This window comes from Rhodopirellula sp. SH410, from assembly GCF_055811895.1.
The window spans coordinates 5071028-5186370 of sequence record NZ_CM147949.1; the positions used below are offsets into that span (position 1 = coordinate 5071028).

The following is a 115343-nucleotide window of genomic DNA, read 5'->3' on the forward strand; positions in this document are numbered from 1 at the left end:
CAAAAGGAGGGTCGGTAGGTGGTAGGAATCGAATGGAGGGAGTTTTACCGCGAGTGGCCGCGAAGTCGAACCCGTCTGGCGGGGAATGAGTCGGAACTCGAATCTCTGGCACAAATACGTGGGTAGCTCCGGCACTCCCTGGGAAACCCCGGAGAGGTCACGAAGTTCCGCTGAGCAACCCGTAGCGATCGAAGCCGCCAGGGGCAACGAAAACGCTGAGAAACTTCCGAAATCGCGCCGCGAAGGCACGTCCGTTCCAAAGCCCGTCGCAAACCCCCTCTCCAGGGCGATCGCGACACAGCCCAAAAGAAAAATCCGCCCAGTCCCCCTGTTCCCCCTAGTCGCATCCAGTCTAAGCAATCGCCCAGGAAACGAAAGAATTTTGTGGAAATTTCTCAAGTAGTCGGGCACGAACGGGGGGCAACTGAATTACTGTTGTAGCACTTGGTAGTATTATGCTCGCTATCCGCATCATTACGGCTGCGCGTCCTCCCTAGTAACCTGACTCGATGTACTTTTCATCCGCCATCCAATGACGTTATTACGCAGTGATCCCCTTGGCGGTGCGATTGTTATTCCTCCTTATTCCAACGTTGTGAGTTGAATATGTCCCGTCGTCCGATCACCCGTCGTTCGCCTTTTTTTCGCATGGACGCCCGCAAAGAGACACGATCGAGCGGCGGTTCGAAGAGCTTCAGCCGCCGTCTGCATCACGAGACACTGGAAAAACGAGAACTTTTGGCGGCCGACCTCCTGGCGATCCGACCGGACGCGGGGGCTCTGATCTCCGAGGGCACCAAGCTCTCGACGCCGCCACGCGAATTCAGCCTATTGTTCAACGGGGATGCCAACCTCAAAGAAAACTCAATCAACAATGACACCATTCGCTTGGTCCGAGCGGGTGGGGACGCGACCTTCGGCACCGCTGACGACGTCCAGGTTTCCTTGGGCTACGTGGGTTTTGTGGAACCGGGCGTGACCGATCCGGACAACTTGCACAAGATCGTGCTGCGTCCCGCCAGTACGGCGTCGGATAACGCGACGGACCCGTCGTTCGCATTTCCAGACGATTTTTACCGCATTGAAATTATCGGGAGTGGTGCCAACCCGCTGCAGGACCTCAATGGTGTGCCCTTCAACGAGGGTCACGATTCGATCACGCCGTTCCGTTTAGATCGTGGGATCCAAGTGATCGCGGTCATCCCGCAGCCGATTGAGCGGGATGGGAGCGGCAACCTCAGCGTCCATGACAACCGTATCGACGTGTACTTTGACGATCAGGACATTGCCCCAGCGGTCGCGGAGAACCCTGCGTTCTACCGGCTCGTGGATACCGCGGGGGCCGCCGACGCGGCGACGACCCCGGACACGGTGACCTACTTTCCTGGCGAAAGCCGGGTCCAGCTCAATTTTGCCGCCCCGATCCCCACAGCCACCTATCGATTGGACATTGGGTCGAGTTTGGCACCCACAGGCTCCAGCGGCGTGCTACCGCAAACGTTCGCTGGGGAGATTGGTACCTCGTTTGAAGATTTGCTCTCGCCGACGGCTGCGGGAAACTTTGGCGGCCTGACCTCGGGAACGAGCGTCAAGGTGGCATCCGTGATTTCGGCTGCTGGTTCGGTCTCGCTGCCGGCCCGTCCGGGCGGCTTGGATGAACCAGGGCACCGTGAGATCCAGCTGGAAGCTCACTTCGGCAGCACGGGTCTCGGCCCTGTCGCCCCGCGTCCGACCCAAACGCGTTACTACTCGTTCCCTGAGAACTTCCCCGCCAATAGCGCTGGGATCGTCTACAAAAACTTCATTTCACCCGCCGAAAAAGAAATTGTTCGTGGGATTCTCGAGATCTACGCTCAGCAGGTTGGCGTTGAGTTCATTGAGAGCAGTACCAGCGCCGGGCTCGTAATCGGCAAGGGTGACTTGCAGGCTGCGGATCCAAGTGCGACATCGGGGCCAGGCGGTATCGCGGGACTCGGTGGCGGGAATCTCGTGGTGCTCGACAAAGAAGACTATGCCGATAGTAATCGGTTCTTCGGTGACGGATTCACAGGGGTCGCGTTCCACGAAATTGGTCACGCGATGGGGCTCGGTCACGCCTACGACGTGCCCGCGACCATGGGTGCAGGACTTCCGAGTGACGGCACGGGATCGTCTGTCCAGCCCGGCAATAACGATCTCGTTCACTTTCAGCGGATTTCACCGCCCAACAGCAACGACATCGACCTGTACCGGTTCAACATCATCGAACCTGGCAAGGTGCAGATTGAAACCAGCGCCGAGCGGCTGGCCACGCCGAGTCTGCTCAACACGGTCCTGCGTCTCTTCCGCAAGAATGCTGACGGCACTTCTGAATTGGTTGCCCAGAACGATCGCTACTACGGCAGTGATTCGCTGATCGAAGTCGAGCTTCCCGCCGGTGAGTATTTCTTTGGCGTCAGTAGTGCGGGTAACGATAACTACGACCCTGCGATACCGAACTCGGGATTTGGCGGGACCACCGACGGGAACTACGAAGTCCAGCTCTCCTTCACGGCGAAACCGACGGCCGCCCAGCAGCTCACCGACATTGATGGAACCGCAATCGATGGCGATGGGGACGGCACACCGGGAGGCGTGAATTCATTTTGGTTTGAATCGAACCCCGACGCGATCTTTGTCGATAAACTCGCCGCGGCCGGTGGCACGGGCACCGCCGCAGCCCCGTTCAACAGCATCGCCCCCGCGCTCGCTGCGGCACAAGCGATCACGGCAGGGGGCGCCACCCGTGCGCTCGTACGGATCGTTGGCAATGTGGACGAAAACAGTCCCACGGGACTGCGTGATGCAACCCCATACCTGATCGGTTCCACCCGCGCGGGTGCCGCCTTGGCCGACGGCAACAGCCTGACCGTCCCCAAGGGCACGACCGTACGGATCGAATCGGGGGCGTTGATCAAGATGCGCGCCGCCAACATCGACGTGGGGACGTCCTCGATCGGTGCGGATCGCTCGGCCGGGGCGATCCAAGTCCTCGGCACACCGACCCTGCCGATCTATCTGCGCTCCTATCACGATGACCAAGCCGGTGGTGATTCCGACGGCAATGGCCCCTCCCCCAACGGGGGTGACTACGGCGGGATCGTATTGCGCGACGACTCTGACCTCGAAGCGAGCGGCATCTTCCTCAGCACCATCAATCATGCCGATATCCGGCACGGTGGTGGTAAGGGAACTCCCTCGGGCACCCGTGTGTTCTCGCCGATCGATATTAACGATGCGCGGCCGACGATCACGTTCAACACGATCACCGATGCGGCCAAGGCCGCTGTCGCGGCGAGCCCGAATAGTTTCGATGATTCACTCGGTCGGATCGGTCCCGACATCCTCGGCAACTACTTGCGTGGCAACACCGACAACGGACTATTCGTCGGCATTCCGACCGACCTGGGCAGCTCGATTCAGAAAATGACGGTCTCGGGGCGTTTTGACGATACCGATATCACGCACATTTTAACGGAGTCGCTGATCATCGTCGGGAATCCCGGCGGCCCAATCCTCGAGAACGGTGTCTTGAAGGCACGCCCGTCGGGGCGTTTGATGATCGATCCCGGTACCGTGATCAAGCTGCGTGAGGCTCGCATCGAGTCCGAACGCGGGGCGGCCACGCTGATCGCCGAAGGTACCGCCAACAGCCCGATCATTTTCACCTCGCTCGCCGACAGCCGCTACGGCGGCAGCGGTGTCTTCCAAACCAATAGTGGCGCCGGCACGCCCCAAGCAGGTAACTGGGGTGGACTGTTCTTTGGAGAGGCGTCACGTGGCAGTCTCGACCATACTGTGATCGCCTACGGGGGCGGCGTGGTGCCGACAGCCGCCACCGCAGGGGGTGCTTCGGATCGCTTCAATGCTGTCGAGATTCATCAAGCCGACGTCCGCATCGCCAACAGTTTGATCACCGATAACGCCAGTGGGAACGCCAGCGGCAATCGGTTCGGCCGCGGTAATAACCAAGCGGCCGCGATCTATGTTCGTGGTTCGCAGCCCATTTTGGTCGACAATGAAATCGTCCGCAACGATGGTCCTGCCATCAACATCGATGCGGGCTCGTTGCAGTACGAGACCCTCGCCGACCGCGGACGCAGTATCGGCGCAGTCGATCGCTATCGCCAATTCGATGACAATCGCGGGCCACTGATCCGGCTCAACGAGCTCGACGACAACTCAATCAACGGCCTGAAGGTGCGTGGCGAAGAACTGACCACCCAAAGCGTGTGGGATGACTCGGACATCGTCCATGTGCTCAATGGTCAAATCACCGTAGGCAACCATCACACCTACAGCGGCCTGCGGCTGCAGAGCAACGTTTCCGAAAGCCTCGTGGTGAAAGTGGATGGTGCGAACTCGGGATTCACCGCCACGGGCAAGCCCTTGGACATCGTCGACCGTATTGGTGGCACGATCCAAGTAATCGGGTTGCCTGGCTACCCCGTCGTCATCACCCACCTCGCAGACGATTCCGTCGGTGCGGGGTTCACCCCCGATGGTCACCTGATGACCGACACGAACAATGGTGGTGGCAGCGTCGGCAACCAATCCTGGAAAGGATTTAAATTTGATGAGTGGAGCAATGACCGCAACGTCGCAATCATCCGCGAAGCGGAATCACCGCTAACCGGCGGCGAGAGCATCAACTCCAACCCGATCACCAAAGCCCAACCGCTCGGGGTGCTCGCACCGAATTTGAAGAGCGGCGACGAAAATCGTCGACTGGGGTTCCAGGTCCAGGGATACATCAGCCCCGACGATGCCAAGGACCAAGATGTCTACAGCTTCCAAGCGACCGCTGGAACTGCGGTTTGGATTGACATTGACCGCACCAATACGACGCTCGATAGCGCATTCGACGTCGTGCTCGATGATGGTACCCCCAACGGCACGCTGGTCTTCACTTCGGATAATCCCATTCCCGCCGGCAGTGCCGGCTCGATGATGCAGGAACCGCTGCTCGGTGGTGATTTCTACTCGTTGACGAATAATGATCCCGGTGCCGCGCTGATTTTGCTCGCGACGGGAACTTATTACGTCCGCGTCCGCGCTGCGAAGTTTGATCATGACGGCAACGCGGCCACACCTGCGGTTCCGGTCAGCAAGGGCGAGTACCAACTGCAGGTGCGATTACAGCAGGTCGATGAATTCCCCGGTTCGACCGTGCGCTACGCTGACGTGCGTTATGCGTCGACCGCGTTTGATATCCAAGGCTTGCCGCGTCACAGCCCGCTGGTCGGTGACGCTGCCGAAGCCGGCGATGCCGGCGGAAATGTGACGGGCACCAGTTCGCAGGAACTCGTCAACCTATTGGAGACGGATACCGCAGCGATCTCACTGGCCGGCTCGCTCAGCAGTGCCTCCGACGTCGATGTCTACGAATTCAACGTCACACACGCAGCCACCCAAAGCATTCCAAACGTCACAACGGACGTGGGAACCGTGTCGGTCGTCTTCGACATGGATTACGCCGACAAGAAACGCGGTGACACGTCAATCGCAGTGTTTGACGAAAACAGCCGTTTGATTTTCATTGGCCGCGAATCGAATGTTGAGGATGACCAGCCCGCCGGCAGCGGGAATGGTCAAAGTCTCGATGACCTCAGCCGCGGTTCGCTCGGTACCGACGATCCGTATATCGGCCCCGTGCATTTGATTTCGGGGAAGACTTACTACGTGGCCGTGATGAGTAACCAGGTCACGCCGTCCGTGGTGGCGTCACAGTTTGCGCTCGATGGCCCTAACGGCACCGGCGATGCGGGTATTCTGACACGACTCGAACCGATCGACTCGGTCAATCGCGTCGTCGAAGACCACATCGGTTTTACAGGGTATGTGTCAAGCCAAGACGATGAAGGCACTTTTGGCCCCCACGATATCCAGCCCACCGGCGGACCGCTCCTACAGATCGACACGTCAGCGAACCTGGACCAGCACGTTGCCACACTCCGGCTTCAGGATATCGGTTTGTTCTTGGCCACCGACAACAGTGGGCACGACGACGGCGACAATCTGTACACGGTCGATTCGCTCAACGGCGGGCCGGTTTCGAAGGACTTGACTCCCGACGCCGACAATTTGACCGATGGCGGCAATGACATTCAAGACATCGTCATCCGCGGCGACGGTGTGATGTATGGATACCGGCGTAACGTCAATGGTGCGAACATGGCGGGCCAACTCGTCACGCTCGACCCGTTTGATGGGACGGTGTTAGCCACGCAAAACGACAACATCCCGGGTGTGGAAGCTTTCAGCAACGTTCGCGATGTCTTCGATCCGCCCAACCCCAACGCCCGCTCGCGCGCCCAGCGTGCTGCTGAGGTGGTCAACTCGGACGAAGTCGATGCCGTCACGTTCCGCCGCGTCAGCGCCACGACCGGTGACACGCCGACGCCCCGCTACGAGTCGTTCTACTCGGTGCGTGAATCGGACAACGCCTCACGACTCTACCGCGGCAGCGCCGACGGGGACGCTTCACCGGCGGCACCCACCAATACGACGAATCGATACGGGTTCGTCGGAGAGATCCAGCCCGCCGGTGTCACGTTTGGCGAGCTGCTTTTGAACGTTAATAATGGCGACGCGAATAACCTACTTTTCACGAACATCCTGCTGCGCTCGAACGTTGCCGGAGAAGCCGGTCGTTTTTCGGTGAACGTGACCACCGCCACGGGTGGGAATGCCGCCGAGGTCAGTTTCTCGGGCTCCACTCTTAATCTGCGTCTGCGTCGCGCGGGCACTCCATCGGTCGTCAATGCGACGGCCAACGACATCGTCAATGCAATCAACAATGACGACAACGTTAAGAAACATGTCACCGCGCTGATATACAACGGAAATGACAATAACAACGGCGACGGCAGCGGCGCCGTCGTGGCGGTGAATCAAAGTGTCTCCACACGGGTGAACGCGGCTGGCACGGCAGAGGAAGTCCTGCAGGGCCGCGTCACCGGACTGGCGATGGCAAACTTCGATGGCAGCGGCAGTTTGTATGGTGTCACCAGCGGTGGTGAATTTATCTCGATCAGCCAACTCAATGGTGCTGCCACAGTCCTCAACACCGTTCCCGGCGTTGCGTTTAGCGGTCTGAGTATGGGGCCGCAGAACGTCGAAGGTGGCAAATACAAACACACGCTGTTCGCGACCGCGAGCGATGGCCAGTTGTTTGCATTCAATGCCGATGGCACGTTTGCCAACGTGTTTGAATCAGGCGATTCGGCGCAAGTGATCCAGGTCACGCCAGGCAATGTGTCCAGTGGTACCTTTACGCTGACGGTCGAAGCGAACGGCGAGCGGGAAACCACACCACCGATCGCTGTCGATGCGCCCGCCGTCACAAGCCGTAACTCGCAACAGACCATTTCGTCCAATGCGACCGCTGGTACCTTCACGATCAGCAAAGAGAAATCCTACCAGGGTGTCAACAGCTTGCAGGTCCCGGTGGACGCCTTCGCGACGACCATCCAGTCGCAGTTCGAATATCAAAACAACGGTTCCCTCCTTAATTTTCCGTTGGCCCCCTTCGTGATTCAAGTCGACAACGAACAAATGCTTGTCAACTTCACCAACGGCCGGCAAATGCAGGTCGTCCGTGGGTACAACGGCACCACCGCCGCGGCGCATGCGGACACGGCGACGATTACGGAAGTCATCACGACCAACTTAGCGGCATCGATCGATGCTTCGGCCACCCAGTTGCAGGTGCGTGATATCGTTCCACTGCCCACCACCTTCCCTTACGAAATTCGGATTGGCAACGAAGATATCCAAGTCAACAGCGCGGCTGGAAACGTGCTGTCAGTGGTTCGCGGGATCAATGGGACCACGGTGTCCAATTACGGTGGTGGGATCACGATCCGGCAGATCGATACGACCGGTCCGATTCCATTCAATGCTCCGTCTTCCACGATACGAAGTGAACTGAACAACCTCGCCGACATGGGCGCCAACGATGTCGCGGTGTCCGGCAACTTGGCGAGCGGTGTCACCATCGAATTCCAGAATCGGATGGGCAGCCTCGACATTGCTCCCTTGACGGTCGATATCACTGGCCTCGGATATGGCGAGCGCCAGATTATCGACCTGGGTGCTGTGGGCGGAATCGATGACGGTACGTACACGCTGACCTTCGACGGAAACACAACCGATCCGATTGATTTTGATGCCGACGCCGCCGACATTCGCGACGCGCTGACATTGTTGCCGAATATCGCGAACGGTGATATCAACGTCACCGAGGTGAATGCGAATGAATTTGAGGTCGAGTTCATCGGCACGCTCCGAAACTCCGATCAACCTCAGATCACCGCCGATAGTGCTGGTTTGATCAACGATGAGCAACAAGCAATCACCATCAACGGCGCCCCGACCGGAGGCACATTCACTCTTACACTGGCCGGCTCCGTCTCGGCTCCGATCGCCTACAACGCGAATGCCGACACGGTACGCGACGCGATCGTAGCGATCCTCGCCACTGATTATCCCGCCGCCGTGGCGGCGGATGTGACGGTGACGGGTGCGAACATGCCGAGCACCATGTTGGTCACGTTCAGTGGTAATCTCGCAGACACGAATATCGGCACATTGGTCATCGACAAAATCGGGTTAACCGGCGGAACGCCGACCGGCCCGCAGATCATCAATGCCACGACAGTGGAGCATGGTGGTGTGTTAAGTGTCGGCGTCTCGACATCGCAGCCCTACACTGTTGGCGGCACCCCCGTCCAAATCATCGATGACGTCAAGGGCGTTCGCAGCGTCAGTGATTCGTTGAAGGCCCTGTTCCATATTGGCCCGAATGATGTCCGCGTTCGCGGTGAACTGTCGACAGGCATGACCGTTCACTTTACCGGTTCCTTCAACGGTACGGAGGTCAATCTGCTGGACGTCGATAATACGTCCATGCAGAGCGGTGCGAGCGCCACCGCCACGGTCATCGGGACTGTGGGGGATGGTGTGGGTGATGATTCCAGCACGCAGGTGACCGGGATGGTCGGCAGTTCGATCGGACTGGCGTTTTCGCCTTTGGATTTCAACCTCTGGCACCCCACGATGCTACGTGCCAATGACGCCGGCCACGGAGTCAATGCGGCGCCCGATGGTAGCCGGAATTCGCTGGACGTCGAGTTCAACATTCCCGACGGTATCACGGGCAGTCGCACCACCAGCCAAGGATCTGGTGGCGCGAGTTTCTACTTCGGTCTGGAACAATGGAAAAACAATCCCGATGCTAATTTCCAAGGCTACCTGAGCCCAACAGACCGTACCGAGAACGCCCAGTACGGCATGACCACGATCCAGCATCGGGATCTCAGCAGTAATCCCAATATACGGAACACCTACGATCTGTCCGGTGGTGCCAAGGGGGCCTTGATTACAAATGATTTCTCGCTCGCGGGCGCAGACTATTACGATCGGCCGACGTTGTATTTCAACTACCTGTTGGAAACCGAAGCGGAGACCGGCAAAAACGTGAGCGATGTCAATGCGGATCGATTCTTCCGTGATAGCGCCCGCGTGTTTGCCTCGCGTGACAATGGGGTGACGTGGGAGCTCTTGGCCACGAACAACTCCGCCCTGAGCGGTACGGATTCTGGGGATGGCGACGCGCGAGCCGAATTGCCGACCTTCCTATCTCATGTCGCCGACGCGGGCGTGAACAGCACCCAGCCGCAACCGGCGAGCAAGCAGATTGTGCAGGAACTCTTTGACGAAGACCATGACAATCCGCTCTGGCATCAAGCTCGGATTGACTTGTCACCTTTCGTCGGTGAGACGTCGATCAAGCTGCGGTTCGATTTCAGTACCTCCGGATCGTCGGTCGAAGGCGATTTGCCGGGCGACTTCTACGGCGAGCGTGCTGACTTGGAGCACTCCGGTGCTGGTTCGGACAATCGCCACGAAGGTTTTTACATTGATGACATACTGGTTGGTTTCGCCGAGCGTGGCGAAATGGTCACCAACGCGCCCGCAACGACCGACAATGCGTTTGTCGATCTCGCGCAGAATAGCCGCACCAATGTCAAGCGTGATGAAAACGCGCTGACCAATCAGCTCTCCGGTGACTATCAGCTCGAAATGCGCCGCGCCGGTGAATACGCCTACGGTGCCAATGGCACGATCGTCGTGGGACAAACCTACGACACCAACGTGCGACACATTCTGAATTCGATCGTGGGCACGGGACTTGATGCGGACAGCAACAGGCAGCGTGAGCAAGGCTTGTTGGTAATCGAAAACAACATCCTCTCTGACTCCCGAGTTGTCGGAGTGCAAGTTGCACCGCCCGCAGGCCAGGGTGATGGAAGCGGAGTGACCTTCCCCGGCGCAACGCAGAACTTCTCCGACAAGGACGACCAACGCTTGGTGCCCGGTGTCGTGATTCAAAATAACATCATCGTCGGCAGCAGCGGCATCAATTATTCGGGGCAGCCCAATGGCACACCGCAGAACGCCGTGCCGATCGGGCGCATCGTCAACAACACGTTCATCGGTGGCGACAACAACCAATACGGTGTCAATATCCACGACAACGCCAGCCCAACACTGCTCAATAATGTGTTCAGTACGCTCGGCAACGGCATCGTCAACAATGGTGTCGGCGCGATTATTGATAATAACTATTTCCACAATGCCGGTGCAGTGCAAGGCACCGACCCGCGTTCGGGAACCGATCCGCTGTTCATCGATCCGGATGGACGCAACTACTATCCGCTGTCCACCGCGGGGACAATTAACAACTCGCAAGACCTGCTGAATGACCGTGGTGCCTACGCCGCGTTCAAAAACATCCTCGGCATCCCACAATCACCGTACTTCGCCCCCACGCTCGACGCCTTCGGTCAGTTGCGGGTCAGCGGCGGCATCGGTGGTGATGGGGCCGGCCCGAACACCGACATTGACATCGGGGCAGCGGACTACTCCGACTTCGTGCAACCTTATGCGAAACTGTTAAATCCCGTCGATCAAGATGACGCGGGGCTCGACAGCGATCCAGCGGAAACGTTCATCCAGTTGAACAATCCGGATCTCCAAGCATTCTCGATACTGCTGTCCGATGGGGAGAATTCAAACTCACCCTTTGAGGGCACCGGCATTGATCCGAGCACGGTGAACGCGTCTTCCGTATTGATCCGCCAAGACAATCGATTGCTCGAGGTCGGTCGCGATTTCAACTTGGCATTCAACCCTTCGACGGGCGAGTTGCGACTGACACCGCTCTCGGATCTCTGGAATCCCAACAGTGTCTACGAAATCATTCTACTCAATGGTGACCAGAAAGCCGTCTCGCTGGACGTTGCCAATGGCAGTGTGATTCAGGATGGCGATCAACTGACGGTCAGCAACGGTGCCAATAGCGAGACGTTCGAGTTCGATTCCGGGTTCGTCGTGCAACTCGGTGCCGCCGACGCGATTCTCGACGGCCAAACCTTCGAGTACAGCACTGCCGGTGGAACCCATGGTTACACCGCTCGTTTCCAAATCGACAAGTTAGCAACGATCCCCGCGGGCGACTTCACCGGCGAAGTGGGCATCGGCACGACTCCCGCCGATGACGACTTGATGATCAAGGTGAGCGATCCGAGTCAGTTCGCGGTCGGTGATTTCATTCGTATCTCTGATGAAATCATGGCTGTCGTGGGTGTCGATTCCGCGGCTGGGGAATTGACCGTCCAGCGAGGCGTACTGGGGACACCGCGCAGCAATCACCAGGCCGGCGCGACGTCCGCCAACAGCGTTGAACTGGTCGACCAAGGCCGCCACGCCGTGGTCGACGCCGCCATCGGCAGCGCGGCGACGGATGACACGTTCTCGGTCTTCCAAGGCAGCGACTTGGGACTCGCCCCGGCGGACTTGGAACGGGCCGGCATGATGACATTCATTCGCGTCAATGACGAATTCATGCGTGTGACGGGCTACGATGACGCCTCGGGCATGTTGACGGTCGTGCGAGGTGCCCTCGGATCGACCGTTGTCACTCATCCGCAGTTCTCCATTGCCGAAGTCATTACGAACTCTCGTGGTGCCACCTTAGCGGCGGAGCAATCGGTCAACCTTGATGACGTGCTCCTGGACGGCACGACGGCGGGACCGTTGACCGTCGCCGGTAACAGTCTGCTGGCGTCCGACCGGATTGTGGAAGTCACACCGGATGCGGATTTTGTTCCCAAAATTGGTGACTTGCTGCAGATCGGTACTGAGATTGTCAAGATTATCGACATCCAACCAGGCGTCGTCGCCGGTGACCTGTCGCTCTCGATCGATCGCGGAATGTTCAATACCGCAGTGGTCGAGCATACGGCCACGATTACCGAACTGGTCGGCGGTGTGGAGACGACGTATCCAACACCGATTCGCTTGATCGATTCGGCGTTCCAAACGGTCACCCTGTTCGAATCCGATCCACTCGATGACGTCGTACTGCCTCCCGTTAGCACTGGCGTCTCGGGGCAAGTGCAGTCGGGGATTGGTTCGAAGATCGCTCGCGCAATGCGTGAGTTCCGAGCTACCGAGCCGAACACAGCGGGTGACCTGGACCTGCGACTGCCCCATGCTCAAGGCTTAGCGGGCGGACGGATTTACCTCGGTGGCCATGTCGGCGATACGATTGCTGCCTCGAGCGGATCGGCGAACTCTCTTGCGGCCGGGCTTGTCGCCGGCGCTTTCCCTGGCGTCTCCGCAGGTGCGATTGCAGTTCCGTTCATCCCGAGCGTGAACTTCCCGCAAACCGCGATCCACGCCGCCGTGCTGGCGGCGATCAACAATAGCGACAGCCTCGATCTCACGGGAGTTTCCGAAGGCGGCGACGGGTTCTACCTCGTCAGCAACTCCGGTGGCGACGTTGCCGATATCGGCCTGACTTCGACCAGCGCTGGATTCACGACGAGTTCCAGCGATGTACGCGGGATTGCCGACAAGGCGGGTAACCTGTTGCGTCCCAACCGCAGCACCCAAACTCGCTTCACGATCGGCGTCGGACGAACGGCGTACGATTTCGGCGATGGTGCCGATACCGCGGATCCGAATAACCGCGCTCGGCATACCGTTCTCGGGCTCGGTGATGAACTCGATGGCGATCCACGACTGGGCTCCCTCAGCGATCCTGGCGGACGGATTGTCGATAGTGAAGACACCGCGGGCGTGATTTTCAATCTCGCGAATGTCCTTCGCGACGATGCCGTCGCCCCGCCGGCGACAGCGATCGTTGCCGGTATCGATGCACTGGCGGGGACGATCGAGGTCACCGCGGGCACCGCTGCGTCGTTTGCGGATCGCGTCGGAGGCTATTTGTTGCTCGGTGACGAGGTCGTACGGCTCGACGCGATTGGCCCCGCCGATAGTCTGACGATCATACGTGGCCAGCTCGATACGGTCGCGACGGGACACGACGCGGCGACTTCGCTCGCCGTTGCCGACGACGAAAACGGCTTGGATCTCTCATCGGTTGGCGCGACCTTCAACGTCGCGCGGACCACAGCGGCCGGTGGCGGTCCTGTCATGGTCAACGTGATGGCGACAGATTATGGAGTCATCGACGGCTGGATCGATTTCAACCACAACGGCAGACTCGATGTCGGGGACAATCCAACCAACTACGACGAACGCGTCTTCCACAGTGTCGCGGTGTGGCCGGGTGAGAATCTCTTGCCGGTGACATTCCCAACAACACTCCCCGGTGGCGCCACAATCACCGGTGACATGGTGATGCGGCTGCGGATTAGCAAGCTCGGGGGACTGTCCGCTGATGGACTGGCGATCGGTGGCGAAGTGGAAGATCACAGGATCTCAATCGTGGGCGGTGTCGCGCCGATGCTCATGGACCTCAACGACAAAACGATCGAGGGCGATCAAACTCAATCGTTCTCGACGACTGAGCATGTGCTCGGCGGTGCTCCCACCGTCGCGACCGGCAAAATCTTCAACGCATCGACGGATGCCGACGGTGACGCGATCTCGGTACTCGAAATTGTGGACCTGACAACCGGTCGAGCTTATCCGGTCGACGGCGGCAAGGCGGTGATCGACGAACTGCACGACTCACTCGGGCGGCTCGCGGGCTCGCTGAGCGTCAATGCCGATAGCACGGTCACATTCGTACCACGAACCAACTATGACACCGGGCCCGTCCCTGGGCCAGACAACATTCCAGGCACGGCCGACGATGTCACACCGATGTTGTCGTTCGGCTATCGCATTGTCGATGCAACTCGGGTCGCTGGCGTGGAGTACGGCACGATCCCGATGATGGTGATGGCTGTGAACCAACCCCCGAACCTCGATGCGATTGCGATGACAACCGATGCGGGCATCGACTTGGATGCGCTGCTCGAGGACCAAGACCTTGATGGCGATGGCGTTGCCGATACCCAGAACGTGACGTTGTCGGGCATCTCTGCGGGGGCTGGCAACGTGCAACCGGTGCGAGTCACCGCGACGACGAAGAACCTCGCCGATGACGGCACGGGCACCTTTGTCGATGCAGGCAGCCAAACGCCACTGCTGATCACAGACATCGATGTTGTCGGAGTCGATGGGTCCGCCTATGACGGCGGCAGCTCGCACGCGAAGTTGAAATTCACCACGACTCCGGATCAATACGGCACCGCCTCGATCACGGTAACGGTGACTGATCCCGGTGCCGACGGTGACTTCAGTACCACGGCTGATAATATCACGACCTCGCGGATTGTGACCGTCACGGTCGCGCCGGTCAACGATAAACCCGCAACGGTCGAGCGGCTCTGGACAAAGACTGAAGCCGCCGAGGGCGCCGGCGATGCACCCATTGCATTTGCCTTCACCGCTGCCGATCTATCCGGCACGTCAGGGGTCACCAACCCATTCGACGACAAGACGGGGGTCGATGCGGGCGGAAGTGGGGACGCTCCGTTTAACGAAGAGAACCAACTCAGCACGTTGACGGTTAGTAAACTGATCTTCGCGGACAATGCGGTCATCACCTACATGGAGTCCGGCAGCACGCTGGTCACGCAGGTCGACCGGACTTTGGAATTCGCCAACCTGTTCGATTCCACGGGCGTGGTTTCTTACAGCGACGTCACGGTCACGTTCTCGGGCAGCGATGGCGAAACGGGAACGCTCGTCATCAAACACTCCGTCGGCAAATTTGATTCGGCGATTTACACCCCCAAAGTGGACGTTAACAATAACTACAGCGGCATCCCGCAAGAACTGAAATACATCATCTCCGACAGCGGCGTGGCGATCGCACCGAAGGTCAATAGCGGAGATCCGGATGTGCAACTCGGAACCACTGATCCGATCGAGTCCAATCCCGAGACGATCCGGTTCTCGATCACTCCCAAAGCCGATTCGCCCGTCTTGGGCGATTTCCAATCCGCCATCAATATCGACGAAACCGAGGCCGACACCGATCCATCCAACGACAGCTATACGTTGCAGATTGCTGACCTATTCACCGATGCGGACCAAGCCTTCCTGCTCGGTGCTGGCGCTGATGAAACCGGGACCGTCCCGGCGAGCTGGATCACGATCACAGCGAACTCTGGCAACCCAGCTGAGTTGCTCGCGGTGCCAACGATCAATCAGACGTCCGACCATGATCCGATCTCGTTGACGTTCACGCCACTGCCCAATGCCTACGGTGTCGCGGAGTTTTCAGTCACGATCACCAACCCCGACAATGGCTTGTCCTCGGCAACTAAAACGTTGACCGTCACAGTCAATCCAACCAACGACGCTCCAGCAACGAGCGACCGCGTCGTGACCGGCCAAGAGGACATCGCCTACACGTTCGATATCAATGACTTGATCCACACGGCAACCAACCCGTCGCAGGCGAGCCTGTTCGTCGGCGACGGCGTGACCCCGCCGCTCTATGACGAGAGCGAGCAAGATCTCGTGGTGTACGGGTTCAAGTATCTCGACACCGAGTACCTGTCGGCGGACTATGACGATGGCCTCGGGGGAGATGTGCAGCAGCTCGTTGAGTTGCCCAACGGCGACGTGATGTTGACGTTCAACTCAGGTGTGTTTCTGTCGGGCACGTTCACGCCTGATCCGGACTACTTCGTCGATGATGCCGCCGCCTCGGCGCTCGCTGGCGATGTCTTGCAATACTCCGTCATGGATGCTGGCAACGACGACCTTTACGGTCCAGGCACCGGCCCGGATGCTGGGACGCCAGTCGTTCTGGGCACCGTCCCGGTCGTCAATCCCATCCCGGGCGAAGACCCGCTGGTCGCCACGGCTTCGATCACATTCGTGACCGAGGCGGTCAACGACGAACCGAGGATTCCTGCGTTCACGCAAACCGTTGAGTTTTATGAAGATCAGCCGACGTCGATCGACGGCACGTTGACGAGTACTATTTTCGCCAACCCGACGACCGATGTGATTTTGCCAGGTCCGATCAACGAGCTACCGACACAATCCGTCTTGCAGCCGATCACACTGAGCTATGTCAGTGGCACGACAGGCATGCTCGCCGGCGATCCGGTGCTGAGTCTCGACGGCACATTGAGTGTCCAACCGCTCGCTGATGCTTTCGGGACAGCAGTGTATGAAATCACGCTTACCGATAGTGAGGGTTTGACGACGACGCCCAAACCGCAAGTCACGATCACCATCGATGCGGTCAACGATCAACCCATTGCAGACGACCGCCTCATCGTGATGGACGAAGCGATCGAACCAGCCACCGTCAGCCAAACGATCACGGCGGCGGATCTGATTTTGGGAAATCAGCTCAACCAAGGCCAGACGATCGAGAGCCCAGCGATCCCCGCGCATGCGGACATCAATCCGTGGTTCGCCGAGATTGACACGATGGAAGTCGCTGAAATCAGAGTCCCAGACCAGAACGGTAGCGATCGGATTTTCCGTGGGGATGCAGGCGAACCGAGCCAGGTCGTGACGGCCACCGGCGGTGTCTTAACGCTGACGTTCGAGCCTTCGCAAAGCCCGAACGCGCCCGCCGGAACGATGCGATTCGTTTCTGCCGTGTACGTTCCGGCCATCGACTACAACGAAACGTCCCAGCCGCTTACCGGCACCGATGATTTTCAGTTTGTCATTCGCGACAGTGGACTCAACACCAACGACCCGGGTGCCGATCTCCAACACCGCAGCTTGAGTGAACCTGCGACGGCGCGGATTCGAGTGGTGGCGAAGAATGACCCGCCAACGATGCCTGCCTACACGCAACATGTTGAGTTCTATGAAGATCAGCCGACGTCGTTCAACGGCATTTTGAACGTAAACCTCTTCGCTGATTCCACGGACATTATTCTTGCCGGACCGCTCAACGAGCAGACCACGCAATCGATCATCCAGCCGATCACGCTCAGCTACGTCACCGGCACGGCGGGGATGTTTGCCGTTGACCCGACACTGAGTCTCCGCGGCACGTTGAGTGTGCAACCGCTCGCCGATGCCTTCGGGACGGCGGTCTACGAGATTACGCTCACCGACAGCGCGGGGGCTACGACCCTGCCGAAACCGCGAGTCACGATCACGATCGATGCGGTCAACGACCAACCCATCGCCTTCAACCGCTCGATCATCATGGACGAAGCCGTTGAACCGGCCACGGCCAGCCAAACGATCACCGCGGAAGATCTCATCCTGGGCAATCGGCTCAATCGTGGCGCAACCGTGGAGAATCCAGCAATCAACGCACATGCGGGCATCAATCCACTGTTCGCTGAACCCGACACGCTGGAAATCGCCGAAATTATCGTGCCGGACGCGAACGGGAACCCTCGCCCATTCCACGGTGCCGCCAACGAACCGTCCGAAGTGATCACGGCAAACGGTGGAACTCTGAAACTGACGTTCGCTCCGTCGCAAAGCCTCAATGTGCCCGTGGGAACGATGCGATTCGTCTCCGCAGAGTACGTCCCTGCGGTCGACTACAACCAAACGACACCGTACTTCAAGGTCACCGATGACTTCCAGTTTGTCGTCCGCGACAGTGGGCAAAATACCACTGACCAGGACGCTGCTCTGCAACACCGCAACCTGAGTGTCGCGGCGTCAGCACGAATCAGCGTCGTGGCAAAGAACGATCCGCCTGTCTTCCCCGCCTTGGAAACCGTCAACAACACAGTCGTGTTTGCGGAGATCGAAGTCGGCAATACCACCCCTCAACGTCACGACGTTTACGCCAGTGCCACGACACAGGTGCTCGCGGGACCTTCGACCGCGACCGACGAACTCGCACTTCAGACGAATGTGGGCGTCCGATTCGTGCCCGTTGCGGTCCCACCCGGATTGATGGCCGGTCTGCCAACGATGACCAATGGCGGCGTGATCGAAATTCACCCGAACGCCGACGCCTTCGGTGACGCGGTGTACGACGTGATTGCGAGCGATGGGATCCTCGATGCACCCGCGCAACGAATCACCATTTCCATCACCGGCACCAACGACGCGCCGACGGCGCCGACCTACGCGTTGACGACGCTCGAGGATACACCGATCACCGTGCACGATGTCTCCGGCGCATCGGACATGTCCGATGGAGCGAGGGCCAGTTCCCTGCCTGTCGATTCCCCGTACAACGAGTCGGGGCAAGATCTCCAAGTCGTTGGGATTGGAAGCGTCGATCCAAACGATCCGGCATCCAATCTGCCGACTCCGATCGTGTTGGCAACCGATGCCTCGATCCCATACGCGCTGGACACAGGTCTTGGTGTGATGACGGCGATGCAGCAAGTCAAAACGCCCCATGGAACTCTTGATGTGACGTTCCAACAACGCGTCGACAACGATTTGTCATCCGGATTTATTTCCAAAATCATCTATACTCCGGATCCGGGATACAACGACACGCTGCCCGATGACACGTTCACGTATTTCGTCAGCGATTACGGCAGCACCCCCGTGCCCGGTAGCAACCCGCCACGCGACCTCGTCATCCCCACAGATGTGCCCAGCAAGCTCAGTCTGCCTGCTCGGGTAAGCGTGAGTGTCGGGCCAGTCAACACGCCGCCGACGGTCCCCGAATTTGAAGACAACGGCGTCTTCACGTTCGACGAGGATGCAACCGCTCCGGAGACCATCCGCACCCAAGTCTTCCTCGACGATAGCTTGGTGATCAACGCCGGTGGCGGTGCGGACGAAGCCGACCAGACGGTGCAGATCACATTGACCGCGGGCGACACAACGCTCGCGAATCAATTGTTCTCCGCGCCGCCAACCCTCTCTGCCGACGGCACACTGCAGGTGTTCCCGAATCCGAATGCATTCGGCACGGTCACCTACACGCTCAGTGTCGTCGACCTCAGTCCCGATGGTGATGTGCTGACCAATCCGCCGGTCACCCAAGACTTCACTATCGCTCTCAATTCCATCAACGATCAGCCCACCGCAGCGGATAAAGCGATCTCGCTCTCCGAACATCGTGAAGAGTTGGACGCCGGTGGCAATCCGGTACCGACCTCTGATGGGAATGGATATCGCGACATCGCCGCTGATACACTGCTACTCAAGAATGCCTCCGGCGGGGCCGCTCAACCAAGCTCGTTCATGGATCTCATGGAGCCTCCGTTCAATGAATCGAGCCAGTTGGCCTCCCTGCGAGTGATCGGACTCGGCTTGCCCGGAGCGACCCTGCCAACAAAATCGGCCAACGATCCAACGCTCGTCTACCGTGACGTGGCCGGTGAACTCATCGCGACCGATACACTCGACACGGCCAACGGCAACCTGACCATCACGTATCAACGCAGTGCCAGCGATGCCACTGATCAATTCGTCAAGTCGATTCGATACACGCCGGCCACTGACTACAATTCGTCAGCTCCATTTGATCCTGCCGACGGATTCACCTACTTCGTTGACGATCGTGGCAGCGTGAACCATCTCAGTGCCCCCGCCACCGTCACAATGACCGTGACTCCGACGAACGACCTACCGTCGATTCCAGCACTCCGCAGTGACACGATCAATGCCGCTGAGTTTGTCGTTGGCGAACAGGGCGGGGCTTTCTCCACCAACGTTTTTTCAGTGACCGGAGCAGTGATCATGCCCGGCCCGGCACCATCAACCGTGTCGCCCGGTGCTCGCGATGAGAACGCGAACTCGATCGTGCATATCGAATTGCAGCAGATCAGCGGTACGACAGGGATGTTCGCTACCGAACCCACCCTCACCGATAACGGTACCCTGACTCTCGATGCCCATCCCGATGCCTTCGGCAGTGCGGTCTTTGACATCGTGGTCAGTGAACGAGATCTCGGCGGGAACACGAGCCCGGCACTCGACCAAATCCGACGCGAGCAGATCACGGTCACGTTGGCCGCCGGAAACGATGTGCCGACCGCACCAAGTCGCACCCTCGAGATGCTCGAATTCAGCGAATTGGAAAATGGCACGGGAGCCCCCGTCACGGGCGTGCCAACCACCATTGAGGAGACAGAGGCACGCCTGCTCGATTTGGCGAATCAGTTCGAAGGACCAGCCTCAGCGGGCGGTAGCGTCGAATTCCCCGAAATCCAGACGCTCCACGTCAGTGGCATCGGTCTGCCCGGTGAGGCCGCTCCGATCGTTTCCGGATCGAGCCTGATCGGTAACTATGCACTCAATGCCAATACCGGCAAAGTGGAAGCCGCCCAAGCCATCACACTCGCTCACGGCGTGTTGACGGTGACGTTCGTGGAAGTCAGCAGCGGTGGGACGACGGAGCAGTATCTTGATCGTTTTTCATACGTCCCGGATACCGACTACAACAACGCAACGCCCGGTACCACACCGGATCAATTTACGTATTTCGTATCCGATTCAGGGATGCCGCCGGAGACCAGCACACCAGCCTTGGTCACGTTGCAGGTCCATCCCAACAACGATGTGCCGACGTTCTCGATTAATAGTGACGCGTTCGGTCCCAACAACACGCTCTATGCCGAAGTCCGCGATGACGGTGGCACGACGACCTTCCCGGGCTTGGTCTCCGATTTGACCCCAGGACCGCCAACGGCAATCGATGAGCAAGCCAATCAGCTGGTCGTCTTCCGTTATCAACCTGCCGATTCGGTAGGCACTGACGGCACCGATCTCTCGACGTTGTTTCGCCGGGAACCCGATTTGATCAACGGTACGCTGTACCTCTATCCCGCCAACAATGCGACTGGCACAGCGACTCTCGTGTTCCGCGCCGATGACGGCCCGGACTCGCGACTGAATCCTGATACGAAATATCAGGAACTGACGCTCAAAATTGACATCGGTTCGCGACCGATCCCCGATGGGACGATTCGTTCGGGGACCTATAACAACCCTGCCGGTAGCGGAGTCGCCATGGTCGACCTGAACAGTGTGTTCATCGCGACGGACGGATTGGATCTTTCAAAAACGGAGATCTTGACCAACGGTACCGGCGGAGTGGCCACCATCAATCCCGTTACCGGTGAACTCGAATATCGCCCCAACGCCGGTCACACCGGCGAAGATATCGTGATCATTCAGGTCCAAGACAACAGCGGTGTTCAGAGCGGCCCGGTCGAGGTTCAGTTCAACACGACCAACAACCGTCAAACCAATCCCGTGATCGCCGAGGACGTTAACCGCAGCGGAATCGTGACTTCGCTCGACGCTCTGTTGATTATCAACCTGCTAAACGCTCAGGAGAACGGCGATGGGATACCGATCTCCTCGATTCAGGATGACGACAACCTCTACGACGTCAGTGACAATGGCGTCATCACGTCTCTCGATGCTCTGCGAGTGATCAACTATCTCAACGAGCAGGGACCGTCGCCCGAACCGATTGCCCCGCAGGCGTTCGTGCCGCAATCCTCGGTGCATACCGCGGACAGTGGATCATCATCGATCCTCGTGGATGCCCCCGTATCCACCATCACCGCGGATGAATCCACTCTCTCCGTCAGTGGTCAGAGCGCCGGTTCGGATCGCACTGTCTTGGACTTGATCGCTTGGGATCAAACCGAGAAGAAAGCGAAAACGGATTCAACCGAGACCGCTCTCGACGCCGCGATCAGCGATCTGTTCTAACCCATGGGGACTCATCGCGGGCAGCGATACTTGATACCGGTTGCCAATCGATCCCTGCCGGTGGCTGATGCCACCGGCAAGGCATCTGCCGCGTGATAGATGCTACCGACCGAATGACGAAGCGCTGTGTCCCTCAGTAGCGTCCCTCGTACCGTCTTGAAGAATTCAACGCAGAGACGCGAGAGCCGCAAGGACGCAGAGAAACCCCATCACGTCCGCTCCCCCTCCTCCCTCTCCTCTGCGTCTCCCCGGCTCTCGCGTCTCTGCGTCAAGTTTCTTCACTCGCGTAAAAAGGTGACGGGGGTATTTTTTGTGCATCCGTTGCGATCGCGGATATTCCCCCCGTCACCTTTTTCAGCGCCGTCACCTTTTTCAGCGCCCACCTTTTTCAGCGCCATGTCCCTCAGTAGCCTCCCTCGCACCGTCTTGAAGAATTCAACGCAGAGACGGTGAGCCGCAAGGACGCAGAGAAAACCCACTACGTCCGCTTTCCCTCCCTCTTCTCTGCGTCTCCCCGGCTCTCGCGTCTCTGCGTCAAGTTTCTTCACCAACGCCTCTCAACGCACTCCCCATCGCGCGCGTAAAAGGTGACAGGACATTAGGGACAGGCTATGAATCGTTGCCTTCGACAGTGGATTGCATCGCATTGTCAATGGGCTCGCTACTTCCAAACGGTGACGCTGATGGAGGGTGAGGACGATGTCCAGGTCGGGCCGTGACAGCCCGTTGGATCGGTTTCGCCGCGAGAAGCCTCGATCGGTGTGCGACATGAGCCCGAGCCCAAGGCCGCAAGAGGCTTCAAAGTTGGTCTCGGCCACCTCGACCGAGTCCTATTTTCACCGTCATTTTTCTGTGCTTCATTGCAGTGCCGCCGACGTCGGTTTCAGGCTCTTTTTCAGATTCGCCAGCGACGGCACTCCTGCGTCCTGAGCACCCCCTAGAAAAGAATGTTTTTCGACGTGATACTGGGGCCGTTGACTCCCGCACCCACCAAATCGCCTGTTAAATGTCTGATTCGAAAAATCGCTCGCGACCCGCAAAACTCGCGCTCGCCGACGGTACCGTTTACTTGGGTCAGTCATTGGGTGCGAGCGGCGAGGTCAGCGGAGAAGTTGTCTTCAACACCTCCATGACTGGGTATCAGGAAATCCTCACGGACCCCAGCTATTGTGGTCAAATTGTGACGATGACCTATCCCGAAATCGGGAACTACGGGGTCAATTCGACCGACGTCGAGCGGCACGGCACGGCCCTGTCAGGATTCGTCATCCGCAACGAGAGCCGAATCCATAGCAATTACCGATCCGAAGGCACGTTGAACGATTACCTCAAGCGGCACAATGTGATGGGGCTGATGGGGATCGATACCCGGGCGCTCGTGCGGCGGATCCGCAGCGTTGGCGCAATGCAGGGAGTATTGTCCACCCACGACTTGGATGACGCGTCACTGGTTGCGAAAGCCAAAGCCGCGCCGAGCCTGGTGGGTCGCGATCTCGTGAAAGAGGTCATGCCCAGCCAGCAGGAGAAGTGGACCTCGGAACTCGACGAGTGGGCTGCGATCGAATGCGCTCGCAGCGTGAAGATCGTCAGTAACGCCGACGGGCTCGACGACGCGGATCGACCGCATGTGGTGTGCATGGATTTTGGCATGAAGTGGAACATTCCCCGCCATCTCCGCTCACGCGGAAACCGTGTCACCATTGTCCCGGGCAACACATCGGCCGAGGAAATCCTGCGACTCGAGCCCGCTGGCGTATTCCTGTCCAACGGTCCCGGCGACCCCGAACCGCTGACTTACGCCCAGAAGACGATCGCGGAACTGGTCGGCAAAGTGCCCATTTTTGGCATTTGCCTGGGACACCAACTCATCGCGTTGGCCTGTGGCGCGAAGACATTCAAATTGAAGTTCGGGCACCGTGGTGCGAACCAGCCCGTCTTGAATTTGAAGACCGAGAAAGTCGAGATTACCACCCAGAACCATGGATTTGCTGTCGACGACAAGGACTTGCCGGAGTGCCTCGAAGTGACCCACCGGCACCTCAATGACGACACGATCGCAGGAATCCGTCACCGCACGGCGGACGTGTTTGGGGTGCAGTACCATCCCGAAGCCGCCGCCGGCCCTCACGACAGCCACTACCTGTTCGAGCAGTTCCAGCAACAGCTCACAGCCCCCACGAGCGTCTAGTCACCTCGCCCGCTTGACGGTGGGTGGTCCCCGATCGCCCGCCCCTTCGCGAATAGTCGCCCCCCCCTGGGCATCAATGCCCAGATCTCGACAGAGACACCCCCCTCTCCCCCGCTCGCTTCTCCCCTTTTCCCACGCTCCGTATGCCCGCACCGAAAACCGCGATCAGCCCCACCCGCGAGGTCGACTATCCCGAATGGTACCAACAGGTGATCAAGGCCGCTGATCTGGCAGAGAACTCCCCGGTGCGTGGCTGCATGGTGATCAAGCCTTGGGGATATCAACTGTGGGAAAACATCCAGCGAGCCCTTGACGACATGTTCAAGGCGACCGGGCACCAGAACGCGTACTTCCCGCTGTTCATCCCGATGAGCTACCTCGAAAAGGAAGCGGAGCACGTTGAAGGCTTTGCGAAGGAATGCGCCGTGGTGACGCATCACCGGCTCGAGCCAGATCCGAACGGCGGCCTGCGGCCGGCTGGAAAACTAGAAGAGCCGCTCATCGTGCGGCCGACCAGCGAGACGATCATCGGTGCCACGTACGCCAAATGGGTCCAAAGCTACCGCGACCTGCCCATCTTGATCAATCAATGGGCCAATGTCGTTCGCTGGGAAATGCGAACTCGCATGTTCCTACGAACCGCAGAATTCCTCTGGCAGGAAGGCCACACGGTGCACGCCACCGCTGCCGAAGCGGTCGCCGAAACGGAGCAGATGGTCGAGGTCTATCGCGATTTCGCAGAGAACTGGATGGCGATGCCCGTCATCGTCGGCAGCAAAACACCGAAAGAGCGGTTCCCCGGCGCCGTCGAGACACTGTCGATCGAAGCGATGATGCAGGACCGCAAGGCGCTGCAAGCTGGCACGAGCCACTTCCTCGGCCAGAACTTCGCCAAGGCCCAGGAAATCAAATTCCAAAGCGAAACCGGCGGCATCGAGTTTGCATGGACGACGTCGTGGGGTGTCAGCACGCGTCTGATCGGTGCGCTCATCATGACCCACAGCGACGACGACGGGCTCGTTCTGCCACCGCGTTTGGCACCCATCCACGTCGTCATCCAGCCCATCTACAAAGGCGAGTCGCGGGCCGAGGTGTTGGCCGAGGCGAATTCGCTACGAGAGGCGATCGCGGCCCAGACCTACGCGGGTGCTCCGATCCGCGTGTCGATCGACGATCGCGATATACGGGGCGGGGAAAAGAAGTGGTACCACGTCAAACGCGGAGTGCCGATCCGACTTGAGATCGGCCCGAAGGATATCGCGGCGGGCACGGTTTTCTGCGGTATCCGCAACCAGCCCAAGAGCTTCGGGATCTCGCGTACTGAGTTGATCGCGACGATCGGGGCAAAGCTGGAGACACTGCAAAGCGACTTGTTTGCCGCCGCACTGCACCTCCGCGAATCCAACACCGTCACGATCACCAGTGAAAGTGAATTCCGAGAGTTTTTCACCACCCAGAACGAAGACAAGATCCACGGTGGTTTCGCCAACGCCTACTTCGCTGACGAAGAGGCCCTCGACCCGTTGCTGAAGGAACTCAAGGTCACGATTCGGTGCGTCCCCCGGGACGACAACTCGACACCCGGCACCTGTTTCTTGACAGGCCGTCCGGCTGAAAAGATGGCGGTTTTCGCGAAAGCGTATTGAGACTGGCGGCTTGATGGGGCCGCCGTCTGGCGACGGCAGCTACGTTCAATGCAAGTTTTTTTCTTGCTTTCCAAGTTTTGCCTCAAGTTTCGGTCATGATTGCTCTTGACTCGTTTTTGAACGCGGCTCAAACTAGTCACTTGCTTGTAACGAAGCGGCCTACCGGCGTGACAGGGAGATGACCCGCCCCGGTTGAGACTCGACGCTACAGGGACGTACCGAAATCGAAATTTGCCTCGGCACTTCATTCGGATCATGGCGCACAGGAAGGTTGCTTCGGCTCACTTTCCCACACCGTCACGGGTTCGGATGAGCCGGTCACCTAGGAAGGGTGGCGAGAGGATCGCAGTCGCGATCCAACGGGTTGACCGATTCACTCAAACCGCCATTGTGTCGGTATCAAACAGAAGGCTGCTCCGCCTAGGCGAGTTTTCAATTCTGTTTGCTAACGACGTTACTAGCAGGAGCGCTGGCTTGTCTTTCCAGACCGACTTCGACGTAAAAGAGCGAGTGCGCAGCGCGTCCGACATCATTGATGTCATCGGTCGAGATCTGGAACTACGTCCGCAAGGCCGGAACTTTGTCACCCGGTGCCCCTTCCACAACGACACCAAACCGTCGATGACGGTGAACCCCGAGCGACAATCGTGGAAGTGCTGGGTTTGCGACATTGGCGGAGACGTCTTCAGTTTTGTGATGCAGCGAGAGGGGCTTGACTTCCCCGGCGCCTTACGAATGCTCGCCGAACGCGCGGGCATCGAGTTGCCGGAGTATCGCAGCGGACCGAAAACGGAACCCGGCAGCCCCAACGACAAAGCCACCTTGGCGTCAGCGATCGAGGAAGTCGCTCAGGCGTACTACGAACAACTCGACACCCGCAAGAGCGATGACGCCAAAGCAGCCTGGGATTACCTTGCTTCACGCGGTGTCGACGATGAGAACCGCCGTCGATTCCGAATCGGGTTTGCTCCCGAGTCATGGGATTTCGCAGTCAACCTGCTCAAACGCAAGAACTATTCCGAGGCCGTCGCGGTAGCCTGCGGGGTCGCCAAATCGCGCAACAAGACAAACGGCAGCTCCTCCGGCGCAAGCGGATGTTACGATTTCTTTCGCGGTCGGTTGATGTTTCCGATCAACAACTCGCACGGCAAAGTGATTTCGCTCGGCGGCCGAATCATCCCTGCCATTGCCGATCGAATTGCCTCGGCGTCCGGTGGCAAAGCCACCGCCGGGGCGAAGTATTTCAACGGTCCCGAAACGCTGCTGTATCGCAAATCGTCGGAATTATATGGCCTCGACTTGGCTCGCGATGCCATTCGCACCGCCGGCGAAGTGTTGGTGATGGAGGGATACACCGACGTCGTCGCTGCGAGAATGGCAGGGATCGAGAATGCAGTCGCTGTGCTGGGCACTGCCCTGACAAAGCAGCACGTCGGCGTGCTCAAGCGATTCGCACCCCGCGTGGTGCTGGTGCTCGATGGGGACGATGCCGGGCGACGGCGTGCCGAAGAAGTACTCGATCTATTCGTGACCGCTGAGGCCGACCTGCGAATCCTCACCCTGCCCGACAACGCCGACCCTGCCGATTTCCTCGCTGCCCACTCAAAGGCTGCGCTGCTCGATCTCGCAAAAAACGCTCCCGATGCCATCGATCACAAGATCGCGTGCTTAGTCGATGGTGTCGACCTGACACGTGACACGCACCGGGTAACAGCAGCCATCGAAACGATGCTGGCGTTATTCGTCAAAGTCCCGCAGAACGACGATCGCGCCTCGTTGCGAGTGGATCAGTTACTGATGCGAATCAGCCGCACGTTCGACTTGCCCGTCGAGCGATTGACTCGGCGACTCGATGCCCTGCGAGCGGCGCGAAAAGAAAACGAAACGAAGAAGGCCCGCTACCAGCAACAGCAGGCCGCCCCCCCGGTCACCAACAACGCCCCCCAACAACGTAATTCCGATTCTGGTTTCGCGACCGATGATCCTTTTGCGTCGGCAGCGATGGAAGACGCCGCCATGTTTGGCATCGACGAACACACGCCACCGCCGACGCACCAGCCATCGTCGACTGCCCGTCGCCGCAACAGCGACACATCGCAGTCATCCCCCTTATCAGGCGTCGATCGCGAACTATTCGAGACGCTGCTGGAAAGCCCCGAGGTCGCGGCCATGGCGGTCGAAGCGATCGACTCGGAATGGCTGCAGTCAACCACTGCCAAAATGTTGCTCTCGGCGTATCAGGAACTGGATCTCAACGGACACGATCTCAATGCGGACTCGTTGCTGACCTTGATCGAGAACGACTTCCTCAAACTTCAGATCGTGTCGCTGCAACAACGCATCGATCTTCGCGGTGATCGCTCAACGGAAAGTCCGCACGAGCGATACACGATGATCCTAACCCGGTTTCACGAGCGTGAATTCGAGGCTGAGAAGTCGCGTCAGATCACCCAATTGGAATCAGCAACACTCGCCGAGGACGAAGAGATGGCGGTCCTACAATCGATCATCGACGCTGAACGCATCCGACACACCCCACGCTAACAGCCCCTCCGAAAACGAGTCTGACATGGATGATTGATTGAATCAGACTCTTTTTCGGATGGGCTCCCGCTCCTTTCCACGAACCCCAGGTTTTCCCGTACCCCGTCTCTCCCTGTTCTTTTTGTACTCCCGCTTACGAGCTTGAGTTGGTTGGTTTTGGCGAGCGTTCCCGCTCTCGTTAATCCGGCACGCCCATTCGAGTTCAGCGTCCCATGATGGGGCGTGACCCTTTTAACACGAAGTTAGAATTATGCAATTGATGGACCAAGACCTCTCGCAGCTCATCTCCCGTGGTGCCAAGGACGGTTACCTCACCTACGATGAAGTCAACGCATATCTGCCCGACGAAGACGTTAATCCTGAGAAGCTCAACACATTACTACTCGCCCTCGAGCGGCGTGGCATCTCACTGATCGAAGCGACCGAAAAGCAAGCTCGGGTAGCGGCTGCGAAACAAACCCGCCGGGTTGCGATGCCGAAGGTCTCTGGTCCTGAGACGGGAGAAGAACTGTACAACGAGAGCCGAATCTCCGACGACGATTTCGAACCGTCGGCGGAAGACACCGCGGACCTGGACGCGGAAGTTGATGCCGAAGATAGCTCCCGCGCCGCCTCGCTCGAACGAGCGGATGTTGAGGACACGAGCGGTCCCGTACTCGGCACGTCGAGTGATCTGCCGAAGGCCAGCGATGATCCGATTCGCATGTACCTGAGCCAAATGGCGGAAATTCCCTTGCTGACCCGCGAGCAAGAAATTTCATTGGCCAAGAAAATTGAAATCACGCGCAAGCAGTATCGCCGCTCACTGCTCGAAAGCGATTACGCACTACGAGCGACCGTCGAGGTGCTGCAGAAAGTTCACAGCGGTGAACTCCCATTTGACCGCACGATCAAGGTCTCGTTGACGGAACGATTGACCAAAGAGCAGATTTCACAGCGGATGCCGCACAACCTGCGCACGCTCGAGCCATTGATTGCTCAGAATCAAGAAGATTTCGAAGTCCTCGTCCGCCGCAGTGTTTCGCCACGACTCAAGGCTGAAATTCGCAAGCGTTTCCTCCGCCGTCGCCGCAAATGCCTTGAAATGGTTGAGGAACTCAGCCTGCGTAGCCGCCGCGTTACCCCACTGCTGCACCAACTCGAAAAGATCTCAGGACGGATGAACTTTATCCGCGAGCGCCTCGATTCACTGGGCATGGACGCGATGAGCCGGGACGAAGCCGCTGACCTGCGGCAAGAACTGCGAGAGCTCATGCTCGTCACGCAGGAAAGCCCGCGGAGCTTGCACAACCGCATGGTCCGAACTCGCAAATATTTCGATCAATACGAATCGACCAAACGTGAACTGAGCGCCGGCAACTTGCGACTGGTCGTTTCAATCGCCAAGAAATACCGTAACCGCGGCCTGTCATTTCTGGACCTGATTCAAGAGGGCAACACCGGTCTGATGCGGGCGGTGGACAAATACGAGTACCGCCGTGGATTCAAGTTCAGCACCTATGCAACGTGGTGGATTCGCCAAGCCATCACACGTGCGATCGCCGACCAGGCCCGTACGATTCGCATTCCCGTTCACATGATCGACGTCCTCAGCAAGCTACGCCAGGCCCAGAAACGTCTCACGCAGACGCTGCGTCGCGAACCCACCTATGAAGAAATCGCGGAATCGACGGAAGTAGCGGTCGAGGAAGTCCGGCGGGTGATGGACATCGGCCGTCACCCGGTGAGCTTGGACCGTCCAGTCGGCGAAGGGGAAGACAGCAGTTTCGGCGAGTTCGTGCAAGACAACGAGAACGACAACCCCGTCCAGATGGCCGCCAGCGGCATGTTGCGAAGCAAGATCGACGAACTGCTCAAGACGCTGACCTTTCGCGAGCGGGAAATCATCCGCCTACGATATGGGCTTGTCGACGGCTACAGCTACACGCTCGAAGAGTGCGGCCGGATTTTCAAGGTCACCCGCGAACGCGTGCGACAAATCGAAGCCAAAGCGGTCGCGAAGCTGCAGAGCCCATCGCGCGCTGAGAGATTGTCGTCGTACCTCAATCCCGCAGCCTGATCGGTGCGGCAAAGTTGAAAAGACGGCGGGGGCGACGTGCCCAGACGTCGCCCCGCCGTTTCTTTATCAACTTCGAGAAGCTTTCGTTCCAACGGAGATTGTCGCAATCCCACACCACGACAAATCGCTGGTTCGACCTCTTCGGACTGGCGTCGGGTCCTCCACTCGGTTGACCGCGCCGGCTAGTTGTATTGTTCGGCATAACATGCGCTGAGGACGGCATCCAAATACACCAGAAAAGTGGTTTCGCCAGCGACGGGTGGTAAATCGTGCCGGTTAAACAGTACCTGAACCTCCCCCGAGCGAAAACGACAGAATCCAACACAGCCAACCTGCCGATCAACGCTCCTCCGCATTCGAGGAAAAACAACATGAGCTTGAACGATGGCATACACCTAAGACCTTTTCAGATACACTCTCCCAATGCACGCACTCGACCTCTATGACTACTCATTGCCACGCGAGCGGATCGCCCAGGAACCACTGCGCAATCGCGTCGACGCGCGATTGATGGTCATCGACCGATCCAGCGGCACGATCGAGCATCAGCATGTCCGTGATTTGCCGGAACTGCTACGCGCCGAAGACTCGCTCGTCCTGAATAATTCACGGGTGGTGCCCGCCCGACTGGTGGGCTACCGCACCAGCACCCAAGGTCGCTGGCAAGGGCTGTACTTGCGAAGTGACGCCAGCACCGGTGTATGGGAACTACTGACGAAAACGCGGGGCAGCCTGAAGGCGGGTGAAAAGATCACGCTGCAGGACCGGGACGCACGCGACGGCGGGCAACTCGAAGTGATCGGCCGCGATCAAGAAGGCCATCTGTTCGTCCGCCCGATCCCTGAATCGGTACAGCTCGACGAGACGCTTTCGGGTGAGGTGGTCTCCCCGACAAAGTGGCTCGAACGTTTTGGCCGCGTTCCCATCCCACCCTACATCCGGGATGGCCGAATGGTCGATGCGGATCTGGTGAACTACCAAACCGTTTTCGCCAGCGATCGAGAAGAGGACAAAGCCAGCGTTGCGGCGCCGACGGCGGGGCTGCACTTCACCGACAGCTTGCTGCGCAACATCGCCAAGGGACAAACCTCGATCCGCGAAGTGACTTTGCACGTCGGCATCGGCACGTTTCGACCGATCGAAGTGGACGACATCGACAACCACACCATGCATCAGGAATGGGGCCGCATCGACGCGGAGACCTGCGCCGCGATTCGCCAACGCCGCGAAGCCGGAGGTCGCTGTGTCGCCGTGGGCACGACCAGCGTGCGAGTGCTCGAAAGCAGCGCGGCTGCCAATGGCGGAGCACTTCAAGAATGGACCGGAGCCACCGACATCTTCATCAAACCGCCGTATCAATTTGCGGCCGTCGATGCGTTGATGACCAATTTTCACTTGCCCAAAAGCTCGCTGCTCGTGCTCGCCAGCGCATTCGCGGGGCATGAGTTAATCATGCGGGCATATCAGGAAGCAATCGATGCAGAGTATCGATTCTTCAGCTACGGCGACGCGATGCTGATCGTGTAAACAGGCCGCCGCCAAAAGAGAAGGGCCATGGTGAAGCCCTCCCTGCCTCACCACGGCCCTGTCAATGTGGAACGATGCACCGATCGTTCCGCCCTCCCAATCCATGGTACCCGTAGTATCGGGCAGAGCAGGGCAGAACCTTCAGCAGAAATAGCCGAACCGGCAATAAAACTTTGGGCTCAACTTTTGATCGGCAGCAGAAACAGCGAGCCAGGATCAGATATCTGGCTCTGTTTCGCGTCGACAGAAGGAGCGGGAGAATACCACGGCACATTCGGCGGGCAGCGGAATCGACCGCGGAGCGTTCGACCACAACTAGCTCGGACCGGCGGAGCCGTCCGGCTAGAATGGGAACCACAAGCTACGCGAGGTGGTAGTCTGTGATGGGCTGGACCATGCCTGTGGTGGTGGGCGTGGCGGTGTTGGTCTTGTAGTAGTCTGGGTACCAGCGTCCCAGTTCAATGTACATGGCAACCACGGCGATCAGCATGAAAACCATGGCCAGCAGTAGCATGACGGTGTACACGCTCGGTGGTCGTCTCGTTGGCCGGCCGCCAGAATTATTCGATGGTAGTGTCGACACGGTCGCCCTCCTGAATTGCACCTTCGCTGTAGTCATTTAGGATTTCTGCCACGGCCCGGTCTGGCTCGGTCTTGCGGACCCGCAAGCGACTGACATAGCGTCCGCCCCGAGTCACTTCGAGCAAGTGGCCTTCGCGGAGACCATCGTCATATCCGATCGAAACCTCGACCAGTTTACGAGGTCGGTTGATGACCAGAACGTTTCCGTTTCGATCGGGAGGCGATCCATCAAGTGGATCATTCATGTTCAACCCGGCCGCGTCAACGACTTCTTTGTAGCGAGTGACCTGTGCCAGCAGTTGATCATTGCGATCTTGCTGCAGTTGCACGATGCCTCGCAAGCTGTTCATGTCGTCGGTCAGTTTCAGGGTTTCGGCGAACAAGTTGTCGCGGTCCTGTTGTTCTTTACGGATCTGTGCTCGCAGCATGGCGGCCTCGGCGGTGAGCTTTTCGAGCTCCTCGGCGCGGCTGCGATCGAGCTGAGCCAGTGAAGTATTCTTGGCTTGTTCCTGCTGGACGATCGCTTCGCTGGCGCTCAATTGGCCGGCCAGTGCGGTTTGCTTGGTCTCCAAAGCTGCCAGAGCGGTACGGCGGGCGACGCGTTCGCGATCCAGATCTGCCTGGGTACGAGCCCGTGCTTCACGAAGCTGGTTGTTGGTGCGTTCGTAGGTTTCGATTTGTGCCTTCAAGCCATTGTCGGACATCACGACGTCACGCCAATTGCGGTGCGATGCATTGACAGCGAGGGCCAAAACCATGAACACCAGGCTGAGCAATAGGATCAAAACCGAGAAGGATTTCCCGAGTAAATTCATGGGAAAGTGATTCCAGGGGAGGGATGAAAGAAAAGAGTGGGGCAGCGGGGCGAACTGCCAAATTATAGTTGGCAAAAAAAACACATGTCAACAAATTTCGCACTTTTCACACCTCTGTGCCATTGAGGTTGCTACGCACCGGTGAGTATATCAGTTGTCAGGATTATCCTAGTAACCACTCAGAGATTTTGTCGATCGCGGGGCCCATGGCATGCCGTGTTCGCACGATTTCCTCGGCCGCGCGCACGTGCAGCCCCCTCTGCCGAGGATTCTCAGCCAGCTCGCGAAGTGCGCTCGCCAGGGAGGCTGGATCACCGGGCTTTGCCCAGAAACACGTGGGAGATTGCTGATCGGACTGCAATTCCGCGGTCCCGCCGCTCGTCGTCGCGACGACCGCAACGCGCAATGCGAAGGCCTCCAGCACAACATTGGGCATGCCTTCGAAACGCGAGGGCAGCACCAGCGCGTCGGCCCGGGCGATTTCCTCGAGAGCAGGCGAAATCACCCCCGCAAATTCAACCGTGTGACCGTCGCAGTCGCCACCACTGCCGGCCACGGCGGCCCATTGTTGCTCGAGCCGAGGTCGATCCTCGCCGTCGCCAATCATCCGCAGAGCTAGTCGCGGCAGCGATTTCGGCCACCAGCCCGGTAACCGGCCCATGGCAGCAATCAAATCGGATTGCCCTTTCTCTGGCGTCATCCGGCCCACACACACCAACCGCAATGGATCTCGCTCCTCCCCTCCATCTGGTGACTGACGCCACTGCGCCAGGGCGCGTACCGAGTCGACGTCGACGGGGTTGCGAACGACCGTGACGTGATCGGGCAACAGTCCGTAATACTTCACGGCCGAGTCCGCGGCCGCTTGGCTGACCGCGATGACATGGTCGCTGCGGCGATAGGCGTTCGCCAGCATCCGGCGTTTGGCGTTGACGAATCGCTTTTCGACCATCGGCAACGCATCATGCGGCGGACTGACGATGGTCGAGACACGACGAACCGGCAGGCCTCGGATGGAAGGGTGGCCGGCGATCAGGGTGTTGTGAAAGGCCCGGTCGTAAATCACGTCAATCCGCTCACGGCGCACAATCTCAGCAAACTCCGCGGCTTGCCGACGCAGAATCGTACCTGGAATACGGCCCAGCATGGTTCGCACCGCACCTGCCCTCCCCTCCACGTGGCTATGCAACGCCACATCGGAGGGCAACTCGGCGAGCAATTCGCCGGTGCGATGGGTCAGGTACACGTGCACGTCGAATTGATCGCGAGGCAGATGCTTTGCCAACAGGGCAATCTGTTTTTCGCTACCGCCACCCCGCATCGACGTGGCCATCAACAGAACTCGACGCCGGCTCAAACGCTCGCTGCCGATCCGGTTTTCTCTGCGATCAAGGCGTCCAACTCAGCCTGAAGTTTGGGCAGGATTTCATCGTATCCATACGCGCCCAAAGCCACTTCTCCTTTCTTCAAGTTCACTTTTGCTGGGCCGCACCACAGGCCGAGATCGGCATCGTCAGTTTCCCCGGGACCATTGACCCGGCATCCCATGACGGCGATGGTGATCGCGTAATCTTGAGCATACCTGGTCATTTCCTTGACGCTGGCGGCGAGATCGACGAAGGCCTCGTTTTCGACGCGGGAACAACTCGGGCAACTGATGATGTTCAGTTTCGTATCGTCAAACCGCACCACGCTGCGGACGCGTCCGGCTTGAATGTCGTCGATAATCTCCCGCCCCGCGTCAATCTCTTCGGGTTTTCGCGGATTCGGCAGGGTGAGTGAGACGCGCACGGTATCGCCAATGCCCTTGCCGATGAGCTGTTCGAAAGCAATCCGCGTTTTGATGATGCCCTCGGGCGGCATCCCCGCTTCCGTCACACCGAGATGCAAGGGCACGTCGGGACGCAGCTCTGCAAACCGCCGATTCACCTCGACGACTTTGGAGGGGTCGCTGTCCTTGAGTGACACGACAAAATGATGAAAACCGAGCGAGTCGACGAGTTCGCAGTGCTCAATCGCCGATTCGAGCATCGGCGTGATCGAATCATCCGCGGCGTACTTCTCCTTTTTGGCTGGATCAACGCTGCCGCAGTTCACGCCGATTCGCACGGCGCAACCATGTTCACCCGCCAAATCAATCAGATACCGCACCTTGTCCTGCCACGTCCGATCGCGACCGTGGTGATAGAGGTGACCGGGGTTGTAGCGAATTTTATCAACGTGCGGCGCAACGAGTTCGGCGAGGCGAAAGTTTTCCTGCAGGTCAACGGCCAGATTTGCGGTCGTTCGCAGACGTATCTCCGCAAGCGCCGCGGCGTCTTGCTTGCTGTCAACGGCGATCCGGACCACGCCCGCACCGCGTGCATGCAACGCCTCGGCTTGCGCCACGGTCGCATCGACGTCCTGCGTTTTGGTCGCGGTCATGCTCTGCACCGCGATCGGATGTCCATTGCCGACAGTGATGGAGCCGATGGTGACCGGACGAGTCGGATTTCGCTGAATTGACATACGATGGGAGAGGGGGAGTAAGGAAGAAAAGGGAGAGAGAGGGGGACAGGAGCGAGGAGCTGATGGCTTCTCGCTCGCAAGCGTCTGCATATTTTGTCGATCGTCCACTGCGACGGTTCGCCGCCGGGGGATCCATGTCCTGAAATGTCTTTCGCACGATCGCCGCAAGACAGGCGTCGCGGTACCATTTTTTATCAGCGGGAATGATATACCAGGGGGCATGTTTCGAATTACATTTTTCGAACACCATCCTCGCAGGCTGCACGATCCGCTCCCCACGTGCTGGGCGTGGCGCGGTCGCCCGTATTGAGTTTCCAGTGTTTGGATGGATCGTCAAGTCGCTTGGGAACCGTTCCAGCGGTTCTGCCGGGCTGGCGTGAAGATAAAAGCTGATGATTCTCGTTCGGTAGCGATCCGAAATCTCCGCGATCGCCTTCGCAGTACCGGCACGCCCCCGGTCTTTGCCCCGACACGCGGCCCTCGTTTCAGCATCGATTTCTCGCGTTGCCCCCCTGTTGTCTGGATCGATCCCGCATTCGTCACAGAAATCGATTTTTGGATGGAGACCTCAGGTTGGTGCTGGAGTCAAAAGTTCAAAGTGCCCAAAAAAAGGGCTCGTCCATAAAAGTATCACAGCAAATTCTTCGTGGGAGCGGGAAAATTCGCTCCCCACGGTGGGGCAGTGCAGCCTGCCGACCTAAAAAGGTGCAAAGCATCCCAAACAAGGGCTGAACATGGGTTGCCAAGGTCGCCACAATCGAGCACAATTCCGAACTGACGAACGAGACCACCTGGAGCGGTGGCTGAGTGGTCGAAAGCGCCGGTTTGCTAAATCGGTGACCGGTTCACGCTGGTCCGCAGGTTCGAATCCTGTCCGCTCCGCTGTAGTTAATGCTACATGATCGCTGATTCCAATTCGGCACCGTCATAGCCACGGTGCTGTTTTTGTTTCTCGGCGATCGAACTGGAAGTGTAGCTCAGTTGGTTAGAGCATTCGACTTTTAATCGAATGGCCCTGGGTTCGAGTCCCAGCACTTCCACTTTTCTTAAGTCCTTGCGGATACAGGCTTTGCCTGACCCGCCGTGTTTGGCGGCGCTGCGTTTTCCTCGATTCCCAAAAGGGTAGCCCCCCCCCTTTTGGAGATGGAGCTCTGCACGTGCCCAAACTCTCTAAGAAGCTGCCGACCTACTGTCTGCACAAAGCATCGGGGCAAGCCGTGATGAAGATCGGCGGGCGATCTTACTACCTGGGCGTTCATGGATCTGACGCATCGCGCCAGGAATATGACCGACTGTGCTCGGAGTACCTAGCGAGCGGTCGATCGGCGGCGGTTATGAACGCCCGGCAATCCGGAGAGTCCGTGATGGTGCTCGCATTGGCGTTTTGGAAAGAACGAAAAACCTACTACGTCAAGGATGGCAAGCCGACCAGCGAAAAGTCAGCTTGGCAGGCAGGTTTGAAAAAGCTGAACAGCCTGTCTGGCAAAACCGATGCGGATGAGTTCGGGCCGACGCGATTGAAAGCCGTCCGCCAAGCGTGGGTGGATCAAGGGCTGAGCCGATCCGTGGGGAACAATAAAAGGACGGGGGTAGTTTTCGTGATTTCGACAATTTATTGCCCCCGTCCCCTTTGATCGGACTCATTGAACGCGAAGCGAAGAACGACGGCTGGATCGTCATCAGCATGAAGGACGACTGGAAGACCCTCTTCGCGTTCGAGAACTGAGCATCAACCAAACATCGCCATCGCGACTCCATCATCGCGGCGGTGGGGACAGATTCTTCACGGCGAAAATTTTGACAGGAGGAACGGGATCAGTTAAACAATCGTGATTGGAGGCATTGCAAACGAGCTATCGAATTTCTGAATAGATCGACTTCGTGCAAAATGCGAGCCCGTTTCGCTAGGCTTCTCCGTACGACTACTTGGACGCATTGAATGAAGACGCTTTCTCTCGCCGCACGCTTGCTGTGCCTCATCATTCCTCAGGCTTTTAATCGCATTGGCGTGCTGATCGCCTGCGCAGCCGTGCTCTGGGTCGGTCACGCTATCGATCTCCATGCCGCAGAACTACTCGTTGGAGCAGCTCGCACCACGATCACGCCCGACGAGCCCGTCGCCCTTTCGGGGCAGTTTCATACACGGGTGGCCAAGACCGTGGAAAGCCCCTGCACGGCAAACGTTCTGGTGTTGGAATCACGCGAGGGCGACGAGTCATTGGAGACGGCCATCATGGTCTCTTGCGACTTGGTGGTCATCCGTGAAGACGTCCAATCGCGGATCCGCAGCGCGGTTGCCGCGAAGCTGCCCGAGGTGGATGTCCAAAAACTGTTCGTCAACGCGACCCACACGCACACCGCCCCGGTGATGGTCGAGGGCAAATATGTCTTGCCGGCCGAAGGGGTGATCCAACCAGCCGAGTACGTTGGATTTCTGGTGGAGCAGGTCAGCGACGCGGTCGTGGAGGCCTGGAACGGACGCGAGCCCGCCGGTGTCAGCTGGGGGCTGGGGCAGGCCGTCGTGGCCCACAATCGCCGGGCAGTCTATGCCAACGGTTCGGCGGCGATGTACGGCAAAACGGACAAGCCCGAGTTTCGCGGCATCGAGGGATGCGAGGACCATAATGTCGACGTCCTCAGCTTTTGGGATGCCGAAAAGGCACCCCTCGCCATGGCGGTTAATGTGGCCTGTCCTGCGCAGGAAGTCGAAGGTCGAAGCGCAGTCAACGCCGACTTCTGGCACCCCACCCGTGACTTGTTGCGGAAGCGTTACGGCCCGCAACTCGACGTGTTGGGTTGGTGTGGGGCGGCCGGCGACCAGTCGCCTCACCTGATGTACAACCGGGCGGCAGAGACGCGAATGCTCAAGCTCCGCGGCCTCACGCGGCTCGAAGAAATTGCCCGACGACTCGACGTGGCGGTGGACGAAGCCAACTCGGCGGCCCAGAACGATATCCGCACCGACGTGAAGATGGTGCATCGGGTGGGAACGCTCAAACTTCCGGTCTGGATGGTCACGGAAGAGCAGAACGCAGCGGCCCAAGCCGAGGTCGATCGTCTCGCCAAGGATCCAGCCAACCAGCGCATGATGAACTGGCAAAAGGCGGTGACCGACCGGTACCAGCAGCAGCAAGAAGGTGACTTGTACGAGCGACAATTCCACGTCATCCGACTCGGTGACATCGCGATCTGCACCAATCCCTTTGAGCTGTACACCGATTACGGCGTGCAGATCAAGGCCCGCAGCAAGGCAGTGCAGACGTTCGTGATCCAGTTGACCGGCGAGCAATCCGGGACTTATCTGCCCACGGTCCGAGCAGTCGAGGGAGGCAGCTATAGCGCTATCCCGCCGAGTTGTCCCGTCGGCCCCAAGGGAGGGCAGGCACTCGTCGACCAGACCGTCGAGGCAATCAACTCGCTGTGGGACGAGTAAAATCGAAAGTAACTATTCAGGTTCATCCGACGGAAGTGTGCGCCGGTCGCTGTAGCTACGACAAGCACTGACTTAGGAACGAGCGGGAAATGACTGTCTGATATTGTGGCTGAACGCTCCGCGGTCGACCATTCCGACCGCGGAGCGTTCGGCCACTTCTTTTCCGCTCGTTCCTTACCGCTTTTTTCAGTGCATCGTTCAGGGTGGTGGATTTTTGTGGTATTGCGGTGGCATCCAAATATTTGGGTTGTACTGAGTGAGGCGCTATTCTGACTGTGCCGGGAGAAACGGAAGTGGGCTCTCATCGGGTTCACAGCCTGCTGCGATGGGCAACGCATTTCCAGAACGACTGGGCGGCCCGAGCAGATTGGTGTGTGCGGAGTGTTGAAGAATCCAATCATCCGCCCAAGGTTATCGTCGCAGGGAACCCGGACCGTGAGGCTCAAGCAGGAGATTCTGTTGCTCTCGATGCCGCGGCCTCCAACGATCCCGACAATGATGAAATCAAATTTCATTGGTGGCCGTTTGTCGAAGCGTCCAGTGACTATCTCGCATGATCGGGACACGTCGGCGGTTGTGAAGATACCCGCCACGGCTAAAACGGGCGACACGATTCATATTGTCTGCGAAGTCACTGACAATGGAAGACCTTCGTTGACACGCTATCAGCGAGTGGCGTTCACCGTTGTTGCTTCCAACGGCTCTCCATCGTTGTAGGTTTCCCTCCGGCAGCGGCTTCAGTGGCTCGTTGTGCAGCGTTCCCGCAGACAAGCAATCAGGCTCAGCACGAACAGCGTCAAAAAGATCGCGTGGACAATGATCTCGCCGCGGAACTTCTGCCACAGGAATGACCATTGTCCGCCCGCGGCGGCAATCGATTCGGGGTTGGGCCACCAGATATCGGACATTCCCAGCCCCATCAGATATCCGATCCCCATGAGCATACAAGCAGCAAAGAGAAACAGATTCGTCAATTGGGGAGCTCGGCTCTGCTGCCATCGCTGTACGAAAATAACGGATGCCGCCGCTGTCGCCACAAGAAAGAGCAGCCGGTATTGCTCAGGCATGTTGATGTCGCCCCGAGGATGCAGATCTTGCAGCCAGTCGATCGCCGCTGCCACGATGGTCACGCTGATTGCTAACTGCCAGGCCACTGTCGGCCAACGTCTAGACAGCAACAGCATGACGCATCCCAGACCAGTGAAGTCCGTGAGCACATCCGTTGCCGTCATCGACACGCTGCCGCGCGTGACCTCGGCCAGGTTGGGAAACACGAGCAACGACAATCTTGACCAAAAATAGAACACAAACAGAACCACGGAGCCGCCCACCAGCATGCCGATCCATTCACTGGCAAGAGACTGCGGAAGAACCTCCGTTTTGCCTGAATTCTCATCAGCGATTAAGTGATCCCGCAAGCGGTAGGCAGCGAATCCCAGTCCGGCACCCAAAAGAAGGCCAAAGGTGAATTCCATGAACTTCCAATACGGCAGCCAACGCCAGGCCTCCGAAACATGCGGTTGCCAGGCCAGGAACAGGCTGCCAATGCCAAATCCCAGGCCACCACTGATTGTTCCGTAGAAGGCAAACGTGGCCGGCAACCGAAACGATTGCGGCTGGACGAATCGCAAATACCCTAGCAGGGCGATGGAGCCGACAAGGAGTCCAGCCCACGACTCATCGCGTGGCTTGTTCAGGGGATCAGAGAAATAGATCAACCTGGGGGCATTGATAAAAGCGATGCCAAGGGTGATCCCCATTAGTAAGCAGCCCATCACTCCGATCAGATGACGCCATCGCATGCGATCTGCGACAAAGCCGAGTCCAAGCATCGCGCCGCCCAGAAGCCCCCAGACTGCTCCCTTGGTCGTTGTCCCGGCCAGTCCCCACAGGAATGTTTCGTCAACGCGAATCAGGCCCAGAGTCTGACCGTATGTCATGTTGCCACCGATCCCGATCCCGATGGTGCCAAATGCAACAACAACGGACGCGGCCCTGACATCAACGCGCCTATACACGCATAACATCAGGCTCACCAACGCCCCCGGAATCATGGCACCGAATGGCCCACCGCCAATGTATCCACGCAATCCCCATCCCAATGACATGATCACAGCCGGCACAAAAATCCAGGCCAGCATCGAATGGGTTCTCACTGCTGGCGCCTTCACGGATTCGATCATTTTTTCCGTTCTCAGACTGATGCGGGTGCAGTCGCTGGCCCAGGTCCAGGGCCATCAGCCACAATGGTGTCGAGGGTGTATGAAGAACGGCTGGAGAGTGTGGTTTTTCCAACGCCTCAGTCGGGTAGCGACTGCCCGCCGAGAGGATTCGAACCACCAACCCCGTTTCTGAACTCGATCCGAGTGTCCGGCAGAAGCAGCGCTAAGACTAAACTGCCCTGGCGTTTCCATCAATATCACTGTGTTGCACGTCGTCGCATCTTCGCACCCGTTTGACAGTTCATCCGACTGAAACGTATTTCGTAGTGCCTGGAAAACCTCCGCCGCACGCTTCCGTCGGATGAGCCTTTGTTCTGCCATATGCACCTGGATGGCGGCTTGCATTTCACTCAATGTCCTGCGGGCTTATTTGAAATCGAGCAAGTTCGCTTCCCTTTTCATCAGCGTAGCGATACACAAGCGTCACCTTCATCTTACGCATATCAGCCATATCCTGAGACAGGGCCAACGCGCACCCTGGGTTAAATAGGCAGCATGCGTCGAGTTGCGCTCAGCCGGTTTTTAGGTGATGATATGGGGGTGATTTGTTTGCTTCCCATCGCTTTCCAATGTTCATCTCTATGGCCGAAATCCAGTTCGATAACGTCGATTCGATACTCACTTGTTTTGACGAACTCAACGACCCGCGTTCCCACGTCAATCGACTCCATGTCTTCGGCGATCTACTCGTCATTTGTATCATGGCGGTCATTGCAGGAGCGGATGGACCGCAAGCAATCGGCATCTGGGCGGACACTAATCAAGCATGGTTGAAAAAGCATCTCAAACTCCCCAACGGTATTCCGTCTCACGATACCTTGGGACGCTTGCTTGCAGGCCTCAAGCCACTCGCATTTCAGAACTGTTTCCAGGCATGGATTCAAAAGGTTGCACCGTTGGAGGAAGATGCCGCTATGAATCAGATCGCGATTGACGGTAATCGTACTGGTAGACATTTTCAAAGTCGTCGACACCACCGGAGATCGTGGTCCCCGTGAGTGTTCCGCCAAAGTTGGCGGCCATTTTGAGCAGAATGGATCAGGGGGTTCTGGCTCCGTCCAGCCTTCAAAGACGCCTGACCCATATGATGGCTCCCTTCTACAACTCAAGAAAACGGTAAAACCAAACGCTTGCTCCAAAGCCAACTGCGTTGAGAAGAACCATGGCAAACAACAACCGTACTGAAATACGCCGACGGCGAAGCAGCGCGAAAGCGACAAACGTAAACGTTCCTACGAACATCAATAACGCAGGTGCAATCGCAAAAATCAAAGGCACGAGCCAAAAAAACGGATGGCCTTCGGCGATCATCGGTTGTACAGCAACTTCAACTCGTCCAAGAAGTCTCCGTACATTTGTCCATTCGGCGTGGTCATCATAAAATCTTGATTGAATTCGTCTTTAGGGATGTACGGTATTTGGCTTGACGAAAACGGATCGCAATATCCTGCATCGTGTCGCGCGAACAAGAACATTGAATACGCTTCACCATTTGTTACTGACCCCCATGCCGTTGAAGGTGCTATATCAGCAGTATGTTCTAGCAGCTTTTTAATCAGCGGATTTTCAAAAGAGAGAATAGAGGGAGAATAGGGACAGGCAATAAATAGTTGCCTTCGATCGCGGATTGCATACCATTGCCGATGGTTTCGCTGCTCAAAACCGTGACGCTGATGGAGGTGATGAAGATGCCCAGGCAAGCTCGTGGGGAAGTGATCGATCCGAATGAGGTTCAGATCCTCCACTGTATCGAGAGGTGCGTCCGCAAGGCGTGGCTCTGTGGGACCGATCCCGTTACAGGAGAGTCCTTCGAGCACCGCAGGGGCTGGATCCGCGACCGAATGGAGTTCCTCGCCTCCGTGTTCGCGATCGATTGCCTGACGTTTTCGATCATGAGCAATCACCTGCACCTCGTCTTACGAAGTCGCCCGGACGTCGTCGCGGCGTGGTCGGACGAGGAGGTCGCCCAGCGTTGGCTGCGGCTGTTCCCCGCGCGTCGTAACCCTGACGGCAGCCCCGCCGTGCCGACGAGACCGGAACTGAACATGATCCTGAATCAGCCGGCGGTTCTTGCCTCGCGGCGTCAGCGATTGTCTGACGTGAGCTGGTACATGCGCTGTCTCGCCGAGCATATTGCCCGCCGCAGTAACGCCGAGGACAAAGCTCGCGGCCACTTTTGGAAACGTGCGGTGCCATGCGTCGAAACTCTCAATTGGAAGAAGTTGAATTTGTCGTGTGCTTACGCAGTAGCTGCGTGAGTTTCTAGCTTGTCTTTCGGACAGTACGTTGCGGGGTCCGAAGTGATTCTGGTGGTGCAGGGCGACCTTGACCGCTTTGGTGCTCAGATAACCGACGCAATCGCTGTACCTCGTTCTCGTCTGCCCAGAACAACCAGACGCGTCCGAACGGTCGTTGGTCGGCAATCGCCCAACCACGCGTCACCCAGTCTTTCAATTTTTTCTCAGCGACTCCAATCGCGGATGCGAGATCGCTACCAAGCCATTGGTCATCAAGTGGCTCGGGGGCAGTCAGTTGCTGACGACTTGTTGGATCGTCCGCTAGCAGCTTACCGATCATCGACGCTGAAATCGGCTTGGTGTGCCGCGGCGAACGATAGCCTTCTTGCTCAAGTATCTTGGCCACCTCAGGAGTTCGACGCCCTTCCAAAACCAACTCAAGCATACGTGTCATGAGTTCACGATAGTTGTCCATCTGCGGATACAGTGTGACCGTTCGTGTCATCTCGTAAACGCTCTCATATCCACCTCGCCACTGCAATCGAACGTCGACACGCTGAGTGTTGTTCTGGACCGCTACGATCACTTGTTGTAGTAGCAGTCGAATGATCTCTTTACGATCGACAATGCTTAACGATTCGTTCCAAAGTGAATGCACATCGCGAGAACACTGAAGGATCACATCGCGTTGAGCCTGTGCGAGTTTTGTTGAAACTTGGCCTCGTAGCTCGTTCAATTCCTGCTCAGTGGCTTGCAGTTCAATGAGCGACTGCTCCCAATTGTTTTCCAACTGTGCCGCTACCAAACGATTGGCCGGATCAACATGACGATAGCCTCGCTCAGCAACCTCAACTGCATAACGTGCTTGCTCGACGCGATCAACAAACAGTTTCTCCATTTGTTGCCTCCGCGTCTCTTCATTCTCGATCACTTGCAGGCTCAGTTCGACGCCTGCTGGCGAGAGAGCTTCAAGGATTTTACTTTCAACGAAGCTATCCAATATCTCACAACGAATCGAGCTGTGACATGGCGTGGCAGCGGCGACCGTTCGGTGGCGAAAGCAGCCATACATTGAATGAGAATTCTTCGGATAGTTGGCCGACAAGCGACGACCACAATGGCCGCACTTGATGATTCCACCTAACAACGCTGTGCCACCGCGAACCGGACCACTGCGGTCGGGACGACTATCGTTTTCGGCCAGACGTTGTTGGTTATCACAGTACTGCTGCCATGTAATGTAAGCAGGATGTCGATCAAGCAGTAGCACCTTCCACTGTTCGGGCGGAAGATGTTTTTTTGACGTTTTTTGTGGTGATTTAAGACCGTACTTTTTTTTACGTCCATAGCCATACGCGCCAGCGTAGAGCGGGTGTTTGAGCATCTCGTAAACGGTCGTCTTGGCCGCCAAACGCCAGTCGATCTCGTTCGTGACCCCTGCTTGTCGGTTGCGAAACGGAAGTCGAATGTGATGCTCAGACAAATAATGAAATAAGGCGTGAGAGCTACCAATCACTTGAAATTGTTCAAAGAATATTTTCATCACGTGACGTGCGGATTCGTCAGGATCGAGTTGTGGCATTCCACGCGCGTCGAGGACATAGCCAACCGGAACATCGTGAAACAACTCCCCGCGCTGAGCTTTGCTCAAACGCCCTCTTTCCAGTCGGACCTTCATGGTGTGCAGTTCCATCTCACTGATGATTCCCTTGAGGCCCAGGACGAGTCGATCGTTCGGATCATGGGGGTCAAAGACACCATCTTCATCTGCAATCAACGTATTGAAAATCGCACATACTTCAAACAGATCGCTCCAGTCCTTTGAGTTGCGAGCCAAGCGGCTCATTTCGAGTCCCGCGACAAGACCGACTTTTTGATCGGTGATTAATTCGAGCAGTCGGCGAAAACCTTCTCGCTGGGCGCTGCCGCTTCCGCTGAGACCAAGATCGTCATCAATGACCATCACTTTGTCGGGCTCCCAGCCCAGTGCAATGACACGATCTTTCATCGCGTACTGACGTGCGGTTGATTCCTGATGATCTCGTAGTTGGGCACAGGTGGACTGTCTGACATACACGGCCGCATCAAGCTCGAGATGCTCCGCCGTCACTTTCGGATGAAGGAAGTTCCTTGGGCTCGCTTCGAGAACTGCCTTCGCGCTAATTGCAAAATTATTCATCACTGTCCTCCTCGCCGCGGGGCGACTTCAGTGATGACTTGGCCGCTGCTTGCGACAGGAGTTGCAGAATTCGATGTTTGGTCTGCGGGTCGATCGCATGCTCCCACACGCGATCGAGAGGAACCGCTTTTACTATCGATGGCGACGATAGGCGCGGGGGGGGACAGCGGCGGGTTTTCCGTCGGGGCGCATGGGAGACCTTCCGTGATTTGTTTGCGGTGGTACCGCTCCAGCCAGCAAACGAGCGATTTGAGTGCGGAAAAGTCAATTATCCCGATTTGGTCAGATCGGCCAATCCCGATTTCCATCGCGTTGCGAGGGATGGTTCTGGGAAGGGCGTTTTCGGGCACAGGTACTCCTCGATGAAGCGAGTTTGTTGGCGTGTGCGGCCTACGTGGATCTCAACCCGATTCGTGCCGCCATGGCGGAAACGCCTGAATCAAGCAAGTACACCGGAGCCAAGGATCGGATTGACGACTTGACTCAATGCTCCGATCGGACCCGCCAAAGCACCCATGACTGGGAGCGAAGCCGCGGTCGCCAGCACAGTGGCTGGATGAGTCCAATCGAGATTGACGAGCAGAGCGATCCCGTCGGGCCGCACCTGGATCATTCGGGCAGACGAGGCAGCCTGAAAGGTTTCCTAAGTGTCTCGTTGGCGAGCTATCTGGAATTGCTCGACTGGACGGGCCGTCAACTCCGCAGTGACAAGGTCGGTGCGATCCCCTCGCACTTGCAGCCGATCCTCACACGCATCGGCTTGGATACCCATGCCTGGTGCGACGTCGTGAGCCGATTTGGGCGGGTGTTCAAGCGAGCAGCGGGCAGCCCAGAACACCTCGCCGAGGAAGCCAGCCGTCGCAGTCAAGGTTGGCTCTGCGCCCGTGACAACCCACTCGGGATATCTTCGGCCTGACCGTCTTCGGAAAACCTCCCACTTTGATTCCATCCGGGGTCGCTGCTGCGCCGATATTGGAGAATCGGATCAGAATCAGCCCGATGCTCGGTGGCGGCACTCTGCGAGGCCCCGATCGTAGTTAAATCGGCCGAAAAACAAGCCGCAGCCCGAGCTGAAAAGTGGGCAGCTGAAAAGTGGGTGGCCCTTTTCCTGTTCCTTTTCCTGTTCTTGTCAATCAGACCTTGCCAGTCCGCACGTGCATTTCATTGTTCGGCCTTGTCGAGGATCGCTTGCAGTGTCGACTCGTCTCCTTCAACGATTCGTCCGTCGGGATCGACGAGAACAACCGTACCGAGACCCGGGATTCCGTAGCGTTCCCAAGTGTTGAAGGTATTGTCGAGTACGATAGGGAACGGAATCTTCTTTCCCTTCCACACATGCGTTTTAACCGACGACAACGCTTTGTCCAATTTCGACATTTCGTCGATTTCGCCCGAGAAGTCTATGCAGACACCAATGACTTCGAATCTCTCCCTCGACTTTGCATTCCTTTCGTAGAAGTCCATCATCTTTGGGATCCCGCGAGCGAGACATGGAGCGCAACTCATGCCCCAGAAGTCGAGTATCACCCATTTTCCCCTTAAGGACTTCAGGTTCTGTTGATGGTCGATGCCACGCCCATCGACCGAATGCCACTCAGGTGCAGGCTCACCATAATGTTGCGTATAGTCTTTCCATCTCGCGGCTTCTTTTGATTCACGCTCCAAGACCTCGCGAGAAAGTGGCGCAAGCGTCAGATCCAGCATCCCAATATCCAGTGCGGTATCCGTACTCCGAACGGTGAATTTTGGGGCTGGATGAACGCGAAGATCAATGATGTCAGCGGCGGAATCGGAAACTCCGTAAGCATCCAGTCGGTAGTTACCCGGGGGCAAACTTACCTCAAAACGACGATCAAAAGATCCACACGAAATAAACCTATTGCTCGCAAGCGGATTTTTCTCATTAGGAGGAAGTTCTACATAGGCATGACACCAGTCGATTGATTTTCCTTCAACCGACGCACGAAATTCTGCCTTCACGGTGACAAGTCGAGCAAGCCGCATGACAATCGTGGGCTCTTTATCGACATTGTCAGATACATCAGTGATGCATCCGTACTTCCGATCTGAAGTCAGGGCAAACAAAACGCGATCTCTTGAGCTTAGCGAGATTGTAAACGTGCCGTTAGCATTCGTTTCAGTGGACTCAGTGGACTCAGTTGAGTCCATTTGACCAAGCCGTCCCCAATACTCTCGCAATTGCGTCTTGTCCCGCAAATCGAACTCAGTACCGTCCGACTTTTTTGCACTTCCATTTGCTCGCCAAAAAGTTGCTACCGATACATCCGCAACAGGCTTCCCTTCTGCATCAACGACTCGGCCTGATATCGATCGCTCCTGCGAGAACCCAAGTTGAGCACCGAAGGTAATCAAAGCCATCATCGCAACAAGATATTTCATTTTCACTCCGATGGCCGAACGACAGCGGTAACGGGGCCGCCGCCAAGAAGCTATGATTTCAAAACACGCGTTATCGGCGGCTCCCGTTCACCGCATGGTTCTGCCTATTCATCATTGCTGTGTGACGTGACACGCTCTCGAGGTGGCGGCCCAATCAGGACGGCCACATAAGCTAGCGGCTTTTCACCCGGAATCGCCTTTCTTTTTCCGCGGGCATAATAAGGCAGCACCGGCTCAACGGCTCGAGTGCCAGGTTCATCCACCAGTGTGACCTTCGTCTCGTGTCCCCCGCCTGGATCCCAGCCACCAACGAGAACCAACACTCGGCCATCTTTGCGTTCAGGAAGGTCGCCGCCGACAGGGCAAAAACTACCAGAATTCTTGCCGACAAGGCTACCACTCCAGATGCGATTGTCGACTTCATCGTCCTCAAGCAGCCCGTCACAAACAGGCACCCAGTCTGTGACAGCGAAATACTCGGACTCGCCCAGCTCTTTGAGTTGCTCTGCAACCCAGGACTCGACGACGGGTCCATCCTGCTTCGGGGTGCGAGCGGTGACCGGCATGATCACCTTGACGAACACCTGGTTGAATCGCTGCCGCGCGATCGACGCAGGCGTTGGATTCTGGGCGGGTAGCTCAGAAGCAAAGGTCGTGAGCGTGTAGAGAACCAGCAACAGCGCGAAGCTACGACATCTCATTCTGGACCTCATAACGTGTTAGTGTGACTAAATTTTTGGCAGAACGGTACGCGTAACCGGGAACGCGCAGGAAAGTTTCTAACGACCAAATCGCTCAACTCGCGTTCTCCGGTTCACGCGATGGTTACCCGCCGTGGTGAATTCAAGCACGAACGAACCCGCTTAGGATGGATAGCCCCATCCCAAGCCACGGCAAAACCGCCCACCCATTAAACCAAATACGGTCAGGCAGCGAAATGTCCGGTAAGCACTTACGATAAACGAAAACAGAAACGAGCAAGACGGGAACCGAAAGGCCACACGCCATCGCAGGCACGATGAACAGTTCGTAGAGTTCCGGGTTTGAGGTGTCGCCAGTGAGAAGGCTGAGCGCCCCAAGCATCGAAAGCAAACCGAGCGGGACGAGCAAAAGCGATAGCACACGAAGCACCCAGACCAGCAAACGCGGGTTATCGAGTGGATCGCCGTCGAACACAACAGGGTCTGCGGCGGCTGATGATTCAGTTGGCGGTTGGTATGGCGAATGTTGCAACGGAGCCGACAGGTTTGTTGGGAGTGCATCAGTCGGGTAACGAATTGCGATCTATCCGCATGTCAGGCGTAGAAAAAGCTCAACTTTGTCGGTTGGGCTGCTCGCCTGACGTGCGGATAGATCGTGCGTTGAACTTTGTCGCCACACTGCTGGGCTCGCGTACCGAGTGATGCGGCGGTGGCGACCACGAACTCTATTCTATCGCGTAGTAACTGCCAAATTCTAGTCCTGGGAGCATTGGCTGGCTGCTTGGGGCACTCACTGGATCCAGCGTCACCGCCGCGACTGCGTATGCACCTTCTACCTGATGTTTCAGGTACCAGTCGTAAAAACCGTCACCATTGGCACCGTCCCAGAACGCTCGATCTGATCCTTGCAACGAACCGGAGTACCAGGCTGGCATCGTTTTGCTGCCACGTGAAAATATCTCTCGCCAAGATGGACGCGGAGTCGTCGATACCACTCGCAGGGTCGCCTGCTCGCAACGCGGGCACGTTGGCTGCGTCGATCTTGGTTCGGTGGCCTCAGGTTCCGCGGGTGGGAACTCCATCGCGCCGGCGGCATACGGTAGCTCGGCGGCGTTGATGTCGTCGATGCAACGCTGCTGGTAACTCGCTTGTTGACGATTGCTCCAACCACCAAAGTATCGTGTCTTCGTCAGCTGATCAGGCTGGATATGGATGCACCAACTACGTACGAATTCGAGTGTGGTGAGCGTCACCGGAACTTGCCTTGACTCACCGCCCTGCTTGGTTCCCTCGCGAGCCATGAACGTCACTTCATATTCATCCGCCGCGACGACGCGTGAATTGCTGATCGGACCGCCCGTTAAGTAGCGAGTCAGGTAACGCACCAAGTCGCTCGGCCCGCTCGATCCCGAGGGCGGCGGTTGGATGTAGCTGCCCCACTCCAGCGACGAAAGATGTTCTAGCAGCGAATTCCAGGCAGCGTCTTCCCGCAAGTCGCCAAACTCACTAGTCGACTACTCGCCGACGAAGCTACCGTCAGGGGCCATGATAAACGAATCCGAGGCGTCGGGCAGGTGTATTGAAAGTATCTGTCGGAAAGGAACCGCGGGAGGCGTCGTGATGTCGCCACAAACCCGGATGTCGCCACCATGTCGATCGTCCCAAAAAACGTCAAATGAAAGATGGAATCCTGTGCCGTCATCGAATACGCCATCATGCGTTGCGAGGCAGTCGTGTTTAGAACGGGGTCGATTGAGCTCTGAAGCAAGTGCCTCGTATGTCCATGCGCGAAAGCGATCGAGGTGCTCCGCGAGGATCAACCGTTTGTCGTCAGTGTCCATGATTTGTCGGCGAACGTCTGCAATCATCCGGTCGCGACGAGAGATTTTCAGTTGTCAAAACGCCCGACTTCGCAACTCAGGTGCAGTGCTTGTTTCATCTACTTCTTTCGCTTCAAAACGAGGCGCACCTCACCGTCGGTTGGATTGTCGTCGAATGACGAAGGCGGCCGGAAATCACGAAAATATTGGCCCTCGAGTCCTTGTCCACAGTATTTCAGGGCGAGATGAAGCTCCTCGTCTGTCCATTTGTAGATTCCGACAAACCAGAAAACCATGATTTGATTGTTGACGTCGACAATGTCATCTAGTTTCTTCCCACCCAATCTTTGAAGCTCACGGTACGGATTTTCTTTGTTGTCTTTGGGGATTCTAAACTCAAGGGGTTGGGGAACGCCTTTCGCGACGCCCGAACCGCTGAGCGTGAACCTATCGCCGTCTACATTGACAAGGATTTCTGGTGGCTTATCTGAGCGATCGGATTCCGTATGCATCGACGTGACCACCCAATCGCCTTGGAACTTCGAGTACCGCTTTGGAGTTTCATCCGGCTTTGGATCCTGCGCATATCCGATGCACGTTGTTGTAAGAAGGAGGACGATCGCTGTAAGTCTCATCGGTGAATTTCTGTAGGCGAACGTAGAGACCACTTTATTCCGGTGCATCGCCATCGTTATCCGCCGATTTCGACCCGCCCTCGATCGCGGATGGCGTATAGCCTACGATCGCCACATCGGGCTTGAGGTGGGCAATCGCATCGATGACAAGATGAACCGGATTGCCGTAGTAAAACGTCAGGTCGTACTCGCGTCCATCAGTTGTGATCAGCGTGCAGCGCTGGCCTCCTTCGTGCAAGGCGTCAATTCGGACGGAGTCCAGTTCGTGCAACGGAAGTGTGAACGATGAGCCACGCAGAGGAGTGGGACAGAAGCATTCGATGAGGCGTGAAGTAACACGGCAGACGAATGATTGGCGTCGAACCAACATCCAGAAAATCCCCCAAAGCCAGATCATCGCGTTCACGGCGAAGAGGATTGCGATTATTGAAATCGCGAACGTCCTAAGCGGTGTCACGTCGATAGAGCTTGCAGAATAGGCCAGGAATCCACAGAGCGCCGAAATAGATGTGAGCGCAAAGACAGATATGGCGAGGTCGCGAAGCCAAGACCGTTGGTGTTCCATTCGGCTGTGCAGGTTCCATGGATTTCAGTCGGGGAACGGCGGAATTCACCGATGCGGGGGCAGCTAGGATATCCATTTCAAATTCGGCTGCAAGACCCGCTCCGTGTGAATGCCATGGTTCGTCGCGAATGCTCTGCGCAGTTTTGAAACGCTATTGGACCATCATGTTTTATGAACTTTACAATTATCTAGCGTCGCTGAAATTTCTTGGATGCCCTCAGGCGTCACTTCAGTGTCATTGATCCAAAGATACCGAAGGTTTGCGAGTCTACAAAGCGAAGGGACAGATTGATCTGAGATGCAATTTGAGCTTAATGACAAACCAATCAACTGCGTGGCCCGAGCAATCATCGATACACCCTGATCTGTAATTCCACAATTTGGTAATTTGACCCAGCGGAGCGACGAAGAAGTCGAAATATGCCTGGCCGCCTCATCGCCGAGAAGCGAATTGTTGCAGTCCGCTATTCCGATGATCCGGGGAAGTGCCGAAACGCTCGCAACACCGGAATGCGTGAATTGTGAATCAACATTTGTGAAGTGGAAAATATTAAACTCGGCAAGCCTTGGAAGGCTCGATAGCCATTTTGTGTCGGAGTCGTTGAATCGATGCGTCACGGAAACCGACCACACTCGCCCTCGCGACGTGAGAGCAAAACGTGAGTTGAGTTCAGCGAGCGATTCAACGCCAATTCGATCCTCGGCATGAGGCGTAAAGTCGTTGGTAATAACTCGACGTTTCATGCAATTGGTAAGGTGTGATCAAGTCGACGAACGGAACGGATCAGCGAGGTCCGGCGAACGAGCAACCATTGTAGGAAAACGTTCAACCGGACTTTCGTTGCATCCGATGGTTCGCCGTATTGTGAATCGCCGTCTGGGTCATCGAGACGCAATTCCCATCTCGCGGTCATTGGCAGCTCTACCGATCAACCGACGAGTGAGTAGTGAGGCAGCTAGGACAGGAAGCCCTAAGATGGCCGCACCCGCTGCAGCATTGAAGAAAGCGATGCCGAGAAGCGATCCTGCGAGTGTCGGCACAATAATCCACAGTAGTACGTTTCGCTCCTTGTGGCGTCGCCTCGGGCGGTTGGAGCTCTGTTCATCATCGTGTGGAGATTGCATTTGATGCCTCAGCAACGAGTGATAGTGAGTAAAAACAAATCTTGACTGCAGTCGGCGAACGGCGGGGATCACCGAGGCCGCGCGAACGACTCAGACCAAACCGGTTGACCAGGCTCGCGGCCTTCGCGGAGAGTAGACCGGGGTCTCTTTGGTTTAGGTTACGCTTTGTGTTCACTGTTTGCCACTGGTTTCCCGTTGTGGTGTCACAATATTTGAACCTTGCCGCATTGACCCTCGGCCCCTCGCAGATCCGGACGTGCCGCGTTACAGCATCCGGCTCCCAGATGTCACTTGTCCCTCGCACTCAGCAACTCACGGTTCATCGCGATCAGGTCCTTCAATTTGGTCGGCCCCGCCAAGGGATGAAGTTCCGTGAAGCGATTGAAATCGTCCCAGTTCACATAGCTCTTCTGACTCCGACGGCTCAAGTGACGCTTCGCCATCCGACGAACCTTGCTACGGTAAGCCATCAGCATCGGCCAATTGTCATTGATGCCGTAATACTGATAATGACCGCGAAGTTTCATGTTAAGCGTTTGCCACATTTCGCCGACCGGTGTCGACAGCTGATGATGAAACCACAGACGCATCTCCATCAACTTCACACGAAGTTTCTTGCCTGACGTTCTCCGCTTCAGTTTGAACTTCCCTGCACGCGACTGGCCACAGTAATGAGTTAATCCGAGGAAGTCGAACGTGCTCGGCGCGCCTTCGCCACGTCGCTGGTGATCGCGACGTGCAAAACGTCCGAACCGGATCAACTTGGTTTTCTCCTCGGCGACTGACAACGAGTAACGGCCCAGTCGCTTAGGCAACACCGCTTGGTATCTCATCGCATCGGTTTCGAGCTCAAAACAACACACAAAATCATCAGCGAAGCGAATGATTTCCGCTTCTCCTCTGAGTCGCGGTTTGACTTCACGCTCGAACCACTCATCCAACACATAATGTAAATACACATTGGCGAGCAGCGGTGAGAGACTGGCTCCTTGCGGAACGCCGTCTTCGGTGGCCTGCAACCGGCCTTCGATCATCACCCCTGCTTTCAGAAAACGTACGATCAGCCGCAGCAACTTCGGATCGCTAATGCGTCGCCGCAGTAGCTCTTCGAGGTGCTGGTGTGACACGTTATCAAAGAATCCCTTGATGTCAGCATCACTGATCCAGTTTACTTTCCGCGTGGCGATGAATCCTCCCAGCGTCGACAATGCCTCGTGACAAGATTTGCCTGGACGGCAAGGATGCCATGAACAATAAGTGACGGGTTTACCGTAGTGGATCTTGTTAAAGATCCTGTTCTGGATGGATCTTTAACAAGATCCACTACGCCAGTTATTGATCCCGCGTTCCTAACCATACGAAGTTTCGTAAAAGTCTACTTCGTAGATTTGCTCCAGGATCATCACGACTGCGCGTTGGACAAGTTTGTCCTCCACGCAAGCGATACCGAGCGGTCGCGTTTTCCCATTCCCTTTGGGAATGTTCTTTCGCAAGCTCGGCTGCGGGCGATACGAGCCTCGATGGAGTCGCGTGAGTAGACCGCGAAGGTTCGCTTCGAGATCTGCTTCGTACTCTTCCACCGTGACGTTACCGACACCAGGCACTTTGCCTCGTTTGAGTCGGCGAAACGCGTACCACAACAGCTCATGAGTGAGCAGCGAGAAGAGGTTATTGAAAACCCCTTCGTGGTTCGCTTTCGCTCTCTGAGAGATGCGATCCAGCCGAGTTAGCACCGAGTCTCCGTCACTGAGTACGGTCGGTGCCCGGTCTGGACCGCGTGTCATCCCGATCCGCTTCCCTGCTCCGATATTACTCGGCATGTCGCGTCCCGATTGGCATTCGGGCCGCTGCGGTACTACTGGATCGTCCGATTCCCTGAAAGTCATTTGTCTTCGTTGTTTATTCCACTTCTAGGACATACTCGATCGATCGAGATCGGAAGTCGCGAATCGATCAAGAACCTCAGGGCCTCACTGGTTGCCTGAATGACATGGTGTGTAGCGTGAGCGGGGCGCGGACTCCGGATCTCCACTCACAGCTTGCCGGTAGTGCTGTGAGCAATGTTGTCTTAAGGCATGCACAAACCTTGGGCAGATTCAACAGTTACAAAATTTCGGAGCTAATCCCGTTCACGGCCGCAGGGCTACCTGCGATCCATTCACCCTCACTACCTTTCTGGGTACGCTTCAACCAACGACTTCGGCAACACGCCTTATATGTTGGCTGCAACACTCGATACCGGGCGTGTGGCTAGCACTTACCCAGACGGGATTCACACCCGCTTGTCAATCAGACCTTGCCAGTCCGCACGTGCATTTTTTTTTGGTTCTGCCTTCGTCCTCAACGCTTCACGTATTGCATCAATGACAGGGATTATCGAGCTCCCGATCAAAAGCGACGCGACCGTAAGCATAACTCCGGTGACGGTGGCAACAACGAATCCGCCGAATTCCGTTGTGATTTGTTCACGTTCCCATCCGTTGATCTCAGCGTGACCAATCGCGTCAGCTAGAGTTACGGCAAGAAACCCCGACAACATATGAAGCAGGGGAAACGCTTGAGTCAGCGCGATGAACATCGCGCCAACGAGTACGCGTTTGGCGAATTGAGGTCGCCGAATGCATACACCCCAACCGACAATAGCAAATACTAGGATGGTCAACGCAACGCCGACCTTGCCGTTGTCGCGTATCAAATGCGATCCGAGATACAGCGGCATAACAAGGTTTGCCGCGAGCAAGACTGGCCAAGCGAGCACAGTCAGTGGCGACCAACTCCGCCCGATTGCAGAACCGGTATCTGCTTGTCGTTCAGTCGGAGGTTGATACGGGTTTACCATTGGCGATTTGTCGTAGCAGAACGGCAGCCGTAACCGGGCGGCGACTAAAGATTGTCCAATTCAGAACCGCTCGACTTCGCCGCTCCGGTTCACGGCTTGGTTCTGTGCTCTTCGCCATTGTTTGCACTCGACATATCTTCGGAGAGCCACACCAGTAATCCGTCGGTGAGCGCCGGTTCGTTCGACGGGGGGATTTGCCGTCGATTGTAGAATACCCGCTTACGCAACAAGACAAATGGTTCACCTGATCTCTCCACGGAAACCGTTCTATACACTTGCTCGAAATGTGATCCCGAACCACCTTCAGTAAGCCATCTGTTTGCGTCTTCAGGAAATAGTCGATAGGTAGTCACACCATCGCACGAGAGGCTACTTCGCCATTTTCCGTCTGGCTGTTTGTCTAGCATGACAGTCACGACGAATTCCCCTGGACCAACGATTTCGTATCCGTTCGTTTCCGGAAACTCTTCTTTTGATATCTGGTGGGTTTCGTGCGCAAGGCAGACTTTTCTCCCTTCGGGAATATAGACACGCCATTTCCAGGCTAGCGGATAGTCCGTTGCCATCTGAATCGCGTGAATTTGCTTTACATCGCTGATTGTCAGCTGCCCCGTTTCGTCACGTAATGCTTGCACTTCTTCCCGCATCGGTATGAGTTCAGAATTTGCCTGCCAGAGAGCGATCCCCATCGCAAATATGGTCACCAACAGCAGCAGCGTCAGGAGGGAAATGCGTGGACGGCGAGGTGGCATCAAGGCGTGCATAGAAGTTAGAATTCGAGATGGTACCGTGAGCCGCGATGGCTTGGCACAGAACGTTTAAGTTCACCCGTTCGGCTAGGCTGAGTTGACCCCTCGAAACCGTGTTCCGCCGAATCGTGGTGCAACGACTTTGTTGCACTGGCATCGATGCCATTTTCAGAGCGTCAGATTCACCGAATTGAGGCGGTCTCGAGAGCTTAGAACTTTACCACTTCGACCCAAGTCTGCAAAGCGATTAGTTGCCCCAACCGAGAGATATTGAAACTCCAAGACAACCCCGCAAGGCCAGTTCAACGGCCGCGATCAGCGGGCCGGGAAGGTTGATTATCCATTCGTTAAAACCTGCAAGCCCGGCGCCGTTGCATCGCATGGTTCGCCGCTCTTCCGTGTCACATTGTGGCAGGAGGTGAGTAAGGATTATCCGATGGTGTAGCGTCGTGGTCAACCAAGACGAGATCGTGGGAGTCAGCATCGGTCGAGTTTGCCGTAGAAACCCAGGACACGACAACAAAGAGAATCGAGAGTACGTGTAGCGTTGGATAGCCGATAAGCCAGACAAAGGCAAAATCGTCGGCCAGACCACGCGGGAGATTGCCATACGGCCAATTACCCATCGCGCCGCCAAGCATCGGCATGAGAAAAAGAAAAGGAACATACAACACCGGCAGTACGCACGAGACGTGTTGTGAGAACGAGTTTGCAGTGCGAAATTGGCGAACAATTAACCACCACCAACCAAGAGTTGCGAAGGGCATCGCAAGATACACAGGGAAGACTAGCTGGACCGTTGAGTCAGTCGTCAACGCGGTAAACAGCGATTGATTAACAAGATAGGTGAAAAACCAAGAAGCGACTTCTGGTGCCGCGTATCGGGGAGCAGGCTGGCGTTTGCGAAAGAGAAGGATCAGGAGGTGAACGACGCCGCCTAGCGTGAAGACTGTCGCAAGAAAAAGGTATCCGAAGAAACCGGGCATTCGATAGCTTGGAAGTTAAGGTCTCAGTTAGTCGGCGAACGCCAGCGGTAACGGGGCCGCCGCCAAAAATCTGTGATTTCAAAACCCGCGTCATCGGCGGCTCCCGGAGAGTAGACCGGGGTCTCTTTGGTTTAGGTTATGCTTTGTGTTCACTGTTTGCCACTGGTTTCCCGTTGTGGTGTCACAATATTTCAACCTTGCCTCATTGACCCTCGGCCCCTCGCAGATCCGGACGTGCCGCGTTACAGCATCCGGCTCCCAGATGTCACTTGTCCCTCGCACTCAGCAACTCACGGTTCATCGCGATCAGGTCTTTCAATTTGGTCGGCCCCGCCAAGGGATGAAGTTCCGTGAAGCGATTGAAATCGTCCTAGTTCACATAGCTCTTCTGACTCCGACGGCTCAAGTGACGCTTCGCCATCCGACGAACCTTGCTACGGTAAGCCATCAGCATCGGCCAATTGTCATTGATGCCGTAATACTGATAGTGACCGCGAAGTTTCATGTTAAGCGTTTGCCACATCTCGCCGACCGGTGTCGACAGCTGATGATGAAACCACAGACGCATCTCCATCAACTTCACACGAAGTTTCTTTCCTGACGTTCTCCGCTTCAGCTTGAACTTTCCTGCCCGCGACAGGCCACAGTAATGAGTGAATCCGAGGAAGTCGAACGTGCTCGGCGCGCCTTCGCCACGTCGCTGGTGATCGCGACTCGCAAAACGTCCAAAACGGATCAACTTGGTTTTCTCCTCGGCGACTGACAACGAGTAACGGCCCAGTCGCTTAGGCAACACCGCTTGGTATCTCATCGCATCGGTTTCGAGCTCAAAACAACACACAAAATCATCAGCGAAGCGAATGATTTCCGCTTCTCCTCTGAGTCGCGGTTTGACTTCACGCTCGAACCACTCATCCAACACATAATGTAAATACACATTGGCGAGCAGCGGTGAGAGACTGGCTCCTTGCGGAACGCCGTCTTCGGTGGCCTGCAACCGGCCTTCGATCATCACCCCTGCTTTCAGAAAACATACGATCAGCCGCAGCAACTTCGGATCGCTAATGCGTCGTCGCAGTAGCTCTTCGAGGTGCTGGTGTGACACGTTATCAAAGAATCCCTTGATGTCAGCATCACTGATCCAGTTTACTTTCCGCGTGGCGATGAATCCTCCCAGCGTCGACAATGCCTCGTGACAAGATTTGCCTGGACGGCAAGGATGCCATGAACAATAAGTGACGGGTTTACCGTAGTGGATCTTGTTAAAGATCCTGTTCTGGATGGATCTTTAACAAGATCCACTACGCCAGTTATTGATCCCGCGTTCCTAACCATACGAAGTTTCGTAAAAGTCTACTTCGTAGATTTGCTCCAGGATCATCACGACTGCGCGTTGGACAAGTTTGTCCTCCACGCAAGCGATACCGAGCGGTCGCGTTTTCCCATTCCCCTTGGGGATGTTCTTTCGCAAGCTCGGCTGCGGGCGATACGAGCCTCGATAGAGTCGCGTGAGTAGACCGCGAAGGTTCGCTTCGAGATCTGCTTCGTACTCTTCCACCGTGACGTTATCGACACCAGGCACTTTGCCTCGTTTGAGTCGGCGAAAGGCATACCACAACAGCTCATGAGTGAGCAGCGAAAAGAGGTTGTTAAAAACCCCTTCGTGGTCAGCCTTCGCTCTCTGAGAGATGCGATCCAGCCGGGTTAGCACCGAGTCTCCGTCACTGAGTACGGTCGGTGCCCGGTCTGGACCGCGTGTCATCCCGATCCGCTTCCCTGCTCCGATATTACTCGGCATGTCGCGTCCCGATTGGCATTCGGGCCGCTGCGGTACTACTGGATCGTCCGATTCCCTGAGCGTCATTTGTCTTCGTTGTTTATTCCACTTCTAGGACATACTCGATCGATCGAGATCGGAAGTCGCGAATCGATCAAGAACCTCAGGGCCTCACTGGTTGCCTGATTGACATGGTGTGTAGCGCGAGCGGGGCGCGGACTCCGGATCTCCACTCACAGCTTGCCGGTAGCGCTGTGAGCAATGTTGCCTTAAGGCATGCACAAACCTTGGGCAGATTCAACAGTTACAAAATTTCGGAGCTAATCCCGTTCACGGTCACAGGGCTACCTGTGATCCATTCACCCTCACTACCTTTCTGTGTACGCTTCAACCAACGACTTCGGCAACACGCCTTATACGTTGGCTGCAACACTCGATACCGGGCGTGTGGCTAGCACTTACCCAGACGGGATTCACACCCGCTTGTCAATCAGACCTTGCCAGTCCGCACGTGCATGTCATTGTTCCCCGCTCTGTTCGTGTTGGCTGGGTAACGTCGATGATAAGCACGTCGGGTGAATTTATTCGGCATAATTAAAAAGCGTAGGCATATACGACACTTCTCCAAACTCATTGAGTGTTTTCGTAAGTGTGTTTAGCAGTGTACTGAAGCGCTCCCAGGCGCCAGCGGGGAGCAGTTGGTACTTGAGTTTTTTCCAAAGCATTTCAATTGCATTCAGCTCTGGACTGTATGGCGGCAGATGGTAGATGTAGAGTCCTTTCTCTGCCCAGTCTTCCATGCGAGTTTGAAATGCTCCGCTCGTGTGGACTGAGGCATTGTCAAGGACCACAACAGTTGGACCGTCGATTGTTTGGCAATAATCATCGAAAATTGCAATCACCATTTCGCTGTTCACGTAGCCTTTGTGGAGATAGGTGTGGGTTTCACCGTCTTGACCCTGAAACCCAATCGCTTGAACGTTGCTGCCGTGTGCCCCGGTTACGGGTATTTCGTAGCGTCGACCGATCGGTTGCCATCCGTAGGGAACAACTCCTTTGAGCGAGAAACCCGCCTCGTCAAAGTAAACAACGTTCAAATCCGGTTCTTCGAGAAACTCGGCTAGCTCTTCCTTGGCCAATTGAAATTTCTTTTCATCCCGTTTTTGCCGCAAACTTCGACGATAACGTTTCCAACTCAGCCGAAACCGCCTCGCGTATTCTCGCAGAGTGGGTCGCTTGATTTCCTTGCCGGTTTTTTCTTTCAGCTCTTTCAGCACCTTGGCTGGTCGATTCGGGTATTTTCGAAGTAGTCGCCGGAGAGTTTGCTGCTCTGAGGCGTTGAGTATCGGCGGCGCACCGGGATGCTCGGAGTCTTCAAGTGCGTCGGGGCCGCCTTCTGAAAATCTGTCAATCCAACTGGATACCGAATCTCGATCCACGCCAAAGATATCGACAAGGGAACTTATTTCGTACTGTTGGTCGCTGAGTAAGATTGCGTGCGCACGAACTCGCGTATAGTGGCAATGATGACTTTTCCACATTTCCGTCAGTTGCTGTTTTTGCTCGACTGAGCCAATTTGTGCGAATTTTGTAGAGGGGCGTGCCATTTGAATCTCCCGGTTCGTGAAACAGGGAGAAACATGATGCTTCGCATAATCTCGACCATCGAGCATTTGCTAAGCACGTCGGGTGAATTTATTCGGCATAATTAAAAAGCGTAGGCATATACGACACTTCTCCAAACTCATTGAGTGTTTTCGTAAGTGTGTTTAGCAGTGTACTGAAGCGCTCCCAGGCGCCAGCGGGGAGCAGTTGGTACTTGAGTTTTTTCCAAAGCATTTCAATTGCATTCAGCTCTGGACTGTATGGCGGCAGATGGTAGATGTAGAGTCCTTTCTCTGCCCAGTCTTCCATGCGAGTTTGAAATGCTCCGCTCGTGTGGACTGAGGCATTGTCAAGGACCACAACAGTTGGACCGTCGATTGTTTGGCAATAATCATCGAAAATTGCAATCACCATTTCGCTGTTCACGTAGCCTTTGTGGAGATAGGTGTGGGTTTCACCGTCTTGACCCTGAAACCCAATCGCTTGAACGTTGCTGCCGTGTGCCCCGGTTACGGGTATTTCGTAGCGTCGACCGATCGGTTGCCATCCGTAGGGAACAACTCCTTTGAGCGAGAAACCCGCCTCGTCAAAGTAAACAACGTTCAAATCCGGTTCTTCGAGAAACTCGGCTAGCTCTTCCTTGGCCAATTGAAATTTCTTTTCATCCCGTTTTTGCCGCAAACTTCGACGATAACGTTTCCAACTCAGCCGAAACCGCCTCGCGTATTCTCGCAGAGTGGGTCGCTTGATTTCCTTGCCGGTTTTTTCTTTCAGCTCTTTCAGCACCTTGGCTGGTCGATTCGGGTATTTTCGAAGTAGTCGCCGGAGAGTTTGCTGCTCTGAGGCGTTGAGTATCGGCGGCGCACCGGGATGCTCGGAGTCTTCAAGTGCGTCGGGGCCGCCTTCTGAAAATCTGTCAATCCAACTGGATACCGAATCTCGATCCACGCCAAAGATATCGACAAGGGAACTTATTTCGTACTGTTGGTCGCTGAGTAAGATTGCGTGCGCACGAACTCGCGTATAGTGGCAATGATGACTTTTCCACATTTCCGTCAGTTGCTGTTTTTGCTCGACTGAGCCAATTTGTGCGAATTTTGTAGAGGGGCGTGCCATTTGAATCTCCCGGTTCGTGAAACAGGGAGAAACATGATGCTTCGCATAATCTCGACCATCGAGCATTTGCTAGCAAATCAGAAAGGATTCCCAACTCAACATGGGTGCAAAAAGCTTGCCAGTTATACCGAAATACTTACCCAGATGTGCTTAGCAAATCAGAAAGGATTCCCAACTCAACATGGGTGCAAAAAGCTTGCCAGTTATACCGAAATACTTACCCAGATGTGCTTAGCACAATGCCGTGACCAACAATGCGTCCGCCCTCGCGAACAGTAAAGGTGCTCCCGGTTTGAAGCGTGGAGTAGTCGACGCGGGGATAGTACATGAGTCGAAGCGGATATTGGCCGGAACCAGTTGCGGGATCAGTGACCGACAATGCCGGTTCGAAAAGTACGCCCATGTAGTGTTCGAGAGAATGATTGTTCGCGTCAGTTCTCGCTTTGCGGTTTGCTCGATCGTCGATCGCTAGATGCGGCATGTATCGGGAATCGGGTTCGATCGTGATGCCCCGAGTGCGGCCACCCTCGGCTGATGAGAGCATCACAATTTCGGCGACAATTCGCGGTTGAGCCTCAACATCGATCATCGGTGCGAATGCCAGTCGGGGAACGATGCGGATCACCCGGTCGGCGCGAGAGATCTTCCATTGTCAAAACGCCCGACTCGCCGACTCGGGGAGAGTAGACCGGGGTCTCTTTGGTTTAGGTTATGCTTTGTGTTCACTGTTTGCCACTGGTTTCCCGTTGTGGTGTCACAATATTTCAACCTTGCCTCATTGACCCTCGGCCCCTCGCAGATCCGGACGTGCCGCGTTACAGCATCCGGCTCCCAGATGTCACTTGTCCCTCGCACTCAGCAACTCACGGTTCATCGCGATCAGGTCCTTCAATTTGGTCGGGCCCGCCAAGGGATGAAGTTCCGTGAAGCGATTGAAATCGTCCCAGTTCACATAGCTCTTCTGACTCCGACGGCTCAAGTGACGCTTCGCCATCCGACGAACCTTGCTACGGTAAGCCATCAGCATCGGCCAATTGTCATTGATGCCGTAGTACTGATAGTGACCGCGAAGTTTCATGTTAAGCGTTTGCCACATCTCGCCGACCGGTGTCGAGAGCTGATGATGAAACCACAGACGCATCTCCATCAACTTCACACGAAGTTTCTTTCCTGACGTTCTCCGCTTCAGTTTGAACTTTCCTGCACGCGACAGGCCACAGTAATGAGTGAATCCGAGGAAGTCGAACGTGCTCGGCGCGCCTTCGCCACGTCGCTGGTGATCGCGACTCGCAAAACGTCCGAACCGGATCAACTTGGTTTTCTCCTCGGCGACTGACAACGAGTAACGGCCCAGTCGCTTAGGCAACACCGCTTGGTATCTCATCGCATCGGTTTCGAGCTCAAAACAACACACAAAATCATCAGCGAAGCGAATGATTTCCGCTTCTCCTCTGAGTCGCGGTTTGACTTCACGCTCGAACCACTCATCCAACACATAATGTAAATACACATTGGCGAGCAGCGGTGAGAGACTGGCTCCTTGCGGAACGCCGTCTTCGGTGGCCTGCAACCGGCCTTCGATCATCACCCCTGCTTTCAGAAAACATACGATCAGCCGCAGCAACTTCGGATCGCTAATGCGTCGTCGCAGTAGCTCTTCGAGGTGCTGGTGTGACACGTTATCAAAGAATCCCTTGATGTCAGCATCACTGATCCAGTTTACTTTCCGCGTGGCGATGAATCCTCCCAGCGTCGACAATGCCTCGTGACAAGATTTGCCTGGACGGTAACCATACGAAGTATCGTAAAAATCCACTTCGTAGATTTGTTCCAGGATCATCACGACTGCGCGTTGGACAAGTTTGTCCTCCACGCAAGCGATACCGAGCGGTCGCGTTTTCCCATTCCCCTTGGGGATGTTCTTTCGCAAGCTCGGCTGCGGGCGATACGAGCCTCGATGGAGTCGCGTCAGTAGACCGCGAAGGTTCGCTTCGAGATCTGCTTCGTACTCTTCCACCGTGACGTTATCGACACCAGGTACTTTGCCTCGTTTGAGTCGGCGAAAGGCATACCACAACAGCTCATGAGTGAGCAGCGAAAAGAGGTTGTTAAAAACCCCTTCGTGGTCAGCCTTCGCTCTCTGAGAGATGCGATCCAGCCGAGTTAGCACCGAGTCTCCGTCACTGAGTACGGTCGGTGCCCGGTCTGGACCGCGTGTCATCCCGATCCGCTTCCCTGCTCCGATATTACTCGGCATGCCGCGTCCCGATTGGCATTCGGGCCGCTGCGGTACTACTGGATCGTCCGATTCCCTGAAAGTCATTTGTCTTCGTTGCTTATTCCACTTCTAGGACATACTCGATCGATCGAGATCGGCAGTCGCGAATCGATCAAGAACCTCAGGGCCTCACTGGTTGCCTGATTGACATGGTGTGTAGCGCGAGCGGGGCGCCGACTCCGGATCTCCACTCACAGCTTGCCGGTAGCGCTGTGAGCAATGTTGCCTTAAGGCATGCACAAACCTTGGGCAGATTCAACAGTTACAAAATTTCGGAGCTAATCCCGTTCACGGTCACAGGGCTACCTGCGATCCATTCACCCTCACTACCTTTCTGTGTACGCTTCAACCAACGACTTCGGCGGTGACGCCTTATACGTTGGCTGCAACACTCGATACCGGGCGTGTGGCTAGCACTTACCCGGACGGGATTCACACCCGCTTGTCAATCAGACCTTGCCAGTCCGCACGTGCATCCGATGGTTCGCCGCTTTAGTCTGGCGGAGGATGATTCGTTGCGTCCACTCGGACATTTGGGAGCAGTTCCCGTAGTTTAGCAAGTCGTTCTGCGTCGATGTCAGTGTAGTCGAGATGCAGGTGACGAAGATTTGGGAGTTCAGCCAATGGAGCGAAGTCAAGTTTGTCGTCAATCTCGATAATAATGGCAAGTTGTCGAAGTCCCCGCAAATCTGTGATGGGAGACAGGTCCTCCACTTCCATGTTGTCAAGAATCACGGTGTCCACTGTATCAAAGAAGTCGATGCCGAGGGCGTCGATGAGCCATTCAGGGGCAGGGCGTGACGCGTTGTGGTCCCATTGATCAGTTTGAGCGTCGTATTTGTACGAGAAGCTCACGTGGCCGTTTTGAGAGGCTACCCACTCGCGTCCCCGTTTCTGAACAATTGCACGCCGAATCGGAAGAGCCATGAGCACTGCCATCACAGCCGTCGCGATCAAAAGTGTTCGTAACGAAAAGCGTTTCATAGACGAGGGAGGCTTGGGGCATCTGTCGGCGAACGGTGGACATCACGGGGGACGGAGAGTTGACGATCCATTCGGAAAACGCTGCAAGCCGTCCTCCCGTGCATGTCATTGTTCCCCGCAGATATAGGTTCAGGTGTCCACAGGTGTATTGTCAGGACCATAGTAGTCTAGCCGTAGCCCAAGACCAGCGGTAGCAAGATTTGAGAGCAACGACCGCGGCAATTCAAAGTCACAACCGCGATCGGCAAACAGTCCGATGAATATTTCGGCGTTGCCACCAGTGTCAGCGATATTCGCAAGAAATGCATGTGAGCATTCAAGACGTTCAAGAATGGATCGAAGAAAGTGGGTCACATCAGCATTAGCTGGAGATTCAAGTTGTACGCTCCAATGTGTCCGATCATAAAAACCTGAGCGTGGCGTTCCGTTCGGTGTCCGTCGTTGCTCACCAACACGACAGACGCGATCAGGATTGATGGGCATTCCGCGAGACATTGAGTCCGCATCAATTGTCGGATGATCGATGTGCAGGGATGCGACGTAACGATAGTCGTTCAAGCCTGACGTTACACGAGTCAATGGAGGAGTTTCCTGGAGCTAAGTGTCGTCAGTCGGGGAACGTCAGACATCACGGGGGACGGAGAGTGAATTATCCATTGCGAGAAACGCCGCAAGCCGTCCTCCCATGCATGTCATTGTTCTGTCTCTGTTTTGGAGAATCGCTCGAGTCGCCCCCAACGTTCTTCCGCGTCGTAGGCATCGACCGGAAAGCCCGGGTCAGTCGCAACAGCCTGCCAAAAGTCAAAGTAATTCAATGGAGTGTGTAACACGAAATCGTCAGGTAAGTACTCGTCTCTTGGGTACATCTCATCATGGAAGATAAAGCACATCAACGTCGAATTGAGATCGATCGCGATTGGATCGCCGTTTAAGCCTCCACCAATCGTAATGTATCGTCGATTAAACCACGGAGAATAAAGGTCGTCGGTATTGAGGTCTTGAAGCTCATTTGCCGGCACGATGCAGTGGTTCTCAATTTCTAGCCAATCGCTGTACGAGATCTGAGTAAGCGATTGCACTATCGACGCAGGGAGACCGAGGCTGGTAAGGAAAGCAACGACGGCATCGTCGACGCCAACTATCTTTGCATTCGGATGTCTCGCTCGTAGAAGGTCGGCAATCATGGCGGTCAAGGACTAATGGCAGAACAATAGTTTCAACCCTTGTCAGTAGGGTCGTATTCGGGAATTTTGCCAATACGACCTGAGTGAGTTGGGGTGTTTGACCAATATCCCGCAGGCCGCTGTGGTGGTAGTTGATGATAGTCTTCTCGGGACGCAAAAGCAACCTCGCTAACTCGAAGGATCATTCTGATGACACTTTTGAAATTTGAGATCGCGGTGGCGTCTGCCGATGGCGTGGGGGAGAGCGACCGGGTTTGGTTCCCGAAGTGGCTGCGGCGGTGTGCGATGACGTTCCCCCAGGGCCTGGTAAACGAGTTGGCTGTCAATCGCGAAACGACGCTGCAATTTTCCCGCATGTTGTTGGAGGCGGGGGCTCCGGCTTGGCAGCGTTGGCAGGCGGTGAGGTCTCTGGAGTGTTATCGCGACTTGGTGCTGGGACGCTCCGAGCCAGATTTGTCGAGCATCCTTGCGAAACTCGCGCAATTGGGCAAGCCAGAACGCAACCTCGCCTTGGAGGTACCGCCGACCGAGGAGGAATTGGCAATTATCCGTGGCAAGATGGATCCTGCCGAGCCCGTGCTGGTTCAGACGATGCGGGGCGACATGCGTGTGCTGCACTAGTCGATGGCGACGGAGAAAGCATACGTGCGGTGGGTCAAGCGATTCATGGGACACGTGGGGTCCATGGAACTGGCGCTGTTCAACGAACGGGATATCGAGTCGTTTTTGACCAAGCTGGCGGTCACTGGGCAGGTGGCAGCGAGCACGCAGACGCAGGCGCAATCATCGCTGCTGATTCTTTACGAGTGCATCCTGGGCAAGCGGGTACGAACATCCGTGAGATCCTGCATTTACTTGGACACAACGATGTGAAGACGACGGAAATTTACACGCACCCCCGTAGTCGTGCATGATGTCGTCAAAGGTAACTTCGTCGATCCGGCAATCATTCGCATCGCCGTGTCCATAGATCAGAAAAGCACCGGCGCTGCTCTGAGAGTCTGCGATGAAGCAAGCATTCTCATTGTATTGGTAACAGTCTTCGAATTTCTCGAGGACGCTATACCCGACAATCGCTTCTGATTCCTGGCGTTTCATCTCTTTTCCTGTCTTCGTCGAGGCGACCTGTTAAACCAGCTGGTTTTGGAAGCCTCACTGCCGGATGCACCTTCGGTTCGGTCGGTGACACTGCCGGAGTTATCACCGATTTAAGAGGACAGCAGATCACCGATCGCTCCAGCGGCAATGATTATGAGGGAGGCGAGCCCGCAGGTCAAGCTTTTTGCGGAACGTGTTGACGGTCGCAACTGTCATGTTAAGAAATTTGCCCATATATGCCATCAACACTTACGACGAGATGATGATCCCCTTTTGTGCTTGAAATCGCCCACCTCGGCGACGAGGTAACCGTTGGTCCGGCTCGTCGATCGGTCCACGCCGACGTGGTCGTCCGCGATCGATTCGAAATGGGCCGACAGTCAGCTCGGCGTGGCGGGAACGGTCGTTTTAAGTCCAGTGTTTTTGGGCATCAGGAGACGTCCTTTTTTGACGCAGAGGCGGGGAGGCGCAGGGACGCAGGGACGCAGGGACGCAGGGACGCAGGGAAACCAACGCAGAGACATGGGCATTCGCCATTGACATCAACGACTTTCACTCTCGCATGATCAACCTCGTTGGGGCTTTCTAACCGGGGCCCACGCTTGCCGCATATTCGGGGTCGTCTGGTAGCGAATTTGGTACGGAAGGAAGAACCAAGCGTTGGTGACCGTGATGATTGCGTCATTTTCATCGCGCGTGACTGATTAGTAGAGCACTGCCTCCGGATCAACGATCCGTATAACCGACCTTTTTTCACCAAGGATCGCCCCCGCCCCCGAACGAACGGCTCTCGGCGTTCACGGGAACCACCGCTGGTCGGTCATCACGACGCACTGATCGTCGTGGAAGTGGCGAAACCTTTTCGGCATACACAAAACTCTAGAATTCGCCCATCATGCCGATGGCCTCACGCACCTTGGCGGCGCAGTGTCGAAACGCGTCGGCTTCCTCCTCCGAGAGTGGTGGGTGCAGGATGCGGGTGATCCCGCTGCGGCCGATGACGGCAGGCAGTGACAGACAGACGTCGTTCACACCGAGAAAGCCATCAACTAGAACACTGACCGGCATCGTGTGCCGCAGGTCATAGACGATGGAATCGACGATTGACATGGTCGCCAGTGCGATGCCGTAGTTCGTGTAGCCTTTGCGGCTGTAGACCTCGTAGCCGACATTGACGGTTTCACGAAACAGCCGCCGTGTCGTTTCGCTCGGGAGAAACCTCTCGCCGCCTGTCATCGCTACGGAATGTGCAGCGAACTGATCGTCGCCGTGTTCCCCCAGAATGTACGCACGAATATCGTCGGCATGGATCTGCAGTTCTTTTGAGAGCAACGCTCGATAGCGGATACTGTCCACCAGCGTCCCCGTGCCGATGACCCGCTCGGGTGGGAAACCGGTGATTTGGATCGCCGCGTACGTCATCACGTCGACGGGATTGCTGACCATGATCAGGACCGCGTTGGGGCTGGATTCTGCCAGGGCGGGCAACCACTGCTCGAGCAGTGGCCGGTTCCCCACCGCGAGGTCCGAGCGTTTCCAGTCAGCACGCGTCGGTGAAACGGAGGCGGTAAAGACGATCACATCACTGCCGGCGGCGTCCTCGATCGTGCCGGCCTGGATGGTCATGTTGCTATTGCGCATGGCGCTGGCGTGGGTTAGATCCATCGCATCGCCCTCCGCCTTCTCGATCGAGCGGTTGAGCAACCAGAGCTCGCTAACGATCGGTTCCATCGTCGCGGCAAACGCGATCGCGGACCCCACTCGGCCCGTCCCGACAATCGTTAATTTCATCTTCGTTCTCCTCAAACCAGAATATGATGAATTGGCCAACCAGGCAGTTGCGGGCGCTCGCATCCCCACCCATACACACCCTAGGATGACGGGCTGCTAGGATAACAGCCTAGGCAATGATATCTGCTACCACGAATCCCCGAGATGAAAGAACGATGAAAACAGTGCTCCATTCGTACCCACGCAATCCGATCGCATTCGGACTGGCTGCCTGCCTGTGTATCGCCACCGGGCCCGCGCCGCTGAACGCCCAGCAGACCGTCCAGGTTGAGATCGAGTCAGAGGTCACCACCTCCAGTTCCGCCAGCAGCTCGGCTGGCCCCACCGGAACGACTGGGACGGCCAGTGGCTTTCGAATCGAATCGAGCCATGATGCGGCCGCGGGCGATATCTGGCGTTTCATGGAAGGCGATCGGATCCTGGCGACCTATCACGCGGATCTAGAGGGCACGCCAGGCTTCTACCCCCTGCTCTCACCAGCGGGCCTCCCACTGACTCGTAACTATCCGATGACGCCGTCTGGGGCCGCAAAACGAAATGCGGCAACCGCGGCTGGGTTTGAAAGGCACGATCACCCCCACCACCGCTCGATGTGGTTCGATCACGGAGACGTCAATGGAGTCGATTTCTGGGCGACTCTACCAGAAGGAAAAATCGGTCAAGTTGTGCAACGATCCGCCGGCAGCAACGCTTTCGAGTCCTCCGAAGTCCGCAATGGCGTGGCCAAAACCGTTGCATTTTGCGATCTGATCACGACGAATGACTGGATGACACCGGATGGCAAACGCATGCTCAGCGACGAACGTCAATTTCGTGTTCACGAACATCTTGGCGACACCGTGATGGATGTCACCATCAAACTCATCGCCAGCGACGGGGATGTCACGTTCGGCGACACCAAAGAGGGATCACTCGGCGTGCGGATGGCGGGGACAGTCAAAGTCGATGCGAAACTCGGTGGTGAAATCCACAACGCGGAAGGCCTGACTGACAACGACACTTGGGCCAAGGTTTCGAACTGGGTCGATTACAGCGGCCCCATTGCGCCGCCGGAGCTGGCCGAGAGTGACGCGAAAGTGACCGCCCAGGACGCTGCTTCGTGGCCACGGGCTGGCATCACGATGATGTACCATCCAGGCAATGAATTACCCGAATGTTATTGGCACGTGCGGAGCTATGGCTTGTTCGCCGCGAACCCCTTCGGCCGGCACCACTTCGGCGCCCCGGCCTATGACGGCGTGAAAATTGAAGACGGCGAAACGCTGACACTCTCCTTCCGCCTGGTGCTGCACGACGGCGAGTTTGACGTGGAGAAAACACGGCAGCACTTTGAGGCGTATTCGGCAACGAGCATCGAGTAGGCAATTTGCGCCGTGGATCTTGCGAAAGATCCGCCCCGTGCGGTTCTTTCAGCACATCCGCTCGATTCTTTCCACTTCATCGCGTGGGCATCGGCCCCACGCGAGGTTCGCGAAACGCGGCCCGCGCCCGCGGTGAAACGAGTCACGCCCCAAAATTCCCCCAGACGTGCTGTGCGACAGCGAGACAATAAAACGCGTCGAATCCCATGCAGCGACCATTGCCAGACGGTGGAATCCACGTGCTGGCGAACCTAGCGACTCGGGGTTATTCATACGCGGTCGCTTCACACGCTCAGCGGCCCTTGATCGGACGACTCGCTGCGACTGGCGTTCAGGGAATCAGTTGTTCGAAATTTCTTGCTGGATCTGCTGTGCGGAGGCCGGCAGAGTCTTGATCTTGGGTCGACGCTGCTTCCGAACTTTTGCGGGCACCATGCCACGCATCGACTCGAGTTTTCCGAAGCACAATAGGCGATCGTTCGGTTCGAGCGTTCGCTTGAGTCGCGGATTCGGGATCACGGTCGTGCCTCGATACAGCGTCAATACGTTGATATCTTGTTCCGCCAGCCCCGATTCATCGATCGTTTTGCCGACAAATTCCGAGCCATCACGAATATGGATTTCGGTGACGCCGTATCCGCTGCTGACGGTCAAACGCTGCCGCACGTCCACCTCAGGAAAGTCAACCTGAGCGATCATGTAGTCGATGATGGCACCGGCGATATCAAGGTTAGTACACGTCTCAATGCCCTCGAGTCCCGGGGACGAGTTGACCTCCATAACCTGGGGTCCGTCTTTGCCTTCGAGCATATCAACGCCAGCAACCCGCAGCCCCATGATTTGAGCGGCGCGAACCGCGGTCTCCGCGTAAGAGGGGTCGAGGTCGACCGACTCGGTTTGGCCGCCGCGATGCACGTTACTGCGAAACTCCGTGCCGACCGCCACCCGCCGCATCGCTGCAACGACACGGTCGCCGACAACGAACGCACGGATATCCCGCCCCTTGCTCTCGGACACAAACCGTTGGACGAGCACGTTCTGGCGGGTGCTATGAAGTGTTTCAATGATCGCCTCGGCAACCTTGACCGACTCGGCCAAAATCACACCCACGCCCTGGGTCCCCTCGAGCAACTTAATGATCACCGGTGCCCCACCCACACGTTCGATCGCAGGCAAAATATCCTTGCGATCGCGGACGAACGTCGTTTGTGGAATCCCGATCTGGTGACGGCTGAGGATCTGCAAACTGCGCAGTTTGTCCCGCGAGTTACTGATCCCCGCAGACGAACTAGCGCTAAACGTATCCATCTGCTCGAACTGGCGCACCACCGCGGTGCCGAAATACGTAATTGAGGCGCCGATCCGCGGAAGGATCGCGTCGTAATCACTCAGGTGCTTGCTGCGATAGTAAAGATCGGGTTCACCCTGTTCCAAGTCGATCGCGAACTTCAGGGTATTGAGCACCTTGGCGGTCGCTCCCCGATGCCGTGCAGCTTCTAACAATCGCCGAGTCGAGTAGCACTTGGGGCTGCACGAGAGAATGGCTAACTTCATGTCTTTACTCTGGGGTGTGTGAATGGGCGACTCCTTCATCTTACAGAATGTCGCCGGGGCGATAGGTTGCTAACCCGGGATTCTTTGCGACCAGTTTCTCGATTCGGGCATTCACCTTATTGATCTGCGCGACCGCATTGCCAATGAACTCCACCGGGGCCCCTATTGCTGCGTTGAGCTCCTCACAACTGAAGGGCAGGCGATCGTCCGCTGCGAGGCGCTGAAGCAGATCGTTGTCATCACGTCCGGTTTCCCGCATTGCCAATGCCGCCGCCACGGCATGTTCCTTGATCGCTTCGTGGGCGGTCTCGCGTCCAACCCCCGCCTTCACGGCCGCGACCAAGATTTTCGTCGTTGCTAAGAACGGCAGGTAGCGGCGGAGTTCGCGTTCGATGACTGCGGGGTAAACCCCATAGTCACTCACGACGGTCAGGAATGTTTCCATCTGCCCATCGATCGCCAAGAAGGCATCGGGGACAGCCACTCGCCGGACCACACTGCAACTGACATCCCCTTCGTTCCACTGGTCGCCGATCAAGCCGCCGACCATCGACAGGTACCCTCGCAGCAAAACGCAAAAGCCATCGATCCGCTCAGCCGAGCGAGCATTCATTTTATGTGGCATCGCCGACGAACCGACCTGGCCCGGCCGAAAACCTTCCGTGGCGAGCTCGGCACCGGCCATCAGCCGCAATGTACGGGCAAAGTTCGCGGGTGCCGAGGAAAGCTGCGTCAGTGCGGAGACAACATCGAAATCGAGTGAGCGTGCATAGACTTGCCCGACGCTATCGAGCACGGAGGTAAAACCGAGCCGCTCGGCAATGCGATCGTCGAGTTGATCGAGTTTGCCAGCATCATTCTGGAACAGATCGAGCATGTCCTGTTGCGTACCGACGGGCCCCTTGATGCCACGCAGCGGATAGCGGGCGATCAATTCATCCACCCGTTGGTAGGCGGCCAACATCTCCTCGGCCGTGTTAGCAAACCGCTTGCCCACCGTCGTGACTTGGGCCGGCACATTGTGACTACGACCGGCGATCGCAAGCTCGGCGTACTGTGCCGCGCGATCAGCAAGCATGGCCAGCGAAGTGACGATACGGTCGCGGACGAGCAGTAGTGCGGAGCGGATCTGCAGCTGCTCGACGTTCTCGGTCAGATCCCGGCTCGTCATGCCTTTGTGGATATGCTCGTGACCGGCCAGATCATTGAACTCCTCGATCCTCGCCTTGACGTCGTGGCGGGTGACGCGTTCGCGATCGTCGATCGACTGCAAATTGACCTGCTCGATCACGCTGCGATAGTCCTCGATCACCCCATCTGGAATGGGCACGCCCAGGTCAGCCTGTGCTTCCATGACCGCGATCCAGAGCCGTCGTTCTTGGACGACCTTGGATTCGGGCGACCAAATCGCCACCATCGCCTCGCTGGCGTATCGGGATGCAAGGACATTGGGGAGTGATTGGGGCACGGAAATCTCCGAGAAAAGGTCAATAGGAACACACGCGTGGGGCGTGATCATAGTCGGTCAGGGCGGTTGTCCAAGGGTAGCGGGATGCGAGATTTCAGCGTTGCGGAATGACGTCGAAACGGTGAAACGATTCCAACGTTTCGCAATTGATTTTTTTGCCCTGAATTCGATTGACCTGGAGAAAGAGAGCGATGAGCCTTGCCGAACAAATGATCCCTGAATTCGACGCCGAAATGGCGAGAACCCGCAAAGTGCTCGCAGAAATCCCGACCGACAAAATGGGCTGGCAAGCCGCCGTGGGCTTGCACACGATCGCCTGGAACGCCAATCACCTCGTCGACATCGTCGGGTGGACGCCCAAAATCATCGATGAACCCGATTTTGACATCGCGCCGCCCGATGAGCCTGCCGCACAAGTCTCCAATGAGTCCGACCCGCTCGTGCTCCTGAAGTGGTTTGACGAAAATGTGAAATCCGCACGCGAATCCCTTGCGAGCTGCTCCGACGAGGTCATGGCGGAGATGTGGTCGCTGAAATCAGGTGGGCAGGCGCTGTTCACGATTCCCAAGAGCGAATGTCTGCGTACCTGGGTGTTTAGCCACTCCGTCCACCATCGCGGCATACTGTCGGTGTACCTACGAATGTGCGGCGTCGATCTCACGCCCGCCTACGACGGCTAAGGAACGAGCGGGAAATTACTGTCTGAAATGGTGGTCGAACGCTCCGCAGTCGACCATTCCGACCGCGGAGCGTTCGGCCACATATTTTCCGCTCGTTCCTAAACGGTATCGCAGGGACCCCCTGTTTTGCCGAGATTCACGGGCCCATCCGAAATCGCGGCGACGCGAGCCCGAAGGGGGGGGACTGGCCGGACAATGTGCTGGCCGGACAATGGGCGGGCCCGAGCGTGGATGTTGGCGTCGATTGCGGCGCTCCGCCGCCCGGCATCGGTCACCAGGAATCATCTTGGGGAATCGCCGCCCGACGACGTTCCGCTAGCATTTGGGGGCAAATCGGCTATCATAAAGGCGTCCCACCTCGCGCTCAGGCGGATGCAATCGTCCCCGCTCATCTGCGCTCGCCGCCGCCTCCCACCTCCGAGTCCAACGCATGTTGCCGATTGATTCGCGGTACCTGATGCTCGCCGTGCTGTTGCTCCCCTGCACGGGCGTGGCAAATGAGCCCGCCGCCGAAGCCCACGCCGCGGGCGACAGGGTCGATTTCTCACGCGACATTCGCCCCCTGTTGTCGGACCACTGTTTCGCGTGCCACGGCCCCGACGAAAACAAACGGGAATCGGGGGTTCGGCTCGATACGGCCGAGGGTGCCTTGGCGGTGATTGACCTGGAAGATTGGGAAGCCAGCGTGCTGCTGGAGCGAATCACCGAGGGGGACGCCGACATGCTGATGCCGCCTCCTGAATTCCACAAACCGCTCAGCGAGGACGCGATTTCGTTACTAACGCGTTGGGTTCAGCAGGGTGCCGAGTTCCAGGGCCACTGGTCATTCATCGCCCCCACTCGCAGCGAGCCCCCCCCCCCGGACGGCAGTATAGAAAACGATCCGATCGATCGTTGGATCAACGCCGCACTGGCAGAAAAATCACTCACCCCACGCGGCCCCGCCGATCGCACCACGCTCGCTCGCCGTGTCGCGTTCGATCTGACCGGCCTGCCACCGACCTGGTCTCAGGTGCAACGCTTTGTCCACGACACCGATCCCAACGCGTATGAAAAATATGTCGACGAGCTATTGGCCTCGCCACATTACGGCGAGCACATGTCGCGTTACTGGCTCGATCTGGTGCGGTACGGGGACACCCATGGTTTGCACCTGGATAATTATCGCGAAATGTGGCCCTACCGTGACTGGGTCATTTCCGCATTCAATGAAAACAAGCCGATGGATGTTTTCATTACCGAGCAGCTTGCCGGCGATCTACTCCCGGATGCCGATCTCGACCAACAAATCGCGTCGGGATTCAACCGCCTCAACGTCACCACCAACGAAGGCGGGTCGATCTACGACGAAGTCTTTGCCCGAAATGTGATCGATCGGACGGATGCATTTGGGACGGTTTTCCTCGGGCTGACGACAGGATGTGCGGTCTGCCACGACCATAAGTTCGATCCCATCTCGCAGCGAGAATTCTTTTCCTTGTCGGCGTTCTTCAATTCGCTCGACGGGAAGGCTCTCGATGGCAACGCCAAAAATCATCCGCCCGTCGTCCGGGTCGCGAGCGATGAACAGCAACAGCGGCTCGATGAAATCGCTGCCGAAATCATCGCCATCGACGAGCAACAGGCTGGCCTATTGCCGGAAGTCGACGCCGCTCAGCATGCTTGGGAAGAGGGCTTGGCGGACCACGCCAATGCGAAGTCCGCGGTGCTCACGCCGCGCACCGCGCAGTCCCAATCAAACACCGAAACGAGCATCGTTGACGACACGGTCGTTCACGTCAGTGGCAAAATTGCGGCCAAGGAAATGATTGAGATTGAGTGCGAGCTTCCGCCCGGGCAGTGGCGAATGCTGCAACTCGGGGCACTCACTGATGAACAGCACACCCGCGTGGGCGCATCGTCCAATGGCAACGCCGTGCTCAGCGAAATTGTGCTGCATACGCGGCAGGGCGATCAATCGGAGTGGAAACCGCTGACGATCACGTCCGCCTTGGCCAGTCGCCAACAAACCGACGGTGACGGTTTTGCGGTGGAGATGGCGATCGATGGTTCGATTGATGCTGATCGCGGTTGGGCTGTTGCCGGTCACCAAGGTGAGGGATCGCGAACGGCTTGGTTTGAACTGCAATCGCAGTTGGATTCTTCGGAAGAGACCCCAACCCAGCTTCGTGTCCAGCTCCACTATCAATCGAAGTTCGCCGCCCACATGCTTCGTGATGTGCAGTTGACCGTGTTCGACGCCACCGAAGCCCGGTTGGGGCAAGCCTTTGCGGCTGGAGAAGTTGATTTACCAAAACCTCTCAAAACCGCGTTGGCGGCGATTGCCAAGGGAGACCCACTCGTCAACGATGCCGATTCCAAACCGGCTGCCGATGCGGTACGAGATTTCTACCGGAGCAAGTTTTGTGATACGCCGCAGTGGTTGGCGATCCAGGACATGCGGACGGGTTTGGTGAAAATGCAAAGCGACCTGCAAAACAAGCTTCCGACCACACTCGTTTGGAAAGAGACCGCAGAGCCACGCGTAGCCCACATCCTGTTACGAGGCCAATACGACGACCCCGGCGAGGCCGTCGAGCGTGGCACGCCCGCCTTCTTGCCCCCGCTACCCAACAATCATTCCAGCGATGAGGTGACCAGCCGGCTCACTCTGGCTGAGTGGTTGACCGCTGACGATCACCCGCTGACCGCCCGCGTTGCCGTCAATCGATTTTGGCAGCATCTCTTCGGTACGGGATTGGTCAAGACGAGTGAAGATTTCGGTAGCCAAGGGACCCCGCCGTCGCATCCCGAGCTACTGGACATGCTCGCGATCGACTTTCGCGAGAGTGGATGGGATATCAAGGCGATGATGAAGCGGCTCGTCATGACGGAGGCCTACCAGCGTGATGCCAAGACCAGTGAAGCGATGTTGGCGATCGATCCCAACAATCGCTTGCTCGCTCGCGGCCCTCGGTTCCGCCTCGATGCCGAAATGCTGCGTGACCAAATGCTGGCCGTATCCGGACTGCTCGTCGATCGGCAAGGTGGTCCGAGTGTCAAACCACCCCAGCCAGCGGGTTTGTGGGCAGCGGTCGGCTACACCGATTCCGACACGGCCACGTTTGTGGCCGATGAAGGCGACAAAATCTATCGGCGTAGCATCTACACGTTTTGGAAGCGCACGAGCGCGCCGGCTGTGATGACAACGTTCGATGCCCCCAGCCGCGAGTCATGCACGGCCCGGCGAGAGCGCACCAACACGCCGCTGCAGGCACTGTTGATGCTTAACGAGCCTCAGACCATGGAAGCTTCACGCCGTCTGGCCGATCAGATGATGGAAGCCGACACAAAGAACCCGCGACCGTCGCTCAAAGAATTTTTTGAACGGGTCGTGTTGCGTTCACCGACAGACGTTGAACTCGATTCCATCGCCAACCTGCTGGCCGATTTAACCGTTCTCTATCGCGAGCATCCCGATCAAGCGACGGAACTGGTCGGTTCCGATGATGCGAGCTTGGCCGCTTGGACCGTGCTCGCCAGTACCCTGCTCAATCTCGACGAGGTAGTTTCCAAATGAGTCGCTCAACAAATCAACACGCAACCGATCTGCTCCATGCATCGGAAGCGCAGACGCGTCTGTCGCAGTTGACCCGTCGCTCGCTATTCTCAAAATCCTGTGCGGGACTCGGAATGGCGGCCCTGGCATCACTCGAAGGCGCACCGGGCGCCGGTGCAGCGGAACCTTCGTCGCTCGCCGCGACTGCCAACGCGTCTCACTTGCCGGAGTCAAAACCGGGCGGACTGCCTGGCCTGCCGCACCATCCGCCCGCAGCCAAGCGTGCCATCTACTTGTTCATGTCGGGTGCTCCCAGCCAGATGGATATGTGGGATCACAAGCCCGCCATGGCTGACTGGTTCGACAAAGATCTGCCTGAGTCGATCCGCCAAGGCCAGCGTTTGACGACGATGACCAGCGGCCAGTCACGTTTCCCGATCGCACCGAGCATCTACAAGTTTTCTCCATACGGCCAAAACGGCACGATGGCGAGCGAACTGATCCCGCACATGGCCGGAAAAGTCGACGAGATCTCATTGGTCAAATCGATGTATACCGAGGCGATCAATCATGATCCAGCCATCACCTACATCTGTACCGGCAATCAGTTGCCGGGCAAGGCATCACTGGGCTCGTGGCTCAGCTACGGCCTCGGCACCGAGAACGCCGACCTGCCCGCCTTCGTGGTCATGACCGCGTCGTGGACCGGACGCAAACAAGCCCAAGCGTTGTACAACCGCTTGTGGGGCAGTGGCTATTTGCCGAGTCGCTATCAAGGCGTGGCACTGCGCAGCAGCGGTGATCCGGTGTTATACCTGACCAATCCCGACGGCATTGACTCCCGCGTCCGCCGACGCATGCTCGACACGCTCGCCGAACTCAATGGGGAAACACTCCGCCGGATCGGAGATCCAGAAACGGACGCTCGCATCGCCCAGTACGAGATGGCGTTCCGGATGCAGACCAGCGTCCCGGATCTGACGGACCTGAGTGATGAACCGCAGCACGTGCTCGATCTATACGGCCCCGATGTGCTGACGCCCGGCACGTATGCAAACTGCTGCCTAATGGCCCGGCGACTAGCCGAACGCGGTGTCCGCTTCACCCAGATATTCCATCGGGGTTGGGATCAACATGGATCGCTCCCCAAAGACCTGCCGAATCAATGTCGCGATACCGACCAACCCTCCGCTGGCTTGCTCACCGATTTGAATCAACGCGGACTACTCGACGACACGCTCGTGGTGTGGGGTGGTGAATTCGGACGTACGATTTACTGTCAGGGCGCGCTCACGGCGACAAATTACGGACGCGACCACCACCCGAAATGCTTCTCCGTTTGGATGGCGGGAGCCGGTGTTCGCGGCGGTCTTGTCCACGGCGAAACCGATGAGTTCAGCTACAATATCGTTCGCGACGGCGTCCACATCCGCGATCTCAACGCCACGATTCTCGAGCGCATGGGCATCGACCACGAACGGTTGACGTATCCCTTCCAAGGTCTTGATCAAAAACTAACCGGTGTTGAGCAAGCCCGCGTTGTACGAGAACTGTTGACTTAAGCACCCGTGCACACGCGGTCTCGCAAAACGACGGATTGTGTCACTACGAATGTTTCACGATCAGTCCTTGGCCGGTTGGAAGGGTCACCACCATGTGGCCCTGTTCGCGGGCAAATTGGTCCCACATGTCTCGCTGCAGCTCGTGATCTCGCCAGCCATAGTCATCGATCAGGACCATGCCCCCGACGCTGAGCCGTGGCCATAAGAGTTCGATGCAACTTTTTTCTGCGGGGGCGTTATTCAGATCCACCGCCAAATAAGCGATCTTGCTGGGGCCATTCTCGAGCGTCTCAGGCAACAGCCCGCGCACAAGTTTGCAGTTTGGGAACTCCGAAAATGCCTTCACGGCTTGCTCGTAGACATGCTCGTTTTGATACATCTCGTCGTTGTGGCCTTTCACCAAGGCCCGTTCTGACTCGCGGACGGTTTCCAAGGGAATCGGCCCCCAAATGTCGTACAGCCAGAACTCTTTGTCGACATTCTCAAAGTTCAGATATTTACAGATTGAGAGCGAGAGCAGACCGGTAAAAACGCCGCATTCGACGAATTCACCTTGAATTTTCGAGCAGTGGAAGGCGGCCCAAATCGCGATATGCGCTCGCCAGCGAATATCAGGGATCGCGGTGCTGCCGACAAATCCATGCTCAGCATGTTTCTTGGCAAATTCCCAAGATTCGATAAAATGTGGATCGTCTAAAAACCCTAACGACCGCGATCGAACGCCCAAGCAATCAGCGTAGAAATCAAGTCGCTTCTTTTTATTTTTCTTGAACGGCCACATCCGGTTTGTTCCTCGGTGAGCTGGCTGGAAAAAATGTCAGTATTCTTTGGGGAGGATTCACGAGGCCATCACGCTTCGTTTCGAGCGTCGGCATCGAAAATGGCGGAGTCATTAACGACTCGCTGGCCGCACTTTCAACTGGTTGGAGAGGAGAAGAGGGAATACGACCTCGTCGCACAAGATAGAGACGTGATCGTCATCGACGATGCTATTGACGGGCAGCTTTCATGTCCAGGCCGTTTTGGTGCAGTATCAACGAGGTTGCGTTGCCCACTTTGGGTCGTTCGAAAGTGAGCTGGGCGTCGACTCCGCGGTACGACCACTCCGTCAAGCTGCCCGGATACACTCGAAACTGGATCTGGTTGGTTGCTTGGACGAACAGCTGATCGCCGTTCGCGGTGACGCTCAGTACAAATTCCGGCGTCAATTCGTCGTCACCGACCAATCGCTGGGCATCACCTTCTTGAAGCTCGACACAGGGGATTTCGGCGGGCTTGACTGAGGCGCCCGCGAGATCTTGGATGATCGATGCTGCGGCCCGTCCCGATTGCCATCGAGAGAACGCTCGCTGTGATTCCCAATGCGGTCACCCATCGCGTTGCACGATGGTGTTGAGAGGTATCCATTTCCGCGTCTCCGAAGTCCGATAAAAAGATTGAGTGTACCCCAATTCGCGATAACAATCGGTCTTCTTCAATGAGCATGCGACCCAGGATTTGCCGGTCGGATTCATCGTCCGGCCAAACGCGTCCGGCCAAACGCGTGCCGCCCAAACGCGTCCGGTCAAACGCGTGCCGCCCCTACGACGCGTCTCGATCGCAAAGCACGACCAGTGCACCAGGCACGGATCAGATCGGGTCATTTCCTGCCCCATCCGTTTTCGTGGAGCAAAGCCGCTGCATCCTCGGCTCGACAGGACCACATCCCCATCAACGGACGAGGCGGGTACAATCCTGCCCTGCTTGCTTCCACACCTCTCGCGTTCTCTCCACTGAATCATGAAACCGCTCGCTCTTGTGCTACTTGCTTTGATTGCCTTCGCGACTCCCGCGGCCGTGGCGGCGGATCCACCACCGCTAGAGCTTTGGCAACGTGCGGTCTGCATTCAGTCTCCGGACGAAAACAAAGCCGATAGCATGAAACTCTGCACGGCATTCTTAGTGCATTCGGCTGACGACCTGTTCCTGGTCACGGCGAAACATGCGTGCGACGAGACGAGTGCGAAGAGCAAGTTGCTATACCGTGACCCAACGGGCAAATCTCAATGGTTCTCGCTAAAGAGTCTCTTTTCCGGTGATTCCAGCCCCTGGCATCGCGACGCGGCCTCTGACTTCGCGATCGCGCGAGTTCAGCCGGACAAGAACGGCAGGCTCTATCTCGATCACCTGATGACGCTGTCGGTGCCTCTCGATAGCGTCTGCACCGATGTCCAGTCGCCAACGACTCCGATCGTCACCGCCGGTTTCCCACTTGGGTTGGGAGCCAAGGGCCGCATTTCGCCGCTTGCGATGGTTGGCCATATCGCGTCGGAGGAAATTGAAAGCGATACTCGCTGGGGACACGAACCGATCATCTACACTTCCCCCACGCTCGCACAGGGAACAAGCGGTGGCCCCACTTTCCTGTTGAAGGATTCGCCCGCTAGCGTCACCGTGGTCGGGATTTCGATAGGCATTGTGTTTGATGGGTCCGGTGCCAAACTCTCAAAAATGGTGCCCTCGCGTCTGATTCACGCCGCGATCGCAAATTTCACTCCCGCCATGGATGACGAGTAAACGAAGACCGGGACGCGCAGCTGCCCGTCCTGCTTCCCGAACAAGAATCGCTCCCGGAAGGGAAGCCACCGATGCCGTTTCCACGACGTGTTTTGACGCTCGGCCTGCTGCTCGTCGCCTCGTCGATGGTGATGACATTCACCCACGAAGTGGGGCATCTCATCGGCGGCTGGATCGGTGGTGCGAAGCTAACAGACTTCGACTTGGTCCCCTGGCACCTTCCATACAGCGTGCATCACCCCGACCCTCATCCGCTGCTAACCTTATGGTCCGGACCCGTGTTGGGGGTCGTGATTCCTGGGCTGACGGCACTGCTATGTCGCCATCGTTGGCTAGTCTTTATCGCTGACTTTTGCTTATTGGCCAACGGAGCCTACCTGGCACTGGCATGGATCGCCGGTGATCGGCTACTCGACACGCCCAGGTTATTGAATGCCGGTGCGTCACCGGTAGCGATTGCGATCGTCTGCGTTTTCGCGATAGGGATCGGATACGCTCGCTTCCGGCGAGATTGCGTTGAGGTGCTGTCTACCCCAGGTCGTACTGTTTGATTTTTTTGTAGAGCGTGTTGCGGTTCATGCCCAATCTTGCAGCGGCCTTGGTTTGCACCCCACCGCACTGGGCGAGCACTTGAGCGATTAGCTCTCTTTCGATCTGGTCGACGACCGACGCGTGCACGTTCTCTTCCTCATCGGCTTCGGCGAGTCCGCGAGAGACGACGAAACGAGTCAGCGTCTTCACATCCATTCGATCCACATACGCCGCCGGACTGACGGCGGGCTCGGCGGATCGTTGGAGCGTGCCGGAGTGCTCGCCGGTGGGATCCTGGTCGATGGGGAGGCGTGACTGGGGGTCTGGTTCGGAATGACCGCCAGCGGCGAATGACTCGGCAAATCGGCCCACGAGCGGTTCGCCGCTCGTTACACACACGGGCAACAGGTCGAGCGTCAATTCATCGGTATCGCTCATCACCACGGCCCGCTCGATATAGTTTTGCAGCTCGCGGACGTTTCCGGGCCAGTGATAATCTTGCAGGGCGAGCATCACGGCCGGTTCGATGTGGGTCACATAGCGATCGTTGACTTCGTTGTAGTAATCTAAAAAGAACGAAACCAACGCGGGGACATCGTCGCGGCGGTGGCGAAGGGCAGGGATCTCGATGGGGACGACATTGAGTCGCCAATACAAATCCTCGCGGAAACGATCATTGTGTACCTGCCGCATCAGGTCGCGGTTACTCGCCGCGATCACGCGGGCGTCCGTGCGATGGGTGGCGGTGTCGCCGACCCGTTCAAACTCCTTCTCCTGAAGCACGCGTAGCAGTTTTACCTGCAGCGTCATCGTGGTTGAATTGATTTCGTCGAGAAAGATGGAACCGCCATCGGCGGCTTCGAACCGGCCCGCCCGGTTGGCGATCGCACCGGTGAAGGAACCACGAACGTGCCCGAACAACTCACTCTCGAGCAAGCTTTCGCTCAGGGCGCCGCAGTTGACCTTGACGAATGGCCCGCCGCTGCGGTGGCTGAGTTGATGAATTGCCGAGGCGACGAGTTCCTTGCCCGTACCGGTTTCCCCCAGAATCAACACCGATGCGTTGCTGACGGCGACCTTGCGGGTCACCCGGTCGACTTCGCGCATGGCGGGAGAGAGACCGATGACGCCCGGCAACAATTGATTCCGGACACTCACGGGCAGCTAGCTGGGCTGGTAGGATTGTCTGTCACCCGGTTTTCCAACCTGAAGAGAACGATTTGACACGAGCGACAAATTATCACGAACCGCCGTTTTGGGCTATGCGGTCGACGCGGGATCGCTGCCGAATCGTTGGCGCGGCCCGTCACGAGATCGCTAACTCGGCCGATCGGTTGATTGCGAAATCCCGTAGCGATCAACGTCGCGATGATGTCGAGACCGTGGCGTCGGAGCTGATTCCCTTGTGTGACGCATTGGGGTGGATCGCCCACCGTGGCCCGCGTGTACTCGCCGATCGCAAGGTCGGTTTGGCGGGGCGTCCGCTGTGGATGTGGGGGGTGCGAAGTGTGGTCGAGCGGCGGCCTTGGGGCCGCGTACTGATCCTGGGCGCCTGGAATTACCCCATTTTCCTGAGCGCGGTGCAAACCGCCCAGGCACTCGCCGCAGGCAACACCGTCCTCCTGAAACCGGCACCCGGGAGCGAAGCGGTGGTCACGGAGTGGATCGACGCATTTCGGCGGGCGGGCGTGCCCGCAGATGCGTTGCAGTTGCTCGATAGCTCGACCGAAGCCGCAAAAAGCGAGATCGATACGGGCGTTGACCTGGTCGTGCTGACGGGAGCGGCGAGCACGGGGCGAGCGGTTTTACGACAAACATCGGAACGCTTGACGCCCGCGATCATGGAACTTTCGGGTGTCGATGCCGTCTTGGTCCTGCCGGATGCCAACGGGGGCCGCGTCGTCGATGCACTCCGTTTCGGATTGACGTTCAACAGTGGGGCATCGTGTATCGGCCCACGGCGTGTGATGTACCTGCAGGGCAGCGGCGAGCCCGTTTGGGTGGATCAGCTCATTGATCGCTTGCGTGAAGGTCCCCCCGTGATCGTGCATCGGGCGGCCCGCGATGCGGTTGCCGGGGCGGTTGCCGATGCTCTCGAGGCGGGCAGCGTGGATCGCATCGGGCGATTTGACGCAGCCGAACTCCTCCGCAGCGGAGCCATGCACCCCGTCTTGCTGTCTCACGTCCCCCCGGACCACGCGGTCCTGCGGACCGACCTATTTGCCCCCGTGCTGTCGCTGCTGGAAATGGACTCACTCGACGCGGCGGTTGCCCAGGTAAACGAATGTCCATATCGCTTGGCAGCATCGGTGTTCGGCTCCCGGAGCGAAGCCATGCAGGTGGCGGCCCGGCTCGATGTCGGCTCGGTAACGATCAACGATCTGGTGGCTCCCACGGCAGACCCGCGACTGCCTTTTGGCGGTCGCGGTGAGAGCGGATTTGGGGTGACCCGAGGTCCGGAAGGGCTGCTGGCCATGACCACGCCACGCGTGATTTCGGCACGTTCAGGACGCATCGCTCCGCATTTATCACCGCGACACGATTCCGATGCCGAAGTGTTAACCGGGGTGATGCAATGGAATCATGGCAGCGGTTTTCGCGAGCGAATCGGGGGACTGCGACGGCTTACCTCTGCCGTTCGAAGGCGAGGTCGGGTAGAACAGTGAGTCGTGGCATTGGTTCGTCTTCCCTTCTCGAGTGTTCTCCTATCTCATGATCGCGCCTGACCATCGAGCGACTCCTCCCACCACCACCGCCCCGCAACACGTCGTGGTCATTGGGGGTGGACTGGCCGGTTTGTCGTCCGCCTGTGTGTTGGCGGCGCGAGGTCACCGTGTCACGTTGTGCGACAAAAATGAGTGGGTCGGTGGCAAGGCTGCGGTGCTGCAGACCGAGGGCTACCGATTCGACATGGGCCCCACCATCCTGACGTTGCCGAGCGTCTTGCGACGAGTTTTCGCGGAAGCGGATCGGAATCTAGAGGATTACCTCGAGATGGTGCCCTTGGATCCACAGTGGCGATGTTTTTTTGAAGGCTCACCGGCAGCGAACACCCGTGAGAACACGGTGCTCGATCTCGTGACGAATGTCGACGCGATGAAACAGCATCTGCGTGAGTTCACCGGCGATGACGTCGCTGCCAACGGATATGAAAAATTCATGGCCGTCAGCGAACAGCTCCATGGCGTCTCGGATCGCTTTTTCTTTTGGCGTTCGATCGGTGGGCTCGCCGACACGATGGAGGTTGGAGGGGCATTTTCAGCGGCCGTTCTCAAAGACGTGATGTCGCTCAGAATGGGACGTAGCGTGGCATCGGTGGTCCGTTCACATGTGCCCGAACACCGCGTCTCACAGATGATGGACCACTTCACGCAGTACGTGGGCTCGTCACCCTACGCCTCGCCTGCGGTGCTCTGCAGCATCGCCCACATGCAAACCGAGGAAGGCATTTGGTATCCCATTGGCGGTACCGGCGCGGTCCCCGAGGCGTTGGCAAAACTCGCCTGCGAGCTGGGCGTTGAAATTCGCACGTGCACCGACATCATGCAGATTCAGACCGACGTATCGGGTGTCAACGGCGTCGTCACCGTCGGCGGTGAAACGATTGCCTGTGATGCCGTGGTCAGCAACTGCGACGCGGTCCGGACCTACCGCGAACTGCTGCAGGGAACCCCTGCGGCCAAAACTTTCGAACGCAAACGAAACTATGAAGCGGCGTGTAGCGGCGTGGTCTTGTATCTTGGCTTGAATCGCCGATACGAGCAGTTGTTGCATCACAATTTCGTCTTCTCGAAAGATCCCAAGGATGAATTCGATCACATCTATCGTCGTGGCGAAATCGCTCCCGATCCCACCGCCTACGTTTGCGCCCCCTCGGTTTCCGAACCAGGCGTTGCACCCGATGGCGGCGAAGCGTTGTACATTCTCGTTCATACCCCGTACCTCCGCAGTCGGCATGATTGGAAAGCGATGTTGCCGCACTATCGGGAGGTAATCCTTGACAAGCTCGAACGGACGGCTGGTTTGGACGGAATCCGGGATGCGATCGTGACGGAGGACTCGTTAACCCCCGAGGATATCCACAACCGCTATCGGGTCCTCAACGGCGCGATCTATGGTCTGGCCAGTCACGGTAAATTCACCGGTGCGTTCAAGCCGGGAAATCGCCGCAAAGATGTTCCTGGTCTGTATCTCGCCGGGGGTGCTGCTCACCCCGGCCCAGGAATGCCGATGGTGTTGATGAGCGGCTGGATCGCGGCGGACTCCCTCGACCAGGATGCGCGGTCAGGGCAACTCGGCACCGCAACAGCGGAATCGACCGCGTGAATTCAGAACTCGCGCCTGTTCCCGCCGCCTGGTTCCAGAATGGCTTTCACCGGTTTCTCGAATCCTATTTAAAGCGTCACTTTCACGCGATCGCCGTTGCGCGAAACGAAGCGGGAACCTGTGACGAAGTTCGGGCAGCGATTGCCGACGACATGACCATGCCCGTGATCGTGTACTGCAACCATCCGTCGTGGTGGGACCCCATGATCGCACACTTCATCAACGCCCGCTTGATGGCCCCCCGCCAGCTATACGCGCCGATCGATGCAGCAGCACTGCAGAAATACAAGGTATTGTCAAAGCTCGGTTTTTTCGGAGTCGATTTGAGCTCGAGTCGCGGGGCCACGAATTTCCTGAAGACAACCGCGGAATTGTTGCAGCGGCCTGCGACGGCGCTTTGGTTGACACCGGAAGGGCGTTTCGCGGACGCTCGCGATCACGCTGCCGATCTGATGCCGGGGCTCGCTCACCTGTGCTCGCGGATGGATCGCGGATTGGTTGTCCCACTCGCCCTCGAATACGTCTTTTGGGATGAACGATTGCCGGAATGCTTGTTTCGTGTTGGCGATTTCTTTTCGCTGTCAGAGTCCCCCTCACGATCGAAGTCACAGTGGACCACGGAACTTGCGGGGCGACTGCGTGAGAATCAGGCGAAACTCGCCTCCCTTGCGATCGCTCGCGCCGCTGAGCCGTTCGAGAATCTGCTGCTTGGAAAACAAGGTGCGTCGGGGGCATACGATTGGGCCCGCCGGCTCAAATCATGGTGCTCGCTGAAAAAGTTCGACGCCGCTCACGGAGACAAATTTGGAGGACGCTCGAATGGATGATTGGTTCATGATCGTGATGTTTTGGGTGCTCCCCACGCTGGCACTGCTCCTGGCGGGCGTCGCGGCATTGATGTTTGCCAGCAATCTGCCACATTTCCTGCGATGGCGAGGTGGTGAACTGAGTCCTACCGAGGAGGAGCCTTCCATTTCGGTGCTGATCCCGGCTCGCAATGAAGCCGGTGGGATCAACCGGACCGTCAACGCGGTGCTGGCCAACACCGGCGTCATTCTGGAGGTGGTCGTGCTCGATGACGATTCGACCGACGGCACCGGCGAGCTCGTCCAGAAAATCGCTGCACACGATGACCGCGTGCGGTTGATCGACAGCGTCAAGCTACCTGCGGGGTGGAACGGGAAACAGCACGCCTGCTGCCGGCTCGCCGAAGCCGCTCAGTTCGATCTGCTGCTATTCCTCGATGCTGACGTGCAGTTGAAACCCACCGCGTTACAACAACTGACCCGTCGCAAGGCCCAGTATGCCGACAGTGGCCCGGCCAAGGGCGAGCCGATCGCGTTGCTCAGTGCATTTCCCAACCAAGAAACCGGCTCGCTCTTGGAGAAGATCTTGATCCCCATGATGCATTACATTTTGCTCTGCTATCTGCCTTTCTCGCGGATGAGATCGAGAACCGATCCAGGGTACGCGGCGGGGTGTGGGCAGGTGTTCGTTACCGATCGCCAGGCATACCAACGCAGCGGCACGCATGCCGCGATCCGGTCAACGCGTCACGATGGAATTCAGCTGCCTCGTATCTATCGCCAAAACGGCATGCTGACCGATTGCGTCGACGGCGCCGGACTGGCGACGTGCCGGATGTACCATGGTGCCGGCCAAGTCGTGCGGGGACTGCTCAAGAATGCTCATGAGGGAATCGCGAACTGGCGGTTGTTGATCCCGTTTTCGATCCTGCTTGCCGGGGCGAGTATCCTGCCCTACGTGACGCTGGGTTACGCGTTGGTTCAGTACTTCGACGACAACCACAGCGTGTCGGTTTGGTTCGCTGGCCTGGTTAGCTTCGCCGCGATCTTTCTCAGTCATCTGCCCCGCTGGGTGGCCGCCTGGAAGCTCCCTCAGAGTCCAACGGGGGCCCTCCTCCATCCGATTGCCATTGTGCTATTTCTGTTTCTGCAGTGGTGGGCGTTCCTGATGCATTTGTGTGGCAAACAAATCGCCTGGCGTGGACGTGATAGCTGAGTATGATGACGCGATCACTATCTCTACTGAAACCGAATGCCTCCCATGAAGACGAAATGCTGCCGTTGCCTGGCACTCATCGGCCTAGTCACCCTATCGAGCCGATGCACTGCTGAGGACAGCAGCACCAAGGCGCCGCCCTTGTCGCCGGAACAATCGATTGCGACGATGCAGGTGCAGCCCGGATACACCATGGTTCCTGTCCTGACGGAACCCGATATCTCCGAACCATCCGCCATTGCCTGGGACGGCAATGGACGGATGTACGTGATCGAAATGCGGACCTACATGCAGGACATCGACGGCACAGACGAGTTGGCGCCCACCAGCCGTGTGTCGCGGCACGAAGACACCGACGGGGACGGCATCTATGACAAACACACCGTATTTGCAGACAACTTGGTTCTGCCCCGAATGGTGTTGCCGCTACTCGACCGTGTCATCATTGGTGAGACCAATACATTGGATCTCAAGAGCTACCAAGACACCGATGACGATGGCATTGCCGACAAAATAGAACTTTGGCACCACGGCGGACCACGCGGAGGCAACCTGGAACACCAACCCAGCGGCCTGATTTGGAATATCGACAACTGGATTTACACGACGTACACCGGTTACCGACTCCGCTACACCGATGGCCAAGTGGTCTCCAATCCGTTGATTTACAACGCCGGTCAGTGGGGACTGACTCAGGACAACGTGGGCCGAATGTATTACTCCTCTGCAGGCGGCGAGAACCCAGCCTACTCGTTTCAACAGCCGATCGTGTATGGGCAAATCGATCTGCCGGGTGAGCAGGCTGAGGGATTTCGAGAGGTCTTCCCCATCGACAATATTCCCGATGTCCAAGGGGGCCTGCCTCGCGTTCGCGACGACAACACACTCAACGTTTTCACTGGTGTGTGCGGCCAATCGATCTATCGCGGTGACCGATTGCCCAACGACTTCGCGGGCGATCTGATTCTCTGTGAGCCCGTGGGCCGCTTGATTCGCCGTGCCAAGGTGACCGACGATAATGGCCGCATCACGCTGCAAAACGCATACGAAAAACAGGAATTCATCGCAGCTCGCGATCCGAACTTCCGGCCCATCAATAGCGCGACGGGTCCCGATGGTTGCCTGTACCTCGTCGACATGTATCGGGGCATTATCCAGGAGGGTGCCTGGGTCCGCGAAGGATCCTACCTGCGCGGCGTCGTACAGGAATACGAACTGGACAAGAACATTGGTCGCGGCCGAATTTATCGCGTCGATCACGAAACGACCGAGCGTGGCGAGCAACCTCGCATGCTCGACGAATCCCCATTGCAGCTTGTAGCCCACCTGGCACACCCCAACGGATGGTGGCGTGATGAAGCTCAGAAACTGATCATTCTGCATGGCGATAAAAGTGTCGTGCCGGCACTGCAGCAACTCGCCCATCACGACGAAAATCCGCTGGCCCGGCTGCACGCGTACTGGACACTCGAAGGTCTCGACGCGATCACCCCGGAATTTCTCGCCGCGGGATTCGTTGATTCCGATGCTCGGGTGCGAGCCGCTGCGATGCGCATTGCCGAGCCTTTTCTGGCGACCGCCCCCGATTTCAACGCGGCGATCAAAGAGCTCGCTCAGGACCGCAGTCCGAGTGTGGTGATGCAGCTGCTGCTGTCGGTTAACCAGGGAAATCACCCCGATGCCGAGACGATTACGCAACAGACGATTGAGGCGACGAAGTCCAATCCCAACATCGCTTCGGTCGCGAAGCAATACGGCAGAGGCATCGAAGCGCTCCTGGCCGAACGAAAGAAGATTGCTGAAATGGCACGCCGCAATCAGGCCCTCGCCGAATCGGTCGTTCGGGGCAAGGTGATCTATTCAACATTATGCATCACATGCCACGGTGAAAACGGCACGGGACATCCGTCTCCGCTGAGCGGCGAGCACCTGGCCCCTCCGCTAGCGGGCTCGGAACGCGTCGTCGGCCACAAAGCGAGGTTGCTGCGAATCCTATTGCAAGGCTTGATCGGTCCAGTCGACCACAAGACCTATGCCGATGGACTGATGATGCCTTTGGCCGCTAACGACGATGCCTGGATTGCCGACGCGGCAAATTACGTGCGGAACAGTTGGGGCAATGAAGCGTCGATGATTGAACCACGAGACGTCGACCACATTCGCGAAGAATCAGCGTCCCGAATCGGACCCTGGACGCTTTCCGATCTGAGCTACTACGATCCTCCCGTGATCAAGGACCGATCCACCTGGAAGCTGACCGCCAGTAACCGTCCGGAGAATGTCCATCATGTGATCGATGACCACCAAAAATCTCGTTGGGATACCGGTGCCGTCCAGGTCCCAGGCCAATGGTTGACGATTGAGCTTCCCGAGCCAGTCAGGGCGATGTCACTGGTGTTAAACACGCAGGGCTCGGACCAAGATTTCCCGCGTGGCTATCGCGTGGACGTCTCCGCAGACGGTTCGTCATGGAGCGGCCCGGTAGCGGCGGGATACGGGGACCAGCCCATCACATCGATCGAGCTGAATAGCCCCGAGTTGGTGCGGTTCATTCGCATCACCCAAACAGGTATCTCACAAAATAAGTATTGGTCGATTCACGACCTACAGATCAAAGCGATTGCCGCGAATGCCAAACCACCGGTTTCGCTGGCCGAGACATTGGCCGAAATTGCGCCGAGCGAGTTGGCAGCACAAGCGATGCGTGAAGGGGATGCCCAACGGGGTGCGGCGTTATTCTTCAATCCATCGATTTCCTGTGCCAAGTGCCATGAACCCGCCTCAGGCCCGCGACTTGGCCCCAACCTGGCCGAGTCTCGCGAAGGCGTCACCGATCAAATGTTGATCGAATCGGTGCTGGAACCGTCTAAAGAGATTCACAAGGATTTCCAGCAGGTCTCCGTCATCACGGCCGACGGATTCGTGCTCCGCGGATTCACAATCCGCGAGAATGATGACGAGCTCGTGATCCGCGAACCCGCAGGCGGCAAGGAAATCGTCATCGCCCAGGACGATATCGACGATGTTTTTCCCGTCAGCGTATCGGCAATGCCTCCCGGACTCGTCAATCAACTGCACGATCGCCAGCAATTCTCCGACCTGATGCGTTTCTTAATCGATGTCCGCAAGGGTGGCGAAGACGCGATGAAGCAGTTCAAAACCAGCCCCTAACCGGCTGTTGGATTAGCCGACGTTCGACCGGCACTCATGGGCCAACAGAACAACAGACATCGCGGGGGCTCATTCGTGTGAGCCCGTTCGCGTGTCTGTGGCCGGACGAGCCTCAGGCCAAAGCACACGCCTGCCGGGCGCCGTCGCCATGCAACCGAGCCAGAGGCGACCGGATTGGTGAGGGCTGACTCCGCCCCAATGCGCCGTTCCGTTCGGCGTTTCGAGGAAGGACGCGGGTGCTCCGAGGGAACCGGTTTGGATTTACTGACTTCCCACCGCCGACTGGATCCCCGTTTGTCGGCCGTCGACTGCTTCACCATCGAGCTCGCTATCTTCGACAGCGCGATCGATTCGTTCATCGGCTTCCTCCTCATCGGCGGGTTGCTGCTCGAGAACTTCATGCTCCGACGCTTTTGCTGGCTCAAATTGCAGGTCAATCAGAATAGGAAAGTGGTCGGAGCCCACAAAATCAAGTCTCTGGATATCTCGTACCGTGAAGTGAGGCGAGTGGAAGACGTGGTCCAACGGAAATCGCATCCAAACATGGTTGGCGTTGAACGTGTTGAAAAAGCCACGCCCGCGGCGCGGATCGAGCAGTCCACTGACGCGCATGAACAATCGCGTCGTTTCCGACCATGCAACGTCGTTCAAATCGCCGCCGATAATGACCGGCCGAGTCTCGTCCGCCAGTTCGCGTCCCCAGAGCGTCAATTCTGCATCGCGGGCCACCGCGTCGTTGTCACGAACCGGCTCGGGCGGACGGGGGTGCACGCCCACAACCCGAACCAAGCGGTCGTCTTCCAACGAAATGACGGCGTCGATCGAAGGCACATCCTCCTCGACGAGGAAGCGAATTTCGTGTGACTGTATGGGAAACTTGGACAGCATCATCATCCCGTACCAGTTTTCCTGAGGATGGATCACGCGGTAGGGGAAATCGTCGATGAGTGAACCGATGCCATCGACCCAGACCTGGTCAATCTCCAACACGATCAGCACGTCTGGCGACGCTCCGCGAACGGTCCTCATCCAGCGACCGTGCTGTGTGTTTTCTTCCTCAACATTGGAGACCACGACACGCAGAGTCGGTAGCCTGAGAACCGATCCTGATTCGGACGACGCCGACTTTGCCTGTTTTTCAGCCAACGGCGTGTAGGGGAAAATGCGAAATCCGTGGAAGAGGAGCAGAAAAAGCATCGCGCTGGCGATGGCAATCGAAATTCCGACCGGTGGTCGAAACCAGAATTGTCTGATCGCAACGTGCGCAAGCGTCATCAGCAAACCAATCGCAACGATCTGCACCCTTGGAAATTCCCAGGCTCGGATGAACCAATGCGGATTCGTGCTCCAGCTAAGCAGCGAACCACAGCATAAAAGTACCATCATCAACAGAATGCCGACGTGCATCGCAGAAATACCTTGCCTTAGGAAAAGTCAGGTGAAAAATCATCGACTGGCGAAGTGGATTTTTGCCAGAAATCTCCAGCATACCGGATTTCGCACAAATCCCACCACGAGGTGCCGCATTTACCAATCGGATCATCGGTAACCAAGCAAACGACGTCCCTAAAATCGCATTTGGGCACTCGCCTTGCCGGAAACTCTCCCACTGCGGGCGAGTTTTCAGCCTGCTCGCGTTTTGACGCGGCACTCTGCCCCTCAACTACAGTAACAAATTCATGCCCAGCACGAGGCTGTTCTGCACGACGTCGCGATCGCTGACGGTGGTGATGTCGATCAGTGGGGCGAAGCCGAGACTGCGCACGTATTCGGCAGAGACCCGGAAGTTCGGGCCCAGTCGCTTGCCGTAGCCGAGGACGAGTTGATCGTTGAACTCGTATTCGCTGCCCGATGGCCCTTGGATACCGCTGCTCCAACTGACGCTGAGCGTTGCCCCACGTGGTCCGCGATCGAACCAATAGGCGGCTTCGGTGCGATAAGCCGAAACTCGGTTGGCCGTCACGGGCCAGTCCCGTGTGGTGGTAATGAATTCACCCGCGAACGTCAGTTGGTCAATATCGAGCCTCGCATTGACGTCCCAGGCGCTGTTGTAGCGTTCGCCATAGATATTGGGACTGGTGTGTTCGGCGACGGTGCTGTCGTAGCTGGTGCCGAGCAGGAATCCACCCCCGATTCGCAAGTGACGATCGGGCACGTCGCCGACCCGATAACTCGCGTTGGCGGCGAAATTGTTCAGTTTTCCCTGTTCGGGTGAGTCCACTGTCCGAATCCCGCGTCCACCATTGATCCCCGCCAGCGAGATGTCCCAATGATCGTCGTGGTAACCGGTCCCCAAGCCTTCGGCGAGGGACGCAAAATAGTGCCAAGTGACCGCCTGCGTGAATGGACTGAGGGTACTGAGGTCACCGAATCCAACGTTTTTCTTGCCAATGTAAAGATAGAATGGCGAGACACGGAGATCGCCAATCACCGCGTAGGCCTGGCGAACTTGCAGGCTGCCTTGTTTGGGAGCTGAAAACGAGAAGACGTCCGAAAAGAGCAATTCCGTGTACACACTCGCATAGGGCGTGATCTGCGCCGCGGCCTGCGCGTTGGCCTGCAGCATTCGCGCGTCGGTGGCCGAGTCAGCTCGAAAGTCCGTCGGAAATCGCCCCAGATACGGGAATTTGTTCGTGCGGTTGGTGGACGCCGCCAGAAAGGAGAGTCGCGATTGGCCACCGACGACGACCTGCGGACCGTTCCACCCCCGTGCCGCTTGATATTCCAAGAGAAACAGCTCTTTGTCAGTCTGCCGATTCTGAAAGTCGAGCATCGCATCGCTCAGCGTGCTGTCGAGCTGCAACCAGTCCCGAGCCGCCACGTCATCGTCGACGTCCGCGAAACAGAAACGCACGAAGTCACCGTCGCTGCCGTAGTTGCCACGGCTGACAACACCATGAACTTGCCCACATTGCTCGCACCAATCGCCCTCGGGTGTCCCGTCGAAGGCATCACAAGGAATCGGGCCATCATCGTCGCAGACCGCGTACAGTGCGTCACCACGGGTCAATCGTTGCGGCTCAGCGAAGGCGTTGGACGCCTGTGACCAAACGCGATCGCCCGTGATCGCAAGGATCGAACACGTCGCGACGAGGCACATGAAAGAGCGAATTGAGATCATCGATGTGAGCGGTCGGACGCTGAGAGGCGAGCGGAGAATGATGATCGCCTGTCGAACGACGAAACTGCGAGTCACGTTGCTCGGGGCCGAACACACGCTCGGGGCCGAACACACGCCCGGGGCCGAACACACGCTCAGCCCCTAGCAGGCTTTTGATTTAGCCGGAGTCCAACCGGCAATCGCGAGCCGAATGCCGCAAGGCATCGGGTAACGCGAGCCACCGGGCCGCTCACGCAACTCGGCTCAAGAAATCAACACGCCGCTAGGGACGTCGACACACAGGTACTATTGGCGAAGCGTTTTGCCGGATTTGGCGGCCGACAACACGGTGTCGTCGTTGATCAGCTCCTCGTCCATCTTCGCTCGGTATTCCATCATGCTGCCGGGACCTTGGAATCCCACGACCGTTTCATCCCATTCGAGTTCCTTGCTGAGCAGGCATCCGTTGTCGACATCAAAGCGAACACTGCCGTTGCTGAGTTGTTGGATGACTTGGGCGCGGAGAACTTCGGAATCAATCGGGGTCAGCGTTTGGGTCTTGATGGTGATCGTGGCCACGCCCGTGGTGACTTTTTTCAGTGTGTAAACTTGGCGGGTTTTAATCGTTTTGACTTGTTGGTCCTCGGTGCGGACTTTGACTTCCGATGGCACGGTCCAGTGGTCGCCGATCGCGATCGGATCGGCTGGCAGGGACAATGTCAGCGATCCCATGCCGAGGGACGCTTGGGACCCGGCGTGGTTTTCGCGTTTCAGTTCCGTGCCTGTGGGGTCAATCGTGACGGTCGACAGCGGCGTGCCGATTTGTTCGGCCACGATACTGAAGACGGCGGGCGGTTTCTCGCCGGACAGGCTGCTCCAACGAATCTCGTCCTTGTCACCGTTTTGCTGCGTCATCTCGACGGAGTCAATTTGGTGGTCGAAGGTGATTTCCTGCTCGCTGACGTCACGCACTTTCCAAGATCGCACACTCGTCGTGTACACATTGGCGATTTCCTCGGTGCCATTCATCCGAGTTTTCGTTTTCGCGACGTGAGTGACTTTGTAGCGGAGCGTTTGATTGGGCGAGAGATGATGGCGAAGCTGGTACTTCTGGTCCGCTGATTTCGACAACACGCTTTCGCCCCCCCCGTCGGCTGCGACCGCCAGCGGAGCGGCAAAGAGCGCCATCCCAAAAAAAGTAGCGGTGCAGGTGGCGAGCGAGCGAATGGGCGAAATGGGGCGACGTGACATGTTATCTGGGCTCCGGAATCGGGGGAGGGCAAATGGAGACGCTCCCGCGTGTAACAAATCCGGAAAGTCGACCGCTAGGGCTGAATTTCAATCTGGCGCGTTGGATTCTCTGCAACTACCTTGGCGGCAACATGTTACCTACCAAGGGGATTTGTGAATTCGGGATGAAGATTGAGTTACCGACAGATTATCCACGGGCAAGCAAAGTCGAATTGTCGACGGAACCGACGTGGACGTGGGTGGGTGTGATCCCATAGAACTCGTTTTTTGCCACCGCTTCGGACTCGCAGCAGGACCTGTCGGCAGCCGACAATAAAAACTTGAGTCAATCGGTTTGACTTGTTTGCTAGCAAACCTAGAATCTGCCTCACTCGCTGTAGGAGAGCCCAGGGGCGGAAACGGCAGAGTCACATTTTGAATCCGAACGAATTTCACAAAAACCTCGGTTTTTCCTGGGTCCATCGCGTTTAATCGCAGATTTGGACCCCGCCTGAAATCCGGTCGAATTCTGTTTGAATTAGGGTGGCAGCGCTGACGCGCCGCCGCTTCCGTCATCATCATCCACGAGGGAGTTGTCGCTACCGGTATGTCGTCGACGCAAGGCAGCATCGAGACGCAGGAGGCCATCGAGCGATTCGCTGATGCCTTGCGACAACGCATCGGAACCGATCGGTTCCGGTTGTGGTTCACCCACGGGATCGAGTTTGAACTCGAATCGTCCCAGGATGGATCCAATGGTGAAACGGCCGATGATGCCGCCAATGTGGTCGTGCTGCAGGTTAGTGGGCCGTTTGCGGCGGACCGGATCGCCAAGAACTTTACCGCCGATCTTCGCGCCGCCGCCACGATGGCACTCGGAGACCATGGCCGTTTTCGGATGGAGATCGATGCCGCAACCACTCAACCAGCGTTGATCGCGGGTGCCAATGAGACGTCCGGCAAGACGCAGCGAACTCGGGCAAACCGCTCGTCGGAGACATCCAACGCAGGCGAACCGAAGGCGAGCCAATCAAGTCCGTCGCCACGCGGCCGGAGTCGTGGACGCAAATCGGCCGGCAAGCTATCGAGTTTATTGGCCGATTCGCATCTGACCCGTTCTGCGGATGAGATCGCGGCCGAAGGTGAAGCGAACGACGCTCAAATGGATCGGCGGAACACTCGGTCAGGATCACGCGATGATCGGTCGGGATCACGCGATGATCGGTCGGGATCACGCGATGATTCGAGCGGCGCGGTGAGTGCACCGTTGCCCGAATCCTTGCCGACCGGTGGCCGCACGCTCGATAGTTTCATTACCGGTCCCTGCAACGAGTTCGCGTTTTCAGCGGCGACGATGGCGATGTCGACGCCCGAGGTGGCGACACCGCTATTCCTGCATGGGCCGACCGGGACGGGCAAATCGCATTTACTCGCGGCGATCGCCGAAGAGTTTCGCCGCCGGCGTCGGATGCGGCGGGTGATCTTGTTGACCGCGGAACAGTTCACCAACGATTTCGTGAGCTCAGTCAATTCGACGGGGCTACCGAGTTTTCGCCGCAAGTATCGCGAGGTCGATGCCTTGCTGATTGATGACGTGCACTTCCTCGCCTCGAAAACGGCAACCCTCCGCGAGGCACTGTACACGCTCGAAACGCTTGCTTCGGCGGGCAAACCACTCGTGTTCACTGCCAATTTGCCGCCCGCGGACATCCGTGGGCTGACCGGCGAGGTGGCTGGCCGGATGTCCTCGGGACTGGTCTGCCCGCTGTTGGCACTCGATGCGGCGACGCGTATGAATTTACTGACGCGATTGGTAAAAACTCGCTGCGTGCTCGACTGCGACCCCCAATTGCTTGCCGAAGTCAGTGAAGCGATCGGTGGTGACGCTCGGGCGGTGACCGGCGTGGCGAACTTGATTGGGATGTTGCAGCGGATGTTCCGCCGTGAACCCACGATTGACGAAATCCGTCAGTTTGGTGGCGATTTGATGCGGAATACGCGTTCGGCACCGACGCTACGGTCGATCGAACGAGCGGTTTGCGACGCATTTGGGCTTGAAAGCGACGGCCTTCGCGGCAAAGCTCAGACACGCCGGGTGAGCGAACCACGAACATTGGCGATGTATCTCGCTCGGACGCACACCGGCAGCGCCTATACTGAAATTGCTCAGCACTTTGGACGCCGCAGCCATACCGGCGCGATCGCGGCCCAACAAAAAGTCGAACAGTGGTTAGCGAGCGGGAAGCAGATCGGGGGTGGCGACGCCGCGATGGCCGCAGCCGATGCGATCGCTCGTGTGGAAGCCCGACTGCGAGCGTAACGCTGGCCTCTCCTCCTCCAACAAATGTCACACGGATGATCAAAGACGACAAGTTCTCGGGTTCTGGATTTCGCGACAAGAAGAAAAAGGAGATCTCCGCTAGCGAGATTCTGCAGCGGCAACCGCCCTTCGAACTCGAAGCCGAGATGGGCGTGATCGGCAGTATCATGCTGATGCCGGACATCTGTGACGAGATCGCTTCGTTGCGAGCGGACGACTTCTACGATGATGCCAATCGCATCATCTATGGTCACCTGCGTGACATGTATGACACCGGCGAAAAGATCGACATCACGCTGTTGGTGTCCCGCATGCGAACGGCCGGCGAATTCGAAAAAGTAGGCGGTGCCGCGTATCTGGCGAAACTCTCGGGCAGCGTCGCCAATGCGGCACATGCCGTGTTCTATGCTGAAATCGTGACCGAGAAAGCCGTCTTCAGGCGGCTCATCCAATCCAGTACCGAGATTCTCCGCGAAGCCTACGAGCAATCCAGTACCGCCAAAGAACTCTGTGCCCAAGCCGAACAGAAAGTGTTCGCGATCATGGATGGGCGCAGCAGCAATTCGGTGTCGGCAATCAGCGATGTGCTGCACCAGGCGATGGATCGCATGGAAGCGCGGATGCGCGATGACTATGTCGAGGGCGGTGCCGAAACCGGATTGACGGATTTCGATCAAATGACAGGCGGACTCCACTCCGGCGAGCTGATTATTCTGGCCGCACGTCCTTCGATGGGGAAAACGGCGTTGGCGATGAACATGGCCGAACATGTCGCCTGTGTGCAGCGAGAACCTGTGCTGTTCGTCAGTTTGGAAATGTCCGCGATTGAGCTGGCCGATCGATTGCTCTGTTCGATGGCACGGGTCAACGGTCACCGCCTCCGCAACGGCACCATCTCGTCAGACGATCGCGATCGTCTGGTCAGCAAAGCCAATGAGGTCAGCCAAGCCCCGTTATTCGTGGACGATTCACCGAGCCGAACGGTCAGTGAAATCGCGGCGGCGGCGCGGCGGATCAAGCGGCGTGAGGACGGCCTCGGGATGATCGTGATCGATTATTTGCAGTTGATCGAGCCCGATAACTCGCGTGACCCGCGTCAGGAACAGGTTGCCAAAATCGCGCGGCGACTCAAAGGCATGGCGCGGGAACTCGAAGTCCCGCTGTTGTGTTTATCCCAACTCAACCGGCAGGCTGAAGAGGGGAAAGATCACCGGCCGAAACTCAGCCACCTGCGTGAATCCGGTGCTATCGAGCAGGATGCCGACGTCGTCATGTTCGTCCACCGTGAAGAATACTACCATCGTGGCGATGAGAAAGCTCAGTTCGCCGGGCAGGCGGAAATCATCATCTCCAAGCAACGTAACGGTCCGGTCGGCGACGTGGATTTGACGTGGGAAGCCGACTTCACACGATTCAGTAACCGGGCGGCCGAGCACCATAGCGAGTTCGATGACTACCGTGAATTCACCTCGCCAGGCGGATTTTGAGCCGGTCGAGGTACAGCCTTTCCGACTCGGCAATTTGGGCAAGCTGAGTCGCGAATGCGTTTGTTTCGCTTTGCTTTGGTCCTAGCGATCGTGCGTCGTCGATACACCCTTCGGTAGCGAAATCGTTCGCCCGAAGAGTTTTCACTGACCACGAGCAAGAGACTAAAAATCGTGATGACCCGCAGACTCAAAGAGTTGTTTCCCTCGCTTCGCTCGTTTGCCTTCGTCAGCATCACGGCAGCGACCATCGGGGGCATCCAAACGAGCCCCCTCTCCGCCCAAGGCGTCTGGGCGGAGTCAGCCTGCGGTGCGGAGGTGGCCTGCGGTGCGGAAGTCGCCTGCGGCGCCGAAGTTGCCTGCGGGGCGGAACACGTTTGCGGTGCCGAGATTTCGTGCGGCTTCGAGGGGCCGTTTCAACACACGCCCACCTGCGGTTGTGAGTCCTCGGGACGGGGCGAGTCGCTCGGTCCTGAAAAAGGCCTCTTGGCGAACGTTCGCTTGCCACACTGCAATCTGATGCACGGTACTTTCAATGCGATGGCGTGCGGACTCAAAAAGATGGTGACACTGCATCCCCAGCCTCGCCATTCATCGCGAACGAGTTGCTCATGCGGCACCTGTCAACCTCATTCCTCGGTGACATTCGTTCCGACGCGATCGTCCACATGTGCCCATTGCCAGCCTGCGATGGGGTCCGGTGTCCCGACGGTTTCCACGGAGATCTCAATGCCCTTTGAGGACGGCACATCGACGGATGTCGAGTGGCCAACACTGCCATCTTCATCGCACGAGCAACCGGCAACCGATATCGATCACAGCCAGCCCGGGGCGACCTTCGATCGTTTGAGTGATCCCTTTGAAGATGACTCAGCGAGCTACAAGACAGCTGGAAAAGCGGCGATTCAACAGGCAACGTACGCCAACGAAGTCCCCACATCGTCAACGCGACGGGCCGAGTCAGCACCGGATCGAAGCAGCGATTATGCTGATTACTTTCGCAAGTAGAGCAGCTCTGAAAGTGCCGCGTTGAATTTTGCCCAAGCCGAATTTCTCATCTTCCTACTTGTCGTCCTGGCGGTAACGTGGGCGGCGGGCAAGCGACGTCGGCTGCGAAATGGGTTCCTGTTGGCGGCGAGTTATTACTTCTATGCCTACTGGGATTATCGGTTCTGTGGGCTGCTGCTGATCTCGACCCTGGTCGACTTCTATGTCGCCGGTCGAATGGATGCATGCCGGTCGCCGCGACGTCGGCGTGGATGGTTGCTCGTTAGCCTGACGGTCAACCTCGGGATGCTGGGCTACTTCAAGTACGCCAACTTTTTCATCGAGTCGGCCCGTCCGCTTGTCGAGGCATTGGGGCTGCATGCGTCGACGCTCAACGTGATTTTGCCAGTTGGCATTTCATTCTACACGTTCCAGACGCTCAGTTATACGATCGACGTCTACCGCGGCAAGCTACGACCGCATCACAGTTTGCTGGACTTCGCGCTCTACGTCGCCTTCTTTCCGCAACTCGTCGCCGGCCCCATTGTCCGAGCGAGCAGTCTATTGCCGCAGTTGGCAAGTGTGCCGGACTACCGCCGGCGACGGATGTACGCGGGTTTCCAGCAGTTGCTCAGGGGCGCAGTCAAAAAAATCGTCATTGCGGACCGCCTCGCCGAATCGGTTGATGTGGTATTTGCGGGCGTGGACTTGTACAGCAGCATCACGGTCTGGATCGCGGTGATCGCCTATGCCGGACAAATTTATTATGACTTTTCCGGTTACAGCGACATGGCGATCGGCGTTGCCAAACTGCTCGGTTATCGCTTTCCCGCCAACTTCCGGCATCCTTACTTGGCGACCTCGATGTCGAATTTCTGGCATCGCTGGCACATCACGCTGTCAACGTGGCTGCGCGACTATCTTTACATACCTCTGGGCGGGTCACGGGGTTCGCGACACGCAACCGAGCGAAATCTGATGATCACGATGGGTTTGGGTGGATTGTGGCACGGCGCGGCGATAACCTATGTCCTGTGGGGGCTTTGGCATGGTGTGGCGCTCGTGATCGAGCGCACCCATCTCACCGTGTGGCGGACCGTCGCTCCCGCACTGCGTTGGTGCGGGGTGATCCTCGTCGTCTTGATGGGTTGGGTGCTGTTTCGCAGTCCTGACTGGGCGACGAGTTTGCAGGTGTATGAGCGGTTGTGGTTGCCGTTCTTACCCGACACAGGTTCACCTCGCATTGTGTGGCTGCCACCACTGACGTTGTTGATGATCGGCATCATGGTACTCGAGCATGTGGTGTGGTCGACGCGGTTGCGTCGCTGCATGAGACTGCCCGCCGATGCCTGGTATAGCCCCGTCGCGACAGCCATCATGATCTGGATGTTGTTATTGTATGCACCACGTGATTTTCGTCCGTTTGTCTATTTCCAATTCTGAGTGATCGCAATGCCAAGTCGTTTATTTCTGTGGGCACTGACTTCGGCATTGGCGGGATTCCTATTTGGATTTGATACCGTCGTCATCTCCGGTGCAGAGAAAACAATCCAGTCGGTATGGTCGTTAGGGCATGCTGAACATGGCTTGGCGATGAGCATGGCGTTATGGGGGACCGTGCTCGGGTCGCTCGTGGGCAGTTGGCCGACGGATCGTTTTGGGCGGCGAGCGACGCTGCTCTGGATTGGGATCCTCTATTTCGTTTCGGCCATTTGGTCCGGTCTGGCGACGGACGTTTACTCGTTCATGGTCGCCCGATTCATCGGTGGCATCGGAGTCGGGATCTCAACCGTGGCGGCGCCCTTGTACATATCCGAAATCTCGCCACCGGATCGACGTGGTCGACTCGCGGGAATGTTCCAGTTCAATATTGTGCTTGGGATCCTTGTCGCATACGCGTCCAACGCGTTGCTCGCTGGCATCGGCGAGAATGCTTGGCGATGGATGCTCGGTGTCGAAGCAATCCCGGCACTGATCTATTCTTTGATGTGCTTTGGATTACCTGAAAGTCCCCGTTGGCTGATTTCCGAGCGGGGCGATACCGTCGAAGCGACCCGCGTGCTCCAGCTCGCCAATCCAGAGATGCCCACCGCAGAAGTCGATCGGCTGGTGACCCAGATTAGCGAATCGTCGGTCGATCAACCTGCGTCGGAACGATTTTGGACGTGGCGGTTGCGCGTGCCGATCATGCTGGCGTTCTTGGTCGCGTTCTTCAATCAGCTATCGGGCATCAATGCGATTTTGTACTTCGCCCCCCGTATTTTTGAAATGACCGGGCTGGGTCCAGAGGCTGCGTTGTTGCAATCGATCGGCATCGGTGTGGTCAATCTGCTATTCACTTTTGTCGGACTGTATTTGATCGATCGTCTCGGCCGCCGCACGCTGTTGTACATCGGCTCGTTCGGATACATCGCCTCGCTGGGATTATGCGCGTGGGTGTTTTTCCTGTACGCGCCGCAGTTCCAAGTCGCCAATTCGGCGATCGCGGTCAAGAGTTCGATTGAGACCTTGCAAAAGGCTGAAGCGTTACCGGTTCGCATCGAATCCGATATCTCACGATTCTCCACCGACGTCGACAATGCCCAGAACGCGTTGATGTTGGCATCGAGCTCACCGGAGTACGCCGGCGACGCGGTGACGTTCATTCCCGACGCGAGTTCCGACGCGGTATTGGCGACCGCGAACGAAGCCATGGTCCAGGCAAGCGAAGAATCCGGGCGTGGCGGCACGATGGTGATGCTGTGCATTTTCGCGTTCATCGCAGCGCACGCGGTCGGTCAAGGCGCGGTGATTTGGGTGTTGATTTCGGAGGTATTTCCCAACCGACATCGCGCCGCCGGTCAATCGCTCGGCAGCTTCACGCACTGGATCTTTGCCGCCCTGATCACGCTGGCGTTCCCCTGGTTCATCGGCAGCTTCGCCCCCTCGATCGTGTTCGGATTCTTCTGCTTCATGATGGTTCTCCAGTTGATTTGGGTCGCCACGATGGTCCCCGAGACAAAGGGAGTGCCGCTGGAGGAGATGGAAGCGCGGCTGACGGGGGCGTAACCATGGCGTCCCGAGACGACTCGTCGCCGAGCGATCATGAGCAGCGTTTGGCCAGTCTGCTGGCGGAGCTGACCGATCGGGTCTGCGGCGGTGAAATCGTGGAATTGGACGCTGAGTGCGAACGGCATCCCAATCTTGCTGCTGATCTGCGTGAGCTCTGGGGCGCCGTCTTGGTGACCGATACAGCCGGTGCAGTCCGTGATGAGATGCCGAAACAGCGGCTGCCGATGATGATGGGCGACTATGAGTTGCTCGAAGAGATCGGCCGGGGCGGGATGGGGGTCGTCTTTCGCGCGCGGCAGCGATCACTCGATCGCGAGGTCGCGGTGAAAATGATCCTGCGTGACCGTTTGGCCAGCGACGCGGATCTGCAACGATTCCTCGCCGAAGCTTCCGCGATGGCATCGCTGCAACACACCGGAATCGTTCCGGTGTACGAAGTCGGTGATCATGAGGGGCGACCGTTCTTCAGCATGAAACTGATCCCCGGACAAACGCTCGCTCAGAAAGTTGCGTTCGGACCCATGAATGTGCGGGCCGCGTGCGAGATGCTCATCGCGGTCGCCGAGGCCGTCGGCGCCGCCCATGCCGCGGGGATCCTGCACCGTGATATCAAACCCAGCAACATTCTATTCGCGGCGGACGGTCACCCGATGTTGACCGATTTTGGACTCGCCAAGCCCATCGGTACCGAGGACGCGTTCACCCGCAGCGGCTTGCTCGTGGGGACGCCGGCCTACATGTCTCCCGAACAGGCGAGTGGCCGGAAGCAGGATGTCGGGGTCACCAGCGATGTGTATTCACTCGGCGGCGTGCTTTATTACGCGCTTACCGGTCGGGCGCCGTTCGTGGCCGAGACGGCCGTCGAGCTTGTGATGCTGGTAATCGAGCAGGACCCGCCGCCCCCACGCGCCCTCCGCCCCGGGCTCGATCGTGACCTGGAAATGATCGTGACCCGGTGTCTGCAAAAACCGATGGACCTGCGGTATGCCAGCACGTCCGAACTGATCGCGGATCTGCGTGCGTTCCTGGCCGATGAACGCATCGCGGCCCGGAGCGGCCACTTTAATCAAGTTGTCGCGAGAGTGTTTCGCGAAACACATCATGCGGCGGTGCTCGAAAATTGGGGCCTGCTGTGGATGTGGCATTCGCTGGTGCTCTTAATCGCCAGTTTGCTGACGTGGCAGATGGCGATGCATGGCATCGAGCGACGTGAAAGCTACATCGCCGTGTGGGTACTCGGCCTGGGGGCATGGGCGGCCGTGTTCTGGAAACTGCGGCAAAGGATGGGGCCGGTGACATTCATTGAGCGGCAGATTGCCCATGTGTGGGGGGCGAGCATGGTCGCCATTGCCATGCTGTTCCCGCTGGAATGGTGGCTCGGTTTGGACGCGCTGCGTTTAGCTCCCCTGCTCGGCGTCATCAGCGCCATGGTATTCATTATCAAAGCGGGCATGCTCAGCGGCGCGTTCTACTTCCAGGCCATCGCGTTATTGATCGGCGCCGTTGCGATGGCAGTGGTTCCACGCCACGCCCATTTAATCTTTGGGGTAATCGCCGCAGCCTGTTTCTTCTTTCCCGGCCTGAAGTACTACCGCCGGAGGGGGATTCGGTTTTAAGAAAAAATCGGGCCGGCACCCAATCCAGGTGTCCGCTCGTTTACAATTGGTCAGCAGCTGATCCCCTGCTGATCTCGCCTGCCACCTTGCCCCTCCGCTTGCTTCGACCACCGAGTTCCAATGCTTCCCCGACTGCCGCTCTCAATCGCGTTGCTTTGTTTACTTTTTACATCGACACCAGCATTGGGCGCGGATTCTGAGCCTGTTCGGCCCAATGTCATCTTCGTCCTCTGTGACGACCTCGGGTACGGCGACTACGGTGTGTTTTTTCAGAATTTGCGTCGCAAGAATGCAGACCCTGCCGAGCCATGGCACCTGACGCCGGAACTCGATGCGATGGCGCAAGATGGTATTCAATTGCGACAGCACTATTGTCCCGCCCCCGTCTGTGCTCCCTCACGGGCATCGCTGCTTTTGGGCGTGCACCAGGGGCATAGCAATGTTCGCGACAATCAGTTTGACAAGGCGCTCGAAGACAATCACACGCTCGGCTCGGTCATGCAAGGTGCTGGCTATGCAACCGCGGCGATTGGAAAATGGGGGCTGCAGGGTGATCCGTCTGGCAATCAAACGGCCGCCCCAAACAAAACGGAGCGAACACCGACGTCAGAAGATTGGCCCGGATATCCAACCAAACGAGGCTTCGATGACTTCTTCGGCTACGTCCGCCACCGTGACGGACACGCCCACTATCCCAAAGAAGATGGCAAAGAACTGTGGGCCAATGACGACGAAGTTTCCGCTGATCTAGCCGGGTGCTATACCGCCGATTTATTCACGGCCCGGGCCAAGAAGTGGATTATCGACCAACATCGCGAGAATCCCAAACAACCGTTCTTTCTCTATCTCGCCTTCGATACGCCGCATGCGAAACTGCAACTTCCCGCCGCACCGTTTCCCGCTGGCGGTGGCGTTGATGGTGGTCTGCAGTGGACGGGCGAACCGGGACGGATGATCAATACCGCCGACGGAGAGCCTGACTCGTATATGCATCCCGACTATGCCGAGCAAACGTGGGATCACGATGACGACGCGGCGACGCCCGAGCAACCCTGGCCAGATGTTTACAAGCGTTATGCCGCGGACGTGCGACGCATCGACGACTGTGTCGGCGACCTGCTGACGCTGCTCAGCGATCTCTCGATCGACGACAACACGTTGGTGGTATTCACGACGGACAACGGACCGAGCCGTGAGTCGTATCTTCCCGAGAACTATGAACCCACCTTTTTTCATTCATTCGGGCCTTTCGACGGCATCAAGCGTGATGCATGGGAAGGTGGAATCCGCGTCGGCGCGGTCGCGCGTTGGCCGGGTGGAGCGAAGGGGGATCGAATCAGTGAACTACCGAGTCAATCACATGACTGGATGCCGACCTTTGCTGAACTTGCCGGGGTTGCTGCTCCGGCGCGCTGCGATGGCACCTCACTGGTTCCAACCCTGACGGGGCGAGGCGAACAGAAAACGCCGCAAGTCTACGTCGAGTACTTCAACGGCACGAAAACACCTGGCTACAAGGATTTCGAAGCCTCACGTCGAGGTGGTGTCCGCAAGCAAATGCAGGCGATCCGCGATGGTGATTTGGTCGGTGTTCGGTACAACGTTCGGTCGCACGCTGACCCATTTGAAATCTACAATGTGGTCGAGGATCCCAAACAGACCAAGAATCTGGCCGGTCAGCTCCCGCAGATACAGCAGAAAATGCACGACACCGTGCTCCGGATTCGACGGCCCAATGCGTCGGCGAAACGGCCATACGACGATGCATTGATTCCGGCAATCGCCGCTTCGGACGCGAAACCGGGTGTGAAGTGGCATACCTATGTGGCAAACTCGCCCTGGTTAGCCCGTTTGGACGATCTCACTCCCGAAACGGGAGGCGAAGCGAGCACCCTGGAAACGTGTCCAGATCTTGAATCTTCGCAGTCGCAACTCATCACGGGGTCGATCGAGATCCCCGCCGATGGAGAGTACACATTCACGCTGCCCGCAGGCGTCAATGCCGTGCTGCGTCTGCACGACGCGACAGTACTCGATGCAGGGTTTGCTGCCGCGGACGACGACACGACCGGCTCGGCGATGCTAGCGGCTGGCAAGCATCCGTTCCGATTCTACTGGCGTGGCGCCGGCGCGGTTCCCCAATTGACCCTGGGCGGCCCCGAACTCGAAAGTCAAACACTGAACGCCAAGATGCTGTTTCAGCAGTGAGAAACGAATCACCATTGCATCTGTACTCTCTCAACCAAGATCAACCCAACATGAAATTCATTGCCAATCTCGCCGTTATCCTGGCGAGTGTTTTCGCCCTATCGCCCACGCAGGCCGATGAGTCTGCACCGCCCAACGTGGTCCTGATTATTTCGGACGATCAGGGCTTTACCGATTATGGGTTCATGGGCAGCGAGATCGCACAGACCCCCAATCTCGATCGCATGGCGGCCGAGAGCCTGCTGTACACTCGTGGGTACGTGATGCCAGTGTGCTCGCCATCATTGGCCAGTTTGCTCACCGGACGAATGCCGCACTCCCACGGGATCACGGGCAACGACCTGAGTACCGAGAGCATTAAAGCCGTCAATGCCAAGGGTAAACTCGACCGAGACCCACTTTCACAGAGATTGCTCGCCAATTCGCCAATCCTGCCAAAATCGCTCGGCGAAGCTGGCTATGTGACCTTCCAAACAGGCAAACTTTGGAACGTCACGGCGGAGGAGATTGGGTTCACTCAGGGCATGACGAACCAAGAAGGACGGCATGGCGGCGAAGGTCTCGCGATCGGCAGAAAGTCGATGAAGCCGATCTACGATTTCATCGAAGATGCTCAAGCCGCGGACAAACCCTTCTTCGTTTGGTACGCACCCCTGCTCCCTCACCAACCTCACAACCCGCCCCAAAAATTGCTCGCGAAGTACCAGAACAAAGGCCTCAACGCCGAGGCGGCCAAGTACTACGCGATGGTCGAATGGTTTGACCAAACCTGCGGCGAACTCGATGATTACCTGACCGAGCACGACCTGGCCGACAATACCATCGTGATCTATTTGGCCGATAACGGCTGGGATGCGAACCGGCAGGGCAGAGCGAAGCTGTCACCGTTTGAAATGGGAATCCGCACCCCCATCTTCGTACGTTGGCCCGGAAAAGTAGAACCGCAGCGTGATGACGAGACGCTCGCGTCGATCCTCGACATCCTGCCAACCATCTTTTCCGCATGCGGATTGGACGTGCCCGCGGATCTTCCCGGCATCAATATCCTCGATCGCCCGGCGATGCAGGAGCGAAAATCAGTTTTCGCGGAAGGCTATACCCACGACATCGCCGATTTGGACAAGCCGGAAAAAAGCCTGGTGACTCAGGTGATCATCAATGGCTGGGACAAACTGCTCATCCCCGGTGCGCGGCGGCCTGACAAGGAATACACCTCGGCACCCGAGACCATCGAACTGTTTGACCTGAAAACCGACCCGTTGGAAACGCGTAATCTGGCGTCCGAGCGGCCCGAAGTCGTGGCCCGATTGAGCGATTTGCAGGCTGCCGAGTGGGATGCTGCCAAGTAGCTGCATTGACTCGAATCGAGGCTCCACCGTCGAGCGACGGTGACTGCGTTCGACGAGACGCACGCCCCCTCACCGAGGGGGCGAATGAATGCCCGCCAGTCTCGCCGACGCCCTTTCCGGCGAGCTCAACTTGTGAGAAGATGAAAGCTTCCTCCAGCCGCCTAAGGAACGAACGGAAAATAAGTGGCCGAACGCTCCGCGGTCGGAATCATTGACCGCGGAGCGTTCGACCACAATTTCAGACAGTAATGTTCCGCTCGTTCCTCACCTACCCGAAATAGGGATTATTCTCATGGCCAGTGAAGCCCTGATTGACTGCCTCAACGAAATCCTCAAGCATGAGTGGACCGGTGTCGCTCAGTACTCCCAAGCCTCGTTCATTATCGAAGGCCTATGGCGAGAAGTTTACGCGTCGAAATTTGAAGGCGATGCGAAAGAGTCGTTCGGCCACGCCAACCTCATCGGCAACAAGATTGTCGCCTTGGGTGGTGTTCCCGTCGCGACCCGCAACGAAATCAAACAGAGCAAGGACCTCCGAGAAGTACTCGAGTTCAGCTTAGCGTTCGAGTCCAAAGCGGTTGAAATGTACACCAAGGCACTCGAACTCGCCGAAACCGATCGTAGCCTCGTGGTATTCCTCGAAGACATTTTGCTCCAAGAGCAAGAAGGCGTCGACGAGTACACCAAGCTGCTCCGGGATACCCCCGCCGCCCAAGCAACAACCGGCGAATCGGCTCGCAAGTCCGGCTAACCGAATGCCGATTGAGCCGAGTCGCGTAAGCGGCCGGGTGGTGCGTGTTACCCGATGCCTTACGGCATTCGGCTCATGGAGCCAGCGAACTGGAAAAAGCAAACACGCGGCCGGGTGCGTGTTACCCAATGCCTTACGGCATTCGGCTCATGGGAGCCCGCGAATTGGAAAAAGCAACCACGCGGCGGGGTGCGTGCTACCCGATGCCTTACGGCATTCGGCTCATGGAAGCCCGCGAACTGGAAAAAGCAAGCACTCGGCGGGGTGCGTGTTACCCGATGCCTTACGGCATTCGGCTCATGGGGCCAGTGAACTGGAGAAAGCAAGCACGCGGCGGGGTGCGTGTTACCCGATGCCTTACGGCATTCGGCTCATGGAGCCCGCGAACTGGAAAAAGCAACCACGCGGCGGGGTGCGTGTTACCCGATGCCTTACGGCATTCGGCTCATGGAAGCCCGCGAACTGGAAAAAGCAACCACGCGGCGGGGTGCGTGTTACCCGATGCCTTACGGCATTCGGCTCATGGGAGCCCGCGAATTGGAAAAAGCAACCACGCGGCCGGGTGCGTGTTACCCGATGCCTTACGGCATTCGGCTCATGGGAGCCCGCGAATTGGAAAAAGCAACCACGCGGCCGGGTGCGTGTTACCCGATGCCTTACGGCATTCGGCTCATGGAGCCCGCGAACTGGAAAAAGCAAGCACTCGGCGGGGCGTGTGTTACCCGATGCCTTACGGCATTCGGCTCATGGAGCCCGCGAATTGGAAAAAGCAAACACGCGGCGGGGTGCGTGTTACCCGATGCCTTACGGCATTCGGCTCATGGAAGCCCGCGAACTGGAAAAAGCAAACACGCGGCCGGGTGGCGCGTGTTACCCGATGCCTTACGGCATTCGGCTCATGGAAGCCCGCGAACTGGAAAGAGCAAGCACGCGGCGGGGCGTGTGTTACCCGATGCCTTACGGCATTCGGCTCATGGGGCCAGTGAACTGGAGAAAGCAAGCACTCGGCGGGGTGCGTGTTACCCGATGCCTTACGGCATTCGGCTCATGGGAGCCCGCGAATTGGAAAAAGCAACCGCGCGGCGGGGTGGCGCGTGTTACCCGATGCCTTACGGCATTCGGCTCATGGAAGCCCGCGAATTGGAAAAAGCAACCACGCGGCGGGGTGCGTGTTACCCGATGCCTTACGGCATTCGGCTCATGGGAGCCAGCGAACTGGAAAAAGCAACCACGCGGCGGGTTATGATGCCGTTGTTCCGAGTCGCTGCAGCACTTGCTGGACGACGGACTCGAGCGCGCGGGGCGAGAACGCTTGCTCGTCTCGCGCCGAGCCGGAACCGGACGCGTCACATTGTGATCCCTGCCCGGTTTTCTGCAGGACCGCTCTGACCATCGCATCAATTTTGGGCTGGGCGTCGGCAAGGGCTCTGCGGCGAGCATCGCTGTAGGGCACTCGACCGTCACCCAGTCTCCAGCCGCGTGACTGGACGCCGACTCGGAAACCATCGGGGAATTCGCCCAACCCAATCATGCAATCGAACAGTGCCAGTAAGTCGTACTGTAGAGCCATGGCATCTTCGACTTGCCCCGCACACACGCTTCGGTGGATCGCCCGCGTCAGTTCGGGGACGACGCCGCTCGACGCGTTGGTACCACCGTCCACACCGGCGATCAACATCGGCGCCAGCGAAGGGTCCCAACCGGTCAAGAACGAGAAATCATCTCGCTGCGGCCGAATCGCAGCCATCATTCGCAGCATGTTTGGCAGGTCACCCGAACTGTCCTTGATACCGACGATGCGGGGCTGCTCCAACGCCAGACGCGTTGCCGTTTCGACATCGATCGGTGACGCGAACATCGGGATGTTGTAGAGCGTCACATCGACATCGACGCTGCGAGCGATCTGGGTGAAGTACGCGTGGACGGTGTCGCTACTGAGCTGGTAATAGAACGGGGGCACGATCGCCACCGCTCTGACGCCCATCTCACCGTAGGCTTGGCAGGCGGCAATCGTTTCGTCCACATTGGCTTCCGCCGCACCGGCTAAGACGGGTACCCGCCCGGCGGTTTGATCCATCACGACCTGCACGATCCGGCGGCGTTCTTGTGGCGAAAAACGGACAAATTCGCCGGTGCTGCCGTTGGGATACAGCCCGTCGACACCATGTGCGATTAGCCAATCGATATAGCCGCGCAGCTGATCTTCATCAACGCGTCCCGCCGAGTCCACCGGCGTGATCGTCGGTGTGAGGATGCCAGTAATACGATTGGGGTGGTCAGTAGTAGATGGGAACATCGCGACGATTGTGTGAGGGAGCTGTCGATTGGCGGATCGGACGTGATCCTTCCACTACCATAGTCAACGATGCCCGCACCTGCAGCTAAGAAAGTACGACTTGGCACACTCCCGACCGCTACTGAATCGGCACGGACCCGCTAATCGGCATATCCCGAACGGGCGGTCACGCCCGCGACGATTCGATGGGGGCGGGCAGCGACAGGAAGGTGAGCAGCGTTGGCATTTTTGGGCGGCAAAGTCGCCGCGTGCCATGACCCGGACGCACGTCCGAGGCTGTCTCATGATACCGCGGATCGGCGCGGTGAAAAAAAGCCTGGACGACCAGATACAGGGTCGCCCCATCGGCTACCCGCCCAGGCTTGAGCGAACTGCTTAGGCAGTGGTGCCGAGGCACTTGCGGAGCTTGGCGGCATTGCCGGCTTGGCCGAACGCGGTCATCCGGGCGACGCAAACGTCCTTCATGGCGGTACGGGCGGGCTTCAGGTATGCGCGGGGATCGAAGGCACCTGGATCTTCAACGAAGACCTTACGAATCGCACCGGTAATGGCCATGCGGCAGTCGGTGTCAACGTTGATCTTACGCACACCGCTCTTGATACCACGTTGGATTTCTTCGACGGGCACGCCATAGGTTTGCTTCATCACACCACCATACTTGTTAATGATGTCCTGCAATTCTTGCGGCACGCTGCTACTGCCGTGCATGACGAGGTGCGTGTTGGGCAACATGGCATGAATTTCTTCGATGCGGCTCATCGCCAGCACTTCGCCGGTCGGTTTTTTCGTGAACTTGTAGGCTCCGTGGCTGGTACCGATCGCGACGGCGAGGGCGTCGACGCCGGTTTCTTCCACAAAACGTTTCGCTTCATCGGGGTCGGTCAGCAATTGATCGTGGGTCAGTTCGCCGACCGCACCGTGGCCGTCCTCTTGCTCGCCTTCGCCGCTCTCGAGCGATCCGAGGCAACCGAGTTCGCCTTCGACACTGACGCCACGAGCGTGGGCAGCGCGAACGACTTCGGCCGTGACGCGGACGTTGTACTCGTAATCGGCAGGTGTTTTGCCGTCTGCTTCGAGCGATCCGTCCATCATCACGCTGGTGAAGCCGTTATCGATCGCCGACAGGCATGTTTCAGGGCTGTTGCCGTGGTCCTGGTGCATCACGATCGGAATGTGTGGGTACAGTTCCGTGGCGGCGATCATGAGGTGACGCAGGTAGTTGTCCTGTGTGTAAGATCGGGCGCCACGTGAGGCTTGGATGATGACCGGGGAATCGGTCTCTTCAGCAGCTTCCATGATCGACTGGATCTGCTCCATGTTGTTGACGTTAAACGCGGCGACGCCGTAATTGTTTTCAGCAGCGTGATCGAGAACGACGCGAAGGGGGACAAGTGCCATGGTGGATAGTTCCTCTAGCAATGGGGGAGACAGTGGGGTGAAACGATCCGCCGCGCGAGTGCCCCAGTGGAACAAATAGCCGCGAATTCTGTGGCAATTATCGCTTTTGACACTGGATTCGCAAGGGGCGCACGCGCCCCACCACCTGGCAACGCAATCACCGCCCCAGTGGCGGCGTGCGGGGCGATATGATCCCCTGGCGGGCATGCAGTGAAGCTTTTTTTGAAGGTAGGATGGGACCATTGTCCCGTCGGCGGCAACATTTCGGTGAACCGTGGCCAGATTTCTCGCTCGGCACCATGCCCCCGAGCGATGCCCCCGAGCGATGAATCCGAGCGATGAATCCGCCCAACGGCGACTAAAGAGTGCTGCTCGGCGTTTTCCTGACCGGCGGAATTCCCCCTTCCCCGCAATCGCATGCTCGGGTTGCTCGGGTTGTGCCGATTGCGATGCCAGTCGATGTTTCTCAAGCTACCAGCGGCCGATGAGTCCGATTGTAGTTGTGGAATGGATTCCACTCAAAAGGATGATTCGATGGATCGAAAAGTGAACTGGACGAGCACGTCTTGGCTGGGAATGTGGCTGGTGCTGACTGCCTTCATGAGCGGATGCAGTGCATTGGGGCTCTCATTCACCTCGGGGCATGCACTCACCAAAGAGGCTGAAGCCGTCCTTGACCAGTCGCGCATTCCCAGCGGGATGGCACGCGAGAATGCCAAGACGATACTGCCGCCGCACCGCTTACAGCCCGGCGACACGGTGCTGATCGAACCGGTCAGTCTTGATCGTGACCTGCGTTTGCCCGCCGACCAAACGGTGCTAGCCGATGGCACGATCGACTTGGGCCCCTACGGACGCATCGTCCTGGCGGGGCAAGATCTCGAGCAAGCCGAAGCGTTGATCGAGCAGCAGATCGACTTCCAAACACGCGAGCAGTTGGAGACGTGTCGACGAGTGGGGTGTGAGCCCAAGGAATCCCGTGGGAGCATCGCCGAGACGTCTAAGGATTGTGACTCGATCGCCATCAACGTGCGACTGCTCGAGCCCGTCCATCGCTACTATGTGCTCGGCGAGGTCAACGCGCCGGGTGCGTATCCATTATCGGGTTTCGAAACGGTGCTCGATGCCATCGTGTCGGCGGGCGGATTGAACACCAGCGCCAACCCCT

At 57.4% G+C, this 115343-nt stretch carries 74 protein-coding genes, 2 tRNA genes and 2 pseudogenes (1 of these 78 cut by a window edge); 39 read left to right on the top strand and 39 right to left on the bottom strand.

The features are described from left to right. The first annotated feature begins 606 nt into the window (after nt 1-606). The 6 genes from SH410x_RS18535 (at nt 607) to queA (ending at nt 31987) form a co-directional block, all read left to right on the top strand. A complete protein-coding gene (locus SH410x_RS18535; RefSeq protein ID WP_473669739.1) occupies nt 607-22023 on the top strand; it encodes a GEVED domain-containing protein in 21417 nt (7138 codons plus the stop codon). Nucleotides 22024-23029: 1006 nt separating this feature from the next. Continuing rightward, nucleotides 23030-24211, top strand: coding sequence for a glutamine-hydrolyzing carbamoyl-phosphate synthase small subunit (gene carA / locus SH410x_RS18540; protein WP_473669741.1), 1182 nt, complete (start codon nt 23030-23032; stop codon nt 24209-24211). A 143-nt stretch (nt 24212-24354) separates the two neighbouring features. Continuing rightward, on the top strand, nt 24355-25857 hold the full coding sequence (gene proS, locus SH410x_RS18545) for a proline--tRNA ligase (protein WP_473669743.1): 1503 nt from the start codon (nt 24355-24357) through the stop codon (nt 25855-25857). Nucleotides 25858-26331: 474 nt separating this feature from the next. Continuing rightward, entirely contained in the window at nt 26332-28401 is a 2070-nt protein-coding gene (gene dnaG / locus SH410x_RS18550; protein ID WP_473669745.1) for a DNA primase, read from the top strand. Between the two features lie 250 nt (nt 28402-28651). After that, complete coding sequence (locus tag SH410x_RS18555; RefSeq protein ID WP_473669747.1) at nt 28652-30460, top strand: sigma-70 family RNA polymerase sigma factor; 1809 nt, start codon at nt 28652-28654, stop codon at nt 30458-30460. A gap of 423 nt (nt 30461-30883) precedes the next feature. Beyond that, entirely contained in the window at nt 30884-31987 is a 1104-nt protein-coding gene (gene queA, locus SH410x_RS18560) for a tRNA preQ1(34) S-adenosylmethionine ribosyltransferase-isomerase QueA (RefSeq protein ID WP_473669749.1), read from the top strand. 361 nt (nt 31988-32348) lie between these two features. Here queA and SH410x_RS18565 read toward each other — a convergent pair whose 3' ends face one another. The 5 genes and pseudogenes from SH410x_RS18565 to SH410x_RS18585 all read right to left on the bottom strand — a co-directional run. Further along, on the bottom strand, nt 32349-32570 hold the full coding sequence (locus tag SH410x_RS18565) for a hypothetical protein (protein ID WP_473669751.1): 222 nt from the start codon (nt 32568-32570) through the stop codon (nt 32349-32351). Further along, a complete protein-coding gene (locus SH410x_RS18570; protein ID WP_473669753.1) occupies nt 32548-33384 on the bottom strand; it encodes a hypothetical protein in 837 nt (278 codons plus the stop codon). Before SH410x_RS18570 ends, SH410x_RS18565 begins: the two co-directional genes overlap by 23 nt. Before the next feature lie 163 nt (nt 33385-33547). Then, nucleotides 33548-34717: a glycosyltransferase gene (locus tag SH410x_RS18575; RefSeq protein WP_473669755.1), complete on the bottom strand. Its 1170-nt coding sequence runs from the start codon at nt 34715-34717 to the stop codon at nt 33548-33550. A gap of 20 nt (nt 34718-34737) precedes the next feature. Further along, on the bottom strand, nt 34738-35892 hold the full coding sequence (ispG, locus tag SH410x_RS18580) for a (E)-4-hydroxy-3-methylbut-2-enyl-diphosphate synthase (RefSeq protein ID WP_473669757.1): 1155 nt from the start codon (nt 35890-35892) through the stop codon (nt 34738-34740). 142 nt (nt 35893-36034) lie between these two features. Beyond that, nucleotides 36035-36445, bottom strand: a pseudogene (locus SH410x_RS18585) (hypothetical protein); the annotation flags it as partial. Nucleotides 36446-36685: 240 nt separating this feature from the next. Here SH410x_RS18585 and SH410x_RS18590 point away from each other — a divergent pair. From SH410x_RS18590 to SH410x_RS18610, 5 genes and pseudogenes are all read left to right on the top strand, one after another. Then, a tRNA-Ser gene (locus SH410x_RS18590) sits at nt 36686-36774 on the top strand. Between the two features lie 84 nt (nt 36775-36858). After that, nucleotides 36859-36932 (top strand) — tRNA-Lys (locus SH410x_RS18595). A gap of 117 nt (nt 36933-37049) precedes the next feature. Then, the gene (locus SH410x_RS18600; protein ID WP_473669759.1) at nt 37050-37526 is read left to right on the top strand and encodes a hypothetical protein; all 477 of its coding nucleotides are present in this window, start codon (nt 37050-37052) and stop codon (nt 37524-37526) included. 305 nt (nt 37527-37831) lie between these two features. Then, nucleotides 37832-39325 carry a hypothetical protein gene (locus SH410x_RS18605; protein WP_473669761.1) on the top strand — a complete coding sequence of 498 codons (1494 nt, stop codon included), beginning with the start codon at nt 37832-37834 and terminating at the stop codon, nt 39323-39325. 374 nt (nt 39326-39699) lie between these two features. Further along, nucleotides 39700-40042: pseudogene (locus tag SH410x_RS18610) on the top strand (hypothetical protein). 20 nt (nt 40043-40062) lie between these two features. Here the strand turns inward: SH410x_RS18610 and SH410x_RS18615 are convergent. Then, nucleotides 40063-41508 (bottom strand): hypothetical protein, encoded by a 1446-nt coding sequence (locus SH410x_RS18615; protein WP_473669763.1) that lies wholly within the window; start codon nt 41506-41508, stop codon nt 40063-40065. Between the two features lie 620 nt (nt 41509-42128). Between SH410x_RS18615 and SH410x_RS18620 the strand changes: the two genes are divergently transcribed. Beyond that, on the top strand, nt 42129-42545 hold the full coding sequence (locus SH410x_RS18620; protein ID WP_473669765.1) for an ISAs1 family transposase: 417 nt from the start codon (nt 42129-42131) through the stop codon (nt 42543-42545). 100 nt (nt 42546-42645) lie between these two features. On the opposite strand, the gene SH410x_RS18625 is transcribed toward SH410x_RS18620, so the two are convergent. Further along, nucleotides 42646-42858, bottom strand: a complete 213-nt coding sequence (locus tag SH410x_RS18625) for a hypothetical protein (protein ID WP_473669767.1) — start codon at nt 42856-42858, stop codon at nt 42646-42648. 326 nt (nt 42859-43184) lie between these two features. On the opposite strand from SH410x_RS18625, the gene SH410x_RS18630 reads away from it, so the two are divergent. After that, the gene (locus SH410x_RS18630) at nt 43185-43805 is read left to right on the top strand and encodes a transposase (RefSeq protein ID WP_473669769.1); all 621 of its coding nucleotides are present in this window, start codon (nt 43185-43187) and stop codon (nt 43803-43805) included. Nucleotides 43806-43809: 4 nt separating this feature from the next. Here SH410x_RS18630 and SH410x_RS18635 read toward each other — a convergent pair whose 3' ends face one another. Next, nucleotides 43810-45963: a recombinase family protein gene (locus SH410x_RS18635; RefSeq protein ID WP_473669771.1), complete on the bottom strand. Its 2154-nt coding sequence runs from the start codon at nt 45961-45963 to the stop codon at nt 43810-43812. A gap of 253 nt (nt 45964-46216) precedes the next feature. Here SH410x_RS18635 and SH410x_RS18640 point away from each other — a divergent pair, with 253 nt between their 5' ends. Then, the gene (locus tag SH410x_RS18640) at nt 46217-46879 is read left to right on the top strand and encodes a hypothetical protein (RefSeq protein WP_473669773.1); all 663 of its coding nucleotides are present in this window, start codon (nt 46217-46219) and stop codon (nt 46877-46879) included. Nucleotides 46880-47124: 245 nt separating this feature from the next. Here the strand turns inward: SH410x_RS18640 and SH410x_RS18645 are convergent, their stop codons facing one another. From SH410x_RS18645 to SH410x_RS18745, 21 genes are all read right to left on the bottom strand, one after another. Further along, nucleotides 47125-48363 (bottom strand): TlpA family protein disulfide reductase, encoded by a 1239-nt coding sequence (locus tag SH410x_RS18645; protein WP_473669774.1) that lies wholly within the window; start codon nt 48361-48363, stop codon nt 47125-47127. Nucleotides 48364-48467: 104 nt separating this feature from the next. Beyond that, nucleotides 48468-49064, bottom strand: coding sequence for a hypothetical protein (locus tag SH410x_RS18650; RefSeq protein WP_473669776.1), 597 nt, complete (start codon nt 49062-49064; stop codon nt 48468-48470). Between the two features lie 142 nt (nt 49065-49206). Further along, entirely contained in the window at nt 49207-49596 is a 390-nt protein-coding gene (locus SH410x_RS18655; protein WP_473669778.1) for a hypothetical protein, read from the bottom strand. 193 nt (nt 49597-49789) lie between these two features. Then, nucleotides 49790-50557 carry a transposase gene (locus SH410x_RS18660; RefSeq protein WP_473669780.1) on the bottom strand — a complete coding sequence of 256 codons (768 nt, stop codon included), beginning with the start codon at nt 50555-50557 and terminating at the stop codon, nt 49790-49792. 446 nt (nt 50558-51003) lie between these two features. Further along, nucleotides 51004-51519 carry a hypothetical protein gene (locus tag SH410x_RS18665; RefSeq protein ID WP_473669782.1) on the bottom strand — a complete coding sequence of 172 codons (516 nt, stop codon included), beginning with the start codon at nt 51517-51519 and terminating at the stop codon, nt 51004-51006. A 34-nt stretch (nt 51520-51553) separates the two neighbouring features. Further along, nucleotides 51554-51889, bottom strand: a complete 336-nt coding sequence (locus SH410x_RS18670; protein WP_473669784.1) for a hypothetical protein — start codon at nt 51887-51889, stop codon at nt 51554-51556. 357 nt (nt 51890-52246) lie between these two features. Then, entirely contained in the window at nt 52247-52828 is a 582-nt protein-coding gene (locus SH410x_RS18675; protein ID WP_473669786.1) for a leucine-rich repeat domain-containing protein, read from the bottom strand. 668 nt (nt 52829-53496) lie between these two features. Continuing rightward, nucleotides 53497-54513, bottom strand: a complete 1017-nt coding sequence (locus SH410x_RS18680) for a reverse transcriptase domain-containing protein (protein WP_473677342.1) — start codon at nt 54511-54513, stop codon at nt 53497-53499. Between the two features lie 45 nt (nt 54514-54558). Continuing rightward, entirely contained in the window at nt 54559-55095 is a 537-nt protein-coding gene (locus SH410x_RS18685) for a hypothetical protein (protein ID WP_473669788.1), read from the bottom strand. Nucleotides 55096-55481: 386 nt separating this feature from the next. After that, nucleotides 55482-55928 carry a hypothetical protein gene (locus SH410x_RS18690; protein ID WP_473669790.1) on the bottom strand — a complete coding sequence of 149 codons (447 nt, stop codon included), beginning with the start codon at nt 55926-55928 and terminating at the stop codon, nt 55482-55484. Between the two features lie 209 nt (nt 55929-56137). Further along, nucleotides 56138-56812: a hypothetical protein gene (locus SH410x_RS18695; RefSeq protein WP_473669792.1), complete on the bottom strand. Its 675-nt coding sequence runs from the start codon at nt 56810-56812 to the stop codon at nt 56138-56140. A 386-nt stretch (nt 56813-57198) separates the two neighbouring features. Then, complete coding sequence (locus SH410x_RS18700) at nt 57199-57783, bottom strand: hypothetical protein (protein WP_473669794.1); 585 nt, start codon at nt 57781-57783, stop codon at nt 57199-57201. A gap of 370 nt (nt 57784-58153) precedes the next feature. Then, the gene (locus SH410x_RS18705; RefSeq protein WP_473677343.1) at nt 58154-59065 is read right to left on the bottom strand and encodes a reverse transcriptase domain-containing protein; all 912 of its coding nucleotides are present in this window, start codon (nt 59063-59065) and stop codon (nt 58154-58156) included. A gap of 45 nt (nt 59066-59110) precedes the next feature. Then, nucleotides 59111-59647, bottom strand: coding sequence for a hypothetical protein (locus tag SH410x_RS18710; RefSeq protein ID WP_473669796.1), 537 nt, complete (start codon nt 59645-59647; stop codon nt 59111-59113). 494 nt (nt 59648-60141) lie between these two features. Beyond that, complete coding sequence (locus tag SH410x_RS18715; RefSeq protein WP_473668492.1) at nt 60142-61233, bottom strand: IS630 family transposase; 1092 nt, start codon at nt 61231-61233, stop codon at nt 60142-60144. A 22-nt stretch (nt 61234-61255) separates the two neighbouring features. Next, nucleotides 61256-62347 carry an IS630 family transposase gene (locus SH410x_RS18720; RefSeq protein ID WP_473668492.1) on the bottom strand — a complete coding sequence of 364 codons (1092 nt, stop codon included), beginning with the start codon at nt 62345-62347 and terminating at the stop codon, nt 61256-61258. Nucleotides 62348-62498: 151 nt separating this feature from the next. After that, entirely contained in the window at nt 62499-62870 is a 372-nt protein-coding gene (locus SH410x_RS18725; protein WP_473669798.1) for a hypothetical protein, read from the bottom strand. A 249-nt stretch (nt 62871-63119) separates the two neighbouring features. Then, nucleotides 63120-64604: a group II intron reverse transcriptase/maturase gene (ltrA, locus tag SH410x_RS18730; protein WP_473668609.1), complete on the bottom strand. Its 1485-nt coding sequence runs from the start codon at nt 64602-64604 to the stop codon at nt 63120-63122. Nucleotides 64605-65051: 447 nt separating this feature from the next. After that, complete coding sequence (locus SH410x_RS18735) at nt 65052-65543, bottom strand: hypothetical protein (protein WP_473669800.1); 492 nt, start codon at nt 65541-65543, stop codon at nt 65052-65054. A 129-nt stretch (nt 65544-65672) separates the two neighbouring features. Continuing rightward, on the bottom strand, nt 65673-66101 hold the full coding sequence (locus tag SH410x_RS18740; protein WP_473669802.1) for a DUF4279 domain-containing protein: 429 nt from the start codon (nt 66099-66101) through the stop codon (nt 65673-65675). Between the two features lie 134 nt (nt 66102-66235). Then, nucleotides 66236-66727 carry a hypothetical protein gene (locus tag SH410x_RS18745; protein WP_473669804.1) on the bottom strand — a complete coding sequence of 164 codons (492 nt, stop codon included), beginning with the start codon at nt 66725-66727 and terminating at the stop codon, nt 66236-66238. Between the two features lie 189 nt (nt 66728-66916). Between SH410x_RS18745 and SH410x_RS18750 the strand changes: the two genes are divergently transcribed. Then, nucleotides 66917-67348: a hypothetical protein gene (locus tag SH410x_RS18750; protein ID WP_473669806.1), complete on the top strand. Its 432-nt coding sequence runs from the start codon at nt 66917-66919 to the stop codon at nt 67346-67348. 3 nt (nt 67349-67351) lie between these two features. Further along, entirely contained in the window at nt 67352-67600 is a 249-nt protein-coding gene (locus tag SH410x_RS18755; RefSeq protein WP_473669808.1) for a site-specific integrase, read from the top strand. Nucleotides 67601-68704: 1104 nt separating this feature from the next. On the opposite strand, the gene SH410x_RS18760 is transcribed toward SH410x_RS18755, so the two are convergent. Further along, entirely contained in the window at nt 68705-69616 is a 912-nt protein-coding gene (locus SH410x_RS18760; RefSeq protein ID WP_473669810.1) for a lactate/malate dehydrogenase family protein, read from the bottom strand. Nucleotides 69617-69771: 155 nt separating this feature from the next. Between SH410x_RS18760 and SH410x_RS18765 the strand changes: the two genes are divergently transcribed. After that, nucleotides 69772-70977, top strand: a complete 1206-nt coding sequence (locus SH410x_RS18765) for a DUF6807 domain-containing protein (RefSeq protein ID WP_473669812.1) — start codon at nt 69772-69774, stop codon at nt 70975-70977. A 339-nt stretch (nt 70978-71316) separates the two neighbouring features. Here the strand turns inward: SH410x_RS18765 and SH410x_RS18770 are convergent, their stop codons facing one another. Continuing rightward, on the bottom strand, nt 71317-72531 hold the full coding sequence (locus SH410x_RS18770) for a RimK family alpha-L-glutamate ligase (protein WP_473669814.1): 1215 nt from the start codon (nt 72529-72531) through the stop codon (nt 71317-71319). Between the two features lie 40 nt (nt 72532-72571). Continuing rightward, the gene (gene purB / locus SH410x_RS18775) at nt 72572-73999 is read right to left on the bottom strand and encodes an adenylosuccinate lyase (protein WP_473669816.1); all 1428 of its coding nucleotides are present in this window, start codon (nt 73997-73999) and stop codon (nt 72572-72574) included. Between the two features lie 191 nt (nt 74000-74190). Between purB and SH410x_RS18780 the strand changes: the two genes are divergently transcribed. From SH410x_RS18780 to SH410x_RS18790, 3 genes are all read left to right on the top strand, one after another. After that, nucleotides 74191-74679, top strand: a complete 489-nt coding sequence (locus SH410x_RS18780) for a DinB family protein (RefSeq protein WP_473669818.1) — start codon at nt 74191-74193, stop codon at nt 74677-74679. A gap of 430 nt (nt 74680-75109) precedes the next feature. Then, the gene (locus SH410x_RS18785) at nt 75110-78238 is read left to right on the top strand and encodes a DUF1553 domain-containing protein (RefSeq protein WP_473669820.1); all 3129 of its coding nucleotides are present in this window, start codon (nt 75110-75112) and stop codon (nt 78236-78238) included. Then, nucleotides 78235-79779, top strand: a complete 1545-nt coding sequence (locus SH410x_RS18790; RefSeq protein ID WP_473669822.1) for a DUF1501 domain-containing protein — start codon at nt 78235-78237, stop codon at nt 79777-79779. Before SH410x_RS18785 ends, SH410x_RS18790 begins: the two co-directional genes overlap by 4 nt. Nucleotides 79780-79822: 43 nt before the next feature. Here the strand turns inward: SH410x_RS18790 and SH410x_RS18795 are convergent, their stop codons facing one another. Beyond that, the gene (locus tag SH410x_RS18795; protein ID WP_473669824.1) at nt 79823-80560 is read right to left on the bottom strand and encodes a TylF/MycF/NovP-related O-methyltransferase; all 738 of its coding nucleotides are present in this window, start codon (nt 80558-80560) and stop codon (nt 79823-79825) included. 244 nt (nt 80561-80804) lie between these two features. On the opposite strand from SH410x_RS18795, the gene SH410x_RS18800 reads away from it, so the two are divergent. From SH410x_RS18800 to SH410x_RS18810, 3 genes are all read left to right on the top strand, one after another. Beyond that, nucleotides 80805-81062: a hypothetical protein gene (locus SH410x_RS18800; protein WP_473669826.1), complete on the top strand. Its 258-nt coding sequence runs from the start codon at nt 80805-80807 to the stop codon at nt 81060-81062. A 496-nt stretch (nt 81063-81558) separates the two neighbouring features. Beyond that, nucleotides 81559-82335, top strand: coding sequence for a S1 family peptidase (locus tag SH410x_RS18805; RefSeq protein ID WP_473669828.1), 777 nt, complete (start codon nt 81559-81561; stop codon nt 82333-82335). A gap of 71 nt (nt 82336-82406) precedes the next feature. Further along, complete coding sequence (locus SH410x_RS18810; protein ID WP_473669830.1) at nt 82407-82886, top strand: hypothetical protein; 480 nt, start codon at nt 82407-82409, stop codon at nt 82884-82886. Here SH410x_RS18810 and SH410x_RS18815 read toward each other — a convergent pair. Then, nucleotides 82864-83973, bottom strand: coding sequence for a sigma-54 interaction domain-containing protein (locus SH410x_RS18815; protein WP_473677344.1), 1110 nt, complete (start codon nt 83971-83973; stop codon nt 82864-82866). The two genes, SH410x_RS18810 and SH410x_RS18815, sit on opposite strands and share 23 nt — an antisense overlap. Before the next feature lie 113 nt (nt 83974-84086). Here SH410x_RS18815 and SH410x_RS18820 point away from each other — a divergent pair, with 113 nt between their 5' ends. The 5 genes from SH410x_RS18820 to SH410x_RS18840 are packed head-to-tail and all read left to right on the top strand — an operon-like array spanning nt 84087 to nt 92385. After that, entirely contained in the window at nt 84087-85532 is a 1446-nt protein-coding gene (locus SH410x_RS18820) for an aldehyde dehydrogenase family protein (protein WP_473669832.1), read from the top strand. Between the two features lie 46 nt (nt 85533-85578). Continuing rightward, nucleotides 85579-87192, top strand: a complete 1614-nt coding sequence (locus SH410x_RS18825; RefSeq protein ID WP_473669834.1) for a phytoene desaturase family protein — start codon at nt 85579-85581, stop codon at nt 87190-87192. Continuing rightward, nucleotides 87189-88019 (top strand): lysophospholipid acyltransferase family protein, encoded by an 831-nt coding sequence (locus SH410x_RS18830; protein ID WP_473669836.1) that lies wholly within the window; start codon nt 87189-87191, stop codon nt 88017-88019. The genes SH410x_RS18825 and SH410x_RS18830 overlap by 4 nt, the downstream gene beginning before the upstream one ends. Beyond that, entirely contained in the window at nt 88012-89214 is a 1203-nt protein-coding gene (locus SH410x_RS18835; protein ID WP_473669838.1) for a glycosyltransferase, read from the top strand. The genes SH410x_RS18830 and SH410x_RS18835 overlap by 8 nt, the downstream gene beginning before the upstream one ends. 45 nt (nt 89215-89259) lie before the next feature. Beyond that, the gene (locus SH410x_RS18840) at nt 89260-92385 is read left to right on the top strand and encodes a DUF7133 domain-containing protein (protein WP_473669840.1); all 3126 of its coding nucleotides are present in this window, start codon (nt 89260-89262) and stop codon (nt 92383-92385) included. A 261-nt stretch (nt 92386-92646) separates the two neighbouring features. On the opposite strand, the gene SH410x_RS18845 is transcribed toward SH410x_RS18840, so the two are convergent. Together SH410x_RS18845 and SH410x_RS18850 are read right to left on the bottom strand one after the other, a co-directional pair. Continuing rightward, entirely contained in the window at nt 92647-93792 is a 1146-nt protein-coding gene (locus SH410x_RS18845) for an endonuclease/exonuclease/phosphatase family protein (protein WP_473669842.1), read from the bottom strand. Between the two features lie 256 nt (nt 93793-94048). Next, nucleotides 94049-95485: a hypothetical protein gene (locus SH410x_RS18850; protein ID WP_473669844.1), complete on the bottom strand. Its 1437-nt coding sequence runs from the start codon at nt 95483-95485 to the stop codon at nt 94049-94051. On the opposite strand from SH410x_RS18850, the gene SH410x_RS18855 reads away from it, so the two are divergent. Next, nucleotides 95484-95651: a hypothetical protein gene (locus SH410x_RS18855; protein WP_473669846.1), complete on the top strand. Its 168-nt coding sequence runs from the start codon at nt 95484-95486 to the stop codon at nt 95649-95651. The genes SH410x_RS18850 and SH410x_RS18855 overlap by 2 nt on opposite strands. Nucleotides 95652-95791: 140 nt before the next feature. On the opposite strand, the gene SH410x_RS18860 is transcribed toward SH410x_RS18855, so the two are convergent. Further along, complete coding sequence (locus tag SH410x_RS18860) at nt 95792-96736, bottom strand: hypothetical protein (RefSeq protein WP_473669848.1); 945 nt, start codon at nt 96734-96736, stop codon at nt 95792-95794. 586 nt (nt 96737-97322) lie between these two features. Between SH410x_RS18860 and SH410x_RS18865 the strand changes: the two genes are divergently transcribed. From SH410x_RS18865 to SH410x_RS18905, 9 genes are all read left to right on the top strand, one after another. After that, on the top strand, nt 97323-99035 hold the full coding sequence (locus SH410x_RS18865; RefSeq protein ID WP_473669850.1) for a DnaA/Hda family protein: 1713 nt from the start codon (nt 97323-97325) through the stop codon (nt 99033-99035). Between the two features lie 35 nt (nt 99036-99070). Further along, complete coding sequence (gene dnaB, locus SH410x_RS18870; protein ID WP_473669852.1) at nt 99071-100522, top strand: replicative DNA helicase; 1452 nt, start codon at nt 99071-99073, stop codon at nt 100520-100522. Nucleotides 100523-100696: 174 nt separating this feature from the next. Next, entirely contained in the window at nt 100697-101527 is an 831-nt protein-coding gene (locus SH410x_RS18875; RefSeq protein ID WP_473669854.1) for a hypothetical protein, read from the top strand. 21 nt (nt 101528-101548) lie between these two features. Then, complete coding sequence (locus SH410x_RS18880) at nt 101549-102949, top strand: MBOAT family O-acyltransferase (protein WP_473669856.1); 1401 nt, start codon at nt 101549-101551, stop codon at nt 102947-102949. A gap of 9 nt (nt 102950-102958) precedes the next feature. Beyond that, nucleotides 102959-104554 carry a sugar porter family MFS transporter gene (locus SH410x_RS18885; protein WP_473669858.1) on the top strand — a complete coding sequence of 532 codons (1596 nt, stop codon included), beginning with the start codon at nt 102959-102961 and terminating at the stop codon, nt 104552-104554. A 2-nt stretch (nt 104555-104556) separates the two neighbouring features. Beyond that, nucleotides 104557-106173, top strand: a complete 1617-nt coding sequence (locus SH410x_RS18890) for a serine/threonine-protein kinase (RefSeq protein ID WP_473669860.1) — start codon at nt 104557-104559, stop codon at nt 106171-106173. A gap of 120 nt (nt 106174-106293) precedes the next feature. Continuing rightward, complete coding sequence (locus tag SH410x_RS18895; protein WP_473669862.1) at nt 106294-108381, top strand: sulfatase-like hydrolase/transferase; 2088 nt, start codon at nt 106294-106296, stop codon at nt 108379-108381. Nucleotides 108382-108431: 50 nt separating this feature from the next. Further along, the gene (locus SH410x_RS18900; protein WP_473669864.1) at nt 108432-109730 is read left to right on the top strand and encodes a sulfatase family protein; all 1299 of its coding nucleotides are present in this window, start codon (nt 108432-108434) and stop codon (nt 109728-109730) included. Between the two features lie 292 nt (nt 109731-110022). Further along, complete coding sequence (locus tag SH410x_RS18905; RefSeq protein WP_473669866.1) at nt 110023-110481, top strand: ferritin-like domain-containing protein; 459 nt, start codon at nt 110023-110025, stop codon at nt 110479-110481. A 1240-nt stretch (nt 110482-111721) separates the two neighbouring features. On the opposite strand, the gene SH410x_RS18910 is transcribed toward SH410x_RS18905, so the two are convergent. Both SH410x_RS18910 and fba read right to left on the bottom strand, forming a co-directional pair. Further along, complete coding sequence (locus tag SH410x_RS18910) at nt 111722-112777, bottom strand: dihydrodipicolinate synthase family protein (RefSeq protein WP_473669868.1); 1056 nt, start codon at nt 112775-112777, stop codon at nt 111722-111724. A 375-nt stretch (nt 112778-113152) separates the two neighbouring features. Next, complete coding sequence (gene fba / locus SH410x_RS18915; RefSeq protein ID WP_473669870.1) at nt 113153-114175, bottom strand: class II fructose-bisphosphate aldolase; 1023 nt, start codon at nt 114173-114175, stop codon at nt 113153-113155. A 534-nt stretch (nt 114176-114709) separates the two neighbouring features. Here fba and SH410x_RS18920 point away from each other — a divergent pair. Further along, on the top strand, nt 114710-115343 hold the 5' portion of the coding sequence (locus tag SH410x_RS18920; RefSeq protein WP_473669872.1) for a polysaccharide biosynthesis/export family protein. It continues 500 nt past the right edge of the window; only the first 634 of its 1134 coding nucleotides appear in the window; it begins with the start codon at nt 114710-114712; its stop codon lies off the right edge, out of view.

Excerpts from the sequence above, each read along its gene's own strand:
- SH410x_RS18535 (WP_473669739.1), top strand. The coding sequence starts at position 607 with ATGTCCCGTCGTCCGATCACCCGTCGTTCGCCTTTTTTTCGCATGGAC.
- carA (WP_473669741.1), top strand. The coding sequence starts at position 23,030 with ATGTCTGATTCGAAAAATCGCTCGCGACCCGCAAAACTCGCGCTCGCC.
- proS (WP_473669743.1), top strand. The coding sequence starts at position 24,355 with ATGCCCGCACCGAAAACCGCGATCAGCCCCACCCGCGAGGTCGACTAT.
- SH410x_RS18555 (WP_473669747.1), top strand. The coding sequence starts at position 28,652 with ATGCAATTGATGGACCAAGACCTCTCGCAGCTCATCTCCCGTGGTGCC.
- queA (WP_473669749.1), top strand. The coding sequence starts at position 30,884 with ATGCACGCACTCGACCTCTATGACTACTCATTGCCACGCGAGCGGATC.
- SH410x_RS18570 (WP_473669753.1), bottom strand. The coding sequence starts at position 33,384 with ATGAATTTACTCGGGAAATCCTTCTCGGTTTTGATCCTATTGCTCAGC.
- SH410x_RS18575 (WP_473669755.1), bottom strand. The coding sequence starts at position 34,717 with ATGGCCACGTCGATGCGGGGTGGCGGTAGCGAAAAACAGATTGCCCTG.
- ispG (WP_473669757.1), bottom strand. The coding sequence starts at position 35,892 with ATGTCAATTCAGCGAAATCCGACTCGTCCGGTCACCATCGGCTCCATC.
- SH410x_RS18605 (WP_473669761.1), top strand. The coding sequence starts at position 37,832 with ATGAAGACGCTTTCTCTCGCCGCACGCTTGCTGTGCCTCATCATTCCT.
- SH410x_RS18615 (WP_473669763.1), bottom strand. The coding sequence starts at position 41,508 with ATGATCGAATCCGTGAAGGCGCCAGCAGTGAGAACCCATTCGATGCTG.
- SH410x_RS18620 (WP_473669765.1), top strand. The coding sequence starts at position 42,129 with ATGGCCGAAATCCAGTTCGATAACGTCGATTCGATACTCACTTGTTTT.
- SH410x_RS18625 (WP_473669767.1), bottom strand. The coding sequence starts at position 42,858 with ATGATCGCCGAAGGCCATCCGTTTTTTTGGCTCGTGCCTTTGATTTTT.
- SH410x_RS18635 (WP_473669771.1), bottom strand. The coding sequence starts at position 45,963 with ATGAATAATTTTGCAATTAGCGCGAAGGCAGTTCTCGAAGCGAGCCCA.
- SH410x_RS18645 (WP_473669774.1), bottom strand. The coding sequence starts at position 48,363 with ATGAAATATCTTGTTGCGATGATGGCTTTGATTACCTTCGGTGCTCAA.
- SH410x_RS18650 (WP_473669776.1), bottom strand. The coding sequence starts at position 49,064 with ATGAGATGTCGTAGCTTCGCGCTGTTGCTGGTTCTCTACACGCTCACG.
- SH410x_RS18665 (WP_473669782.1), bottom strand. The coding sequence starts at position 51,519 with ATGAGACTTACAGCGATCGTCCTCCTTCTTACAACAACGTGCATCGGA.
- SH410x_RS18670 (WP_473669784.1), bottom strand. The coding sequence starts at position 51,889 with ATGTTGGTTCGACGCCAATCATTCGTCTGCCGTGTTACTTCACGCCTC.
- SH410x_RS18675 (WP_473669786.1), bottom strand. The coding sequence starts at position 52,828 with ATGAAACGTCGAGTTATTACCAACGACTTTACGCCTCATGCCGAGGAT.
- SH410x_RS18685 (WP_473669788.1), bottom strand. The coding sequence starts at position 55,095 with ATGACTTTCAGGGAATCGGACGATCCAGTAGTACCGCAGCGGCCCGAA.
- SH410x_RS18690 (WP_473669790.1), bottom strand. The coding sequence starts at position 55,928 with ATGCCGCTGTATCTCGGATCGCATTTGATACGCGACAACGGCAAGGTC.
- SH410x_RS18695 (WP_473669792.1), bottom strand. The coding sequence starts at position 56,812 with ATGCACGCCTTGATGCCACCTCGCCGTCCACGCATTTCCCTCCTGACG.
- SH410x_RS18700 (WP_473669794.1), bottom strand. The coding sequence starts at position 57,783 with ATGCCCGGTTTCTTCGGATACCTTTTTCTTGCGACAGTCTTCACGCTA.
- SH410x_RS18710 (WP_473669796.1), bottom strand. The coding sequence starts at position 59,647 with ATGACGCTCAGGGAATCGGACGATCCAGTAGTACCGCAGCGGCCCGAA.
- SH410x_RS18715 (WP_473668492.1), bottom strand. The coding sequence starts at position 61,233 with ATGCTCGATGGTCGAGATTATGCGAAGCATCATGTTTCTCCCTGTTTC.
- SH410x_RS18720 (WP_473668492.1), bottom strand. The coding sequence starts at position 62,347 with ATGCTCGATGGTCGAGATTATGCGAAGCATCATGTTTCTCCCTGTTTC.
- SH410x_RS18725 (WP_473669798.1), bottom strand. The coding sequence starts at position 62,870 with ATGATCGATGTTGAGGCTCAACCGCGAATTGTCGCCGAAATTGTGATG.
- ltrA (WP_473668609.1), bottom strand. The coding sequence starts at position 64,604 with ATGACTTTCAGGGAATCGGACGATCCAGTAGTACCGCAGCGGCCCGAA.
- SH410x_RS18735 (WP_473669800.1), bottom strand. The coding sequence starts at position 65,543 with ATGAAACGCTTTTCGTTACGAACACTTTTGATCGCGACGGCTGTGATG.
- SH410x_RS18745 (WP_473669804.1), bottom strand. The coding sequence starts at position 66,727 with ATGATTGCCGACCTTCTACGAGCGAGACATCCGAATGCAAAGATAGTT.
- SH410x_RS18750 (WP_473669806.1), top strand. The coding sequence starts at position 66,917 with ATGACACTTTTGAAATTTGAGATCGCGGTGGCGTCTGCCGATGGCGTG.
- SH410x_RS18755 (WP_473669808.1), top strand. The coding sequence starts at position 67,352 with ATGGCGACGGAGAAAGCATACGTGCGGTGGGTCAAGCGATTCATGGGA.
- SH410x_RS18760 (WP_473669810.1), bottom strand. The coding sequence starts at position 69,616 with ATGAAATTAACGATTGTCGGGACGGGCCGAGTGGGGTCCGCGATCGCG.
- SH410x_RS18765 (WP_473669812.1), top strand. The coding sequence starts at position 69,772 with ATGAAAACAGTGCTCCATTCGTACCCACGCAATCCGATCGCATTCGGA.
- SH410x_RS18770 (WP_473669814.1), bottom strand. The coding sequence starts at position 72,531 with ATGAAGTTAGCCATTCTCTCGTGCAGCCCCAAGTGCTACTCGACTCGG.
- SH410x_RS18780 (WP_473669818.1), top strand. The coding sequence starts at position 74,191 with ATGAGCCTTGCCGAACAAATGATCCCTGAATTCGACGCCGAAATGGCG.
- SH410x_RS18785 (WP_473669820.1), top strand. The coding sequence starts at position 75,110 with ATGTTGCCGATTGATTCGCGGTACCTGATGCTCGCCGTGCTGTTGCTC.
- SH410x_RS18790 (WP_473669822.1), top strand. The coding sequence starts at position 78,235 with ATGAGTCGCTCAACAAATCAACACGCAACCGATCTGCTCCATGCATCG.
- SH410x_RS18795 (WP_473669824.1), bottom strand. The coding sequence starts at position 80,560 with ATGTGGCCGTTCAAGAAAAATAAAAAGAAGCGACTTGATTTCTACGCT.
- SH410x_RS18805 (WP_473669828.1), top strand. The coding sequence starts at position 81,559 with ATGAAACCGCTCGCTCTTGTGCTACTTGCTTTGATTGCCTTCGCGACT.
- SH410x_RS18810 (WP_473669830.1), top strand. The coding sequence starts at position 82,407 with ATGCCGTTTCCACGACGTGTTTTGACGCTCGGCCTGCTGCTCGTCGCC.
- SH410x_RS18815 (WP_473677344.1), bottom strand. The coding sequence starts at position 83,973 with ATGCGCGAAGTCGACCGGGTGACCCGCAAGGTCGCCGTCAGCAACGCA.
- SH410x_RS18825 (WP_473669834.1), top strand. The coding sequence starts at position 85,579 with ATGATCGCGCCTGACCATCGAGCGACTCCTCCCACCACCACCGCCCCG.
- SH410x_RS18835 (WP_473669838.1), top strand. The coding sequence starts at position 88,012 with ATGGATGATTGGTTCATGATCGTGATGTTTTGGGTGCTCCCCACGCTG.
- SH410x_RS18840 (WP_473669840.1), top strand. The coding sequence starts at position 89,260 with ATGAAGACGAAATGCTGCCGTTGCCTGGCACTCATCGGCCTAGTCACC.
- SH410x_RS18845 (WP_473669842.1), bottom strand. The coding sequence starts at position 93,792 with ATGCACGTCGGCATTCTGTTGATGATGGTACTTTTATGCTGTGGTTCG.
- SH410x_RS18855 (WP_473669846.1), top strand. The coding sequence starts at position 95,484 with ATGAAAGAGCGAATTGAGATCATCGATGTGAGCGGTCGGACGCTGAGA.
- SH410x_RS18850 (WP_473669844.1), bottom strand. The coding sequence starts at position 95,485 with ATGTGCCTCGTCGCGACGTGTTCGATCCTTGCGATCACGGGCGATCGC.
- SH410x_RS18860 (WP_473669848.1), bottom strand. The coding sequence starts at position 96,736 with ATGTCACGTCGCCCCATTTCGCCCATTCGCTCGCTCGCCACCTGCACC.
- SH410x_RS18865 (WP_473669850.1), top strand. The coding sequence starts at position 97,323 with ATGTCGTCGACGCAAGGCAGCATCGAGACGCAGGAGGCCATCGAGCGA.
- dnaB (WP_473669852.1), top strand. The coding sequence starts at position 99,071 with ATGATCAAAGACGACAAGTTCTCGGGTTCTGGATTTCGCGACAAGAAG.
- SH410x_RS18875 (WP_473669854.1), top strand. The coding sequence starts at position 100,697 with ATGACCCGCAGACTCAAAGAGTTGTTTCCCTCGCTTCGCTCGTTTGCC.
- SH410x_RS18885 (WP_473669858.1), top strand. The coding sequence starts at position 102,959 with ATGCCAAGTCGTTTATTTCTGTGGGCACTGACTTCGGCATTGGCGGGA.
- SH410x_RS18890 (WP_473669860.1), top strand. The coding sequence starts at position 104,557 with ATGGCGTCCCGAGACGACTCGTCGCCGAGCGATCATGAGCAGCGTTTG.
- SH410x_RS18895 (WP_473669862.1), top strand. The coding sequence starts at position 106,294 with ATGCTTCCCCGACTGCCGCTCTCAATCGCGTTGCTTTGTTTACTTTTT.
- SH410x_RS18900 (WP_473669864.1), top strand. The coding sequence starts at position 108,432 with ATGAAATTCATTGCCAATCTCGCCGTTATCCTGGCGAGTGTTTTCGCC.
- SH410x_RS18905 (WP_473669866.1), top strand. The coding sequence starts at position 110,023 with ATGGCCAGTGAAGCCCTGATTGACTGCCTCAACGAAATCCTCAAGCAT.
- SH410x_RS18910 (WP_473669868.1), bottom strand. The coding sequence starts at position 112,777 with ATGTTCCCATCTACTACTGACCACCCCAATCGTATTACTGGCATCCTC.
- fba (WP_473669870.1), bottom strand. The coding sequence starts at position 114,175 with ATGGCACTTGTCCCCCTTCGCGTCGTTCTCGATCACGCTGCTGAAAAC.